At 40.5% G+C, this 115,343-nt stretch carries 98 protein-coding genes and 5 tRNA genes (2 of these 103 running past the window's edge); 26 read left to right on the forward strand and 77 right to left on the reverse strand.

The window, feature by feature from the left end:
• From MTO98_RS27500 to gyrB, 4 genes are all read right to left on the reverse strand, one after another.
• Nucleotides 1-764, reverse strand: partial view of an alpha/beta hydrolase gene (locus MTO98_RS27500; protein WP_243482189.1) — the 5' portion only. The gene continues 160 nt to the left of window position 1, outside the view; the window shows 764 of its 924 coding nt (coding positions 1-764); its start codon is at nucleotides 762-764; the stop codon falls past the left edge of the window.
• Nucleotides 765-811: 47 nt separating this feature from the next.
• Entirely contained in the window at nucleotides 812-1,474 is a 663-nt protein-coding gene (locus MTO98_RS27505; protein ID WP_243482190.1) for a hypothetical protein, read from the reverse strand.
• Complete coding sequence (locus tag MTO98_RS27510; protein ID WP_243482191.1) at nucleotides 1,471-1,809, reverse strand: PadR family transcriptional regulator; 339 nt, start codon at nucleotides 1,807-1,809, stop codon at nucleotides 1,471-1,473. The genes MTO98_RS27505 and MTO98_RS27510 overlap by 4 nt, the downstream gene beginning before the upstream one ends.
• Before the next feature lie 139 nt (nucleotides 1,810-1,948).
• Nucleotides 1,949-3,907, reverse strand: coding sequence for a DNA topoisomerase (ATP-hydrolyzing) subunit B (gene gyrB, locus MTO98_RS27515; RefSeq protein WP_243482192.1), 1,959 nt, complete (start codon nucleotides 3,905-3,907; stop codon nucleotides 1,949-1,951).
• A gap of 456 nt (nucleotides 3,908-4,363) precedes the next feature.
• On the opposite strand from gyrB, the gene MTO98_RS27520 reads away from it, so the two are divergent.
• Complete coding sequence (locus tag MTO98_RS27520) at nucleotides 4,364-4,960, forward strand: OmpH family outer membrane protein (protein ID WP_243482193.1); 597 nt, start codon at nucleotides 4,364-4,366, stop codon at nucleotides 4,958-4,960.
• A 124-nt stretch (nucleotides 4,961-5,084) separates the two neighbouring features.
• Entirely contained in the window at nucleotides 5,085-5,564 is a 480-nt protein-coding gene (locus MTO98_RS27525; RefSeq protein WP_243482194.1) for a nucleoside deaminase, read from the forward strand.
• A gap of 134 nt (nucleotides 5,565-5,698) precedes the next feature.
• Here the strand turns inward: MTO98_RS27525 and MTO98_RS27530 are convergent, their stop codons facing one another.
• Nucleotides 5,699-6,112, reverse strand: a complete 414-nt coding sequence (locus MTO98_RS27530) for an RNA-binding S4 domain-containing protein (protein ID WP_243482195.1) — start codon at nucleotides 6,110-6,112, stop codon at nucleotides 5,699-5,701.
• Nucleotides 6,113-6,348: 236 nt separating this feature from the next.
• Nucleotides 6,349-6,543, reverse strand: a complete 195-nt coding sequence (locus MTO98_RS27535) for a hypothetical protein (RefSeq protein ID WP_243482196.1) — start codon at nucleotides 6,541-6,543, stop codon at nucleotides 6,349-6,351.
• A gap of 557 nt (nucleotides 6,544-7,100) precedes the next feature.
• Here MTO98_RS27535 and MTO98_RS27540 point away from each other — a divergent pair.
• From MTO98_RS27540 to cysN, 10 genes are all read left to right on the forward strand, one after another.
• On the forward strand, nucleotides 7,101-7,916 hold the full coding sequence (locus MTO98_RS27540; RefSeq protein ID WP_243482197.1) for a 2,3,4,5-tetrahydropyridine-2,6-dicarboxylate N-succinyltransferase: 816 nt from the start codon (nucleotides 7,101-7,103) through the stop codon (nucleotides 7,914-7,916).
• Nucleotides 7,917-8,012: 96 nt separating this feature from the next.
• Nucleotides 8,013-9,137 (forward strand): glycosyltransferase family 1 protein, encoded by a 1,125-nt coding sequence (locus MTO98_RS27545; protein ID WP_243482198.1) that lies wholly within the window; start codon nucleotides 8,013-8,015, stop codon nucleotides 9,135-9,137.
• A complete protein-coding gene (locus MTO98_RS27550) occupies nucleotides 9,130-9,699 on the forward strand; it encodes an L-threonylcarbamoyladenylate synthase (RefSeq protein WP_243482199.1) in 570 nt (189 codons plus the stop codon). Before MTO98_RS27545 ends, MTO98_RS27550 begins: the two co-directional genes overlap by 8 nt.
• A gap of 209 nt (nucleotides 9,700-9,908) precedes the next feature.
• Nucleotides 9,909-10,337, forward strand: a complete 429-nt coding sequence (locus MTO98_RS27555) for a hypothetical protein (RefSeq protein ID WP_243482200.1) — start codon at nucleotides 9,909-9,911, stop codon at nucleotides 10,335-10,337.
• 152 nt (nucleotides 10,338-10,489) lie between these two features.
• Nucleotides 10,490-11,902, forward strand: a complete 1,413-nt coding sequence (locus MTO98_RS27560) for a CCA tRNA nucleotidyltransferase (RefSeq protein ID WP_243482201.1) — start codon at nucleotides 10,490-10,492, stop codon at nucleotides 11,900-11,902.
• A gap of 41 nt (nucleotides 11,903-11,943) precedes the next feature.
• Nucleotides 11,944-12,606, forward strand: coding sequence for a plasmid pRiA4b ORF-3 family protein (locus MTO98_RS27565; protein ID WP_243482202.1), 663 nt, complete (start codon nucleotides 11,944-11,946; stop codon nucleotides 12,604-12,606).
• A gap of 105 nt (nucleotides 12,607-12,711) precedes the next feature.
• On the forward strand, nucleotides 12,712-13,800 hold the full coding sequence (locus tag MTO98_RS27570) for a mannose-1-phosphate guanylyltransferase (RefSeq protein ID WP_243482203.1): 1,089 nt from the start codon (nucleotides 12,712-12,714) through the stop codon (nucleotides 13,798-13,800).
• A 39-nt stretch (nucleotides 13,801-13,839) separates the two neighbouring features.
• Nucleotides 13,840-14,763, forward strand: coding sequence for a tRNA (adenosine(37)-N6)-dimethylallyltransferase MiaA (gene miaA / locus MTO98_RS27575; RefSeq protein WP_243482204.1), 924 nt, complete (start codon nucleotides 13,840-13,842; stop codon nucleotides 14,761-14,763).
• A 166-nt stretch (nucleotides 14,764-14,929) separates the two neighbouring features.
• Nucleotides 14,930-15,835 (forward strand): sulfate adenylyltransferase subunit CysD, encoded by a 906-nt coding sequence (gene cysD, locus MTO98_RS27580; RefSeq protein ID WP_091213675.1) that lies wholly within the window; start codon nucleotides 14,930-14,932, stop codon nucleotides 15,833-15,835.
• Nucleotides 15,836-15,892: 57 nt separating this feature from the next.
• Nucleotides 15,893-17,134 (forward strand): sulfate adenylyltransferase subunit CysN, encoded by a 1,242-nt coding sequence (gene cysN / locus MTO98_RS27585; protein ID WP_243482205.1) that lies wholly within the window; start codon nucleotides 15,893-15,895, stop codon nucleotides 17,132-17,134.
• Nucleotides 17,135-17,499: 365 nt separating this feature from the next.
• Here the strand turns inward: cysN and MTO98_RS27590 are convergent, their stop codons facing one another.
• The 8 genes from MTO98_RS27590 to MTO98_RS27625 are packed head-to-tail and all read right to left on the reverse strand — an operon-like array spanning nucleotide 17,500 to nucleotide 25,630.
• The gene (locus tag MTO98_RS27590) at nucleotides 17,500-18,900 is read right to left on the reverse strand and encodes a UDP-glucose 6-dehydrogenase (RefSeq protein ID WP_243482206.1); all 1,401 of its coding nucleotides are present in this window, start codon (nucleotides 18,898-18,900) and stop codon (nucleotides 17,500-17,502) included.
• A gap of 50 nt (nucleotides 18,901-18,950) precedes the next feature.
• Nucleotides 18,951-19,811, reverse strand: a complete 861-nt coding sequence (gene rfbA / locus MTO98_RS27595) for a glucose-1-phosphate thymidylyltransferase RfbA (protein WP_243482207.1) — start codon at nucleotides 19,809-19,811, stop codon at nucleotides 18,951-18,953.
• Between the two features lie 21 nt (nucleotides 19,812-19,832).
• On the reverse strand, nucleotides 19,833-20,696 hold the full coding sequence (gene rfbD / locus MTO98_RS27600) for a dTDP-4-dehydrorhamnose reductase (RefSeq protein WP_243482208.1): 864 nt from the start codon (nucleotides 20,694-20,696) through the stop codon (nucleotides 19,833-19,835).
• Nucleotides 20,697-20,737: 41 nt separating this feature from the next.
• On the reverse strand, nucleotides 20,738-21,292 hold the full coding sequence (rfbC, locus tag MTO98_RS27605) for a dTDP-4-dehydrorhamnose 3,5-epimerase (RefSeq protein ID WP_243482209.1): 555 nt from the start codon (nucleotides 21,290-21,292) through the stop codon (nucleotides 20,738-20,740).
• Between the two features lie 21 nt (nucleotides 21,293-21,313).
• Nucleotides 21,314-22,369 carry a dTDP-glucose 4,6-dehydratase gene (gene rfbB, locus MTO98_RS27610; RefSeq protein ID WP_243482210.1) on the reverse strand — a complete coding sequence of 352 codons (1,056 nt, stop codon included), beginning with the start codon at nucleotides 22,367-22,369 and terminating at the stop codon, nucleotides 21,314-21,316.
• Nucleotides 22,370-22,402: 33 nt separating this feature from the next.
• Nucleotides 22,403-23,347, reverse strand: coding sequence for a GDP-L-fucose synthase (locus tag MTO98_RS27615; RefSeq protein WP_243482211.1), 945 nt, complete (start codon nucleotides 23,345-23,347; stop codon nucleotides 22,403-22,405).
• A gap of 2 nt (nucleotides 23,348-23,349) precedes the next feature.
• Nucleotides 23,350-24,468, reverse strand: a complete 1,119-nt coding sequence (gmd, locus tag MTO98_RS27620) for a GDP-mannose 4,6-dehydratase (protein WP_243482212.1) — start codon at nucleotides 24,466-24,468, stop codon at nucleotides 23,350-23,352.
• A gap of 58 nt (nucleotides 24,469-24,526) precedes the next feature.
• Nucleotides 24,527-25,630 carry a DUF1972 domain-containing protein gene (locus MTO98_RS27625; protein ID WP_243482213.1) on the reverse strand — a complete coding sequence of 368 codons (1,104 nt, stop codon included), beginning with the start codon at nucleotides 25,628-25,630 and terminating at the stop codon, nucleotides 24,527-24,529.
• Nucleotides 25,631-25,870: 240 nt separating this feature from the next.
• Here MTO98_RS27625 and MTO98_RS27630 point away from each other — a divergent pair, with 240 nt between their 5' ends.
• The gene (locus MTO98_RS27630; protein WP_243482214.1) at nucleotides 25,871-28,288 is read left to right on the forward strand and encodes a right-handed parallel beta-helix repeat-containing protein; all 2,418 of its coding nucleotides are present in this window, start codon (nucleotides 25,871-25,873) and stop codon (nucleotides 28,286-28,288) included.
• Between the two features lie 190 nt (nucleotides 28,289-28,478).
• Here the strand turns inward: MTO98_RS27630 and MTO98_RS27635 are convergent, their stop codons facing one another.
• The 37 genes from MTO98_RS27635 to MTO98_RS27815 all read right to left on the reverse strand — a co-directional run bounded on the left by MTO98_RS27635 (nucleotide 28,479) and on the right by MTO98_RS27815 (nucleotide 66,956).
• A complete protein-coding gene (locus MTO98_RS27635; protein ID WP_243482215.1) occupies nucleotides 28,479-29,306 on the reverse strand; it encodes a glycosyltransferase family 2 protein in 828 nt (275 codons plus the stop codon).
• A 6-nt stretch (nucleotides 29,307-29,312) separates the two neighbouring features.
• Nucleotides 29,313-30,062, reverse strand: coding sequence for a glycosyltransferase family 2 protein (locus MTO98_RS27640; protein WP_243482216.1), 750 nt, complete (start codon nucleotides 30,060-30,062; stop codon nucleotides 29,313-29,315).
• A gap of 177 nt (nucleotides 30,063-30,239) precedes the next feature.
• A complete protein-coding gene (locus MTO98_RS27645; protein ID WP_243482217.1) occupies nucleotides 30,240-31,415 on the reverse strand; it encodes an O-antigen ligase in 1,176 nt (391 codons plus the stop codon).
• 223 nt (nucleotides 31,416-31,638) lie between these two features.
• A complete protein-coding gene (locus tag MTO98_RS27650) occupies nucleotides 31,639-32,622 on the reverse strand; it encodes a glycosyltransferase (protein ID WP_243482218.1) in 984 nt (327 codons plus the stop codon).
• Entirely contained in the window at nucleotides 32,610-34,034 is a 1,425-nt protein-coding gene (locus tag MTO98_RS27655) for an oligosaccharide flippase family protein (RefSeq protein WP_243482219.1), read from the reverse strand. Before MTO98_RS27655 ends, MTO98_RS27650 begins: the two co-directional genes overlap by 13 nt.
• Before the next feature lie 56 nt (nucleotides 34,035-34,090).
• Nucleotides 34,091-35,014: a glycosyltransferase family 2 protein gene (locus MTO98_RS27660; RefSeq protein WP_243482220.1), complete on the reverse strand. Its 924-nt coding sequence runs from the start codon at nucleotides 35,012-35,014 to the stop codon at nucleotides 34,091-34,093.
• A 97-nt stretch (nucleotides 35,015-35,111) separates the two neighbouring features.
• Entirely contained in the window at nucleotides 35,112-36,377 is a 1,266-nt protein-coding gene (gene rfbH / locus MTO98_RS27665) for a lipopolysaccharide biosynthesis protein RfbH (RefSeq protein ID WP_243482221.1), read from the reverse strand.
• Nucleotides 36,367-37,266: an NAD(P)-dependent oxidoreductase gene (locus MTO98_RS27670; protein WP_243482222.1), complete on the reverse strand. Its 900-nt coding sequence runs from the start codon at nucleotides 37,264-37,266 to the stop codon at nucleotides 36,367-36,369. The genes rfbH and MTO98_RS27670 overlap by 11 nt, the downstream gene beginning before the upstream one ends.
• A complete protein-coding gene (gene rfbG, locus MTO98_RS27675; protein ID WP_243482223.1) occupies nucleotides 37,263-38,363 on the reverse strand; it encodes a CDP-glucose 4,6-dehydratase in 1,101 nt (366 codons plus the stop codon). Before rfbG ends, MTO98_RS27670 begins: the two co-directional genes overlap by 4 nt.
• A 40-nt stretch (nucleotides 38,364-38,403) precedes the next feature.
• Nucleotides 38,404-39,174 (reverse strand): glucose-1-phosphate cytidylyltransferase, encoded by a 771-nt coding sequence (gene rfbF, locus MTO98_RS27680; RefSeq protein ID WP_243482224.1) that lies wholly within the window; start codon nucleotides 39,172-39,174, stop codon nucleotides 38,404-38,406.
• A gap of 19 nt (nucleotides 39,175-39,193) precedes the next feature.
• Nucleotides 39,194-40,228 carry a ferredoxin--NADP reductase gene (locus MTO98_RS27685; RefSeq protein ID WP_243482225.1) on the reverse strand — a complete coding sequence of 345 codons (1,035 nt, stop codon included), beginning with the start codon at nucleotides 40,226-40,228 and terminating at the stop codon, nucleotides 39,194-39,196.
• 442 nt (nucleotides 40,229-40,670) lie between these two features.
• Nucleotides 40,671-43,058: a tyrosine-protein kinase gene (locus tag MTO98_RS27690; protein ID WP_243482226.1), complete on the reverse strand. Its 2,388-nt coding sequence runs from the start codon at nucleotides 43,056-43,058 to the stop codon at nucleotides 40,671-40,673.
• A gap of 19 nt (nucleotides 43,059-43,077) precedes the next feature.
• Complete coding sequence (locus MTO98_RS27695) at nucleotides 43,078-43,884, reverse strand: polysaccharide biosynthesis/export family protein (RefSeq protein WP_243482227.1); 807 nt, start codon at nucleotides 43,882-43,884, stop codon at nucleotides 43,078-43,080.
• Between the two features lie 181 nt (nucleotides 43,885-44,065).
• A complete protein-coding gene (locus tag MTO98_RS27700) occupies nucleotides 44,066-45,535 on the reverse strand; it encodes a hypothetical protein (RefSeq protein ID WP_243482228.1) in 1,470 nt (489 codons plus the stop codon).
• Nucleotides 45,536-45,931: 396 nt separating this feature from the next.
• Nucleotides 45,932-46,243, reverse strand: a complete 312-nt coding sequence (locus tag MTO98_RS27705) for a DUF3467 domain-containing protein (RefSeq protein WP_243482229.1) — start codon at nucleotides 46,241-46,243, stop codon at nucleotides 45,932-45,934.
• Between the two features lie 180 nt (nucleotides 46,244-46,423).
• Nucleotides 46,424-47,676, reverse strand: a protein-coding gene (locus tag MTO98_RS27710; protein WP_371825378.1) for an IS3 family transposase whose coding sequence is annotated in 2 segments (ribosomal slippage) — nucleotides 46,424-47,334 and nucleotides 47,334-47,676 — 1,254 coding nt in all. Because the reading frame shifts where the segments join, the coding sequence is not laid out codon by codon here.
• 112 nt (nucleotides 47,677-47,788) lie between these two features.
• On the reverse strand, nucleotides 47,789-52,078 hold the full coding sequence (rpoC, locus tag MTO98_RS27715) for a DNA-directed RNA polymerase subunit beta' (protein WP_243482230.1): 4,290 nt from the start codon (nucleotides 52,076-52,078) through the stop codon (nucleotides 47,789-47,791).
• A gap of 110 nt (nucleotides 52,079-52,188) precedes the next feature.
• Complete coding sequence (rpoB, locus tag MTO98_RS27720) at nucleotides 52,189-55,992, reverse strand: DNA-directed RNA polymerase subunit beta (protein WP_243482231.1); 3,804 nt, start codon at nucleotides 55,990-55,992, stop codon at nucleotides 52,189-52,191.
• Between the two features lie 230 nt (nucleotides 55,993-56,222).
• Nucleotides 56,223-56,606: a 50S ribosomal protein L7/L12 gene (rplL, locus tag MTO98_RS27725; protein ID WP_022833154.1), complete on the reverse strand. Its 384-nt coding sequence runs from the start codon at nucleotides 56,604-56,606 to the stop codon at nucleotides 56,223-56,225.
• Between the two features lie 64 nt (nucleotides 56,607-56,670).
• Nucleotides 56,671-57,189 carry a 50S ribosomal protein L10 gene (gene rplJ, locus MTO98_RS27730; RefSeq protein ID WP_090528670.1) on the reverse strand — a complete coding sequence of 173 codons (519 nt, stop codon included), beginning with the start codon at nucleotides 57,187-57,189 and terminating at the stop codon, nucleotides 56,671-56,673.
• 2 nt (nucleotides 57,190-57,191) lie between these two features.
• Nucleotides 57,192-57,890: a 50S ribosomal protein L1 gene (gene rplA, locus MTO98_RS27735; protein ID WP_091213558.1), complete on the reverse strand. Its 699-nt coding sequence runs from the start codon at nucleotides 57,888-57,890 to the stop codon at nucleotides 57,192-57,194.
• 28 nt (nucleotides 57,891-57,918) lie between these two features.
• Nucleotides 57,919-58,359 carry a 50S ribosomal protein L11 gene (gene rplK, locus MTO98_RS27740; protein WP_090528676.1) on the reverse strand — a complete coding sequence of 147 codons (441 nt, stop codon included), beginning with the start codon at nucleotides 58,357-58,359 and terminating at the stop codon, nucleotides 57,919-57,921.
• A gap of 178 nt (nucleotides 58,360-58,537) precedes the next feature.
• Nucleotides 58,538-59,080, reverse strand: coding sequence for a transcription termination/antitermination protein NusG (gene nusG / locus MTO98_RS27745; protein ID WP_091166597.1), 543 nt, complete (start codon nucleotides 59,078-59,080; stop codon nucleotides 58,538-58,540).
• Nucleotides 59,081-59,096: 16 nt separating this feature from the next.
• Nucleotides 59,097-59,291, reverse strand: a complete 195-nt coding sequence (gene secE / locus MTO98_RS27750) for a preprotein translocase subunit SecE (protein WP_243482232.1) — start codon at nucleotides 59,289-59,291, stop codon at nucleotides 59,097-59,099.
• Between the two features lie 18 nt (nucleotides 59,292-59,309).
• A tRNA-Trp gene (locus MTO98_RS27755) sits at nucleotides 59,310-59,380 on the reverse strand.
• An 82-nt stretch (nucleotides 59,381-59,462) separates the two neighbouring features.
• A complete protein-coding gene (gene tuf / locus MTO98_RS27760; protein WP_091166595.1) occupies nucleotides 59,463-60,650 on the reverse strand; it encodes an elongation factor Tu in 1,188 nt (395 codons plus the stop codon).
• 57 nt (nucleotides 60,651-60,707) lie between these two features.
• Nucleotides 60,708-60,779 (reverse strand) — tRNA-Thr (locus tag MTO98_RS27765).
• A 125-nt stretch (nucleotides 60,780-60,904) separates the two neighbouring features.
• A tRNA-Gly gene (locus tag MTO98_RS27770) sits at nucleotides 60,905-60,977 on the reverse strand.
• 129 nt (nucleotides 60,978-61,106) lie between these two features.
• A tRNA-Tyr gene (locus tag MTO98_RS27775) sits at nucleotides 61,107-61,187 on the reverse strand.
• A 65-nt stretch (nucleotides 61,188-61,252) separates the two neighbouring features.
• Nucleotides 61,253-61,325: transfer RNA gene (locus tag MTO98_RS27780), tRNA-Thr, on the reverse strand.
• Nucleotides 61,326-61,565: 240 nt separating this feature from the next.
• Nucleotides 61,566-61,913, reverse strand: coding sequence for a ribosome hibernation-promoting factor, HPF/YfiA family (gene hpf / locus MTO98_RS27785; RefSeq protein ID WP_243482233.1), 348 nt, complete (start codon nucleotides 61,911-61,913; stop codon nucleotides 61,566-61,568).
• A gap of 12 nt (nucleotides 61,914-61,925) precedes the next feature.
• On the reverse strand, nucleotides 61,926-62,837 hold the full coding sequence (locus MTO98_RS27790; RefSeq protein WP_243482234.1) for a tyrosine-type recombinase/integrase: 912 nt from the start codon (nucleotides 62,835-62,837) through the stop codon (nucleotides 61,926-61,928).
• A gap of 91 nt (nucleotides 62,838-62,928) precedes the next feature.
• Complete coding sequence (gene rpsU / locus MTO98_RS27795; RefSeq protein WP_022833144.1) at nucleotides 62,929-63,120, reverse strand: 30S ribosomal protein S21; 192 nt, start codon at nucleotides 63,118-63,120, stop codon at nucleotides 62,929-62,931.
• A 303-nt stretch (nucleotides 63,121-63,423) separates the two neighbouring features.
• Nucleotides 63,424-64,605: an acyl-CoA dehydrogenase family protein gene (locus MTO98_RS27800; protein ID WP_305852735.1), complete on the reverse strand. Its 1,182-nt coding sequence runs from the start codon at nucleotides 64,603-64,605 to the stop codon at nucleotides 63,424-63,426.
• A gap of 482 nt (nucleotides 64,606-65,087) precedes the next feature.
• The gene (locus MTO98_RS27805) at nucleotides 65,088-65,318 is read right to left on the reverse strand and encodes an addiction module protein (protein ID WP_243482235.1); all 231 of its coding nucleotides are present in this window, start codon (nucleotides 65,316-65,318) and stop codon (nucleotides 65,088-65,090) included.
• 244 nt (nucleotides 65,319-65,562) lie between these two features.
• Nucleotides 65,563-66,090 carry an adenine phosphoribosyltransferase gene (locus MTO98_RS27810; RefSeq protein WP_243482236.1) on the reverse strand — a complete coding sequence of 176 codons (528 nt, stop codon included), beginning with the start codon at nucleotides 66,088-66,090 and terminating at the stop codon, nucleotides 65,563-65,565.
• A complete protein-coding gene (locus MTO98_RS27815) occupies nucleotides 66,087-66,956 on the reverse strand; it encodes a helix-hairpin-helix domain-containing protein (protein WP_243482237.1) in 870 nt (289 codons plus the stop codon). Before MTO98_RS27815 ends, MTO98_RS27810 begins: the two co-directional genes overlap by 4 nt.
• A 76-nt stretch (nucleotides 66,957-67,032) precedes the next feature.
• Here MTO98_RS27815 and MTO98_RS27820 point away from each other — a divergent pair, with 76 nt between their 5' ends.
• The 3 genes from MTO98_RS27820 to MTO98_RS27830 all read left to right on the forward strand — a co-directional run bounded on the left by MTO98_RS27820 (nucleotide 67,033) and on the right by MTO98_RS27830 (nucleotide 71,359).
• Complete coding sequence (locus tag MTO98_RS27820; protein WP_243482238.1) at nucleotides 67,033-68,787, forward strand: lysophospholipid acyltransferase family protein; 1,755 nt, start codon at nucleotides 67,033-67,035, stop codon at nucleotides 68,785-68,787.
• 159 nt (nucleotides 68,788-68,946) lie between these two features.
• Nucleotides 68,947-70,671, forward strand: a complete 1,725-nt coding sequence (locus tag MTO98_RS27825) for a sensor histidine kinase KdpD (RefSeq protein WP_243482239.1) — start codon at nucleotides 68,947-68,949, stop codon at nucleotides 70,669-70,671.
• Nucleotides 70,664-71,359: a response regulator transcription factor gene (locus tag MTO98_RS27830; RefSeq protein WP_243482240.1), complete on the forward strand. Its 696-nt coding sequence runs from the start codon at nucleotides 70,664-70,666 to the stop codon at nucleotides 71,357-71,359. The genes MTO98_RS27825 and MTO98_RS27830 overlap by 8 nt, the downstream gene beginning before the upstream one ends.
• An 82-nt stretch (nucleotides 71,360-71,441) precedes the next feature.
• Here the strand turns inward: MTO98_RS27830 and MTO98_RS27835 are convergent, their stop codons facing one another.
• The 8 genes from MTO98_RS27835 to rpsT form a co-directional block, all read right to left on the reverse strand.
• Nucleotides 71,442-74,732 carry a TonB-dependent receptor gene (locus MTO98_RS27835; protein WP_243482241.1) on the reverse strand — a complete coding sequence of 1,097 codons (3,291 nt, stop codon included), beginning with the start codon at nucleotides 74,730-74,732 and terminating at the stop codon, nucleotides 71,442-71,444.
• A 310-nt stretch (nucleotides 74,733-75,042) separates the two neighbouring features.
• Entirely contained in the window at nucleotides 75,043-75,591 is a 549-nt protein-coding gene (locus MTO98_RS27840) for a DUF962 domain-containing protein (protein ID WP_243482242.1), read from the reverse strand.
• Between the two features lie 63 nt (nucleotides 75,592-75,654).
• A complete protein-coding gene (gene rny / locus MTO98_RS27845; protein WP_243482243.1) occupies nucleotides 75,655-77,220 on the reverse strand; it encodes a ribonuclease Y in 1,566 nt (521 codons plus the stop codon).
• A gap of 241 nt (nucleotides 77,221-77,461) precedes the next feature.
• The gene (locus MTO98_RS27850; RefSeq protein ID WP_090529762.1) at nucleotides 77,462-77,752 is read right to left on the reverse strand and encodes a cell division protein ZapA; all 291 of its coding nucleotides are present in this window, start codon (nucleotides 77,750-77,752) and stop codon (nucleotides 77,462-77,464) included.
• Nucleotides 77,753-77,773: 21 nt separating this feature from the next.
• A complete protein-coding gene (locus tag MTO98_RS27855; protein ID WP_091213498.1) occupies nucleotides 77,774-78,064 on the reverse strand; it encodes a hypothetical protein in 291 nt (96 codons plus the stop codon).
• Nucleotides 78,065-78,156: 92 nt separating this feature from the next.
• Complete coding sequence (gene pheT / locus MTO98_RS27860; protein ID WP_243482244.1) at nucleotides 78,157-80,556, reverse strand: phenylalanine--tRNA ligase subunit beta; 2,400 nt, start codon at nucleotides 80,554-80,556, stop codon at nucleotides 78,157-78,159.
• 233 nt (nucleotides 80,557-80,789) lie between these two features.
• Nucleotides 80,790-81,488 carry a DNA repair protein RadC gene (gene radC / locus MTO98_RS27865; RefSeq protein WP_110585717.1) on the reverse strand — a complete coding sequence of 233 codons (699 nt, stop codon included), beginning with the start codon at nucleotides 81,486-81,488 and terminating at the stop codon, nucleotides 80,790-80,792.
• A gap of 83 nt (nucleotides 81,489-81,571) precedes the next feature.
• Nucleotides 81,572-81,826, reverse strand: a complete 255-nt coding sequence (gene rpsT, locus MTO98_RS27870) for a 30S ribosomal protein S20 (RefSeq protein ID WP_076374856.1) — start codon at nucleotides 81,824-81,826, stop codon at nucleotides 81,572-81,574.
• Between the two features lie 235 nt (nucleotides 81,827-82,061).
• On the opposite strand from rpsT, the gene MTO98_RS27875 reads away from it, so the two are divergent.
• The 4 genes from MTO98_RS27875 (at nucleotide 82,062) to MTO98_RS27890 (ending at nucleotide 86,359) form a co-directional block, all read left to right on the forward strand.
• Nucleotides 82,062-82,820: a class I SAM-dependent methyltransferase gene (locus MTO98_RS27875; protein WP_243482245.1), complete on the forward strand. Its 759-nt coding sequence runs from the start codon at nucleotides 82,062-82,064 to the stop codon at nucleotides 82,818-82,820.
• 90 nt (nucleotides 82,821-82,910) lie between these two features.
• The gene (locus tag MTO98_RS27880; RefSeq protein WP_243482246.1) at nucleotides 82,911-84,584 is read left to right on the forward strand and encodes a hypothetical protein; all 1,674 of its coding nucleotides are present in this window, start codon (nucleotides 82,911-82,913) and stop codon (nucleotides 84,582-84,584) included.
• 35 nt (nucleotides 84,585-84,619) lie between these two features.
• The gene (locus MTO98_RS27885) at nucleotides 84,620-85,582 is read left to right on the forward strand and encodes a zinc dependent phospholipase C family protein (RefSeq protein ID WP_243482247.1); all 963 of its coding nucleotides are present in this window, start codon (nucleotides 84,620-84,622) and stop codon (nucleotides 85,580-85,582) included.
• A gap of 99 nt (nucleotides 85,583-85,681) precedes the next feature.
• Nucleotides 85,682-86,359, forward strand: coding sequence for a hypothetical protein (locus MTO98_RS27890; protein ID WP_243482248.1), 678 nt, complete (start codon nucleotides 85,682-85,684; stop codon nucleotides 86,357-86,359).
• A gap of 23 nt (nucleotides 86,360-86,382) precedes the next feature.
• Here the strand turns inward: MTO98_RS27890 and MTO98_RS27895 are convergent, their stop codons facing one another.
• From MTO98_RS27895 to gldG, 5 genes are all read right to left on the reverse strand, one after another.
• Nucleotides 86,383-87,033, reverse strand: coding sequence for a DedA family protein (locus tag MTO98_RS27895; RefSeq protein WP_243482249.1), 651 nt, complete (start codon nucleotides 87,031-87,033; stop codon nucleotides 86,383-86,385).
• 45 nt (nucleotides 87,034-87,078) lie between these two features.
• The gene (locus tag MTO98_RS27900) at nucleotides 87,079-87,819 is read right to left on the reverse strand and encodes a DUF4397 domain-containing protein (RefSeq protein ID WP_243482250.1); all 741 of its coding nucleotides are present in this window, start codon (nucleotides 87,817-87,819) and stop codon (nucleotides 87,079-87,081) included.
• Nucleotides 87,820-87,826: 7 nt separating this feature from the next.
• The gene (locus MTO98_RS27905; RefSeq protein WP_243482251.1) at nucleotides 87,827-88,522 is read right to left on the reverse strand and encodes a DUF4397 domain-containing protein; all 696 of its coding nucleotides are present in this window, start codon (nucleotides 88,520-88,522) and stop codon (nucleotides 87,827-87,829) included.
• 114 nt (nucleotides 88,523-88,636) lie between these two features.
• The gene (gene dnaN / locus MTO98_RS27910; RefSeq protein WP_090529793.1) at nucleotides 88,637-89,761 is read right to left on the reverse strand and encodes a DNA polymerase III subunit beta; all 1,125 of its coding nucleotides are present in this window, start codon (nucleotides 89,759-89,761) and stop codon (nucleotides 88,637-88,639) included.
• A gap of 33 nt (nucleotides 89,762-89,794) precedes the next feature.
• Nucleotides 89,795-92,188 carry a gliding motility-associated ABC transporter substrate-binding protein GldG gene (gene gldG, locus MTO98_RS27915; protein WP_243482252.1) on the reverse strand — a complete coding sequence of 798 codons (2,394 nt, stop codon included), beginning with the start codon at nucleotides 92,186-92,188 and terminating at the stop codon, nucleotides 89,795-89,797.
• 614 nt (nucleotides 92,189-92,802) lie between these two features.
• Between gldG and MTO98_RS27920 the strand changes: the two genes are divergently transcribed.
• A complete protein-coding gene (locus MTO98_RS27920; RefSeq protein ID WP_243482253.1) occupies nucleotides 92,803-93,717 on the forward strand; it encodes an RDD family protein in 915 nt (304 codons plus the stop codon).
• 106 nt (nucleotides 93,718-93,823) lie between these two features.
• Here MTO98_RS27920 and MTO98_RS27925 read toward each other — a convergent pair whose 3' ends face one another.
• The 5 genes from MTO98_RS27925 to MTO98_RS27945 all read right to left on the reverse strand — a co-directional run bounded on the left by MTO98_RS27925 (nucleotide 93,824) and on the right by MTO98_RS27945 (nucleotide 99,613).
• Complete coding sequence (locus MTO98_RS27925) at nucleotides 93,824-94,333, reverse strand: hypothetical protein (RefSeq protein WP_243482254.1); 510 nt, start codon at nucleotides 94,331-94,333, stop codon at nucleotides 93,824-93,826.
• Between the two features lie 58 nt (nucleotides 94,334-94,391).
• Nucleotides 94,392-94,964 carry a hypothetical protein gene (locus MTO98_RS27930; RefSeq protein ID WP_243482255.1) on the reverse strand — a complete coding sequence of 191 codons (573 nt, stop codon included), beginning with the start codon at nucleotides 94,962-94,964 and terminating at the stop codon, nucleotides 94,392-94,394.
• A gap of 21 nt (nucleotides 94,965-94,985) precedes the next feature.
• Nucleotides 94,986-95,693, reverse strand: coding sequence for an ATP-binding cassette domain-containing protein (locus MTO98_RS27935; protein WP_243482256.1), 708 nt, complete (start codon nucleotides 95,691-95,693; stop codon nucleotides 94,986-94,988).
• A gap of 148 nt (nucleotides 95,694-95,841) precedes the next feature.
• Nucleotides 95,842-98,433 (reverse strand): gliding motility-associated C-terminal domain-containing protein, encoded by a 2,592-nt coding sequence (locus tag MTO98_RS27940; RefSeq protein WP_243482257.1) that lies wholly within the window; start codon nucleotides 98,431-98,433, stop codon nucleotides 95,842-95,844.
• Between the two features lie 514 nt (nucleotides 98,434-98,947).
• Nucleotides 98,948-99,613: an FAD-binding oxidoreductase gene (locus MTO98_RS27945; protein ID WP_243482258.1), complete on the reverse strand. Its 666-nt coding sequence runs from the start codon at nucleotides 99,611-99,613 to the stop codon at nucleotides 98,948-98,950.
• 543 nt (nucleotides 99,614-100,156) lie between these two features.
• Here MTO98_RS27945 and MTO98_RS27950 point away from each other — a divergent pair.
• Together MTO98_RS27950 and MTO98_RS27955 are read left to right on the forward strand one after the other, a co-directional pair.
• Complete coding sequence (locus MTO98_RS27950; RefSeq protein ID WP_243482259.1) at nucleotides 100,157-101,638, forward strand: glycine--tRNA ligase; 1,482 nt, start codon at nucleotides 100,157-100,159, stop codon at nucleotides 101,636-101,638.
• A 355-nt stretch (nucleotides 101,639-101,993) separates the two neighbouring features.
• Nucleotides 101,994-103,097: an AI-2E family transporter gene (locus MTO98_RS27955; protein ID WP_243482260.1), complete on the forward strand. Its 1,104-nt coding sequence runs from the start codon at nucleotides 101,994-101,996 to the stop codon at nucleotides 103,095-103,097.
• A 181-nt stretch (nucleotides 103,098-103,278) separates the two neighbouring features.
• Here the strand turns inward: MTO98_RS27955 and MTO98_RS27960 are convergent, their stop codons facing one another.
• The 6 genes from MTO98_RS27960 to ligA all read right to left on the reverse strand — a co-directional run bounded on the left by MTO98_RS27960 (nucleotide 103,279) and on the right by ligA (nucleotide 112,094).
• Nucleotides 103,279-104,610, reverse strand: a complete 1,332-nt coding sequence (locus tag MTO98_RS27960; RefSeq protein ID WP_243482261.1) for a pitrilysin family protein — start codon at nucleotides 104,608-104,610, stop codon at nucleotides 103,279-103,281.
• Between the two features lie 17 nt (nucleotides 104,611-104,627).
• Nucleotides 104,628-106,007, reverse strand: a complete 1,380-nt coding sequence (locus tag MTO98_RS27965) for a pitrilysin family protein (RefSeq protein WP_243482262.1) — start codon at nucleotides 106,005-106,007, stop codon at nucleotides 104,628-104,630.
• 133 nt (nucleotides 106,008-106,140) lie between these two features.
• Nucleotides 106,141-106,806, reverse strand: a complete 666-nt coding sequence (locus tag MTO98_RS27970) for a hypothetical protein (protein WP_243482263.1) — start codon at nucleotides 106,804-106,806, stop codon at nucleotides 106,141-106,143.
• Between the two features lie 380 nt (nucleotides 106,807-107,186).
• Nucleotides 107,187-109,637 carry a DUF5686 and carboxypeptidase regulatory-like domain-containing protein gene (locus MTO98_RS27975; protein WP_243482264.1) on the reverse strand — a complete coding sequence of 817 codons (2,451 nt, stop codon included), beginning with the start codon at nucleotides 109,635-109,637 and terminating at the stop codon, nucleotides 107,187-107,189.
• Between the two features lie 84 nt (nucleotides 109,638-109,721).
• Nucleotides 109,722-109,952, reverse strand: coding sequence for a hypothetical protein (locus tag MTO98_RS27980; protein WP_243482265.1), 231 nt, complete (start codon nucleotides 109,950-109,952; stop codon nucleotides 109,722-109,724).
• Nucleotides 109,953-110,081: 129 nt separating this feature from the next.
• Nucleotides 110,082-112,094, reverse strand: a complete 2,013-nt coding sequence (gene ligA, locus MTO98_RS27985) for an NAD-dependent DNA ligase LigA (protein WP_243482266.1) — start codon at nucleotides 112,092-112,094, stop codon at nucleotides 110,082-110,084.
• 287 nt (nucleotides 112,095-112,381) lie between these two features.
• Here ligA and MTO98_RS27990 point away from each other — a divergent pair, with 287 nt between their 5' ends.
• A complete protein-coding gene (locus MTO98_RS27990) occupies nucleotides 112,382-112,978 on the forward strand; it encodes a TNT domain-containing protein (protein WP_243482267.1) in 597 nt (198 codons plus the stop codon).
• Between the two features lie 19 nt (nucleotides 112,979-112,997).
• The gene (locus MTO98_RS27995) at nucleotides 112,998-113,351 is read left to right on the forward strand and encodes a hypothetical protein (protein WP_243482268.1); all 354 of its coding nucleotides are present in this window, start codon (nucleotides 112,998-113,000) and stop codon (nucleotides 113,349-113,351) included.
• Between the two features lie 50 nt (nucleotides 113,352-113,401).
• Here MTO98_RS27995 and MTO98_RS28000 read toward each other — a convergent pair whose 3' ends face one another.
• Nucleotides 113,402-114,319 (reverse strand): DUF6263 family protein, encoded by a 918-nt coding sequence (locus MTO98_RS28000; protein WP_243482269.1) that lies wholly within the window; start codon nucleotides 114,317-114,319, stop codon nucleotides 113,402-113,404.
• A gap of 151 nt (nucleotides 114,320-114,470) precedes the next feature.
• On the opposite strand from MTO98_RS28000, the gene MTO98_RS28005 reads away from it, so the two are divergent.
• Nucleotides 114,471-114,713: a hypothetical protein gene (locus MTO98_RS28005; RefSeq protein ID WP_243482270.1), complete on the forward strand. Its 243-nt coding sequence runs from the start codon at nucleotides 114,471-114,473 to the stop codon at nucleotides 114,711-114,713.
• 84 nt (nucleotides 114,714-114,797) lie between these two features.
• On the opposite strand, the gene MTO98_RS28010 is transcribed toward MTO98_RS28005, so the two are convergent.
• On the reverse strand, nucleotides 114,798-115,343 hold the 3' portion of the coding sequence (locus tag MTO98_RS28010) for a DUF885 domain-containing protein (protein WP_243482271.1). The gene runs 1,236 nt beyond the window's last position; 546 of the gene's 1,782 nt are visible here — the last part of the coding sequence; the start codon falls outside the window, past its right edge; its stop codon occupies nucleotides 114,798-114,800.

Below are 115,343 nucleotides of genomic sequence, written 5' to 3' on the forward strand. Positions count from 1 at the left end.
AAGGCATAAATGCTCATACCTTTATTGTGAAGAGCTGTTAATATTGGGCTGATATCTATATTTTTTAAACGCTCATTTTTCCAAAACGTGTGTACCGATTCCTCGTTTTTAACATACTTGCTAATTGTGGTATCAGAATTATAGGTTGCGTAAATTGATTTCGCAAGATTATTCGGATGTCCTACCATGAAAAACCCGTTCCGGGAAGCATGCTTGAAGGTACTATCTCTGTACTCAACAGAATTTTTATCCATTTGCTCAATTTTTGATATTTCACTTAATCTTATTGTATCGCCTTTTTGCTGATATATCTGCCTGGTTGTTTTTAAGATTGTATTGTATGATTCTTGTTGAGATATTAGTGAACTTACTAACACAATGGCGCTTATTTTTTCAGGATATTTTTGAGCAAATAATGTCGTAACTAAACCGCCGAAGCTAAACCCTATGAGTGTGGCTTTTTTTAAACTGTATTTCTTATAAATCCTATTTAGATCCAGAAAAGCTTCTTCATAAGTCATTTTAGCAGCCGGATCAACAGATCTTCCTTCGCCGCGCCTATCATAAATCACTACGTAAAATCCTTGATCGGCCAATTTTTGCGCCGTTGTAGCTTCAAAGTAAACAGAACTACTGCTGGGCCCGCCATGCATAAATATAACGGCCTTATTGTTAGTGTTACCAAATGCTTTACTATAGAGTTGTTGGCTATTGGCTATACAAGTTATAAAAACTAAAGATAAAAGAATAGTGAGCTTTTTCATTGGTAGCGACCTGTGACATTAGGTTGTTTGCAAATGTAGGTTAGGTTTTAACGGCTTAAGGAGCTTGATGATTTAAACTGCCTGCAAAAATGTATGGAGGCAAGGTTCAACAAAGTAAACAACATCATTACTATAACCAATATTATTATTGGGGTGTTAGCGATAATTCCAGGTGATACTAAATAAATCACATTAAAGAAAATAGCAGCCGATATCGATGCCTTCTTAATTAAATGCATCCTGAAAAATGAAAGCTTACCATCAACCGTTGTCATTACCCGGTCCCGAAATAAAAAATAAGCATACACCGTGGGTGAACAAGCCATTAAAATATACATTACAAATACAAACGATTTTACCAATCCAACATCGGGAAGCTTGAGGCTCAGCAACAGCACCACAATTGCAAAACCAAGCATTGGCCAGGTGAGGTAATGGTTTAAACTTTGCACCCAGAGCTTTTTTAAACCTTCTTTGTATATGTTTTCATGTTCAACCACAAGCTTTTTTATGCCATCTGTTCCTCCAAGGTGCATATCAACCACCTGCTGAAACAGGCTTTCAATATCACGGCTGTCGCCGGCACGACGGCGCTCTTCAATGGCAGACATAACATGATCAAGAATTTCGTTGTACACATTCCGGTATTTGATTTCGTATACTTTCATACGCTCCTCAATCCATTTTGATTCATCTGCCCGGAGTTTCATTTTACCGTGGGTTTAAGGTTTAATAATGCCTGTAACTGCTCAATAAACAATTGCGCGTCGCTCACTTTACTGGTTACCTCTTTACCACCCTGCTCGGTTAGGCGGTAATATTTACGTACCCGGTTATCAACCACCCGGGTAAAAGTTTCCAGCAACCCATCGGCCTCCAGCTTATGCAGGGCCGGATACAGGGCCCCTTCCGTAAGCATGATCTCACCTGCGGTAACCTCTTTTACCTTTTGTGTAATCTCGTAACCATACATCTGGGCGTTGTCTTCCAGCAGTTTTAGTATAATGGTTTGCAGGGTACCTTTTAGTAGTGGGTTTGTGCTCATAGAGTAAATATATAAATAAATTATATACATAATAAAACTATGTATATAATTTAAAAAGTAACATGCAAAAAGCCCCGCTTTCTTTGCAAAAAGCGGGGCTTAATTATATCAACCTTTCTTTGCCCTTTAGGGGCTGGGGTTATGAATCTATCTTAGCATATTTAGCGTTGCGCTCAATGAATTCGCGGCGCGGGGCAACCTCATCACCCATTAGCATACTGAAGGTATGGTCGCACTCTGCGGCGTTTTCAATGGTAGCACGTTTAAGCGTACGGGTTGCAGGGTTCATGGTAGTATCCCAAAGCTGGATATCGTTCATCTCACCCAAACCTTTGTAACGTTGTACGTGTACGCTATCTTCCTTACCGGCACCTTTAAGGCGCTGTATAGCAGCATCACGCTGTACATCGTTCCAGCAGTATTCAAACTCCTTACCTTTTTTAACCTGGTAAAGCGGCGGCGATGCAATATATACGTAACCAGCCTCAACCAGCTCTTTCATATAACGGAAGAAGAAAGTAAGGATCAGCGTAGTAATGTGTGATCCGTCAACGTCCGCATCCGTCATGATGATGATCTTGTGGTAACGGAGCTTGGTTAAGTTAAGGGCTTTATCATCTTCAGGTGTACCGCGGCTTACGCCCAAGCCGGTAAACATGTTCTTGATCTCCTCGTTTTCGTAAATCTTGTGCTCCATGGCTTTCTCCACGTTCAGGATCTTACCGCGTAACGGTAAAATAGCCTGGTACTCGCGGTTACGGCCCTGTTTGGCGGTACCACCCGCCGAGTCACCTTCGACAAGGAATAACTCGCAAAGGGTTGGATCGCTATTGGCGCAGTCAGACAGTTTACCCGGTAATCCCGAACCTGTCATCACGCTCTTGCGCTGTACCATCTCGCGCGCTTTACGGGCGGCGGCGCGGGCAGTAGCGGCTAATATCACTTTATTAACGATCAGGCGGGCTTCTTTAGGGTTCTCCTCAAGGAAGTTACCCAAAATTTCGCCAACAGCCACGTCAACCGCACCCATCACCTCGTTGTTACCCAACTTGCTTTTGGTTTGGCCTTCAAACTGCGGCTCCTGTACTTTTACCGAAATAATAGCAGTTAATCCTTCACGGAAGTCATCACCGCTAATCTCCACCTTTACGTTTTTCAGCAAGCCTTCTTTATCAGCATATGCTTTCAGCGTACGGGTTAAACCACGACGGAAACCTGCTACGTGTGTACCACCTTCAATGGTGTTGATGTTATTTACGTACGAAAAAACGTTTTCGCTGTAGGTATCATTATACTGCAAAGCCAGCTCAACCGGGATGCCGCCTTTGTTCCCATCCACATAAATTGGCTCAGGAATGATAGAGGTACGTGTACCATCTAAAAACTTAACAAACTCGCGCAAGCCGCCTTCTGAGAAAAACACTTCAGAACGGAAAGTTCCGTCTTCTAAAGCTTCACGCTCGTCGGTCAGGCTAAGGCGGATGCCTTTATTCAAAAATGAAAGCTCACGCAAACGGGCGGCAAGCGTATCATATTTGTATTCGGTAGTTGTAGTAAAAATTTCCGGATCGGGCTGGAAGGTTTGGATGGTACCCGTTTTATCAGATACACCGATTTCCTTAACATCAAACATGGGTTTGCCACGCTCATACTCCTGGGTAAAGATCTTACCCTCACGATGTACAAGGGTCCTGACATGGGTTGACAGTGCGTTAACGCAACTTACACCCACACCGTGCAAACCGCCCGATACTTTGTAGGTATCCTTGTCAAATTTACCACCGGCGTGCAAAACGGTCATTACAATTTCAAGGGCCGATTTACCTTCTTTTGTATTGATACCCGTAGGGATACCACGACCGTTATCTGATACGGTTATGGAATTGCCAACATGTATAGTAACTTTAATATCATCACAGTAACCGGCAAGGGCTTCGTCGATAGAGTTATCAACTACTTCATATACAAGGTGGTGCAAACCTTTAACGCCTGTATCACCAATGTACATCGACGGACGCTTACGCACCGCCTCTAAACCTTCTAAAACCTGTATGTTATCTGCTGAATAATTGGATTTGTCCTGAATTTCTTCGCTCATATTTATTTAATGAAACAACCTTCAAAATTACAAAAAATAACCGGGATTATCGACCATTTGTGGATAAAAGTGCAGTTGTGGAGAGTTGTCTGAATCTGAATTTTAGAATCAACAAAATACTCTGAACCAGGATTTGGGTAGATTTTCATGATTTATCGGATTTGATTTGCCGGGCCTATTTTGCCTGAACCCGAATTGCACGAAACTATTAAAATTTATAGAATTTGCTTAGCACCCTCTTTATTTTGAAATCCTGTAATTCAGATTCAGGCAAAAAAGTAGCGGAATCAAAAACCATCAATAGTCAAAATCGGTGTAATCCCAGAAACAAAAATCAATCAACGTAATCTTCAAAAAACAAATCCGAAATCGAAAATCCGATATTCGAAATCATTAGGATACTTGCAATGAAAGATTATCTTTGTCAAAATTTTATAATATTTTCAGATTAGTATAATGAAAACCAGTGCTTCAATTTTAACCAAGCTTACTTTAGGATTAGCCATTGCAGGTAGCGTTGCCGCTTGTAACCAAAATAAAACTGCCGATAAACCGGCTGCTGCCGCAACCACAGCAACTCCTGATAAAGAAACCATTGTTTATGTAAACTCTGATTCTTTATTGAACAAGTACGAGTACTTTAAAGATCTTTCAAAACGTCTTGAAGACAAAGGCAAAGCTTCGCAAACAGACCTGCAAAACCGCGGTCAGGCTTTTCAGCGCCAGGTTGCCGAATACCAAAAAAATCAGGCTACCATGTCGGCCGATCAGCGCCAGGCTACCGAGCAACAATTGCAACGTAAACAACAGGAGTTACAAGGTTATTCGCAAAATGCAGGTGCCGAGTTCCAGAATGAGCAAGCCTCTGAAAATGCTAAACTGTATGATAAAATTGCTGATTTTGTAAAAGTTTATGCTAAAGAAAAAGGCTACAAACTGGTTTTAACTTATTCAAAAGCTAACCCAACCGTATTATATGGTGACCCTGCTTTAGACGTTACCGTTGATGTTGCCAAACGTCTTAACGAAGCTTACGCTAAAGACAAGAAATAATATACGATTTGAAAATTTGATGATGTAGTAATTTAAAAATTACAAGTCATTTTCAAATATTCAAATTGACACATTTTCAAATTAAAACCTCAACTTCGGTTGAGGTTTTTTAATTTAGGGCAATATGGAAAATACGGCACACGAAAAATTTATGCGCATAGCCATTGAACTGGCCGAAGACAATGTAAAACGGGGAATAGGCGGCCCTTTTGGAGCTGTAATAGTTAAAGACGGTATGATTGTAGCCCGAAGCGCCAACCGTGTTGTGCCCACTAATGACCCTACCGCACATGCCGAAGTTTCGGTGATCCGCCTGGCCTGCCAGGAACTGGAGACTTATAATTTAGCAGGATGCGAAATTTACACCAGCTGCGAGCCCTGCCCCATGTGCCTGGGCGCCATTTACTGGGCACGCATTGATAAAATTTATTACGCCAATACCAAAGCTGATGCTGCCGCAATAGGTTTCGACGATCATTTTATTTATGATGAACTGGAAAATCCGATGGACAAACGCAAGCTTCCATTTGTACAGATTCTTCGTGATGAGGCATTAACAGCCTTTAAACTTTGGGAAACCACCGAGCATAAGGATCATTATTGACCGGGATTTGGGTGGATTTGCCGGATTAATAGGATTTCACTTACACTTGCAGGCAAGCCCAATTAATATTGGCTCAGATTATCCTTGCAAAGCAAATCCTATAATCCTAAAAATCCGTTTAATCCAGGTTCAGACTAATCCTGGCTCTCTTCCTTCTCTTCAAAAAAATTATCTTTCAGATCATCAATCTCGCGCCTGTCGGCCTTGGTAGGGCGACCTGTACCGCGGTCGCGTTTAAGTATCGGGGCGTGAAACATTGATTTAAACGCCTGAGTTTGCTCAACCGGGGTTATATCTTCATAAAAATTTACAGCAGTTTTAGCATCCACCCGATTTTCGAGCAAGCCGGTTACCTTTACCTCCTTACGTTCAATGCCTTTTGCAACCTGGTAAACATCACCAATTTTCACCTCGTACGATGGTTTGATATTTTTGCCATCCAGCTTAATACGTCCTGCTTTGCAAGCATCAGAGGCCAATGTACGGGTTTTAAAAACGCGGATGGCCCACAGGTATTTATCTATTCTCAGTTTCTCTTTTTCGGCCATATTATTAAATTTCCTTTATACCTTGCAGCCAATCTATTGACTAATTATCTATCCTCTACGTATAAATATCAGAGCCAGTTTACGGCGTAGGCGCTACACTAAAAAGCAAGCGCCTCAATCCAGCTGTTATCGCGTAATAGCACAAGGTATCAAATTTCAAATCTACAGCTTTTAGTACAGCTTCGCCATAGCTTACTTTAACAATAAACATTCAGCTAACGATATAATCGTAAAACTTATTTGGACAGATCTCTTTTTTTAAACTTACGATAAAGGTATTCGGCATAACCAACGCTAACGTAATCAGGAAATTTCCAGTTGGGATAATAGCGTTTTTTGATGTATTTAAGCGTACCAAAAAACAAAACGCCTAAAATAAGCAGCAATGCCAGGCCAAGTAAAATAATGGCAGATAGTACAAATGGGGTCATACTTTTGGGGGAATGGGGGATTAAAGTGATAAATTAAAGGCAAAAATTCACTAAGTCAATATCTTATTACTTAAAGAAAACACTTATACGCTAAATAACACCGTGATGTTCGCCGCGTCGATAATTTATCTGCCTTAAAATGAGGTACCGTTAAAAAAGTAAAGCCTCCCCGACACTCGCTGTCCGGAAGGCTTTTGACACCTAATTAGTTTAAACGTTGGTTTTCGTTTATATAAAATTAAAGCTTCCTTAACGTCTTTTTATATACTGTTAACTGATTGTCCGCATATTGTATACATGTGTGAAAATCAAGGCGCTGAAAATCAAAACACTATACGCAACATATCAATTATACTCACATATTTTCCCGGTGTGTTGCTAATGCAGTGTTAAAATCAAAACCACCCCAAATCAAAATTGAATTTATAAACAGCAATTGCTTCGGGATCCGCGTTGAAAATCCCCGCGTTTATCGTCGGCCATCGTCAGATACATCTTTTAAAATCAACTATATTTCCTTAAAAATCCTTTAATTTGCCAAAAGTTTAATTTTACCAATGCAAGATCTTAAAAAACTGATTGAAGAGGCCTGGGAAGACAGGAACCTGCTTAACTACAATGAATATACCAACGCCATTGAAACCGTTATTGATAGGTTAGACAAAGGCGAGATCCGTGTAGCTGAACCTATTGGTACACGCTGGCATGTAAATGAGTGGATAAAAAAGGCGGTTGTTTTGTATTTCCCTACCAGGCATATGGAAGAAATTAAAACCGGTCCTTTTGTATTTCATGATAAAATGAAACTCAAAACCGATTACAAACAAACCGGCGTTCGTGTAGTACCTCATGGTATTGCCCGTTACGGTGCTCACCTTGCAAAAGGCGTTATCATGATGCCATCGTACGTAAACATTGGCGCTTATGTTGATGAAGGTACCATGGTTGATACCTGGGCTACTGTTGGTTCATGCGCGCAAATTGGCAAACACGTACACTTGAGTGGTGGTGTTGGTATTGGCGGTGTGTTAGAGCCTTTACAGGCTGCACCGGTTATTATTGAAGATAACTGCTTTATCGGTTCACGTGCTATTGTTGTTGAAGGCGTACATGTTGAGCATGAGGCGGTATTAGGTGCAAATGTTGTATTAACAGCATCAACCAAAATTATCGACGTAACCCACAGCACACCGATTGAATATAAAGGCCGTGTACCCGCCCGTTCGGTAGTGATCCCGGGCTCATATACCAAAAAATTTGCTGCCGGCGAATACCAGGTGCCTTGTGCCCTGATCATCGGCACCCGTAAGGAATCGACAGATAAAAAAACATCATTGAATGATGCCCTGCGTGAAAATAACGTAGCGGTATAATTTAGATGTGAGACTTGAGATATGAGATTTGAGATAATGCTTTATATGCATTTTTATAATCTCATATCTCATATCTAACATCTCATATCTAAAAACATGAAGATAGGATACGATGCTAAACGGGCTTTTTACAATAATACCGGCTTAGGTAATTACAGCCGCTGGTTAATTAAAGGCATAGCATCACTCAATCCGGTTAACGCTTTATATTTATATACGCCAAAGGCAAAAGCCAATCCCAGGCTTAATTTTATTGGCGATTATCCCAACATCCACACTGTTACCCCAAAAAGCAAATGGTTTACGTCATGGTGGCGCAGCCGGGGGATTGTTAACAATTTAAAACGCGATGGTATTGAACTGTATCATGGTTTAAGTCACGAGCTTCCTTCAGGTATAGAACAAACCGGGATCAAGTCGGTAGTTACCGTGCATGACCTTATCTTTATGCGCTCCCCCAAACAGTTTGGGCCGGTAAACTATCGCATCTATTTAGCCAAGATAAAGCACGCCTGCCGGGTTGCCGATAGCATCATCGCCATAAGCCAAAAAACAAAAGACGATCTGGTTGAGCTGCTTGGCATCGATCCTAATAAAATCGAAGTTATATACCAGGGATGTGATCCTTCGTTTGCAATTGAACAAACTGCTCCGCAAAAATCGGCAGTAAAAGAAAAATACAGCCTGCCCAATAGCTTTATACTGAGCGTTGGCACTATTGAAGAACGTAAAAACCTGCTGCTAACCGTTAAAGCTTTAAAAAAGGCTGATGATATAAAACTTGTTGTGGTTGGTAAAGAAACCAAATACACAGAACAGGTTAAAGCTTATTTAACGGCCAATAATTTAAACCACCGGGTAATGTTTTTAAAAGACGTTACCTTTGCAGAGTTACCTGCTGTTTACCAGCTGGCATCGGTATTTGTTTATCCATCCCGATACGAAGGCTTCGGCATCCCCGTATTGGAAGCCTTAAACTCCGGCACCCCGGTTATAGCGGCAACAGGCTCATGCCTTGAGGAAGCCGGCGGGCCCGGCAGTCTTTATGTTAACCCGGATGATGATGCCGGTCTTGCAGAAAAACTGAACAGGGTGCTTAGTGACGATGGCTTAAGGCAAACCATGATAACTAAAGGCCGCGCTTATGCAGCCAATTTTACTGATGATAAACTAAGCCGGCAGTTAATGCGGCATTACCAAAATATTTTGAACCATGCTTAGAGACGAAGTAGCCAAAGCTTTAAAAATTGTACAGGACGGCGGCATTATCCTTTACCCTACCGATACCATTTGGGGTATAGGCTGCGACGCCACCAATACCGAAGCCATTCAAAAGATCTATCGCCTTAAACAGCGCGATGAGGCTAAAAGTATGATCATTTTGCTGGATACCGAAAACAAGCTGGAAAGCTATATTACCGAAGTAAACCCGCTTGCCTTTGAACTAATTGAATATGCCGAAAACCCGTTAACGCTGGTAATGCCCGGCGCTAAAAACATCTCGCCGGCTTTAATTGCAGCCGATGGCAGCGTAGGGATCAGGGTTGTAAAAGACACCCCTTTTTGCCAACAATTAATCCAGCGTTTGCGCAAACCGCTGGTGTCAACTTCGGCCAATATCAGCGGCAAGCCATCGCCCCAGTATTTTTCGCAGATTGACCAGGAAATTATTGATGGCGTTGATTATGTGGTTGACTTGGAACAGCATAGCAAAGAGATCAAAACGCCCTCAACTATTATGAAGCTGGCACCTGATGGCAGGTTTGAGTTTTTGAGGCGGTAATTGGGGCGGTAGCATAAACTACAGTCATATTTATTCGAGACCACTGACCTCCAATAACGGGTATTTCAGAGCATGGGCACGTAATTGAACCATTAGGAAATACTGGACTGGACTTGGGCATTTACCTCAAAATCATATACTTTCGGGAATGTTCCGGTTCTGTATCAAAAATTTCAGGATGGAATTCTTCATTCAAGGCCCTTAGGACAATGATCAAAACTATATTAGAAGAAATAAAAAGTAATTATAAGAACTTTCATGACGGTTTGGTTCTTGAAGTTAATTACCATCCTTCTAATAATGGATTCAAGCAAGGCAGTATTGCTATAGCTACAGTATTGTTGCAGGCTAAAAACCATCAAACAGATAAGATTGAGAGGGTGAAAATCATCTTTGAAGAAGTCGTAAAGTTTAACTTCTTTGAAAGCCCCCAATTTTGCAGCTCGGTTATATTTGAGGCTTTTATTGGCACGATCGAGAACCTAATTGTCTTTGACTTTTTCGCACTACAGGTAGACGGACGTGATAAATTAGCTGAGGACCCAAAATCCAGCTTTGTTATTCACTGTAAAAAAATAAAGTTTGAAAAACAGCCTTCTGAAGGCCCCACGTTGTTCCTTCCGCCGTCCGAAGTTTAAACTATGTCTGTAGTCTGTGATTAAAGGATTACGTTAGCACCATTTCACCGTCCATTTTTACTGCACACAATCCCACGATTTTCAATTTACAAGGCATAGTTTCTAATTAATCTTACCTTTGTACCCTTATTAGCGTTTTCAGTACATAATTTATGCATCAATACCTGCAGCACCCCGTATTTTCTGTTATATCCCGCCTTGCGGGCGAACAAAATGTACAGGCTTATGCCATTGGTGGTTTTGTGCGTGATATTTTCCTGAACCGCCCGTCTAAGGATATCGACATTGTAATTATTGGCAATGGCATTGCCTTTGCCGAAACGGTAGCAGCTAATCTTAAAGTTAAACTGGCGGTTTATAAAAACTTCGGCACGGCATCACTTAAATACCGCGACCTGGAAGTTGAATTTGTTGGTGCCCGTAAAGAATCATACCGCCGCGATTCGCGCAAGCCTATTGTGGAGAACGGTACTTTAGAAGACGACCAGAAACGCCGCGATTTTACCATCAACGCACTGGCTATTTCGCTGCATCCGGATACTTTTGGTGAGTTGCTTGATCCTTTCAACGGCATCACAGATCTGGAAAATAAACTGATCCGCACGCCGCTTAATCCCAATGAAACATTTTCTGACGATCCGCTGCGCATGATGCGGGCCATCAGGTTTGCTACACAACTTAACTTCAGGATAGATGATATTGCCGTTGAGGCTATTAAAACCACTGCCGAAAGGATCAGTATTATATCGCAGGAGCGTATCACTGACGAGCTGAACAAGATCATCCTCTCGCCGGTCCCATCAATCGGGTTTAAATACTTGTTTGATACCGGGCTGCTGCATAAGATCTTCCCGCAGATGGTAGCGCTTTACGGAGTTGACTATGTAGATGGCAAAGGCCATAAAGATAACTTTTATCATACCTTGCAGGTGCTTGATAATATTTGTGAAACCACCGATGATCTTTGGCTGCGCTGGGCCGCTATATTACACGATATAGCCAAGCCGGCCACCAAGCGTTTCGAGCCAGGCCACGGCTGGACCTTTCACGGCCATGAAGACCGCGGGGCACGCATGGTGCCCAAGATCTTTGCACAGCTTAAACTGCCGCTTAATGAAAAAATGAAGCAGGTTCAAAAACTGGTGCAACTGCATTTAAGGCCTATAGTGCTTTCACAATCCATAGTTACCGACTCGGCAGTACGGCGTTTGCTTTTTGATGCAGGAGATGACATTGAGGCACTGATGCTGTTGTGTAAAGCAGACATCACCACCAAAAATGAATATAAGGTTAAAAAGTATCGTAACAATTTTGAACTCGTTCAACAAAAATTAAAAGATGTTGAAGAGCGCGATAGCATCCGCAACTGGCAACCGCCGGTTACAGGCAACGATATCATGACTATGTTTGGTATAAAAGAAGGCCGCGAAGTAGGAATAATCAAAAATCAGATCCGTGAGGCTATCCTGGAAGGCGAGATTCCCAACAATCGCGATGCCGCATTAAACTTCACAATTAGCAAAGGGCTGGAAATTGGCTTAAAAGTTGTGACTAATCCAAATTAAATTAAAACATTATTATTTTTGTCCAAAATCTACAATAAGCAATGGCAGTATACAGGTTCAGGGTTACTTTTGAAGACTACGATGACGTTACGAGAGAAATTGATGTAAAATCAAATCAAACTTTCGAAGATCTTCACCGCGCAATTCATCAGTCAACCGGTTATAATCCGGAATTTTCTTCATCATTTTATATCAGTAATGATCAGTGGACCAAAGGTGAAGAAATAACTTACCTGCCTAACCAAAGGCGTATTGACCGCGGCGTTTCATTGATGAATAAAGTTAAGTTGTTAAGTTTCATTGATGATCCGCATCAAAAATTTTACTACACATTCAATTTCGACCGTCCGTTTGATTTTCATGTTGAACTGATGAAGATCATTTTAGATGAAACACCAGGTACCACCTATCCTTCGGTTGTAAAATCAGTGGGTGAGGCCCCAAAACAATTTGGCAACTCGTTTAATCCTACCGTTTTACCGCCAACTACCGAAGACTTTGACTTCCTGAACGAAATGGCCTTTAATCCAGAGGATGCAGAAGATTTTTCGGAAGTCACTGACACTGATGAACTACCGGAAGAAAAACACGCAGGTGGAGGAGATGAAGAAGAAGAGGAAGATGAATTCGGCAACGAATTTAGCGACGATGAAGGCTTTGACGATGACGAAAGGCCAAGTCGTGGCAGTAGCGACGATTATTAAAAATAAAAAACGAGTATATAAATAATATACTCGTTTTTTATGTCAGATCATATCGCCCGCATTTTGCACTTTAAACAATTCACATAAAACTTACCCCCATTGTTAATGAAAAACAAAAATTACTATGCCATTATTATGGCCGGCGGAATTGGAAGCCGCTTTTGGCCGATAAGCCGTACATCGCATCCTAAACAGTTTATTGATATACTTGGTACCGGTAAAACCTTAATACAAAACACATACGAACGTTTTCTGAAAGTATGCCCCAAAGAAAATATATACATTGTTACCAATGAAAATTACACCAAACTTGTAAAACAGCAGCTGCCGGATATGGAGGATCAGCAGATCCTTACCGAACCGGTAATGCGTAACACGGCACCTTGTGTTGCTTACGGCTGTTTTAAAATTGAAAGCCTTAACCCTGATGCCGCCATTGTAGTAGCCCCTTCCGATCAGCAGATCCTGGACGAAGATGCTTTTGTTGCTGCCATTGAAAAATCATTGCAAACCGCTGCCGCTAACGATTACCTGATTACGCTGGGTATTAAACCATCAAGGCCTGATACCGGTTATGGATATATCCAGTATACCGATAACATTATCAACGACGAGTTTCATAAAGTAAAAACTTTCACCGAAAAGCCCACCCTTGAGATAGCAAAAACGTTTATTCAAAGCGGTGACTTTTTGTGGAACGCGGGCATTTTTGTTTGGTCGGCCAAAACTATTGTTAAGGCGTTTGGACAGTACCTGCCCGAGATGCACGAGATTTTTGCCGATGCAAAGTCGGTTTATAACTCAGACAATGAAAAGCCCCACGTCCATAATGTGTACCAGCAATGCGTTAACATCTCGATAGATTATGGCATTATGGAAAAAGCTGATAACGTGTATGTTTTACCATCAGATTTTGGATGGAGCGATTTGGGCACCTGGGCATCAATATATGACCTGGCCGAAAAAGATTATGTAGGTAATGCTGTGATCCCGGCCGAAAAGGTAATCATGTACGATTCATCAAACTGTATGGTAAACGTACCGGGCGAAAAACTGGTAATACTACAGGGCCTGCATGATTATATTGTAGTAGAATCAAATAACTCACTGCTTATTTGCCCACGAGATCAGGAGCAAAATATCAAACAGGTTGTGGCTGATGTGAAAAGTAAATTTGGAACGGTATATATATAAACTGATACCTTTTAATATTAATATAAATAAGCTGGGCCAATGAATATATCTCATAATGGTAAAACCCTTATCGTAGTTGTCGGTCCTACCGCAGTTGGTAAAACAGTCGCGGCTATTAAATTGGCCCAGCATTTCGATACAGTAGTGGTTTCGGCCGATTCAAGGCAGTTTTTCAGGGAAATGAGTATTGGTACTGCCAAACCAGATGAAAGTGAATTAGCTGCTGCCAAACACTATTTTATCAACTCGCATTCCATCTCCGAAAGCTTTTCTGTCGGTGATTTTGAAAAACAAGGGCTGGCACTTTTAGATGAGCTTTTTAAAACACATGATCATGTGATCCTGGCAGGCGGATCGGGCTTGTATATTAAAGCCATTTGTGAAGGCTTTGATGATTTGCCTGTCGCTGATATTTCTGTACGTGAACAACTAAACCTGCAACTGGAAAAAGAAGGGATTGCAACACTGCAGGAAAAACTACAACAGGTGGACCCGGATTATTATACCCAAGTCGATCTTAATAATCCACAGCGTATTATCAGGGCATTGGAAGTTTTTGAAACTTCAGGCAAACCGTTTTCCTCCTATCGTAAAGCCACTATCAATAAAAGGCCTTTCAATATTATCAAACTGGCACTTGATATGCCACGCGAAAAATTATATGAGCGCATAAACCTGCGTGTTGATACAATGGTTGAGCAAGGGCTGATTGAAGAAGTAAAAACGCTCCTGCCCCACCGCCAATTGAATGCATTAAATACAGTGGGCTATGCAGAACTGTTTGATCACTTTGATGGCAAGACCAATCTTGATGAAGCACTTTTGCTCATAAAACAAAATACCAGGCGCTTTGCCAAAAGGCAGCTCACCTGGTTCAGAAAAGATAAAGATTTTATTTGGTTTGATGCCGGTGCTGATGATGTTATCAACCAAATGATCAAAACAATTGAAGCGCATGCTTAAATCTGTTAAATAGACAGCAGGCTTCAAATAAACCAAAGAATAAGCATTGCCCATCTGTGTTAAATTCCAAATAGATAGCACTAAAATTGGCATAATTGCGTATAATTGCAGTTTAAATGCAAAACTCTACTACTTAGGTGGGGTTAGCAGGGTTTTTATTGTTAAAATGCATAAATATTATCTTACTCATCTGCAGGAATTAGAATCAGAGGCCATTTACGTTATCAGGGAAGTGGTTGCACAATTTGATCGTCCTGCCATCCTGTTTTCGGGCGGGAAAGACTCTATTGTTGTAACACACCTGGCAAAAAAGGCATTCTGGCCGGCAAAAATCCCTATGCCTCTTATTCACATTGATACGGGCCACAATTTTCCCGAAACAATGGAGTTCAGGGATAAATTGGTTGATAACCTTGGCGTACAACTTATTGTTGGCTCGGTTCAGGAATCAATTAATAAAGGCCGTGCAGTTGAAGAAAGTGGCATTAATGCCAGCCGTAATGAACTGCAGATAGTAACCCTGCTTGATACCATTGAAAGCCATAAAATAGATGCTGCTATTGGCGGTGCACGCCGTGACGAGGAAAAGGCACGCGCTAAAGAGCGCTTTTTTAGTCACCGTGACGAATTTGGACAGTGGGACCCTAAAAACCAGCGCCCTGAATTGTGGAATATATTTAATGGCCGCAAGCGCATGGGCGAACACTTCAGGGTATTCCCAATCAGCAACTGGACTGAAATGGACATCTGGAACTATATTTTGCAGGAAAACATAGCTATACCTTCACTATACTTTGCTCACCAGCGCGATGCCGTTTACCGTGATAATACCTGGCTGCCAGCTTCGGAGTTTTTACAGCTTCGGGACGGTGAAACTATCGAAAACAAGCTGATGCGTTTCCGTACCCTGGGCGATATTACCATTACTGGAGGTATCGAGTCGGACGCCGACACGCTGGAGAAAATAGTTGCCGAAGTATCTGCCACACGCAGCACCGAACGCGGCAACCGCAGTGATGATAAACGCTCGGATACTTCGATGGAAGACAGGAAAAAGCAGGGCTATTTTTAAAATTTGATTCAATGAGGCTTTAGGCAGTCAAGCCTGAAGCACAATATACCACCACAAATGGAATTATTACGTTTTACTACAGCAGGTAGTGTTGACGATGGAAAAAGCACACTCATAGGACGCTTACTGTACGATTCAAAATCCATCTTTGAAGATCAGATGGAAGCTGTAAAACAATCGAGCGAACGAAAAGGACTTCAGCATGTTGATCTTTCATTATTAACAGACGGCTTACGTTCAGAACGCGAACAGGGCATTACTATTGATGTAGCTTACCGCTATTTTGCCACGCCGAAACGCAAATTTATCATTGCCGATACACCGGGGCACATCCAGTATACCCGTAACATGGTTACCGGTGCCTCAACTGCAAACCTGGCGCTGGTACTCATTGATGCCCGCAAAGGTGTAGTTGAGCAAACCTGCCGCCACTCGTTCATCGCATCGCTGTTAAAAATCCCACACATTATTGTTTGTGTAAATAAAATGGACCTGGTTGATTACAGCGAGGAAGCTTTTAACAAGGTTGTTGAACAGTATGAAGCGTTTGCAGCCAAAATAGATGTTAAAGACATTCGTTTTGTACCTATCAGCGCTTTAGCCGGCGATAACGTGGTAAACGATTCGGAAAATATGCCATGGTATAAAGGCGAAAGCCTGTTACATACCCTGGAAACTATACATATTGCCAGTGATGAAAACCACTCCGACGCCCGTTTCCCGGTGCAAACGGTGATTCGCCCGCATGCTGATGAGTATCACGATTACCGTGGTTATGCAGGCCGGATAGCAGGCGGCATTTTCAGGCCAGGGGATAAGATAACTGTATTACCATCAGGATTAACATCGGCCATCAAAACTATCGATACTTATTCCGGCCCTGTTGAGGAAGCTTTCTCACCAATGTCGGTATCCATTACACTGGAAGACGATATCGACGTAAGCCGCGGCGATATGATTGTAAAAGACGACAGCGAACCGCAGGTAAGCCAGGACCTTGATGCTATGATTTGCTGGATGGCAACCCGTAGCCCGCGCCCCGGTGCAAAATACCATCTCAAAACTACTACCCGTGAGGTGATGTCGATCATTAAGGAAGTATATTATAAGCTGGATATCAACACGCTTGAAAAACAGGAAGAAAATACAGATATCAGGATGAATGAAATGGTAAAGATCCGTTTACGCACCACCCAACCTGTAGTGTTTGATGAATACCGCAAAAACCGCATCACCGGCTCATTGATCCTGGTTGATGAATCGACCAATGAAACCGTAGCAGCGGGTACATTTTTATAGAACACAATTAAAGTTTAAAATAAACGAAACCGCCGCATAATTCAATTTATGGGGCGGTTTTTATTTCAAGTGATTATCTGGTTGCTCGTCAACGAGGCCAAACCGTGTCAGTCCATTATCAGTAAATATTTGCCTTTTGGCGATATAATATCATCCTAATCTAACAGCTCAACAATCTGCAAAAAATTGCTTTTAAACTTTTCAATATGAAAACAATGAATGACGTTATGATTGGAATTGCCGTCCCTATCACCAGTGAATTAGATACCGCAAAAAAATAGACTGCCCCTTTGAGACAGTCCATTTTAATTAGCCCTATTGCTATCTTTTCTAAAGCCGATCTTTAGATTGTGCATTTGCAGGCACTATGCTTTAGTGCCGATAGTCTGTACTAAGAATCCAATAGATCTTAATTCGTCTGCATTAAGCAGGTTTCTGCCGTCAAATATTTTAGCTGGCTTCAACATACTATCATATATCTTTTTCCAATCGTAGGTTTTAAACTCATCCCATTCTGTCAGTACAGCTATAGCATGAGCGCCTTTACATGCCTCATAGGGATCACTAATAATTTTCACCCCTTTTTTATTTTCTTCAGAAGATCTTGTGGCAAGATAATCAAGATCAAAATAAATCTGATCAGCCGATACCTTAGGATCATAAACCGCTATATTTGCCTGTTCATGTAACAAATGATCGGCAACATAAATTGCAGCTGACTCACGTGTATCATTAGTATCTTTCTTAAATGCCCAGCCCAGGAAGCTGATTTTTTTACCGTTTACAGTATTATACAGCTCTTTAATCATCTGGTTAGCAAACCGCTTCTTTTGATGATCATTCATAATAATAACCTGTTCCCAATAATCAGCTACTTCTTGTAAACCGTAACTTCTTGCTATGTAAACAAGGTTTAAAATATCTTTCTGGAAACAAGAACCACCAAAGCCAACTGAAGCTTTTAAGAACTTAGGGCCAATACGGCTATCGGTACCTATAGCCTTGGCCACTTCGTTTATATCCGCCTCTGTTTTTTCACAAAGCTCTGTCAATGAATTAATTGAAGATACACGCTGTGCAAGAAATGCGTTTGCGGTAAGTTTTGATAATTCCGATGACCAAACATTTGTAGTTAAAATTCGCTCACGCGGAATCCAATTAGCATATACGTCAACCAAAGCCTGAATAGCAGCCTGTCCTTCCACTGTGCTATCTCCCCCTATAAGCACACGATCCGGAGCATCCAAATCTTCTACTGCTGTTCCTTCTGCAAGGAATTCAGGGTTTGAAAGTATTTGAAACTGTGATCCATTACCGGTATGAATTAAGATATCTTTTATAGCGCTGGCGGTGCGTACGGGTAATGTAGATTTTTCTACAATTATTTTGTTATCCTTTGCAACCCGAGCAATTTGTCTTGCACAAAGCTCAATCCATTTTAAATCAGCAGCCTGCCCTTTACCAGCACCATAAGTTTTGGTTGGGGTATTTACTGATATGAAAATCATCTGAGCATCATCAATTGCTGATTCCACATCAGTAGAAAAGAAAAGATTACGCCCTCGCGCTTCGGCAACAACGTCACTTAAGCCAGGTTCATAAACCGGAATATTTTCAACATCGGGATCATTCCACGCAGCTATACGCTGCTCGTTCAAATCAACAACTGTTACTTTGATATGAGGGCATTTCTTTGCTATCATAGCCATAGTTGGACCACCAACGTAACCAGCACCTATACAACAAATTTTTGTAATTTGAATCATATAATTAAAAAGTTTATATTATTTGCTTTAATAACTTCCTGGCAAATGAATTACGGTTGTATTCTCCTTATATACATTCCATAACCGCTTTTGATATATTTTTCGGCTAAAGTCTGGAGTGCTCCATGGTCAATAAATCCCATTCTGTAAGCTATTTCTTCAATACATCCAATTTTAGTATCCTGACGCTTTTCAATAACTCTCACAAACTCGGAGGCATCGCTTAATGAATCAAAGGTGCCTGTATCAAGCCATGCGGTCCCCCTATCCATTACTCCAACTTGTAATTGTCCTTTTTCAAGGTATACTTTATTTACATCAGTAATTTCAAATTCGCCCCGCGGAGAGGCAGGTATCTCGCGGGCTATCTTAACAACCTGATTATCATAAAAATAAAGACCAGGTACCGCGTAATTAGATTTGGGTGTTACAGGTTTTTCCTCAATAGAAAGCGCCTTGAAATTTTTATCAAATTCTACTACGCCATAGCGTTCAGGATCAGCAACCGGGTAAGCAAATATCGCAGCGCCATTTACATCATTAAAGCTTTGAATAAGCTTGCTGAAGCCCGAACCGTAAAAGATATTATCGCCCAATACCAAAGCCACTTTATCCTGCCCTATAAAATCAGCTCCTATTACAAAAGCTTGTGCAAGCCCATTAGGCACTTCCTGAGTAGCAAATTCAAATTTACAGCCCAGTTCACTACCATCACCTAGCAAACGTTTAAAACCTGCCTGATCATCCGGAGTAGTAATGATCAATATCTCGTTTATCCCGGCCAACATCAATACTGATAATGGATAATAGATCATGGGTTTATCGTAAATAGGCATTAACTGTTTACTTATAGCCTTTGTTATAGGATAAAGACGGGTTCCCGAACCGCCGGCAAGAATAATTCCTTTCATAAGAGATGTTTTTTATTTAGATTATTGTGCAGATTCAAGTGCTTTAAGACAAACCTCAAGGCTATCCCGCCAATACGGGATTTCCAGGCTAAAAGTTTTTTTAATTTTCGCCTTATCCATTACCGAAAAAGCCGGCCTTGTTGCCTTTGTTGGATATTCGCTTGTGCGGATAGGAAAAGTTTTTACCTGGGTACCTGACAGATCAAATATCCCTTTAGCAAAATCATACCATGAGGTTACTCCCTCATTGCTATAATGATAAATACCGTAGCTTCCACCTCCTGATATTATGATATCCAAAATGGCGGCAGCCAGATCAATTGCATAAGTTGGCGTACCAATTTGATCAGCAATGATCTTTAATTCATCCCGCTCGCTTCCTAACTTCAGCATGGTTTTCACAAAGTTATTGCCATATTCAGAATACAGCCAACTTGTGCGGATAATGTAGTGTTGCTCAAGCACATCTACAACATCCTGCTCACCCTCGAGCTTTGTTAGGCCATATATACTTATAGGCTCGGCTATATCATTTTCAACAAGCGGAATAGGGATATCACCTTTAAAAACAAAATCAGTTGAAATTTGCACCAACGAAGCATTGTGCGCTTTACATTGCACAGCCAGGTTACGGGCACCGGTTTTATTTATTTTGCGGGCAAGCTCAATATCGTCTTCGGCTTTATCAACAGCGGTATATGCAGCGCAATTGATTGCGAAAGACGGTTTATATTTTTCAAAAACTTCATTCAGCAAAGTTTCATCCAGGATATTTGCTTCGGCTTCAGGAGGAAAAACAATTGAAGTTATGCCTTTTATTTCGGCGACTTTTTTTAAACACTGACCAAGTTGGCCAGAAGCACCGAAAACTACGATGTTTTCCATATTGAATTTTATAATTTATTACGGGGGTTAAAATAAATATATCAAAAACCAAAATCGCCTACGTTCTTCAAAAACGGTAGCACCTTATCTTTATCGGATACCAGGATATCAGCATTGGGCATACCCCAATCAATATTTAATTCAGGATCTGCATAGTGCAGGCCCCCCTCCGATTCCTTATTGTAAAAATTATCGCATTTATATTGAAACATCGCTGTATCGCTTAAAACGATAAAACCGTGTGCAAAGCCGCGGGGAACAAAAAATTGTTTATTGTTTTCTTCCGTAAGTAAAACCGAATAATATTGCCCTTTAGTAGGCGATCCACTCCTTAAATCGACCGCGACATCTAAAACCTGGCCTTTAGTTACTCTTACAAGCTTTGCCTGCGCGTGCTCACCTTTTTGCAAATGCAATCCCCTGAACACCCCGCGAGATGAATAAGATTGATTGTCCTGAACAAAATTAACCTCATACCCAACAGCCTCATTGAAACGTTGCGCATTGTATGATTCAAAGAAATATCCCCTGTCGTCGTTAAAAACGCGGGGAGTTATTACTATACATCCTTCAAGCGGAGTAGTTGCAATTGTCATGCTATCTGTAGTATTATTAAGTTAACGATTTTCGTATTGATGATCGTAGTAGCTCGCGTAAGCCCCTGAAGTAACATTGTTTAACCAAGTCGTATTCTGTAAAAACCAATCGATGGTGTCCGAAAGGCCCTGTTCAAAAGTTACCGATGGTTTCCAACCAAGCTCTTTATTAATTTTGGTGGCATCAATGGCGTATCGCCTGTCATGTCCTGGACGATCTTTCACATAAGTGATCAATTGCTCACTTATTCCTGATTCACGTCCAAGTTTTTCGTCCATTTGTTTGCATAATAAATGTACCAAGTCGACATTTTTCCATTCATTAAAACCACCAATATTATAAGTATCGCCTATTTTACCTTCATGAAAAATTAAATCAATAGCTACAGCATGATCTTTTACAAAAAGCCAGTCTCTTGTATATTTTCCGTCGCCGTAAACAGGTAACGGTTTATTATTGATGATGTTGTTAATCATCAAAGGGATTAATTTTTCTGGAAAATGGTTAGGGCCATAATTGTTTGAACAATTTGAAACTACCACTTTTATCCCATAGGTATCATGATAAGCACGTACAAAATGATCTGAAGATGCCTTGCTTGCGCTGTATGGCGAATGCGGATCATACCTTGTTTCTTCGGTAAACAAACCTTCTTCACCTAAAGCGCCATATACTTCATCAGTTGATACATGATAAAAAAGGCTATTTTCATAATTACCTGCCCATTTCTGTTTAGCAACTTCCAACAAATTCACAGTGCCAATAACGTTGGTATAAACAAAATCTAAAGGACTCAGTATTGACCTGTCTACATGTGATTCTGCTGCAAGATGAACAACATCGGTTACCCCATATTTTTCAAAAACGGCAGCAACCTGATCCCTGTTTGTTATATCTGCCTTTTCAAATACATAATTGGCAGCATCTTCAATATCGGTTAGGTTTTCAAGATTGCCCGCATAAGTAAGTGCATCAAGATTTATAATGAGATAATCAGGATATTTGGTTACAAATCTACGCACAACGTGCGAACCAATGAAGCCTGCCCCGCCGGTGATAATAATTTTTTTTAACATATAATAAAACAGGTTAAAGCCTTAATATTTTATTTAAGCAACAGTATTGCTTTCAAGTTTATTCAAAAAATCGCTGTATGCTAACTTAATTCCCTCTTCCAATTCAATTGTATGTTTCCAGCCTTTGTTATGAAGCTTACTTACATCCATTAACTTACGGGGAGTACCATCGGGTTTAGTGGCATCAAAATTTATTCCGCCTTCATAGCCAATTATCTCTTTCACCAATAAAGCTAAATCCTTGATAGAAATGTCCTCACCAGTACCGATGTTAACCAAACCTTCTTCATCATAATTCTGCATCAGGTAATAGCAAGCATCGGCAAGATCATCGGCAAACAAAAACTCACGTTTTGGTGTTCCTGTTCCCCAAATGGTTACCTCTTTCAAGTCCTGGGCTTTTGCCTCATGAAAACGACGGATCAATGCTGGCAATACATGTGAGTTTTGAGGATGATAGTTATCGTTATAACCGTATAAGTTTGTGGGCATAACCGATATATAGTTACAACCATACTGCGAGCGGTAGGCGTCACACATTTTGATACCGGCTATTTTAGCAATGGCATAAGGTTCATTGGTTTGTTCCAATGGACCTGTTAACAAATAATCCTCATTTAATGGCTGAGGAGCCAATTTAGGATATATACAACTTGATCCAAGAAACATGAGTTTCTTTACATTGTTAAGATAACTGACATGGATTACGTTATTCTGGATCTGTAAATTTTCGTACAAAAAGTCGGCCCTGTAGGTATTATTGGCAACAATGCCACCAACCTTTGCAGCGGCTAAAAAAACATAGTCTGGTTTTTCTTCTTTAAAAAATTCCACCACCTGTTGTTGATCGCGTAAATCTAAATCCGATGAGGTCCGGGTTATGATATTATCAAACCCTTCCTTTAGAAGTTTACGCTGAATGGCCGATCCAACCATTCCGCGATGCCCTGCTATATATATTTTAGCTGATTTATCCATGGTTATTCAAACTGATTTTTGATGGTATAACCAGAATTCTTTAAAAGTTTTTCGCGTCTGAAGTTTTCAACGTCAGATGCAACCATTTCGCTGACCAATCCTTGTAAGTCATATTTTGGCTCCCATCCTAACTTCGTTTTTGATTTTGTTGGATCGCCGATCAGCAAATCAACTTCTGTTGGCCTGAAATAAGCTTTATCAACAGCTACAACTTCTTTGCCCGCCTCAATCTGGAAATCAGGATTGCTACAGCTAACAACATAGCCTACTTCTTCTACGCCCTCACCTCTAAATTCGATGGTGATGCCAACTTCGGCGAATGCCATTCTTACAAATTCTCTTACCCTCGTAGTAACACCGGTAGCAATTACAAAATCTTCAGCAACTTCCTGCTGCAATATTAAATACATTGCTTCTACATAATCTTTAGCATGTCCCCAATCGCGTTGCGCATCAAGATTACCCAAATATAATTTATCCTGGAGGCCCATGGCAATTTTGGCCGTTGCACGGGTAATTTTACGGGTTACGAAGGTTTCGCCACGTAAAGGGCTTTCATGGTTAAACAGGATACCGTTACAAGCATATATACCATAAGCTTCACGGTAATTAACTGTTATCCAGTAAGCATACATTTTTGCTACCGCGTACGGCGAACGCGGATAAAACGGAGTAGTTTCTGACTGAGGCACTGCTTGTACCAAGCCATACAATTCAGATGTAGACGCCTGGTAAATTTTAGTTTTTTTCTCTAATCCTAAAATCCTGATAGCTTCCAATAATCTTAGGGTTCCTATACCATCGGCATTAGCTGTATATTCAGGCGTGTCGAAGCTTACCTTTACATGCGACATAGCACCAAGGTTGTATATTTCGTCAGGTTGTACCTGCTGAATGATACGGATAAGATTGGTACTGTCACTTAAATCGCCATAGTGTAAGATAAGGCTTTTGTTTGTATCATGAGGATCCTGATACAAATGGTCGATCCTGTCTGTATTGAATAATGAGCTACGTCTTTTTATACCGTGAACCTCATAATCTTTAGACAACAATAATTCTGTCAGATATGCGCCGTCTTGACCTGTTATCCCGGTTATTAGAGCTACTTTTTTTTTCATAAATTAAGGATAGATTAAAATGTAAAATGGGGGCATTGTATGTATTAACAACTTTGTATTAGGACTTCATTATATCGTTAAAATGTTCGGCATACTGATCAACTATTCTATCCCAGTTATAAACATTCGAAATTTCCAGACGATTATTGTTAATAAACGCTTGGTAGTCTATTTTTTTTTTATCTCTGGCATTAGTTAAAACCCGGGCCACATCTTTATCGTCAGAAAAATAAAGTGCGTTTTCGCCAAGGATATACCTGTTGAAATCGTTGTCGTTTGCGCAAATCAAACTATTAGACGCCATTGCTTCAAGCAATGACGGATTAGTTCCGCCAACTGTATGACCATGAAAATAAATGTTCGAAAAATATCTGATGTTGTTTAAGGCATTCAAATCGTAAACGCCACCAACAAATCTGATATTAGGCCTAGCACTAAATTTCTGCTTCAAAAAATTGCCAAATGGTGTATCATGTTTACCAATAACTAAAAAGGGCTCTTCATTTCCTGATAATACAACGCCATCTAAAATAGTTTCGATACTATTCTCTGGTTCAAGCCTGGCAATCAATAGGTTATACTCATGTGGAAGGATATTGTAAGCCGTTAAAACTGATTCATCAGGATTGTTGAACACTTCCGCGCCGTAAGGAATAAATACGGAATCTTTTTGATACTTAGCCTTAAGGTATTTTTGGATGCCTATAGAATCAGATATCAGGTGATCGCTATATTTAACGCCAAGTTTTTCGGCATAAAGGAGGAAGCTCCGTACCCGTCCGGTGTATTTGGTTCTCTTCCATTCCAGGCCATCCATATTGGTGGTTACAATAGAATGCTTACGCGGAAACAACCAGCCCCAAATCGAGCTGCTTGTGTAACCTAATTGTAGAATGATATCACATTTTCTATGTCGTAAATCTCTAATGCAATTAAGATCGTATATAAACTGTCCGACAGTACCTAACTTGAATTCAGGATCGTAACAGTGAACTATTTGAACGTTAGACCAGTTGTTATCCTGATAGGGGTGATTATGCGAATTATAAACTAAAACTTCGTAGCCACGCTTAACTAACCCTAACGCTAAAAATTCCGCGCATTGTTCAAATCCACCATAATTATTGGGTATTCCTCGAGTTCCCAGAATTGCAATACGCATAATTAATGTTAACTATTTCAACAAAAGTATATATTTTTTACGAATTCAGAAGTTTTCATATTTTTTTTTTTAAAAAATCTCATTCTTAGGTGCATTAAAATTAAAACGTTACAATTTATCTCAAAACCGCTTAATTGACCCGGAATTAAAAACAAACAAACAATAATTTTGATTGTAAATAGTTTTTACAAGTAACACTTGACATAATTTTTAAGAAATCTCCAATCAAATTTTATAACTATGAAATCATCGCCGCTTCTGATCTATTATTTGGTTTTAATATTTTGCCTTCCGCAAGTGGCCTCGTCAAAAACAATCTACTACGTATCCAATGACGGTAGTGACTCAAACGTTGGAACATCGGCTGTAAAGCCCTTCAAAACGATAGACAAAGTAAATAGCTTAACGCTAAACCCTGGCGATGTTATTTACTTTAAAAAGGGAGATATTTTTGAAGGGCAGTTAGAGATAAGACAATCGGGCACTTCAACAATGCCTATTATCATCGACTCATACGGGACAGGTAAAAATGCCGTTTTGGAGGCTGCTATTGACGTAAAAAAATGGACTAATCTTAAAGGTAACATTTGGCAGGCAGATTTTAGCAGCAGTGCCGATTCTGTAACTACTCTGTTTATTAATTCAGGCAGTATGCCCCTGGGCAGATATCCTAACCTATCTGCAGTAAACCATGGCTATCTTACCATAAAATCACATAACGGGAAGGTATCAATAGAAAGTGGGTCGCCTATTAACAACAACTGGGAAGGTGCACAATTAGTTGACAGGGCAGCACAATGGTTATTTGACAAATCAACAATTGTATCTCAAACCGGCAACACCTTCACAGTTACAGGTAAAACAGCCGACATTAAAGACAACTGGGGGTTTTTTATTCAAAATCACCTATCAGCATTAGATCAGAATGGAGAATGGTGTTTTGATAGGGGGAGTCATAAAATTTCGGTTTTTTATACTAACGGCAATATTAATAACCAGAATATTAAGGCATCTTTTTATCAACATAATATTTTGTTAGGAAAAAGCAATTATATTACAATACAAAACCTAACATTCAGAGGATCATTAACATCTGCAGTCTACTTAAATTCCTGTACAAACATACAAATACAAAAATCCAATTTCCTTTATTCAGGCGTGGATGCTATTGACGCAATTGGAGGATCGCAGGTAACTATTGACAATAACAATATCAGTGATAGTTACGGCAACGCCATAAATGTTAATGGCACCGAAAACCTGGTATTAACCAATAATGTAATTAAAAATACAGGTTTGATACCAGGCCGGGGACGACGTGGAAACGGCCAGAATATTGCTATAACGTATTCATCTATAAATGGTCCCGCTTTAATTAAACAAAATATTATTGACAGCACAGGCTATAACGGGATAGATTTCAGATCGAGCAATGTAACCATTCAAAATAACGTAATATCAAATTTTAACCTCGTTAAGGGCGATGGCGGCGGCATATATACTTGGAACAGGTTAAAAAACTTCAACTACGTTAATCAAAAGATAATTTCAAATATAATTTTAAAAGCCAGTGGGTCAGACTACGGCACTTACAACATCCCAACAGGGGCATGTGGCATTTATTTAGATGACTGTTCTCAAAACATTGAGGTTACAGGTAATACTATAGCACACTGTAAAAGTGCCGGTATATATCTGCACGGCACTAATAATGTTGTCGTGCAGGGAAATACGTCATTTGACAATGGCGAGCAGGTTTTGATTTTTTATAGCAATTGTGACGATATGCACGATAACTCAATATCAAACAATATCTTTTTCAGTAACAATGTAACCCAGCCGGTTGCAAGATATGAGACAAGAAAAACCGACCTTGCAAATTATGGCACCTTCTCAAACAATTATTATTATCGTAAAAGGGATAGTTTATCGTCGATAATAATTGGTTACGATTTGAACAGAAGAAGCGGTAAACATTTTGTTTCATTAAATGAATGGAAACAGCTCTTTAATAAAGATGTCAATTCACATTCGGGCGATCGAAGAACCATCAAAGCTCAAGGTAGTAAAACACAACAGTTTGCTGCCAATTTATCATCCAGTTTAGTTAAAATCAACGCGATAAATCTCTCATCCTCAAATATAACCCCAGGCGATAAATTCTCGTATCAAAATCAATCTTATCCATTTAATCCCACTAAAAACAAAACCTATCTCTTATCCTTTGATGCAGTTAGTTCAGGCAACAACAAAGTTGTTTTTTGCTATTTTGCTGATAACGGAGACACTGATAACCCGGATATGCGTTTAGGAAAGAACAAAGTATCAGTGTCTTTATCAAAAGATATACAGCATTTTAGCTTGCCAATATCAAGTGGTAACAAAACGTATAATAAAGTAATATTTTCAACATTAAATGACGGAGAAAAAATCACAATAACAAACCTTGATATTAAAGAAGATAATGCCGCTCAGGATGATAGCAGTCAGCAGGATGATAGCAAGGCCCGATTTGAATATAATTCAACTGCTGCCAACAAGACCATTAATTTAGGAAATAGCCAATATAAAGATTTAAAGAATAATGTTTACCGAGGAAGCCTGATTTTAAAACCATTTGAATCGGTTGTGTTATTACCTGCAGACAATGGTAATTGAGTTTCTGCATATCTTATAAAAAAACCGGTTAAGTACTTAACCGGTTTTTTTATAAGATATAGCGACCCAACCTTATTTGGCTCGCTTACCTGATCATTAATTTAGGGCCTTCTATGCCCTATGTTTTATCTTAATAAAGTAGTTTACTTATAGCCTGTTATGGATATTTACGACATTTTTGGTGTAAATATTAAATGGTCAAACGTCTTATGGTGAAGTATATTTTATAGTACACAAACGACCAAATGTTTACTTTGAAGCTTAAATTATTTATAAGGTCATTATAAATTTTAAATTGCTTTGATGGTACCAACAACTTCTTATAAAAGTATTTAAACCCTACCCTATTGGCACCTACTGTATTAGAACCATGTTGCCTGTATAATATTGTTGGGATAGGAAGGTATTTTATCAGGCCGTAGTGAGCAATATTAATAGCGATCCATTGATCATGTACAACATTTGAAGAATGAAATGGCAGAATAACAGCCTTCGATTCTTGGTTTATCATCATTGTACAACCGGCAACAACGTTCAGCGACAGGATTTTTATTGGATTACTTGCTACCTCCGGAAAAAGCTTCTGGCTGTCAATAAACGATTGATTGATGATATTTAAATCAGTATCAACCTCCTTAAGATCTGTAAAAACCATTAACGGGATGTTTCCCGAAACGGCCTCAAGTTCTTTCATAGTTTCAATACAGATCTCAATTTTATTAGGCAACCACACATCGTCCTGATCACACAACATGAAATATTTAGCGGTTGCTTTCTGAATAAGGAACTCAAACGAGAAAGTTGCACCCCGGTGTGCTACCTCGTCTTCTACGATACTTATTTGCTGCGGATACTTTAAGATATACTCTTTCAAAATATCTAACGTATCGTCGGTTGACCCGTCGTCTCTGACAAGCAAGGCAAAATTCTTATAACTTTGCCTGAAAATAGAGTCCAGCTGTTCGCGAAGGAAACGGCCCCCATTATACGTTGCTAATAATATTTCAATTTTATCCATTTTATCTTATTTATAAATAATCCCTTTAAGGAAGATTATTACCTGGTAATAAACGTTAAAATATATTCTTTCGATTTTATGACTAAAGCTTATTCCCCAATATTTGTTTTTTATATCGTAGCTTTCTTTCATCGATTTTGATATTAACCGATTACTAACTCCTCCATATCGCATTGAAGCTATCGTATGATTGGTAAATTTAAATTTAACACCCCCCATAAAGCATCTTACAACAAAATCGTAATCCATTAAAACTTTATACTCCAAAGCATACACGCCAATTTTGTCATAAATGGCTTTTGGAACAAACGTACCCGGGTGCCAGATGGTCATCTGTTTTCTTAAACCATCCAGGCTGCTTGCTTTAATGTTATACTTTGTTTCGCTGTTATATAACTTGACATTACCACTAATGATGGTATTGTCATCAGTATACAAATTTACAATCTTTTCTATAGCATCAGGTTCATACCAATCATCTGCATTGATAATACCTACTAATTGGCCGGTAGCAAGAGCAATCCCTTTATTAAAGGCATCAGAAATCCCCTTATCTTTCTCGGATATGAACTTTGCTATTTTGTTACCAAATTTCTTAACTATACTACATGTATTATCTGTAGAGCCCCCATCTACAATTATATATTCAATAAACTCGTAAGATTGAGCTAAGACACTATTAATTGTGTCTTCTATATACTTTTCTCCATTATATACAATCGTTATAATAGAAACTAATGGTGTTTTAGTATGCATTTAATAAACCGATTTTTTGCGAACAAATAGATAGATATAGTTAATGACCGTTAAACCCCTGTTAAAATGTGCCTGAACAGATTTTAGCTCTTTTTTTGCGAAGTTATTTTAATCTTATACCTGTATCCGTTTAACTATTATATTTAATACCTATTAACCAAAATCTAAGCTATTATTTTAAACGTTCACTCCTTGTAAAGCAACTTTAGGAGCATTGTCGAAGGATAATTTGTATGACTCGTTTAGCCCCAAGCCAATTATCATCCACCAATAATATAAATAAGTTGTGCCAAAGATATTTATAGACACAAAGCCAGCGAAAATAGAGGCTATAGTTACGGCCACGGTGAAATGCGAAAATAAATTACTTTTCATTTTCACTTTATCGTGGCGAATTAGCTTGGAAGACGTTGAAGCCAATGCTATCAGTAAAGCGACACCAAATAGCCCTAACTCATACCCTGTGTTAAGCCAAGCGCTTTCCACAAAAAACTCAAACTTATAACGGTTATCTGTTGTGCCTACTCCATGACCAAATGGTTCGCTCAAATCTTTAGTTATACCTCGGCTAAAACTACCACTTCGGGCTGCAGCGCTGGCTTCCTTTCCACTAAATGAATTGGCAATAATTTCCGATGCTTTTGGAACCACCGCAATTACAACAAATACCGTTACGAAAAAGGCAAATACAGTTAAAAAAAGATATGATGGTTTTATTTTGGTTTTGTTAGATATCAAAAGAGAGATAACCCCAACCATAACAATAGCCCAGCCGGTTCTGGAAAAGGATAGCAAAATGCAAAATAGTGCTAAAATCAAATTGGTAACAGCAAAAACCCTCGACTTTTTTGTAAAGGTGATTAAATTATCTTTCGACAAAAATGCTGAAGCGATAAGCAAAATCACGTAGGCGCAGTACACCCCTAAATCGTTAGGGCCTGTAAATAAACCTGCCATCCTCTCGAAACCCATGATCCTGAAAGATTCTGTACTATATTGGATGTAACCGTTTTCGTCAATAAAATCAATACTTCCCTTTAACGTAGAGATAGCTACGTTAAAGAAGAATTGCTGCAGTATGCAGCCGAAAAACGACAAAAGTGCCCCGGCCAAAAAACAATAAAATAAGTTTTTATAAAACTTAGGTTCAAAAACTGAGATAGACGCCCCGATAAAAAGTAAAATAGGGAATATATAATTCCTTAAAGCAGGTAATGCTGAGGATAAGCTTGGGTTTATAAAAAAGTAAAATAATACTACAAAAAAAAACGGTATCAGCCACAAAATGAGCTTCTTTTTAAGATTTAAGCGCTTTCCGATTATAAGCTTGAAAATTAAGCTCAAAATAACCATCTCCTTCCAGGAAGAAAACAGATCGCCGCCACCGGCCAAATGATCCAACGCTCCTTTTATAAAACTATGAAAAGGTAAAAGAATGGCCAGCAGATAAAAAATATATTCCTTTCTGCTAATTAGCGCAATGCCTACTATTAATGCTAATAATACTACCTGACCCATTCGTTCAATAATCTGCTATCCATTTTATAAAATAATCATCATTTACCGATGTTTATTATCATTTAGATAACTTTCTGTAAATATCTCTTAATTTGTAAAAAATACCGGCTTTTTTCAAAAATACGATAATTTTAATTTTGAAATTAAACAAAGCTGTTTTTACCAAAGGATTATTCTCATGATAAAACGTGTCAATCGCTTTTCGTGCCACAAAATTCTCAACAATAGGCTGCTTTTTTACCTCAATATAATCTGCAATTTCATTCACATAAATATCCTTACCTGCACTATGAACCCCAGAATTATCATATCCGATATTTAAAACCAACGACTTTCTCGGGAATAATGAAAAGCCATTTTGAAACAACCATGACGCATACCACTTAACAGCCCATGTATATATGGTTTTCTTTTTATTTAAAACCAACTGGTTATAATAGTCGGCATGTCCTTCTATATTAAATTTTTTAATAGCCGCTCTATAGTTTAGTTTACTTAAATGATCATCAACATTAGGATTATAAAACTTCCAAGCCCTTGCCCAGGTAGCCCAACCCCAGCAAGAAAATGTATTTATAAAAAAAGTATCGCCCTTTTGTTCGTCATTTATTTTGGCTGGATATAGATAGCCGCTTATGTGCATCACCTTTTCCTCCTGTTCATATACAGTGAGCGCATCGTTCATGTATTTTAAAAACCCTTTGGTAGTTACTATATCATCTTCCAGAACGATAACTTTCCCATGCTCATTAACAACTCTCGAAACGCCTTCTACAATTGAATCAGCAAGCCCTTTATTAACTTCCGCTTCGATGATCACAACCTCCTTACACCATTGTTTTTGCTTAATAACCTTCCTGGTTTCTTCGATCGCTTTTACAGTTTCAGGGGTGCTTTGAGCCTTTGGCCCATCGGCGTAAATATAAAGCTTGCTATCGGCGGCATAATCGTTCAGATTTAGTGCTTCAAGAGTTTTTAAACTATGCGCCGGCCTGTTGTAAACAAACAATACTATAGGTGCAAATGACTTTATCTCTTCCATATCTTTTTTGAAGCTATTTGATATAATTTTGAAAGTTCTGCAGAGGCATCAAATCCAATATATATTGTCAATATGGCTAAAAACACAACTTTGAAGATTTGAAGTTCAAAGTAAATTGAAAACCATAGCGCCAAGGATATCAAAATTTTGGGGATCCAAAATTTATATACCCTAAGTTTATTAAAATTCAAAGCCTTGATGTAACTGTAGTACAACTGAAACGTTAAAACGAATAAGATAAAAGAAAATGAATAGTAAGCGGCAATTGCCTTTAACGATATCAATCCTCCCAAAATAATTGCGCCAACTAAAAAAACAGCCGAAACCCATCCCGATACCATAAACTCGCGTTCTTTTTCTTTAAGTACAAGTAACGACCCAACAGTAGAAAGCAAAGTTTGTGTGTAGATAAGCAAGCCGAAATATGGCAGAAGTGTTGCAACTTGCAACCAGGCCTTTCCCCATAAAACATTAACTAAATTTTCAGGGAATAAAATGAATGTTACAACCAATAAGTAACTTAAAAAAGTTATTACAGTTAATACAAAGTAATATTCTTTTTCAATATCCCCCCCCTCAGATTTAAGTTTCTTTAAGCTGGGAAACAGAATACTATTGAAAATTCCGCTAATAAGATTTAAAGGTAAAGTTAATAAAGAGTAAGCCCTGTTGTATATACCTAACTCCTGAGCACCATACCACTTTCCAACAACCATATTATCGGCGTTTCGCGACCAATAATTAACCGAATTAAATCCAATAACGCTGCCTATTAACTTTCTTGTATGCTTAAAAACAACAATGAAATAGCTATAAGGATAAATTTTGAAGCCGAGTTTTACTTCCCTTTCGTAAAGTACGGCTGTAATTAATGCGGTGGTAACTTGTGGGACAATCAGCGACCAATAACTAAATTTTAGCCAAGCCATGATAATTGTTATTATCACCGATTGAACCATACATATCAACGTTACTTTTCCGATAAAACCAAACTTCAGTTGCTTTGACAAAACAGCGCCTTGTGCTAGGCTTAAACTTCTTAGGATAAAAGTAAATCCAAGTACGATTGTTGGTTTAGTTAAAAGCGGATTATGATAGAATACAGCTATCGGATAGGCTAAAAGCAGGGTAATTATAAATAATATCCCGCCTAAAACCCAGGCTAAATTGGTAAGCACCCGTTGGTAAGTACGCCCAAAATCGCTCCGAATTAGAGCGTAAGACAATCCACCATCAGAAAAGACTAATATGAAGCCCGTAAACACAGTAATAAGCCCAACTAAACCATAACTTGATGGCGTCAACAGTCTCGACACGATTGTTGACGCAGCAAAATTTATGATTTGGGATGCATAAATGTAACCTCCTGAAATTAAAATATTCTTTAATAATCCTTTTTTAAAATTCGCCACTGCTATTTTGTTGTTGGGCAACCACCTTTTTACTTGTCATTAATATCACCCTGTTATTACTTAAAAACATTCCTTGCCCGGTTTAAGGCTACATACAAAGGGAAAAAAACGGAGAATAATACGGTTGCATTTTTCGCAAAAGTTATATTACGCAGCGCCTTCCACCAAACTTTAACCCCATGCGCTTTATACATTGATAACCTTGTTGGCGATCTGTGCATAAACTTTATTTCCATCGCAAATCTCTGGAAGTAGTTGAGGTGCAGTCGCTTATAGTTATCAAAAACCTCATTAATAAGCCCATCACCTCCATAACTCCAATCCTTCTTCTTAATAGGTTGAGTTACTCTTACAGGGAGGTGGCTAACATGATAAACATTTCCCTTTAAACACCACGCGCTCGCGAAATAAATGAATAAATAAATATTATGAACTTTATTACGTTGATAACTATCTAATAAGCCCTCGCGCCGCAAAACTAAACCGCTCAATTGATGTCCCCGATAAGAATTAATTAAAAGAGCCTTAAATCCAGGTGGATACTTCGTTGTACCACCAATTAGGTCCCTGGGCAAGCCCAACTCTTCGTCATTAACAGAAACCGGCACAAAATTAGGAATGATAACATATAGGTCAGGATCTGCTTTTATTATCCGTACACATTCTACTAAATAGTCATAACTTATATAATCGTCATCACCAAGAAACATTACATACTGCTCAGTGCCCTTCTCTAAAACAAATAAAGCGTTAGCTTCTAAGCCAATATTTCTTTCCTGTTTAAATAACTTAATTTTTAGTTGGTGATCCTTAGCAAAATTTGTTACTACCTCACTTGTGTCGTCGATTGAACAATTATCTGATACGATGATCTCAATATTGTCAACCAATCCAGCTTGTTTTATGATAACAGAAAGAGCAATTAGATTCTTTAATAAAAACTCGCTTCTGTTATATGTGGGTATTAGTATGCTAATCATTATAAAGTTTTCATATTTATTATATGCGACTCCCTCATCCTATTTTCTGCTGTAACAACACGAAAAAACGACAATAAATCTTAGTAACAGATATTACCTAACTGTTAATATACCCTCTTATAACATCCGCGATGTAATCATAATGACTTTCGTCAAGTCCTGGCCAAACTCCAAGCCAGAAAGAGCGGTTCATGATAATATCAGTATTGGTCAAATCACCTACTACACGATGCTGTACGCCTGCGTAGGCTGGTTGCCTTAATAAGTTACCTGCAAATAACAATCTGGTTCCAATTTTATTTTCTTCAAGGTGCTGTACCAGCATATGACGGTCGGCTGCATCTCCATCCCTGAGAGTCATTAAAAATCCAAACCATGATGGGTTGCTATTAGCGGTAGGCTCTGGAAGGATAAAAATATCTTCAAATTCTTTCATCCTTTCGTAAAGCGCTTTATAATTCTGGCGGCGCTTTTCAACAAACCTGTCTACTTTAGCAAGTTGAGACACGCCTATTGCAGCCTGCATATCGGTAACTTTTAAATTAAAACCGATATGAGAGTAGGTATATTTGTGATCATAACCATATGGTAATGAACCTAATTGCTGAGAAAACCTGCAACCACATGTATTATCTTTTCCAGGCTCACAATAGCAATCCCTACCCCAATCGCGGAAACTTTCGGCTAATTTGGCAAGTTCGGGGTTATTGATCAGCACAGCGCCACCTTCACCCATGGTAATGTGATGCGCCGGGTAAAAAGAAAACGTAGAAATATCACCGTAGGTACCGGTTTTTTTATCGCGGTAAGTTGCACCCAATGAATCACAATCATCTTCAACCACCCACAAGTTGTATTTTTTAGCTACACGCATCACTTCGTCCAAATCAAAAGGATTACCTAAAGAGTGAGCTATCATAATTGCCTTGGTTTTCGGAGATACCGCGGCCTCAATCATTGATGACATTACGTTATGTGTTGCTATATCAACGTCAATAAAAACAGGAATAGCACCAAATTGAACAATTGGATTTACAGTGGTTGGGAAACCAGCGGCAACTGTAATTACTTCATCACCTGGTTTAATAGCCCTATCACCAAGTTTTGGTGATGTTAATGCATAAAAAGCCACAAGGTTGGCTGATGAACCGGAATTTACAAGTAATGATTTTGTTGCACCAAAATACTTTGCGAAATCATGCTCAAACTGATTTGCAAACCGGCCAGCTGTAAGCCATCCATCGGCAACAGACTCCATGCAAAGTAACAAATCATCTTCTTCAATAATTTTTCCGGTTACTGGAATATAATTCACACCCGGAACTGCTGGCTTAAAAACCTTTAAATCAAATTTATTTTCCATCTATAAATCTTTTACGTTCTTTTTGAATCATGTTATATAGCGCTTCGTTAACGCTATATTTAGGCGTCCAGCCTAATTTTAACAAATCTTTATTATTAGCAAATGAATCCTCAATTTCTCCTTCATGCCTTTTTACAGCGCCAAACAGTAATTGTGATTTAGTACCCGATATATCACCCATAATGTTTATAAACTCCTTAACAGTTATAGATTCTCCTATGCCTGCTTCGAACTCATTATAGCCTGTTAGATTTTCCCGGGTACTGAGTAAAGTGATAAAAGCCGATGCCACATCCTTTACGTATATAAAATCCCGTTTTTGAGTTCCTTCACTCAAAAACACCTCTTGTTTGTTTTGCAGTACTTGCTTGAGAATTGCCGTTACAAATTTAGTTTCTGAATCGCTTTCTCCGAAAACATGTTCAAGTCTAACATTCGCAATGGGTAGCTGCCCTGCAACACCCTCCAATGTGACAGCCAAAATTTTTTTTGAAGTTGTATAGTTACTTAAGTACTTTTGATTAAACTGCTCTTTTGCAAAGAATGAATCGGTATTTATAAATAACTTCACCCCATTTTTTACTCCTTCTTCTATCAACCTCAATGGCAACAAAAGATTTGTGTTCAATATTGTTGAAAGAGATCTTTCTCTTCCATAATCAGTAGCAGTATTTACAATCGAATCAACATTATACTTCTCAAAAATTAACGGGACATCTGTTAATTCATCTAAGAAAAAAATCTCGCATTTACTTTTTAAATGCTCAATTCTCCAGGTATCCGAGCTCGATCTTAATAAAATTATCGGAGCATAACCATGTTCAATAAGAGATTCAAGAATATGGCTGCCTAAAAAGCCGGTAGCTCCGGTTAGCAATACATTTTTCATGCTAATGCCCATGAAATGTCTTTATCGGCAGCTTTAGCCGTATACTCATTAATTTGATCAATACGGCTTTGAAGAAGAACACTTGCATCGTTAATCGCCAGATCGTCTTGGTAACCTTTTACAGTAAATTCAACTGTTTGATCAAATGTTAAAGTTGGGCGCCAGCTAAGCTGATTAACTGCCTTTGAGATATCGAGCTTCAAAAATGTTGCCTCGTGAGGCTTTTGAAGGTTTTCTGGTGTAATGTATCCACCGGAGTTATCAAGGGTTAACATTTTATCAATAAGGTGCTGTACCGAATAGTTAGCCGTATCTTCAGGTCCAAAATTCCATCCCCCGCTGTATTTACCCCCTTCTGTATAAAGCAGCGCACCCAATTGCAGATACCCGCTTAATGGCTCAAGAACATGCTGCCATGGGCGTGTAGCAAACGGATTACGAACCATCAGTTTTTCATTCACCTTAACGGCCCTGAAATAATCCGGTACGATCCTGTCTTTAGCCCAATCGCCGCCACCTATAACATTACCTGCCCTTGCCGAAGCAACCGCACATGAATCAGCTTTATTAAAAAATGAGCTTAAATAAGATGAAGTTATCAGTTCGGCACAACCTTTACTTGCACTGTATGGGTCTTTACCACCCATTGGGTCATTTTCGCGGTAGCCCCAAACCCATTCATTATTATGGTAGCACTTATCGCTTGTTACATTAACGGCAACTTTAACAGATGCCGTTGCTCTTACAGCTTCAAAAAAGTTTACTACCCCCATCAGGTTTGTTTCAAATGTATTAACCGGATCCTCGTATGAAAGTAATACCAATGGTTGAGCCGCCAAGTGGAATGCTATGTCAGGTTGCACATCTGCAAAATATTTTTTCAGTTTAGCCCCATCGCGCACGTCACCTTCCAAATGATGAATTTCATTACCCAAATCACATGTTACAAAATTGTCCTGATCAGAAAGAGGTGCGAGAGCGTACCCATAAACATCAGCACCAAGTTGCTTTAGCCATATAGCCAGCCAGGACCCTTTGAAGCCTGTATGGCCGGTCAATAAAACTTTTTTTCCTTTATAAATATCCCAAAATTGCATAACAGCTCGCTTGATAAATTTTAGATTAAGTTGATGCCTGTTACCAGGTTTTCCATTGGGCTTTATTTTGCTGCCAATCCGCTTCAAGCTCCTGCTTATCTCTCAAAGTATCCATTGGTTTCCAGAAACCGTCATGTTTAAATGCAACCATTTCGCCATCAGCCGCAATTTTCTCCATTGGCTCACGTTCCCAAATAGTTGAATCTCCTTCAATATAATTAAATACAGAAGGTTCGCAAACAAAAAAGCCTCCGTTTATCCAGGCACCGTCACCTTTCGGTTTTTCCATAAATGAATGAACGGTATCTTCTTCGGTGATATTTAATGCACCGAACCTTCCAGACGGCTGAACTGAAGTAACAGTACAATGCTTACCTTTTTGCTTATGGAATTCAACAAGTTTTGTAATATTCACATCACTAACGCCATCGCCATAAGTTAACATAAAAGGTTCGTCACCAACATGTCGCTGAATACGTTTGATACGACCACCAGTCATTGACTCGTTGCCAGTATCAACAAGTGTGATAGTCCAGGGCTCAGCCTGAGAATCATGCACCTTTATAGAATTGTCTTTCATGTTGATAGTAACATCAGACTTGTGAAGAAAATAATTGGCAAAATACTCCTTTATCACATAGCCTTTATAGCCAAGGCAAACGATAAAATCGTTATACCCATGAGAAGAATAAATTTTCATGATATGCCATAAAATAGGCATTCCACCTATTTCAACCATAGGTTTTGGGCGCAATACGGTTTCTTCGGACAGTCTCGTGCCTAATCCGCCGGCTAATAGTACAACTTTCATGTTTTCTAAGGTGTCTTAATTAATTTTCTGTCAATACTTTTACATCATTAGTTAGCGGATAGCTGCAACAAAGCAAGCACTCGTTGTCAGCAAGCTCAACAACATGGCTATTGATCATTTTCACTTTTCCCGACAGCACTTTCGCTTTGCATATTAAGCAACTCCCCGTTTGGCAAGAATATGACAAGTCAAGATCAGCATCTAATCCCGCTTCCAATATGCTTTTACCTTTAACAACCTCAATTTTTGAGCTTTCGGTTGGGGACTGGACTTCAACAAACTGACTTATTATATTTTCAAACTCTTTTGGATCAATTATTTTTTCAAAATCCTCACTAAAAATTTTGTCGTATCCGATATTATTTTGAGCTAATGCATCCTTAACCGACTGTTTTAAACCAACAGGTCCACATATAAAATGCAGAGTCTCTGCACCGATATTACCATCGGCCATCATTACCTGTAAAACTTTATGGGGGTTTATCCGTCCTTCAATTACATTAGCATTGGTATGACTTATTGATTGACGGGTATGAAAATGCCATGTTGAAAAGTTACTAAACTCCTTTTTCAACTGGCCGATGGTATCGCCGAAAATAACATTTTCCGAGTTTCTATTACCGTAAACTAATGTCAGTTGAGAAACTTTGTTACCGTACAACAAATATTTGGCTATGGATATCAAAGGTGTTATTCCGCTGCCGGCACCCCAGAGTATAACATGGTCGGCATTTTTATCATCAGGTAGCGTGAAGTCGCCCATTGGCGCCATTACCTCAATGAGGTCGCCAACTGCTACCTGATCGTTAATATGATTTGAGACAACACCTCCTATTACACGTTTAATTGTAACTTCAAGATTTTGATCAATATTAGGCGCAGATGACAAAGAATATGGCCTTATGTAGCGCCGCCCGTTAATGCGGACAATTAAGGTAAGATATTGCCCGGCTAAATACTTTATCTTCTTTAAACCCGGCTGTTTAAAGCATATGGTTACTGTATCGGCGGTTTCCCTTTTTACCTCAATTATCTTAAGTGTATAAGTAACCATAGGAAGGCTATGAATTTAACTATTTGTAATTTATTTTACAATTATATGAAAAAATGCTAACATAACAACAAAAAAGCAGCAAAAAATTCAATAAATATTTAAATATAATAAAAGTTTCTATAAATATTTCAAATCAGGAAGCCTTAACTTAAGGCTTTAAACTGTTTGGTTGATGTAAAAATTATTTCGGCCAAATCCTCTTTCGATCTCTTCCGCCGCGCTTTAATTATTAGAACCGAAAGTACCTTTCCGAAAAGTATTTGGTTATCATCTACTTTGCTAATTGCATTCCAAACTCTCCGCACAAAAGCGTCAGCACATCCGCCGGGACATTTGTCGCAGTATTAGCAAAAGCTAATCATTTATAAATATTTAAAATACAAGAGTAACAACGGCGTTTCGCCCCCCTTTTTAAGGTTGCCCGAAGCCATCAGTCAGTTGCTTAACTTCTCTTAAAAAGCCTGGAGAAGAAACTGCCACGGCCTTTTTCTTCCGCATATCCGCCGTAGCCATATCCGTAGCCGTAGCCATAACCATATCCATATCCATGATAACCAGATTTACCGGTTTTGATATCGTTTACAACATAGTATAAACGGTCGATCTTATTTTCTGCCTTTAAATTATTGACAATGTTTAATTGAGCTTTGTACGTATAGTTTTGACGAAGTATATATAAGGTTAGATCGACATGCTTACTTATTATCATCGCATCTGACACTAAACCAACTGGTGCACAGTCAATAATAATATAGTCATAATTTTTCCTTAGATAAGCCAGCAAGGCTTCTAGTTTTTTGTTCAATAAAATTTCTGAGGGGTTAGGCGGTATTGAACCAGATGGAATTACAAATAGATTTTCATTAAAGAGCGAAGGTTTAATTATCGAATTCGGGTCCATGCTGCCTGAAATAACGTAGTTTGTAAAACCAAAATTATTATCAAGACCAAGGTTTTGTGATAATTTCGGTTTTCTCAAATCGAGCTCCATAAGCACAACTTTTCTGTCGCTTAACGCTAAAGCCATACCTATATTTGCAGAAATAAACGATTTCCCTTCACCGCTCATGCTGGAAGTGAGCATGATCACCTGCGAATTATTACTTTGTTGCAAATATTGAAGATTAGTTCGTAAACTTCTGAACTCTTCGGAAATGATAGACCTCGAACCCGGTATAACCACAATAGAGTCTTTTGCCTCATTATTACCTATCTCACCAACAACCGGAATATCCGAAAGTGATTCAACATCTTTTTTAGTAGATATCTTCAGGTTAAAAATATCTTTTAAGAAGATGTAGCTGGCTGGCAAAAGCAGTCCGGCTAAAAGTCCCAGTGTATAAATTAAAGGTTTTAAGGGTTTAAACGGTAAGTATTCGCTTTTTGCAGGGTCAATGATCCGAGCCGAAGATATATTTGATGTCTTCGAGATAGACGTCTCTTCTTTTTTCTGCAATAGATATAAATACAATTGTTCTTTCAGATTTTGTTGCCTGGTATAATCAAGATATACCCGCTCTTTTTCCGGCAAACCCTTTATTTTCTTTGTAAAATCACCATTTAGGTCATTCAATTTTTTTCCGGTAACCTGCAACCCGCTTTTATAAGCCGTAAAGCTTTTTAAAAGATTAGCTTTATTAATAGCTATTTGCTCATCATAATTTACCAATACAGGGTTGTCATCTTTATAGGAAAGGGCCGCTTTTCCGCGTTCAATAATTAACTCATTATATTTTTCAATAGCTCCTGTGAAAACAGGATCCTGTACCGTAAGACTGCTTGGAATAACGGTCTTGTTTTTCGGATCCTGCAGAAAGGTTTCTAAAGAATTAATAACAGACAGCTGTATTTCCTGCATGTTGAATTGGTTATAATAAGTACTGGCATCTTTCACCAGAGCCTCCGACTGAGCATCTACATTACCAATACTATTTTGACTTTTAAATTGCTGAAGGTTGCTTTCTATACCGGCCAACTCTTTTTCAACAATGGCAATTCGCTTATTTATAAAAACCAAAGTGCTATCAGATATCTGTACCTTGTTTTCAAGGTTTGATAACAAATAGAATTCCATCATATTCTGAAGGATAGCTTCACCTTTCTTTGAGTTTGGATAAATTAAATTTAAATCCAGAGTGGTACTCTGCTTATCGGAGAGCTGAACGTCAAAATTTTTAGATATCTCTTCTATTTTGCTATCCTTAGATTGTATTAACAGCGCATAATCGCCCGCAATGGAATCTGCTGATGCACCAACCTTTTTCCTGAATCGCATGTTATAGCTATCAAACCGGGCCCAGTTATCAAAAGAAATTGTTTGATCGATATTATCCTTGCCGTTTTGAATATGAATTTTATCACCCTTCAAAAAAGATAAATCATATGTTCTTGACTGGATAGAATCTACTTTATAAATAACGTCAACTACAAAAGTTGGCTCATCAAAAACCTCTACCTTATTAAACAGGCCTTTTCTGAAAAGAGTGACATTTAAATCGAGTTTATCAACAACCTTCTTTGCCAGCGTACGAGATTTCAGAATTTCAATCTCATTTTGAGCATTGCTTGGCAAATCAAATAAACTTGAAAAGCTCAAAGGCACGTTTGACCCACCAAATGATGAATTATCTTTAGAGTCTTCTACTACAATTTTGCTATCAACATTATAAGACGGAGTCGCGTATCTAACATAGGAGACTGCTAAAAACAAGCATATTGTAACAGAGATTACAAACAAATACCAATAGCTAATGAACTTTGAAAAAAATAGCTTGATATCAAAACCTTCGTCAATATTGATAAAATTACTTTTCTTGATGTTGTTTTCCATAAAAGAGGCTGATATCTTCCTAATTAATCCTGCTTGCTAATACAATCAATAGGGATAATACTGAACTGAGAATTGCAATTGTTCTGGTTTGAGCCAAATCGTTAGCAGCAATTTTTGATTTGGCAGGCTCCACATATATGATATCGTTTTGCCTTAAATAAAATACAGGAGAACTAAAAATATCACTTTTATTTAAATTAATCCTATAGGGCATTTTTGTACCATCATCGCTTTGCCTAATTAAAAGAATATTATCTCTTTTGGCATAGATAGTTAAATCTCCAGCCATTGATAATGCATCCATAACTGTTGATTTCTCATTAGGCATAATATAAACCGAGGGACGATTTACCTCGCCTGTAACGCTAATTTTAAAATTGGCATAGCGCACAATTATTGTAGGGTCTTTATAATATTTTAAAGCAATTTGCAGGATCGCATTTTTAGCTTCGGTCGTTGAAAGACCTTCTACTTTAATTTTTCCAAGAATGGGAATTTCAATTTCGCCCTGTTTATTAACAAGATAACCGGACACGGGCTGAGGAGAAAACCCCGTATTAGTAACACCTACTCCCGTTGCAGTACTCAAAACCTGTACATTTCCGACGTTAACATTCTGCGCTGCCAAGGGATCAACTGTTTGTAATATTACAGATAAAATATCGTCAACCTGAATTTTAGGTTCAAAATATACCGCGCTGGTTATTGGTTTTAATTGTCCAGAATCAGGAATATTCTGAAAATACTTGATTTTTTTTGTTGATGAACAAGACAAAAAGGTAAACATCCACAAAATAATTAATAGGCCGAAGATTGATTTGTACACGTTGGTTTTTTAATTAAAGCTTGGTTTCTGATGAGACAAATATAAAAACTCTTCAATGATATTTCATTAATTTTAAAAATAATTTAATTTTATTAAAATTAACATAAAAAAAAGGTCTTCATATAATGTCAAATGTAATTTTACGGCTTTTTTTTAAATTCCAAATTCTTTTAAAATACCATTAATTTAGCACAATTAACAACGCACTATGCGCTTTCACCAACACAGTAGTGGCTTCATTTTTAGAGTCATCGGCTATTAAATCTGTTACCAGTGGCTCTGTAACAAAATTCCCGTTTGCGGAAACAAACGAATTATTTATGTTGGTTGTTGTTTTACTGGCAAAAGTATCTCCGTTAAGGGTATAACTGCTTATACTCTTAATTAAATTATCTTGTTTTAATAAAAAAGAAACGTCCGCTTTATCATCCTTGTTTACGAAAACAAATCCTATTCTGCCATCTGTCCGTTCAAAAGAGAAAATGCTCAACTTGTCAGAGCCTTTTGTAACATCACATTTCAAAAATCTTTTTATGGAAGCCTCATGAAAAAAGAGCATAGCATAATATAAAGGTTCAGCAAAATAAGCATTATCCTTTTGGCTTATAGGAGTATAAACATACACTGCTCCGTTCCCGGTATGAAAATTCACACCTGCAACTCCCATTTTTGCCATTAGGCACAAGAAATCAACGCCCCATACAGCGGACGCATGAGCATCGCTAATCCCCCTTTGCCCGCCATTAAACACAGAATTGGTCTCTGTTAAACGATACGGCATATTAACAGTATTTGCAAGTGTCAATGAACCCTTAACCATTGAAATCAGATCCTTATCGGGAGTAAATAATTTTTTGATTGTAATTGAAGTATCGCCGGCCGGTCCCATTCGGTAGTAGTGACCTGATAATAAAGATATATTTGAAGAAAAATCATTGAAAAATTGGGTTTGATATACACTGCCAACGGTTTCCGGACCCGAAAATATAGCTTTTGGCAAAACTGATTTTATACTGTCAGAGTAAGTTTTAAAATCCTTACTATAACTAAATTGATCATAATTAGGAGTCCGATATTTATTTCTGTAATAAAAATCAGGCTCATTTCCCAAAGCAAAACTGCCAACCAGATCCTGCAGATTGTCTGATACAGCAGTAGTTTCATCTCCCATGGCTTGTACGTTTGCTTTGCCAAGGTTTATTCCCCAAATGGTTTTCCAGCTTACAAGTTTGTCGAAAGCTGCAAACCGTACAATGTCACTTTTGAACACAGAGTCTTTAATGTTATTTGACTTTCTTAAACTGTTGGACCAATAGGTATAATCAACGGTATTGCCTCCAATACGGATAGATCCCACACCTAAATTCTTGTAGAGATTTATCAGTGTAACATTATTTTTGTTAAAGAGACTGGTATCCGTTAATGACACTTTCTCGTAACTGAAACCCAAAAAATCGGACCCGACAAACTTATCGTTAGCAGGTTCGTTGTACAAATTGGCTTCAATCAAGTTATCTGAGGAAGTTAATGAGATAAGCAGGGTGCCGGTTGGCTTAGGATCTTGTGTTGCATAGGAGCCCTTCTTGCAAGAGAGCACAAAAAAGCACATAACTCCAACAAATGGAATCAGTGAGTAGTTAGTAGTTTTCATCAATAATTTAAATTGGCATGATATTACGCCAAATAATCAAGAAATCAGCTATAATATTTTATAAAACAGCATGATATTTAATCAATTATAGATAACTGAAGTTATTGTTACCTTCCGGTTAAATAATCAATAACTTTAAGGAAAGTTAAGGTAAAGTATCACCAATATTTGCTTTCACGTCGAAAAAGATAGGATAATAAAAACAGGTTGAGCTTAAGCTATCAACAAAACAATCGCCTGTCACTTGAGTTCTTAATGCTGCCAATAAATAATCCGTATAGCAAAAATTAAGTTACAATTTGCTTTTTACTTACGGATTGAGAAGACAATAAAAGAAAGGTTCTATACTTAAATTTTATAAAATTCCACGATCATCCCTTGAAATTAAGGCGCTATTTATGCCTGTCCCATTGTGCCACCAAAATTCATCGGAAAACCTGGATGATCGGGCTGTACTTTAATTCGCCCGTTATTAGTTTCATACTTTTCAATGTTATCTTCCAACGCCGAAAGGAGACGTTTTGCGTGTTCAGGAGTTAATATGATCCGTGATTTTACCCGGGCTTTTGGAACACCTGGCATAACCCGGATAAAGTCTAATACAAATTCAGAATTTGAGTGGGTAATGATAGCGAGATTTGAGTAAACACCTTCTGCAATTTCTTCTGATAGCTCTATATTGAGCTGATTTTCATTTTGTTCTTCCATAGTACTAAAGTAACAAAAAGACATTTTTTATAAACTGTCTTTTTGAGGGGTAAATGCCGGGCAAATATAGCGTTTAAGAATATAAATCCATCTTATATTCTATCCGCACAAGGCCGAACGTAGAACAGAGATGTTTCGGCTTTGTTTTAACTGAGTCGTCCTAAAATAGGTTGACAGAAATTAATGATTTAAAGATAGTCCTTGTTGGTCGATACCAGCAAGGATTTTTTGTTGATGTACAAATTGTGGTGTTTGATAATTTAAAGCCAAATGAGGCCTTCGACAGTTATAAAGTTTAATAGCTTCTGCAATCATTACCCTTGCCTGCTGTATATCTGCTGGTTTAACCACCAGGAACTCGTTTTTAATAATGCCGTTGATGCGTTCTGCCAAAGCATTCTGATAGCAATCATATCCATCCGTCATAGATGGGGTAATCTGATGTTTGGCCAACAACTGCTGATATTGTGCTGAGCAATATTGCAAACCTCTATCCGAATGATGTATCAATGGCGCTTTGATCTGCTCATGTCTGACAGCCATTTGCATGGCAGCAGCCACACCATCTGTGTGCAAGCTATGATGCAGATGATATCCTACGATCTTTCTTGAATAAGCATCAGTGATCAAGCTAAGATATGCGGTCTCTGCTTTAGTGTCGATATAAGTAATATCGCTTACCCATACTTCGTTAGGCCTCGTTGCCGCTTTCCTGTGTTTAAGTAAGTTAGGATACTTATGTAACCAGTGCTTGGAGTTCGTCGTTTTATGATAAGAGTGCTTTGGTTTGATCAGCATATGTTCCGAACGCAGAAAATCGAATAAAGCATCTCTGCCTATCTTTATTCCCTTGCTTCTGATCTGTTTACCTAAACGATGATAAAGCTTACGCGTACCCAACCTGGGCAAATGGATTCGTTCTTTAATCACATCCGCTTTTACCTGGCTAAGTTCTTTTAAACGCTTTTCTATGCGCTGCTGCTTTTGATAATAGCCCTGACGGCTGATCCCAAACAACCTGCAAGCCTTTGACAGGCTCACTATTCCTTTGGCTTTGAGCCTTTGGATTGCTTGGGCAAAGACTTTTTTGGCAATGCAACACCGTGCTCTTGCTGCAGGATATCGAACATGGTCTTGTAGATCAGGTTCTTGTCCTGTTCATCTTTTAATGCTGCTTCTAATTGTTTGATCCGCTGTTCCGGACTAAGTTCCCGATCGTTTTCCAAGGTGTACTGTTTGGGTAATGTCCAATCTAAGGTACCATGTTTCCTTAACCAAACCAATACCGTACTCCTTCCCTGGATCCCGTAATGTTTTTGAGCCTTTTTATAGGTCAGTTCGCCTTTTTCAACCTGCTGCACGACCTGCAACTTAAAGGCAAGGCTGTAATCGCGCTGACTGCGCCTACTTACATTCTTTGTTCGTTTTTCCATATAAGTCAACTTGAGTGTCAACTTATTTCAGGACGCGACAAACTATTTAAAAAAAGCATAAAAAAAGCCTCCCGGAAAACCGGGAGGCTAAATAATATTCAAACAGTTGATATTAAGCTTCTAACTCTTCTGCTTTTGAAGCCATCAGGCGGTCAAACTCTTCCTGTGAGCCTACACGGATATTTTCATACTCGCGTAAACCAGTACCTGAAGGTATTAAGTGACCTACGATAACGTTCTCTTTCAGACCAAGCATGTTGTCTTTTTTACCTGCGATAGCTGCTTCGTTCAGTACTTTAGTAGTTTCCTGGAACGACGCTGCCGAGATAAACGACTTAGTGCCTAATGATGCCCTGGTGATACCTTGCAGTATCGGGCTTGATGTTGCAGGGATAGCGTCACGCACTTCAACCAGTTTAAGGTCGCGGCGTTTCAATACCGAGTTTTCATCGCGTAAGCGACGTAATGAAACTATCTGACCAGATTTCAGTGTAGTTGAATCACCTGGATTGGTAACAACTTTCTTGTCATAAATTTCATCGTTCTCAGTCATAAAGTCCCATCCGTCTACAGCTTCGCGCTCTAAGAAACGGGTATCTCCCGCGTCCTCGATAGATACCTTCTGCATCATCTGGTGAACAATAACCTCAAAGTGTTTATCGTTGATCTTCACACCCTGTAAGCGGTAAACTTCCTGGATACCATTAACAAGGTATTCCTGTACTGCTGCAGGGCCTTTGATAGCAAGGATATCTGCCGGAGATATTGAACCGTCTGACAGTGGCATACCGGCTTTAACAAAGTCATTATCCTGTACAAGGATGTGTTTTGAAAGTGGTACAAGATATTTCTTAACCTGTCCGTCTTTTGATTCGATAGTGATTTCGCGGTTACCACGTTTTACACCACCTAAAGTTACCACACCATCAATTTCGGTTACTACAGCAGGGTTTGATGGGTTACGTGCTTCAAATAGCTCGGTTACACGTGGTAAACCACCTGTAATATCTCGCGTTTTACCGGTTGAACGAGGAATTTTAGCGATAACCTGACCTGTTTGTAGTTTGTCGCCTTCATCAACAGCGATGTGAGCGCCTACCGGAATGTTATAACCTTTAATAATGTTACCTTTTGTATCAACGATCTGGATGGCAGGGTTTTTAGTTTTATCCCTGGTATCGATGATCACTTTTTCGCGGTGACCGGTTTGCTCGTCAGACTCCTCACGGAAAGTAATACCTTCCAATACGGCATCAAACTGGGTAATACCCGCAAACTCAGATATAATTACCGCGTTATACGGATCCCATGAACAAATACGATCGCCTTTAGTGATCTTGCTGCCATCTTTCACATACAGGTATGAACCATATGGAATGTTGTTGGTAACAATTACTTTATTGCTTCCGGCCTCGATAATACGGAACTCGCCAGAACGACCCAACACCACGTCAACAGCACCATCTTCAGCAGTTTCGTAAGTAACGGTACGTACGTTCTCAAATTCAATGATACCATCAAACTTAGCGTTGATCTGTGATTCAGCCGCGATGTTTGATGCGGTACCACCCACGTGGAATGTACGAAGTGTTAACTGTGTACCCGGCTCACCGATTGACTGTGCAGCAATTACACCAACAGCCTCGCCTTTTTGCACGCGTTTACCGCTTGCAAGGTTACGGCCATAGCACAATGCACACACACCACGTTTGCTTTCGCAGGTTAATACCGAACGGATCTCGATACCTTCCAATGGTGAATTTTCGATCTTTTTAGCTACTTCTTCGGTAATGTCCTGACCTGCTACAGCTAACAATTCGTTAGTGATAGGGTCGTGAACATCATGAAGCGTAGTACGACCTAAAATACGATCATATAACGGCTCAACAATATCCTCGTTATCTTTCAGTGCAGTTGTATAAATACCTCTTAAGGTACCGCAATCAACCTCACCAACAATCATATCCTGGGCAACGTCATGCAGCCTACGTGTTAAGTAACCAGCATCCGCCGTTTTTAACGCCGTATCCGCCAAACCTTTACGGGCACCGTGGGTAGAGATGAAGTACTCCAATACCGACAAACCTTCTTTAAAGTTTGAAAGGATCGGGTTTTCGATGATCTCACCACCTGAACCTGATTTTTGAGGCTTAGCCATCAAACCACGCATACCTGCAAGCTGACGGATCTGCTCTTTTGAACCACGGGCACCTGAGTCAAGCATCATATAAACAGAGTTGAAACCCTGGTTATCGTTGCTCAGGATGTCCATCACGTTAGCAGTTAAGCGGTTGTTGATACGTGTCCAGATATCGATGATCTGGTTGTAACGCTCATTGTTAGTGATGAAACCCATGTTGTAGTTACCCATAACCTCATCAACCTGTTTAGAAGCTGTTTCGATCAAAGTAACTTTTTCAGCAGGGATATTGATATCCTTCAGGTTAAATGATAAACCACCCTGGAATGCCATTTTGAAACCTAATTCCTTAATATCGTCAAGGAACTGGGCAGCACGTGCCATACCGGTAATTTTCACTACCTCGCCAATGATATCACGAAGTGATTTCTTGGTTAATAACTCATTAATATAACCTACTTCAACCGGTACGTGTTGGTTAAACAATACACGGCCTACAGTGGTATCAATAATTTTGCTTACAATTTTACCATCGCGCTCTTTAACTAAAGCTTTAACCTTAATGAAAGCATGCAGGTCAAGTTTCTTTTCGTTATAAGCGATGATTACTTCTTCGGCAGAGTAAAAAGTTAAACCTTGTCCTTTAACCACGCGTGTTTCGTCAGTTTTACGGCCTTTGGTTATGTAGTACAAACCAAGCACCATGTCCTGAGATGGTACAGTGATTGGCGTACCGTTGGCAGGGTTAAGGATGTTGTGTGAAGCAAGCATCAGGATCTGGGCTTCCAAAATTGCCGCGTTACCAAGTGGTACGTGAACGGCCATCTGGTCACCGTCAAAATCCGCGTTGAATGCCGTACAGGTTAATGGGTGCAATTGGATCGCTTTACCTTCAACCAGTTTTGGCTGGAACGACTGGATACCTAACCTGTGCAGCGTAGGCGCACGGTTTAGTAATACAGGGTGTCCTTTCAATACGTTTTCCAAAATATCCCAAACCAATGGGTCTTTACGGTCAACTATCTTTTTGGCAGATTTTACTGTTTTAACCACACCACGCTCAATCATTTTGCGGATGATAAATGGTTTAAACAACTCGGCAGCCATATCTTTTGGTAAACCGCACTCGTGTAATTTAAGGTTAGGACCTACAACAATTACCGAACGGGCAGAATAATCCACACGTTTACCTAATAAGTTTTGACGGAAACGGCCTTGTTTACCTTTCAGGATATCCGAAAGTGATTTCAATGCACGGTTACCTTCAGTTTTTACCGCGTTAACTTTACGTGAGTTATCGAACAACGAATCCACAGCTTCCTGTAACATACGTTTTTCGTTACGTAAAATCACCTCTGGTGCTTTAATCTCGATCAAACGTTTTAAACGGTTGTTACGGATAATAACACGACGGTAAAGGTCATTCAAATCTGAAGTAGCGAAACGGCCACCTTCCAGTGGTACTAACGGACGCAGCTCAGGCGGGATAACCGGAACAATCTTAACAATCATCCACTCAGGGTTGTTCTCGATCCTGGTTTTTGCATCGCGGAAAGCCTCAACAACTTGTAAACGCTTTAAAGCTTCGTTTTTACGTTGTTGTGAAGTTTCGTTTGCTGCCTGGTGACGCAGGCTGAATGATAATTCATCAAGGTCAAGGCGTTTTAACAGTTCTTCCAAAGCCTCGGCACCCATTTTGGCAACAAATTTCTGTGGATCTTTGTCGTCAAGGTACTGGTTTTCTTTTGGAAGGGTATCCAATACGTCAAGGTATTCTTCTTCAGTAAGGAAATCCATTTTGTTGATTCCGTCACCTTCTTTAATACCCGGTTGGATAACCACGTAACGCTCGTAGTATATAATAAGGTCTAACCTTTTTGTAGGCAGGCCTAATAAATAACCAATTTTGTTTGGTAATGAACGGAAGTACCAGATATGCGCAACAGGCACCACCAGGTTGATGTGGCCCATACGCTCACGACGTACTTTCTTTTCGGTTACTTCAACACCGCAACGGTCGCACACGATACCTTTGTAACGGATACGTTTGTATTTACCGCAATGGCATTCATAATCCTTAACCGGACCAAAAATACGCTCGCAAAACAAACCATCACGCTCAGGTTTGTAGGTACGGTAGTTAATGGTTTCAGGCTTTAAAACTTCACCGCTTGAACGCTCAAGGATAGACTCAGGAGAGGCTAAACTGATAGTAATGGTGGTAAAGTTACTTTTGATTTTATTATCCTTTTTGTAAGACATAGTCTACTTTGATTTTTTAAAGGTAATTTTTAGGCGAAAGGTAAAAGGCGAAAGGTAAAAGGTTTCGGAACCTGTCCTAACCTTTCACCTTTAGCCTTTAAGCTTTAACCTTATTCTAATGTGATATCTAAACCTAAGCCGCGTAACTCGTGAACCAATACGTTGAATGATTCAGGAACTGATGGCGTTGGCAAGTTTTCACCTTTAACAATAGCCTCATATGTTTTGGCACGGCCGATAACATCATCCGATTTAACGGTCAATATCTCCTGCAGTATGTTTGATGCACCAAATGCTTCCAGTGCCCAAACCTCCATCTCACCAAAACGCTGACCACCAAATTGTGCTTTACCACCCAATGGCTGTTGTGTGATCAATGAGTACGGTCCTATTGAACGGGCGTGCATCTTATCATCAACCATGTGACCTAATTTCAGCATGTAGATAATACCTACAGTAGTTTGCTGATCAAAACGATCACCTGTTAAACCATTGTATAAATAGGTACGGCCCGATTCAGGTAAGTTGGCTTTCTTAACCCACTCTTCCACTTCTTCGTGGCTTGCACCGTCAAAAATAGGAGTAGCGAATTTTATACCAAGCTCTTTACCGGCCCAGCCCAATACGGTTTCGTAGATCTGGCCCAGGTTCATACGTGAAGGTACACCCAGCGGGTTCAACACAATATCAACCGGTGTTCCGTCTTCAAGGAAAGGCATGTCCTCATCACGTACAATACGTGCAACAATACCTTTGTTACCGTGACGGCCTGCCATTTTATCACCTACTTTAAGCTTACGCTTTTTAGCGATATAAACTTTAGCCATTTGTACGATACCTGATGGAAGCTCATCACCCACACTGATAGCGAATTTATCGCGACGGTAAGCACCCAACTCTTCATTGTACTTAATGTTGAAGTTATGAAGAAGGATCTTGATCTGATCGTTTTTATCGTCATCAGTAGTCCATTTAGTTGGGTTAATGTTATCGTAATTAAGCTCAACTAATATTTTCTGGGTGAATTTAACACCTTTAGGAACCTGCAACTCTTTGTAAACGTTGTAAACGCCTTGCGAAGTTTTACCGTTAACGATCTCAAATAACTTTTCGATCAAAGTATTTTTAAGATCTTTTACAGCTTTATCATGCTTGTTATCCAATTTTTCCAACTGTGCTTTTTCTTCAGCTTTTGAAGTTTTCTTAGCACGCGAGAATAATTTGGTATCGATAACAACACCGGCAATTGACGGCGGAGTTTTCAATGAAGCATCTTTAACGTCGCCTGCTTTATCACCGAAGATAGCGCGTAACAGTTTTTCTTCCGGTGATGGGTCTGATTCGCCTTTAGGGGTGATCTTACCAATCAGGATGTCGCCTTCTTTAACCTCAGCACCTACCCGGATGATACCGTCTTCGTCAAGGTCTTTAGTAGCTTCTTCTGATACGTTAGGGATATCTGGTGTTAACTCTTCCTCACCACGTTTAGTGTCACGAACTTCAAGCTCAAACTCTTCAACGTGGATTGAAGTAAAGATATCTTGTGAAACAACACGCTCAGAAATTACAATCGCATCCTCAAAGTTATATCCCTGCCAAGGCATGAACGCCACTTTAAGGTTACGGCCTAATGCAAGCTCGCCATTTTGGGTAGCGTAACCTTCGCAAAGTACTTCACCTTTTTCAACCCTCTGGCCTTTTTTAACAATAGGCTTAAGGTTCATGGTGGTGCTTTGGTTGGTTTTCTTAAACTTGGTTAAGCGGTAGCTTTTGCTATCTCCTTCAAACGAGATCAAACGATCAAGTTCGTTACGGTCATATTTAATACGGATCTCGTTAGCATCAACATACTCAACCACACCATCGCCTTCGGCGTTGATCAGGGTACGAGAGTCTTTTGCAACACGACCTTCCAAACCGGTACCAACAATTGGCGCTTCAGGGCGTAACAATGGTACGGCCTGGCGTTGCATGTTTGAACCCATCAATGCACGGTTAGCATCATCATGTTCCAGGAACGGAATAAGCGAAGCCGCAATTGAAGTAATCTGGTTTGGAGCAATGTCCATTAAATCCAAACGCTCTGGCTCAATAACCGGGAAGTCACCTTCGAAACGTGCTTTTACACGTGGCAATGCAAACTCACCTTTGTCATCATAAACCGCATTTGCCTGACCAATGGTTTTACCGTCTTCATCTTCAGCAGATAAATAGATAACCGGCTCATCAACCATTACTTTACCTTCAACCACACGCTTGTACGGTGTTTCGATAAAGCCTAAGTTGTTGATCTTGGCATGTACGCAAAGTGACGAGATCAAACCAATGTTCGGACCTTCGGGAGTTTCGATAGTACACAACCTACCGTAGTGGGTGTAGTGAACGTCACGAACCTCGAAACCTGCACGCTCACGCGACAGACCGCCGGGGCCTAAGGCTGACAGACGACGCTTGTGCGTGATCTCTGCCAGTGGATTGGTTTGGTCCATGAACTGTGACAACTGGTTTGTTCCGAAGAACGAGTTGATCACAGATGATAATGTACGCGCGTTGATCAGGTCGGTTGGTGTGAACACCTCGTTGTCACGAATGTTCATACGCTCACGGATGGTACGGGCCATACGTGCTAAACCTACGCCAAACTGAGCGTAAAGCTGCTCACCAACGGTACGCACACGACGGTTTGACAAGTGATCAATATCATCCACCTCGGCTTTTGAGTTGATTAATTTGATCAGGTATTTAACAATCGCGATGATATCCTGCTTGGTTAAAACTTTAGTTTCTTCCGAAGTGCTCAGTTTTAATTTACGGTTGATGCGGTAGCGGCCCACATCGCCCAGGTCATATCTTTTATCTGAAAAGAATAAACGATCGATGATACCACGAGCTGTTTCTTCATCAGGTGGTTCAGCGTTACGCAACTGGCGATAGATGTGTTCAACCGCTTCTTTCTCAGAGTTGGAAGTATCTTTTTGTAAGGTATTGTATATAATAGTGTAATCACCGCTGGTTGAAGCGTCTTCCTTGTTCAGGATGATGGTTTTAACACCAGAGTCGATGATCATATCAATATGGTCGTCTTCCAGTAAGGTTTCACGCTCAAGGATGATCTCATTACGAGGGATAGAAACTACCTCACCGGTATCTTCATCCACAAAGTCTTCGATCCATGTTTTAAGTACCCTTGCAGCAAGCTTACGGCCAATATATTTTTTAAGGCCTGATTTGCTTACTTTAACCTCGTCGGCCAGTTCAAACAACTCTAATATATCTTTATCAGAGTCATAACCGATGGCGCGAAGCAGCGTAGTAACCGGGAATTTCTTTTTACGGTCAATGTAAGCATACATCACGTTGTTAACGTCTGTAGCAAACTCAATCCATGAACCTTTGAAAGGAATAACACGGGCCGAGTATAATTTTGTACCGTTGGTATGGCGGCTCTGACCAAAGAACACACCTGGCGAACGGTGTAACTGTGATACAATTACGCGCTCGGCACCATTAATAACAAATGTACCTTTAGGGGTCATGTATGGGATAGTACCCAAATACACGTCCTGAACAATTGTTTCAAAATCTTCGTGCTCCTCATCATTACATGACAGGCGAAGCTTGGCTTTTAATGGTACGCTGTAAGTTAATCCGCGTTCAATACACTCTTGTATATCATAACGTGGCGGATCAATAAAGTAGTCAAGAAACTCCAGGACAAAGATGTTTCTTGAATCTGAAATAGGAAAGTTTTCGGCAAACACTTTGAACAGCCCTTCTTTGTAACGGTTGTCGGAAGTGGTTTCCAATTGAAAAAATTCCTGGAAAGATTGCAACTGAACATCCAGAAAATCAGGGTACTCAAGCACCTTTCTGCTGGTTGCAAAGTTTACTCTTTGATTATTATTGTTTGCCAAGGTATTTAAATTTTAGTTTATTAATAAACTTGATAGATGTGAGATCTGAGATGTGAGATTTGAGACTAAAAAATATGTTTTGAAGATCTGTGTTCCTGTTAAACCTGCAGGAAGAAGATCTCATATCTCATATCTCATATCTATTATCTTCTTCATCCAAACCTTTATAAACAGCAATAGACCCCGACCGTTATGGTCGGAGTCTTGATGCTATATTTCAGTAGGTTAAATTACTTAACCTCAACTACTGCTCCGGCTTCTTCTAATTGTTTTTTCAAAGATTCAGCTTCTTCTTTAGTTACACCAGTTTTAAGTTCTTTTGGTGCACCGTCAACAAGATCTTTAGCTTCTTTCAAACCAAGGCCAGTTAAGTCTTTTACTAATTTAACAACTGCTAATTTAGCGCCACCTGCTTCTTTCAGGATAACGTCAAATGCAGTTTGCTCAGCAGCAGCTGGAGCAGCATCGCCACCGTCAGCAGCAGGAGCAGCAACTGCTACAGCAGCAGCAGCAGGCTCAATACCATACTCGTCTTTTAATATTTGAGCTAATTCGTTTACTTCTTTTACTGTTAAGTTTACCAACTGTTCAGCAAACGCTTTTAAATCCGCCATTTTATTTAAATTTTTACTTTTAATGCTTTTTGTTTGTTATTATCGAACTTTAAGGAGGCGTTCGTTAACCTCTTTCCTGTAATGTTTTTACAAGGCCTGCAATTGTAGTTCCGCCTGACTGAAGAGCCGAAAGAACGTTTTTGGCAGGTGATTGTAGTAAGCCAACTATCTCGCCGATCAGTTGTTCTTTTGATTTCAGTTTCGTTAAAGTATCTAACTGGTTATCACCGATAAATACTGCCGAATCAATATATGCTGCTTTTAAAATTGGTTTTTCACCTGTTTTCCTTAATTGTTTGATCAACTTTGCTGGTGCAGTTGCTGATTTTGAGAAAAGGATTGATGATGAACCTTTTAATACATCATATATAGGGCTGAAATCGCCGCCTGCAGCTTCCATAGCTTTTTTGATCAAGCTATTTTTGGTTACCTGCATCGTAATGTCGTTTTCGAAACATTTACGGCGGATGTTGTTGATCTTGGCTACAGTTAAATCAGAGGTATCAGTGATATAAAAATTACCATACTCTTTGATTTGCTCAGTTAGGGCTACAACAAGGTCGTATTTTTCTTCTTTATTCATGATTAGATCCCCGCTACTGATTTAGTTTCAACTGTAATTCCAGGCGACATAGTTGAAGAGATATGAATACTCTTGAAATATGTTCCTTTTGCTGCAGAAGGTTTTAATTTTGAGATTGTTTGCAATACTTCTAATGCATTCTCATAAATTTTATCTGCAGAGAAAGATGCTTTTCCTATTGAAGTGTGGATGATACCGGTTTTGTCAACCTTGAAATCGATTTTACCACCTTTTACCTCAGTTACAGCTTTACCAACTTCTGGGGTAACTGTACCTGATTTAGGGTTTGGCATAAGGTTACGCGGGCCCAAAATACGACCTAAGCGACCTACCTTTGCCATAACACTTGGCATAGTGATGATAATATCAACATCAGTCCATCCGCCTTCAATCTTGGCAATATAATCATCCAAACCTACGTAATCTGCACCTGCATCTTTTGCTTCTTGTTCCTTATCTGGAGTACAAAGCACTAATACACGCACAGTTTTACCGGTTCCATGAGGTAATGTTGCAATACCACGCACCATTTGATTGGCTTTACGCGGGTCAACACCTAAACGAACGTCTATATCAACTGATGAATCAAATTTAGTAAGGGTTAATTCCTTTACCAAAGCTGATGCAGCTTCTAATGTGTACGATTTGTTTGCCTCAATTTTGGAGAGTGCCACTTTTTGATTTTTTGTTAATCTTGCCACTGTCTTTAAACTGATTTGTATAAATTAATTAATTCCAGGGAGCTGTACCTGATACGGTAATTCCCATGCTGCGGGCAGTACCTGCCACCATTTTCATGGCCGATTCAACTGTGAATGCATTCAAGTCAACCATTTTATCTTTTGCTATAGTCTCAACCTGCTCCCAGTTAACACTGGCAACTTTTTTACGGTTAGGCTCAGCAGAACCACTCTTTAAACCGGTAGCTTCCAATAACTGGATAGCAACGGGAGGGGTTTTGATGATAAATTCAAATGATTTGTCAACATAAACAGTAATCAAAACAGGCAATACTTTTCCAGCTTTGTCCTGGGTACGTGCATTAAATTGTTTGCAAAACTCCATGATATTCACACCTTTTGCACCCAATGCAGGGCCAATTGGTGGTGATGGGTTTGCAGCGCCGCCTTTAACTTGCAGCTTAACCATTGCACCGATCTCTTTTGCCATTTTAATTTACTTTAATTATAAACTCAATGTTAGTAAGTGGAAGCTAAGTAACATTTAAGGTTGTTTTGATTTCGGATTTGGGATTTTCCATTTCGGATTTACTTCCCTCCTCTTTCATCTTATATTTTAAAATCAATAATTTCGAAATCGAAAGTCCGATATCCGAAATCATTGAAAACTATTCTTTCTCTACCTGCATGTAATTCAATTCAAGCGGCGTACGGCGCCCGAATATCTTTACCATTACTTTCAGTTTCTTTTTCTCTTCGTTAACTTCTTCGATAACGCCGCTGAAACCGTTAAAAGGTCCATCCATAACTTTAACGGCCTCGCCAACATAGTAAGGCACGTTCATGGTTTCGCCTTGTGCACTCATTTCATCAACCTTACCTAAAATACGGTTAACTTCTGATTGGCGAAGCGGAATAGCATTTCCGGCTTTATCACCCAAGAAACCTATAACGCTGTTTATGTTTTTTATGATGTGCTCAGTTTCACCGTCTAAAACAGCTTCCATAAGCACATAACCAGGAAAGTAATTACGCTCTTTAGCTATTTTCTTTCCATCACGCATCTGGTAATACTTTTCGGTAGGTATTAATACCTGTGGTACCAAATGACTAATGCCCAAACGGCTAATTTCGGCATCTATGTATTGTTTAACTTTCTTTTCCTTACCACTAATAGCCCTAACTACATACCATTTCAATTGATCACTCATCTCCTTCTCCCTGATATTATGTTAGTGATGTGTAAAACAACTTAAGCAAATAAGCAATGATTTGGTCCATACCTAAAATCACCAATGCAATTATTGTAGCGGCTACCAATACCAAAACAGCGCTGCTTTGCAGCTCGCGCCATGTAGGCCAGGTAACCTTCTCGGTTAACTCGATGTATGACTCTTTAATATATTCAGCTACGCCTGCCATTTTTATATTGTGCTTAAGCACGGGAACAAGGATTCGAACCCTGATCAAAGGTTTTGGAGACCTCTATTCTACCGTTGAACTATTCCCGTGTATATTTTATAATAAGAAAACATAAGTTTGCTGTTGAAGGCTAAACTTATGTTTTCAAATTAACCTTTTATTGAAATATTATTATTTCAAGATTTCAGTTACCTGACCAGCACCTACGGTACGACCACCTTCACGGATAGCGAAACGTAAGCCTTTTTCCATTGCGATAGCGTTGATCAGCTTTACAGTGATTGTAACGTTATCACCTGGCATAACCATTTCTACACCTGGTTCTAATGAAATCTCACCAGTAACGTCAGTGGTACGGAAATAGAATTGTGGACGGTATTTGTTGAAGAATGGAGTGTGACGACCACCTTCTGCTTTTGATAATACGTAAACTTCTGCTTTGAAATCGGTGTGAGGAGTTACTGAACCTGGTTTGCAGATAACCATACCACGACGGATATCAGTTTTCTCAATACCACGTAACAATAAACCTACGTTGTCACCAGCTTCACCGCGATCAAGGATCTTACGGAACATCTCAACACCAGTTACAGTTGATTTCAAGTTTTCAGCACCCATACCCAGGATGTCAACTTGCTCACCTGAGTTGATTACACCACGCTCAATACGACCAGTAGCAACAGTACCACGACCAGTAATTGAGAATACGTCTTCAACAGGCATTAAGAAAGGAAGATCTGTCAAACGTGGAGGGATTGGAATGTAGCTATCTACAGCATCCATCAACTCCATGATTTTACCAACCCAGGTAGGATCGCCGTTAAGGCCACCTAATGCAGAACCCTGGATAACTGGAATATCATCACCTGGGAATTCGTAGAATGATAATAATTCACGAACTTCCATTTCTACTAACTCTAATAATTCCGGATCATCAACCATGTCAACTTTGTTCATGAAAACAACAAGTGCAGGTACACCTACCTGACGAGCTAACAGGATGTGCTCACGTGTTTGTGGCATCGGACCATCAGTTGCAGCAACTACAATGATTGCACCGTCCATTTGAGCAGCACCAGTAACCATGTTTTTCACATAATCCGCGTGACCTGGACAGTCAACGTGTGCATAGTGACGGTTAGCTGTTGAATATTCAACGTGGGCAGTGTTGATGGTAATACCACGTTCTTTTTCTTCAGGAGCTGAGTCAATTGAATCAAATGAACGAGCTTCTGATAAACCTGCATCAGCCAAAACTTTAGTGATAGCTGCGGTAAGGGTTGTTTTACCGTGGTCAACGTGACCGATTGTACCGATGTTTAAGTGCGGCTTACTGCGGTCAAACTTTTCTTTTGCCATGATCTATAAATTATTTTTGTAGGTTAATTTTAACTTTAAGTATGTTTTATAACACTGAGCCAACAATGGGATTTGAACCCATGACCTCTTCCTTACCAAGGAAGTGCTCTACCCCTGAGCTACGTCGGCTTATTTTTGATTTCGGATTTCGGAAATTCGATTTCGGATTTTTTTCCTCCCTCTACTTACCTGCCCGGCATCTTATTTTGCTTAGTTCAAATCCGAAATCGAAAATTCGAAATCCGATATTACCGAGCGGAAGACGAGGTTCGAACTCGCGACCTATAGCTTGGAAGGCTATCGCTCTACCAACTGAGCTACTTCCGCTTGTTTAGCTTTTGGTTTGTTGTTTTCAATTAAGAAACCTCATTCCTCAAACCTCTTTAATCAAGTCAGCAGTTTACAATCCCGTTAACTTATTGCTAACTGCGAACTATAAACTGCCTACTCAATATGTGGGGGGAGAAGGATTCGAACCTTCGTAGCCGAAGCAACGGATTTACAGTCCGTCCCATTTGACCGCTCTGGTATCCCCCCAGTAGTTGTTTCCGGATTTGCGATGTCCAAAATTGAAGCTAAACACCTCAATCCGAAAAAAACTGAGCCTCCTATCGGGATCGAACCAATGACCTACTGATTACAAGTCAGTTGCTCTACCAGCTGAGCTAAGGAGGCTTATATTTGTTTTGCCTTTACATTATCTAAACCTTAAGTGGCTTTCGATAACGGAGCGCAAAAGTAATAAGCTTTTTGATATTTTAAAGAACTATTTTAACTTTTTTTTGAGGCGTTAAATACCTCCCCGAAAGGGACTGCAAATCTACAAAAAATAACACCACGTCAAAATTTTTTATCAAAAAAAATCGGCAGGCTAAAAACCTGCCGATTTGAGCTCAAAATAAGCCTTTTTTATTTTTAAAAACCTTCCTCTGCTGCCGTTAAAACAGCTTTTTTGGCTGTAGCATCAGCAATGGCTTTCTTTTGTTTATGCTTTTCAATCTGCTTCCTAAGGCTTTCAACTGCCAAATCGGTTGCTTCCTCAAAACTCTTACACTTCTCTTTTGCGAATATCTGATTTCCGGGCAATAATAATTTGATCTCCGCTATCTTATTACATTCATCTTCCACATTCTCAAGCTTTAAGTAAACTTCACCGCTAATAATATGGTCATAAAACGTATCAAGCTTGTCCGTTTTCTTCTGAATAAAATCTAAAAGTTTCTTGTCTGCGGTGAAATGAATTGACTGCACTGTAATTTTCATGTTTCCTCCTTTTTAAGCCTTTGGATGGGCGAGTTTATAAATAGATTTTAATCGTTCAACTGAATTATGCGTGTAAATTTGGGTTGCGCTCAGGTTAGCGTGCCCCAAAAGTTCTTTAATTGAATTTAAGTCGGCCCCGTTATTTAGCATGGTGGTTGCAAACGTGTGCCTGAGCACATGGGGGCTACGTTTATTTTGAGTTGATATGTTGGAAAGGTATTTCTGCACTGTTAGGTAAATCAATTTCGGATAAGCATCGGCTCCTTTATTTGTAACGATTAATGTAAAGGAATTGTTATCAAAATTTTGATTTTTCTTTAACTCCAAATATTCGGGCAGCAGGATTTTTAGCTCATTATTAACAGGAATGATGCGTTCTTTGTTGCGCTTGCCTAATACCTTCACCACTCCTCCATCAAGGTTAAGATCCTGTTCCTTAATACCTAACAGTTCGGCAAGGCGTATGCCGGTACCAAACAACAGTTCAATAACAAGCTTATCGCGCAGGCCCGGAAAATCGTTTGTAAAAATGTCATCACTATCTAACATTTTTGTTAGGCGGGCATCTTCAACTACAACAGGCAACGTTTTAGCAACCTTTTGCGACCGCACCCTGGATACAGGGTTAGTTTCAACAACACCCTCCTGCAATAAAAATTTAAAGTATTTGCGCAGCGTGGCCATTTTACGGTTAACCGAACGGCCCGTAAGTTTTTGATCAATAAGCTCAACCATCCAGTTACGGATATCATGATAACTTACCTGCGACGGATGGGTAATAACCGGCTCGGGTGCGGGATCGGCACCGCCGGGATTGTTTAAAAAGCGCATGAACTGATCCAGATCAGACTGATATGCGGAAACAGTATGCACTGAATACCGCTTTTCATACTTGATGTATTGGATAAAACGCGCTAAAAACATAAAAAACTATTTATACATCCGGGATGATGAATGTACAAATAGTTTTAATATAGTGTCAAGAAATTAATTAATTCTTTTCAACAAAAAAGAATTAAACAGTTTCCTGGTTTAAACCTTGTTTATATATAGCATGTTTAACAACATGACGACGGGTTACAGATTTCTTTTCGAAAGCCTGACGACTGCGTAGTTCTCTTAAAACACCTGTTTTTTCGAATTTCTTCTTGAAGCGTTTCAATGCTTTGTCTAATGATTCGCCGTCTTTTACGTTAATAATGATCATAATTCCTAAAATACCTCCTTTCAAGGGAGGGCAAAGATAATCACAAAGTTTTGAATATCAAATAGAGAGCAGGAATTATTTTTGATTACTAAATATATAACACACTCAACAAAACTAAAAGACAAGAAAAGTTAAATTTTGTTAAGCCGATTTCGCAAGGCTATTTAGTAAACAAACTGTCGAGTTAAATTGCGGCTTAACTTGGTTTAGGTCGAAGTTACTATAGTTAACTTCGACCTAAACCTGACAAGTAACTGCAGGCAATTTAGTCCTTTACCCGATAAGTCCAATCATATCACTCACCTACCCTCTCAACACTTCCCTGCTGATCACTATTTTCTGAATCTCGCTTGTGCCCTCACCTATAGTGCAAAGTTTGGCATCACGATAAAATTTCTCTACCGGGAAATCCTTGGTATAGCCATATCCGCCAAAGATCTGTACTGCTTCCGTTGCAGTACGTACTGCTGTTTCGGAGGCAAAATATTTAGCCATGGCCGATTGTTTCGTCACCGGCAGATGGCGGTTCTTCAAATCGGCAGCCTGCATCACCAGCAGTTCAGCCGCTTCTATTTCAGTAGCCATATTGGCCAGTTTAAACGCTATCCCCTGGAAATTACCGATAGGCTGTCCAAACTGATGCCGCTCCTTAGCATATGCAACAGCTGCTTCAAAGGCGCCTTTGGCAATCCCTAATGAAAGGGCCGCTATCGAGATCCTGCCGCCATCCAGCACCTTCATGGCCTGTTTAAAACCCTCGCCTTCAATGCCCAGTAAGTTTTCTTTAGGTACACGACAGTTATCAAAAATAAGCTCAGTGGTTTCGGAGGCGCGCATGCCCAGCTTATTTTCCTTTTTGCCGTGGGTAAAACCGGGCGTACCTTTTTCAATTACAAGGGCAGAAATTCCGTGCGAATCGCCTTTGTTGCCTGTACGCACCATTACCACTGCCACATTGCCCGATTTACCATGAGTTATCCAGTTTTTGGAACCGTTAACAATATAATGGTCGCCATCCAGTATTGCAGTTGTGTTCATGCCCAGCGCGTCCGATCCGGTATTGGCTTCGGTCAATCCCCAGGCACCAAGCCATTCGGCAGTAGCGAGTTTGGGTAGCCATTTCAATTTTTGTTCTTCATTGCCAAAAGCCAGGATATGCCCCGTACAAAGCGAATTATGGGCAGCAACCGATAAACCTATAGCGCCGCAAACTTTGGCTATTTCACTGATCACCGTTACATATTCAAAATAGCCGAAACCTGAGCCGCCATACTGCTCGGGTACAAACACGCCCATCATGCCAAGCTCGCCCAGTTGCTTAAATAAGTCGATAGGGAAATGCTGGGCCTCGTCCCATTCCATTACGTGAGGTTTAATATAGCGTTCGGCAAAGTCTTTGGCCATCTGACCAACCATTTGCTGATTTTCGTTTATAGCAAAATCATACCCACCGGTTGATTGGGTATCGGTTAACAAAGCATCCATACATTTTATAATTGGTTACTAACAAAATAACGTATAAAAAATGAGATTGGTTTGCCTGTAAAAGCCTGCAAATCAAGAACGATTTAGTATCTGGTATGAATTATAGGTTTAGTTGAAATAGGGTGGTTTTGGGGAGGAAATATTTGCAGAAAATATTTTTCAGGATTTATCATTACCGGGAGTCCTGACAGCACTTTTCCAAAGACCGGGGTTACGGCTGGTGTGCAATACAGCGTAAATAATAATCAGACGTTGAGATTCAACTACACCAAAGTGGATCATAAAAGGAAAAACATCCTAAACAGAAACCCTTATATCATCGTACCTTATGGCGTAAATAAATGGATCTCTTTTAATTAAACTAACCTTTAAGCGTACCTCTTTGATGAATTTTTTTCCAAGATCCGATTGTTTTGAATTATACCAATCAGCGGCTTCCTTAATATCTCATTTTGCTATCGGTAGTATAACGATGTTAAACATTACAAGTTGTCTTCAATGTCGTCTATCGCTTCATTAAAATCAAGAGCTTGATTTGGATTACTTTTATAACTCCTAACACGTTCTCTTACTATCTCTGCCTGCCATTCAGGTACACCAATCTCTTCCTGTTCAATTCCCTTAAATTTATTTTTAAGATCGTTCCATTCATTAATTGGTATAAACACACCTGTTGTTTGCCCTGTACTGTCCGAAATATATTGTAAGCTCATAATCCTCATTTTATAACATCATACTTACCTGCACCTATCAAAAATAAACATAAAATTTAAAATTGATTGTATCTAACCTTTATGACTACGTATTAGGGAAAATTCAAAACTGAATTATGGCGTTAACTCCGGTCCGGGCTGTATGTTGCAATTCCTCGCTTTGCCACAGCACAGCCCCTTACACGCTGCGGGCTTTACACTTCCATCCCTAACATGGACATTTTCAATAATAACAATACAATGATTAATAATCGGCCAGTACCACCAGCTTATCACAAATAGGCGTAATACGCTCCCTGCCATTCAAAAAGCCAAGCCCAACCACAAACGAAAAACCGGCAACTATGCCGCCCATTTCTTTAATTAGCTCGCTGGCTGCGGTTACTGTACCGCCGGTAGCCAGCAAGTCGTCATGCAGTAATATATGCTGACCGGGTTCAAAGGCATCGGTATGCAGTTCGATGGTTGCGGTGCCGTACTCCAGTTTATAAGCTTTTTGTTTTATAGTGAAAGGCAATTTTCCGGCTTTACGTACGGGTACAAACGGAACCCCCAATTTAGTAGCCAGTGTAAGCCCGAACAGGAAGCCCCGGCTTTCGATACCGGCCACTGCATCAATCCGTGTGCCTTGCAATTGCTCAACAAAAGCATCAATGATGTTTTCGCACAATGCGGGATCTTTAAGTATCGGCGTAATATCTTTAAAAACAATCCCTGGTTTTGGAAAATCAGGAATATCCCTTATGGCTGCTTTTATTTGCTGGGCTATCATTTGAAAATTAAATAAGGCCCAATTTTACGCAAAATTCCATCATTAAGTATGGCAATATTTTTCAGGTCGGTCAAAGTATTGTAATTACCGTGCTCGTCGCGATAGGCTACAATTGCATCCATTTGCTTATAGCTCAGATACGGAAAGCGCTTAAGTTCATTAAATGTAGCCTTATTGATATTCACTTTAACAATTTGTTTGCCATCAACTGCAACGCCTTCTTTTATCTGATTATATTTTTCTTCGTCAATACCATAAACCTCCTTCAATTGTTCCTTGCTATAAAAACCGCCTACACGCTGGCGGTAATGAACAATGCGGCGGGCGAATGCGGGGCCTATCCCCCTGATCATAGTAAGCCTTGCCGAATCGGCTGTGTTAATTTCTACCACTTCGCCTGGTTTAACTTTATTGGTGTGATAAGCGGGCCCATCGGGCAGGTTAATGTAAGGTTCAAGAACTTTGTATTGTGCCGGGCTGATACTGTACATTTTTTGCACATCAGCTTTGGTGAAAAATCGCCCACCTTTTTCTTCGTAATGCTTAACTACCTGTGCCTGATGTTCAGTGAGACCAAGTTTTATCCAGCTGTTAAGCGATAAATTATTGGGGTTAAATTTAAATAGTGCGGGTGGTGTGGTTTTACGGTTTCCGGCAAAAATATTCTCATCGGCTATAAGATCATCTGTTTTATCAGCATCCGCTATCGGTTTATCAAAAGCCTTAAAATTTATTGTATTATCTTTGCGGTTTGCCCGGAACACATACGGGGCCAGCAAAACCATTGCAATTAAAATAATCAACACTACCATTCCGTTCCACTCTTTTTTAGTGACAGACAGGTAGTTTCTAATTTGCGGCCTCATTTATATATGTTCCTGGCGTTAAATTAAATAAAAATTTAGGATATTTATTTGTTAAAACATACTGCTATTTAAAACAATGAAAGTTATAACCACCGAAGAGTTTGCCAAAGCCACCAAACTGGATAAGTTGAAAATGCCGGGCCTGGCCGCTTTATTGATGGAGTTAATGAAAATAAACCAGGTTAACGATCTGTTTGCCCAGGCACAGCCCAAGCAAGGCCCCGAGTTTGTTGATGCCATATTAGAGGGTTGCGGCATTGATATTGAATTTGATGAAAGGGAACTGCGCAACATACCTAAAGAAGGTAGTTTTGTAGCCATAGCCAATCATCCTTACGGAGGTATTGAGGGCATGGTACTGTTAAAAATCCTGTGTATGGCGCGTCCCGACTCAAAATTGATGGCCAATTTTCTGCTCAAAAAAATCCCCAACCTCGCCGATTATTTCATTGCTGTAAACCCATTTGAAAATGTTGAACATTCATCAAGCATAAGCGGTTTAAAAAACACACTTGAATTATTAAACCAGGGTACACCGATAGGAATTTTCCCGGCCGGTGAGGTTTCAACCTTTAAAGTTGAACAAAAACAGGTAACCGATCGTATGTGGCACCCGGTTGTAGGCAAGATCATTGCCAAAGCAAAAGTACCCGTAGTTCCCATTTATTTTCATGGCAATAATGGCCTGCTGTTTAATTTTCTTAGTTTACTGCATCCAACACTGCGTACAGCAAAACTACCATCAGAATTATTTAATAAACACGGGCACACTATAAAACTGCGCATAGGCAAGCCAATTAATGTTACCGAAATTCCGGATTATACAAACAGTACAAAGCTCCTTAACTTTTTGCGCGCGCGTACCTATGCATTAGGTACCGGGCTTGAAGAAGAAAAAAAGATCTTTAGCCCGCGCAACTTGTTTAAAATAAAACGCGATGCCGAAGAAATTGCCCCGGAAATTGACAGTTCAATTCTTGATAAAGAAATAGAGCCGCTAAGAGAAAACTATAAAGTTTGGACGGAAAAAAATTACGAGGTATTTATTGTACCAACTTCAAGCATCCCCAATGTTATCCGTGAAATTGGACGTTTAAGGGAGATCACCTTCAGGCAGGTGGGCGAGGGAACCAATAAAAGCATTGACCTGGACGAATATGATATTTATTATCACCACCTGTTCATCTGGGATTTTGAAGCCAAGATGATTGTTGGTGCCTATCGCATTGGCCTGGGCGATGAGATATTTTACAGCGTAGGTAAAAAAGGTTTTTACGTAAACGAACTGTTTAAGCTTAAAACCCAGTTTATACCGGTATTAAGACGCAGCCTTGAATTAGGCCGCTCATGGATCCGTAAGGAATATCAAACCAAACCTTTACCACTATTCCTGTTATGGAAAGGAATCCTGAAATTTCTGATAGATAATCCCCGGTACCGTTACCTGATAGGGCCGGTGAGTATCAGTAACTCGTTCTCTAAATTTTCTAAATCGCTTATTGTCGATTATATCAACCGCAACCACTTTGATCATGAAATGGCGCAGTATGTTAAACCGCGTAAAAAATTCAAGGTTGATTTTGCCAAGATCGATACCGACCTGCTTATGGCGGGCGAAGACAGCTTTAAGGGCCTTGACAACCTGATATCAGAAGTGGAAACCCGCAACATGAAAGTTCCGGTGTTACTTCGCCAGTATATCGCCCTGAATGCCAAGATCATCAGTTTCAACATCGACCCTAAATTTGCCGACTGCCTTGATGGCTTCCTGGTGCTTGACCTTGAAAAGGTACCGCAGGATATATTGGATAAGCTGGGAAAAAACTTATAGTAAATTATTTTATAATCAAACTTATCAATGCCATTTCATACTTTGAGGCGGCATTTTTTGTATCTCAATATTAACACCTGTTATTTAATGTTAAGCAATGTTAACAAAACACTATGCCTGCTCATGATGAACCTACATTTATCATAAGCAAATAACTATATGAAAAAGAAACTTAAAATTGTATTAATACTAATAGCCTTATCGTTAAGCGGTATTATTGTTTTCCAAACCTACTGGAGCATAAATGCTTACCAGGTAAATAAAAAAAACTTTGACGCAAACATCGATATCGCCATGCAGCATGCACTTGACAGTTGCAAGAAAAATTACTTTGATTCGATAAGGGTGGTTTTAGTGAGGAGACTTTCTGATCCTAATGTTGTTATAAAAATGGATACCGTTCCTCTTCAAGATGCTCAGAGAAACTTTTTCCAAACTAAAATTACAGATACTGTTTATGCTCAAAACAAGAAACGGTCTAAGAAAAAATCTTCAGATACGATAATTACAAAAAAGACATCACCAAGTAAAGAAACAGTCGACTATTCTTTGCTCAATGTCTGGATCTCTAATCGTCATTCGGAATCAAGTAATCCGCTTCCGTTAAGCATATCGATATACAACTATTATAAACATAAAGTTGGGAATACAGCTACTGTTCCGCAAGTATTAACTGAAATGGCTTTTTATTCTCCCGAAATGGCATCTTACATCATCAGCATACTAAGTATTGGTGATATTCCGGTATTTCCCTCCCATCTACCATCATCATCAAAAAATCAGGGCACCAAACCATTGCCTTATGATTCTATTTTCAAGAACGCCACCTTTTCAATGCCACCTAATTATCGGCAGGCTACCGTTTTGAAGATCAAAAAATATTATACAGCCGAACTTAAGAAAATGCACATTTATAGTCCATTCAATATATCGGTAACAAAAGCTCCTACTGAGCCACAAAGCCCTACGTTAAGCTATAGCGAAACCACCGAACATAATTATAAGTACAACGCATTTCTTCTTTTTAATCAGCATAATTTCGAGCCATTATTTTTCAGAGCTATTTTTCATCAGGCGCAATCTATTGTTATTAAAGGGATGATGCTCACGCTTATTTGTTCGGTGTTGCTCATTTTACTTACTATTTATTGCTTTTATTATATTATAATCATGCTAAAACAGCAAAAAAGGATTGCAGAGTTAAAGGATGATTTTATTAACAACATGACTCATGAGTTTAAAACCCCAATTGCCACTATAACAGTAGCTATTGAAGGGCTGCAAAAATTCAATGGTTTAAATGATCCTGATAAAACACAGCGGTACCTGCAAACATCACGTAACGAGTTAAACCGTTTAAACGAGCTGGTTACCCGGGCGCTGAATGTAGCCGCGTCTGAGAATAATGAGATCTCGCTGGTAAAAGAACAAATAGATATTGACACGCTCATCAACGAAGCAATAACTTCCGAAAAATTGAAAGCCGGTAAAGATGTGTCCATAACCTATACCAACAAAAATGCAATTAAATATATTGAGGCTGATAAATTGCATTTCGGCAGTGTGATCACCAATTTAATTGATAATGCCATTAAGTATTCAAATGAGCCGGTGATCATTCAGATAAACTTGTTACAAAACGGAAACAAAATTCAACTATCTGTTAAGGATAACGGCATTGGTATACCGGCATCGCACATTAATCACATATTTGATAAATTTCACCGTGTACCTACCGGTAACTTGCACAATGTAAAAGGCACCGGCCTTGGACTGAGTTATGTTAAGTATATTGTTGAAGCACACAATGGCACTGTTACAGTGAAAAGCGAAACTAACAATGGTACCGAGTTTATAATTAACATACCGATAAACAATGAATAAGATTCGGGTATTATTGGCTGAAGACGAGCTGGCACTTGCACATATAGTGCGCGAAAGCCTGGAGGAAAGTAATTTTGAAGTTATACTATGTGGCAATGGCGAACAGGCCCTGCAAAAGTATCAAAACACAAAACCCGATATCCTTGCGCTTGACGTGATGATGCCCAAAATGGATGGTTTCCAGGTGGCAAAAAAAATCCGGGAAACTGATAAATTAACACCCATTATATTTTTAACTGCCCGCTCACAGCCAAAAGATGTTGTGGCCGGTTTTGAATCGGGAGCTAATGATTATTTGAAAAAGCCGTTCAGCGTAGAAGAGTTGATAGTTCGGATTAAAGTGCTGTTAAGCAATAACCGCTTATTAGATATACCTAAGCCCAAAACCGAAAATGAAAACTATCAGATAGGCAGCATCCATTTTACCCCGCTTAAAAATACCGTACAACAAGGCATCAATTCATGGCAGTTAACTAATCGCGAAAGTGATATACTCAAATTACTGTGCAAAAATCAGCATGAAATAATATCAAGAAAGATGCTGCTTGACGAGCTATGGGGCGACGACAGTTTTTTTAATGCCCGCAGTCTTGATGTATTTATTAATAAACTACGCGGCCATTTAAAAGCCGACCCGAATGTGCAGATCATCACCGTACGCACGGTTGGCTATAAGTTGGTTTGGTAAATTGAATAAGCAGGTGATAAAACAAAAGCGCCCCCGATAATCATCAGGGGCGCTTTTGTTTTAACTATATTTTGTTTTACAATTACCAGCTGTAACGTAAACCAAATTGCATTTGCCAACGTGATGCAAACAGGTCAACAGAATACGGTACTCCAGGATTCTGGAAAGTATAAGTTGGGTATGTGTTTGCTGCATTTCCAAATGCGGGAGTTGTTTTTGGTGTTAAACCAACACTTGAGGTTGAGTTAAATGTGTTGGCTGAGAAGTAATAACGACCCCAGTTTTTATTTAACAGGTTGGTAAGGTTAATGATGTCATAAGTAAATGTGATCATCTGTTTGTGCTTACCGCTGCCAAATTTAAAATCTTGAGTAAAGCGGAAGTCAAGGTCATTGTTCCATGGAGTGAACGCTGCGTTACGCTCAGTGAATTTACCACGACGGCTGCTCAGGTAGCTGCTTGCATCAATAAATGAGTCAAATGCTGCTGCCTGTTGTGCTGCAGTTTGAGCAGGAGCAGATCCTGAAGCAGGCAGGTCCTGGAAAAATTTCACAGTTTCGCCCCTGTTAGGAATATAAGCTAAGCTAACTTGCTGACCGGTTCCGTCGATAGCACTTGGGTAGAAACCATAAGTATACGGGTTACCTGATTGTGCGCTAAAGAAAAAGCTAAAGTTGGCAGTGTAGTTATGACCAGCGTCCCAATCATGTTTAAAGTTAACGTTTGATACGATACGGTGACGGATATCAAAGTTTGAGTTAGCTAAGCCAGGATTGTTTGGATTTAAGGCCTGGTTTAACTGCCAGTTTGACTCCATTGAGTTACGGATACCATTAGTAACATCTTTTGAGTGACCATAGGTGTAGGCAACTGAGAAGTTCAAGGCATCCTGTGGATCAAATTGCGTGAATTTACCAATTTGCGCTGTAGTGCTGTAACGGTAACCCTGGCTTGTGTTTGATAACAAGTAAGCGTTTGTATATGAAGCATTAACACCTTTATTTACAAAAATTGGCTGTAAATGCTGAGTATCATATGGATAATAAGTTACCTGGTCGGTAGTATTTACCTGCTGGAATTTCAAGTCGTGGATAACTTTAGTATAGATCCCTTCAACCGTGAATTTCCATTGGTTGTCGGTTGAATAATCAACTGCTAAGCTGCTTCTCCATACCTGTGGCATTTTGAAGTTATTGTCAATCAGATCGACCTGAGTAGAGCCATTAGTACCGGTATTGAAACCTTGTTGATTAACAAAGTTCAAACCGCCATTAGCAGGTGCTTGTACCGGGTTAGTACCAGGAGCGATTGGTGATGTAGCTGACGGCTTTTTATCATAAGCGCCGTAAGTAACACCGTTATTATAAAACGCGTAACCAAACCATGCAAAAGGAACACGGCCAGTAAAGAAACCACTACCACCACGCAGGATAACACTTTGATCACCTAACACGTCATAGTTAAATGAAACGCGTGGGTTGATCTCAGCATTGCCAAGATAATTTTGCTTGATGTTTTTTGGCTGGGTATAAGTAAACGTATTACCGTAGTTAGGGTCAACTGTAGCGTTAGTAGTTTTATCGCTTAGGGGTTGTTTGTTAGGCACATCGGCATAATCCAAACGCACAGCGGCTGTCAATTTGAAAGCATCTGTTAACTGGATGTCATCCTGTGCGTAAAAGCTAAACAAGTTAACTTTAAACTTGGCCGATGGATTATTCAAGATATAATCGCGGGTATTATCAGTATAGTTAAAGTTAGCACGAACACGTGAAGGGCTATTAGCAATGAAATTTTCAATGCTGCTGTAAGCTATACGACCGTTCCACGCGTTTACGAAGTTATAAGTGATATCATAAAACTCGTTGTGAGTACCAAATGTAAACGTATGCTTTCCTTTTGTCAAGGTTAAGTTATCGGTAAATTCAGCAGTTTTTTGGTGCATGTCAAAAATAGCGGCCTCACGGTCGGTACCCATAAATATGGTTGTACCTGGAGTACGGCCGGTGATTTCGATTTGTGGCAACGCCGGGTTTGAATTAGGATCACGATAATCATGAACGGCAGAATAACCTAATACCAGGCTATTGCTTAAGTCGCCCGAAAACCTTGATTTTAACTCGGCAACTGTTGAAGTTGAATTGTTATGTGATGTATAATCAATACCGCTGAAACGGAAGTTTTGCTGATCGCGCTCCAGGTTGGTAGCTTTTGAGCTGATGGTATTGTTACGGATAGTTAACTGGTTATGATCATCGATATTCCAATCCAAACGGTTAAAAAATTTGTTTGAGTTTGAAAATATAGTAGTGTTGTTATAAGTACCAGGATCAATACCGCCTGTAAATGTTTTAAACGCGGTAACCAATTTATCACCATCTTCTTTACTTAGGATATTAGGAGATCCGTTTTGATCAAGGCCTCTGATAACTGGGTCCTGCCTGCGGGCAATCTCTTCGTTGGTAAAGAAAAATAATTTGTTTTTGATAATAGGGAAACCTAAACGGATACCAGTTTGGTAATCGTGAAAATCTGTAAGTTTTGAACCATCGCCGCCTACGTTAGCAGGTACATTATTTTTACCTACCATAAACGAACCGCGACCGTAACCGTAAACAGCACCGCTAAAATCGTTTGTACCGCTACGGGTTACAGCGTTGATACTACCACCTAATACGTTACCGATTTTGATATCGTAAGGAGCAACATAAACCTGGATATCCTGGATAGCATCAAGAGAGATAGGGCTTGTACGTGTGCTGCTACCAACTTGTCCTGAAGCATTGTTCTGACCACCTAATGATGGGCTGAAGCCGATAGCGTCATTGTTGATAGCACCGTCAAGCGTTACGTTATTGTAACGGTAGTTGGTACCTTGAAACGAGTTGTTATTGCTTTGAGGGGTATTTCTTGTTAAATCCTGCAAGCTGCGGTTAATTGATGGAGCTGTACGGATCTGGTTTTGGCCAATACGGGTACTTGCACCTGTTTTTGCGGGGCCGGCAGATGCCTTTACTTTAACTTCCTGCAGGGTGGTAGTTTCGTCCTGCAATACAAAGTTTAAAGTGGCGTTACCTAATTGAAGGGTAAGCTCACTCTTTTCATCTTTTTTGTAGCCGATAAAAGTAGCGGTTACGGTGTAAGGGCCGCCCGGGTTAATGTTGTTAACCGAGTAACGACCTTCGGCATTGGTTTGAGCACCATAGCGGGTACCTGTACTGGTATTTAATACAGAAATGGTTACACCCGGAAGGGTAGCACCTTTTTGATCTGTAACTTTACCATTAAGTACCGAGGTAGTGATCTGAGCGTTTGCAACGCCCCCAACCCCAATAATTATTAATGTTAAAATAATAAAGTAGAGCTTTTTCATTTGTGATTTTTTATTGCACAAAATTGCCCACACTATGTTAAGTTTATATTAACATCAGATTACTATATTAACAACTACTTAATGATTCCTTTTTTGCTTAACAAAAGCTTCTTAAAATATCGATTCAATTAATTGGATATCAATACCATACAAGAAAATAAAATACCATAGCGTTGTGTTTTTATGGATCACATTTAAGAGATAAATTACACAACTATGTTCTTTAATCCTAAAAAACACTGCTATCACATGGCATTTAAATACCATGGCAATGAGTACTTTAACAAATACTTAATACATAATAGCTAAATCAACTTTTGATTCTCAGTTTGTTTAGCAACTGGTTTAACAGGTATGCAGGAGCAATAGCCAATGATTTGATATTGAGCCCATTTTTTGCATACAGCGGTTCGCGGCAGTTGCCTATCAACAAGGCGGATAACGAGGGAATAAATACAGAAACGCACAATGACCACATGGCAGGCCCCCCGGCTTGTTGCCAGGCCACGAGCTCCATTATACCATAGCTAAAGCCTAATAAAATAAATAAGATAAAGTAAGATATAATTGGCGAGAGCTTTAAATAAAAATAGATAGCAATGGCTATTACAAATGAAGCCCAGTTAAAATATCCATTATAAACACCTAAAAAGGCTAAATGCGGAAACGGGATCGACCAGATCAGCCCAAACACACTAAACGCTAAAGCTGGGATACAGATATAATGTATAATTTGATTAACCTTATCCCGGTGAGCTTCTTCGTATTCACTGAAATATCGATCAGCCGGGCGTTCGTCTTTACTTACAGCGGTTTTAACTGATGCCTTCTGTTTATTATTTGATGTTTTTGAGGTCACGATGTAAAAATAAAAAACCCTTTCAGTTTTGAGCCGAAAGGGTTTCGTTTAATTTTATAATGATTACTTGGCAAACGCTACCGAACGGGTTTCCCTGATAACGGTAACTTTGATTTGGCCAGGATAGGTCATTTCTGTCTGGATCCTGTTGGAGATATCGGCAGCTAATACTTCTGACTGTGCATCGCTGATCTTTTCGCTTTCAACAACCACACGTAACTCGCGGCCAGCCTGAATAGCAAATGTTTTCTCAACACCAGGGTATGACAATGCAAGCTCTTCCAGCTCTTTCAAACGTTTGATGTAGCTTTCAACAACCTCGCGGCGGGCACCCGGACGTGCGCCTGATATCGCATCACAAGCCTGGATTATTGGCGATAACATTGAAGTCATCTCAATTTCATCGTGGTGGGCACCAATGGCATTGCAAACTTCAGGGTGTTCCTTATATTTTTCGGCCAGTTGCATACCCAAAATAGCGTGAGGCAATTCCGGGTTGTCATCAGGTACTTTACCAATATCATGCAGTAAGCCGGCACGTTTAGCCATTTTAACATTTAAGCCCAGCTCGGCAGCCATAGTAGCGCAGAAATTTGCAACCTCGCGCGAGTGCTGCAACAGGTTTTGCCCGTATGATGAACGGTAACGCATACGGCCAACCATACGGATCAGCTCAGGGTGCAAACCATGAATGCCGAGGTCAATTACTGTACGCTCGCCAATCTCAACAATTTCTTCTTCTATCTGCTTTTTGGTTTTGGCAACAACTTCTTCAATACGTGCCGGGTGGATACGTCCATCGGTAACCAAACGGTGCATAGCCAAACGGGCTATTTCACGCCTTACCGGGTCAAAGCCTGATAAAATAATAGCTTCCGGAGTATCGTCAACAATGATCTCGATACCGGTAGCAGCTTCTAAAGCACGAATGTTACGTCCTTCACGACCGATGATACGGCCTTTGATCTCGTCATTTTCGATATTGAAGATAGATACCGTATTTTCAATAGCGCTCTCCGTAGCCGTACGCTGAATAGTTTGGATAACTATTTTCTTTGCCTCTTTTGTAGCGGTAAGCTTGGCTTCGTCAACAATATCCTTGATCTGGATCATTGCCTTTGTACGGGCTTCCTCACGCAGGGTATCAACCAGTTGGTTTTTAGCATCATCTGCAGATAAACCTGCTATGGTTTCCAGCTGTTGTACATGCTGATTTTTAAGAATTTCAACCTCTTCCTGCTTTTTAACCACTACATCCGTTTGTTTTTCGAGGTTTTTGCGGGTATTATCAAGTTCGCTCTCCTTGCGGTTAACGTTTTCCAGGCGCTGGTTTAATGATTGCTCCTTTTGCTTAACGCTGTTTTCACGCTGATTTACCGCGTTATTTTTATTATTAACTTCCTGCTCATGCTCAGCTTTCATTTGTAAAAACTTCTCTTTGGCTTCAAGCAGTTTATTTTTCTTCAGGATTTCGGCATTATTTTCAGCATCTTTTAAAATCTTTTTAACTTTATTTTGAGCCGAGGCCTCCTGGTCTTTAAACAATTTTCGGAGCAGGAAGCGGCCAATCAAAACGCCAATGATGGCGCCTACAAGCAGGCCGATGATAACGTATAGTAATATGTCCATTTTAGGTTTGGTGGTGTTGTAATATGTATGTAAATAAAAAAACCGCAACTAATTTTTAAGTATCATGTATTTAAAACTTCATTTCGGATATTGGGACCATGGGTTGGTTAACGTTAATCGTAACTAACGCATGCCTCTTGATCCGCTTAATATTGAAGCGTTAAGTTTTTAATAGTGAAACCTAAAATTTAACTGCGGTTAAATCTTAATGTGCTCTTGTATATTATGTAAAGAACGTTTATTACTTCGAAAAAAATTCGGTCAACAAATGATCTAAATGATAAACTTTTTCTGTTACCTCTGTATCCTCAACGGTAACTTTCTTTTCAGCCTTTAATGATGAGGTTGCATAATGCAACACACACATTGAAAGTAAATCCTGCTTATCCCTAACCGCATAATTTTCTTGATATTCTTTTATCCGGTCGTTGATCAGCTTAGCCGCCCTGCGTATTATTTCTTCTTCCTCCATGTTAACCTTTAAGGGGTAAACACGGTCAGCAATATTTATTTTTATTGAGATTTCTCCCATTTGAGCTTTTCACTTTTTGTACTATTTTTTCAATAATACAATACACTTATCTATTTCCTGCACAAAGTCGTTAATTTTTTGCTTAATGTCAACACTTTTTTCATTTGTTTCAGAAAAAGACTTAGCAACCTTAACAACTTTTAATTTTTCTTCCAGTTCTTTTGTCTTACCCTTACTGGCATTAAGGGCTACTGTTAGCGCTTCGCTCTCCAGTTTTAAAAGGTCATTTTCCTCCTGCAAAGCAGCGCACAGTTCAATCAGGCGCTCGGTTTTATCTACAATTTTATTTAACTGCTCTGCTAATGAGGCCATGTTTTTGGTTAATGGTTGATTAAGTTGATTGAGTGAGTGGTTTATCAGAAAACAACCTGATTAACCACTCACCCAATCAACCATTCACATAATTATTTTCTGATCTCTGCTCCGGCTTCTTTTCCTAAATTATAAATTAATTTCTGCATAATAGAATCAATCGCCTTATCCGTCAACGTTTTTTCGATATCCTGAATAATGAAGCTTAACGCATACGACTTTTTACCCGCAGGCAGTTTATCGCCCTGGTAAACGTCAAACACATCAACTTCCTTCAGCAATTTACGCTCGGTACGCAAGGCAATTTGTTTCAACTGACCAAATGATACGTTTTGGTCTATCAGCATAGAAAGGTCGCGCCTTACAGCCGGAAATTTGGAAACATCCTGGAAAACGATCTTATTTTTACGGATGGCAGCCAACACAAGGTCGAAATTGAAATCGGCATAAAATACCTCTTTATCAACGTCGGCTTTTTTTAGTGAAACACCTGCAACCGAACCAAATTTTACCAATTGCTTGCCATTAAGCATGTATTGAATGCCAAACGACATTTTTTTGCAGGTTGCATCCTCAACCGTATAGTTACTGATGTTCAAACGCTGTAAAATACCATCAACCACCGCCTTGATATTATAGAACGAAACCGGTTTTGATTTTTGGTTCCACTGCTCACCTGCGTTTGCTCCTGTAATAAAAATACTGAAACGCTGGGTTTCGATATATTTATCGTTCTCCAGTTTATAAACCTTACCAAACTCGTAAAACTTCAAATCAGCGCTACGGCGGTTTTGATTGTAAGCTATGGCTTCCAGGCCCGAGTACAGCAACGTTTGGCGCATTACATCCAAATCACTGCTTAAAGGGTTCAGGATCTTAACCGCAGTATCCAGGTTGTCTGAATACGCAGATTTTGTAAGTGAGTTGGCCAGGATCTCGTTAAAACCATTAGCACTCAGCAAATCCGACAATTGATTTTGAACGGTATCCTTTTCCGGCCGGGTAGAATTATTCAGCGACGCCCTGATCTGGGTAGGGATCTCAATATTGTTATAACCATAAATCCTCAGGATCTCTTCAACAACATCCACATCGCGGGTAACATCCACACGGTATGGCGGCACTTGTAATGATAGCGAATCCGCAGTTTCATTCACTATCTTAATATCAAGCGCCGTGATGATACCTTTGATCTCGTCATGGCCAATAGCTTTACCAATTAGCCTGTCAATGGTATTATACGTGATCTCTACAGCAAACGGAGCAACCGGGGCCGGGTAATGATCAGAAATCTCTGACGATACCGCTCCGCCAGCCACCTGCTGAATCAACAATGCAGCACGCTTCAATGCAAAAACGGTCATGTCTGGATCTGTACCACGCTCAAACCTGAAAGAAGCATCGGTTTTTAAGCCATGTCTTTTTGAAGTTTTACGTACCGATACCGGGTTAAAGTAAGCACTCTCCAGGAAAATATTTTTGGTTGATTCCTTAACACCTGATTTTGCACCGCCAAAAACACCTGCTATACACATAGGCTCTTCGGCATTACCAATTATAAGGTCATCGGCAGAAAGTTTCCTGTCAACCTCATCAAGCGTTTTAAACACTGTGCCTTCAGCATAATTTTTCACTAATACTTCGTTGCCGGTTATTTCATCAGCATCAAAAGCGTGTAGCGGCTGGCCAAGCTCATGCAGCACATAGTTGGTAACATCCACAATGTTATTGATAGAACGGATGCCAATAACAGCCAAACGCTCTTTTAACCATTGCGGCGACTCTTTAACTTCAACACCGCTGATGGTTACACCCGAATAACGTGGTGAAGCCTGCTCGTTTTCCACAACAACCCTGATAGTGCAGTTGGTATTATCAACTTTAAATGCACTTACATCTGGCTTGTGGATACCTATTTTCAGAAAAGCGGCAATATCCCTTGCAGTACCTAAATGTGAAGCCGCATCGGCACGGTTGGGGGTTAACCCAATCTCGTACATGTAATCGTCGTTCAGCTTAAAGTATTCTTTGGCCGGAGTACCTACAGGCGCATCCTCAGGCAATACCATAATACCGGCATGGCTGGTTCCTAAACCTATCTCATCTTCAGCACAGATCATCCCGTGAGATTCCTCGCCCCTGATCTTTGATTTTTTGATAGCAAAAGGCTCGCCGCTGGTTGGATAAACGGTTGAGCCAACAACAGCTACCACTACTTTTTGCCCGGCAGCTACGTTAGCAGCACCGCAAACAATCTGCAGATCTTCCCCGCTGCCTACATCAACTTTGGTAACATGCAGGTGATCTGAATTAGCGTGGTCAACACATTCCTTTACATAGCCAATCACCAGGCCTTCCAGTCCGCCGGGAACAGCCTGTACCTTTTCCAGGCTTTCAACCTCCAAACCGGTACCGGTAAGGATGATGGAAATTTCCTGGGGCGTTTTATCAGTATCAATAAATTCTTTAAGCCAGTTATAAGATATTTTCATTATTCCGAAATGATAATCGGCAAAGATATAAAGATTTCGGATGTGAGACTTGATAGATTTCGGATTTCGGATGTTCGATTTCGGAATTATTTGAATTTCAAAATAGAGAATTGTAACCTTTGATTTATTTTAATTAATCTAATCGAGAGCACTGTTCAGTTTTAACAAATCTAAAATTGAAAATTCATGATTCCTAAAATCCGAAATCGAACATCCGAAATCCCAAATCAAAATCACATCATCCCCTCATCGGCCAAACTAAAATACCCATTATCTGTGATGATCAAATGATCAAACACGCCCATGTCCAGCATCCTCCCGGCAGCGCTTATCTTTTTAGTAAGTTGAATATCTTCATTACTGGGCTTGAGATTGCCCGATGGGTGGTTATGCACCAGGATAAGTCCGCTGGCCTGGTATTGCAGGGCCGAATAAAAGATGATCTTAGGATCGCACACCGTGGCCGATAAACCGCCCTTGCTGATCAGCTCTTTTCCCAAAACTTTGTTTGAGCGCCCGAGTAATATGATCCAAAACTCTTCGTGGTTCAAATCCATCAAGTGCCGGCGCATAATATTGTAACCGTCACGGCTTGAAGTGATCACTTCAATAGCGCCCGATTCAGATTCGTTGCGGCGACGGCCGATCTCCAAGGCGGCAATAATGGATATCGCCTTAGCCTCCCCTATCCCTTTAAATTTGGATAGTTCAGTTATAGAAGCTTTACCAAGCTTGTTGAGATCGTTATCGTAATGGTGCAGGATGCGTTTACTCAGTTCAACCGCAGTTTCGGTGCGGCTCCCCGAGCCTATCAATATCGCTATCAGTTCGGCATCGGTAAGGGCCCGGCGACCTTGCCCGCTTAGCTTTTCGCGCGGGCGGTCTTCTTCGGCCCATGATTTGATACTGATCTTGCTTTCGTAATTTTCCACGCCCTGAAAGTATGAAAAAGCGCCTAACAAAAAAAGGGATAGCGTTAGTACACCATCCCTTTAGTATATTTTTAAAGCTAAGATTAGCTTAAGCCGTTAACAAATTTAGTAAGCTTTGATTTATTGTTCGAAGCTTTGTTTTTGTGAATAACGTTCTTTTTAGCCAAACGATCAAGCATAGAAATCACTTTGCCCAGCAATGCAGAAGCATCAGCCTTGGTAGTGGTATTTCTTAATTTCTTAATAGCGTTCCTGGTTGTTTTAGCCTGGTACCTGTTGCGCAGACGCTTCGCAGCGTTTGACCTGATTCTTTTTAATGATGATTTATGATTTGCCATCTCGTATAGCTTGTTATTCTTTTCTACTTATTTTAAGGACTGCAAATATAGGGGGATTAAATTTAATATGCAAGTGGTTTTTTGATTTAATATTTTAGTCCGATTGAATTGATAACCTGCGGTATTACCCTCTTTACATCTGACAATTAATAACCTGTTAACCTAACATTCACAAAGTGTTCATACAACACAATGATTTTTGCGGCGTTATTATAATTATTAAAACCGCAGTATCATGACAATCAACAGCACCACCAGGTTCAGCAACCGGGTTGAAGATTATGTAAAATACCGTCCCGGCTACCCAACTGAAATTGTTAAGTTTTTACATGATACTTATAGCTTAACCCAGGATAAGCTTATTGCGGATATTGGCGCAGGCACAGGAATCTCTACCGCCCTGTTTCTTAAAAAAGGTTACCGGGTAATTGCCGTTGAGCCTAACCTGGAGATGCGCGAAAAGGCTATTGAGTTACTCGGCTCATATCATGGCTTTATCCCTCATGACGGCACTGCCGAAAATACTGGCATTGAAAACAATAGCGTTAGCGCGATTATTGCTGGGCAGGCCTTCCATTGGTTTGATACCGTAAAAACCCGTATCGAATTTAAAAGGATCCTGAAACCGGATGGCATTGTTGCCCTGATCTGGAATGAAAGAAAAACAACATCGGCCTTTGAACAGGAGTATGATGAACTTATCATAAAACATGGCAATGATTATGTTAAAGTTGATCACCGCAATATCGATACCGAACACATTGCCGCATTCTTTAACCCCGCGGCTGTGCACCTGGAAGTATTTGCCAATAAACAGGTATTTGATTTTGAAGGATTGAAAGGCCGCCTGCTGTCATCATCATACATGCCTGCGCGCGATGATAAAGGGTACCAGCCGATGATCAATGATTTGCAAATGCTGTTTAATAAATATCAGCATAACGGGGTTATCGTTATTAATTACGATACCAAGGTTTATTCGGGTAAGCTATGAGGGAAACATTATTGGGTACCGGTGAAACAATTACATGGAGGTGCTATCTAAATAAGCAAAAGCGATAGCTTATTAATACTACTTTTAACCATGCTATACTGGATCATTATTGTAATACTGCTACCTTTTATATTTATTTTAGTAAGCCATTTAAAAAGCAAGACCCGGCAAAAAAAGAAGCTTGCAGAAATAAAAGAACGCTGGGGCAAGCCCATAATTGCTGCCAGAAATTTCAAACGCATCAGTAATTATTTAACAGCCTATGGCGCTGCGAGCGAGATTTCAGCAGAAACCGCTACCGATCTGGATATCGACAGTGTGTTTGAATATATCGACCGCACCAACTCCAAACCCGGCCAGCAATATTTATATAAACAACTGCATTCCCCTCAAATTTCAGAAGGCTATTTTGAAACGATTGAGCAAAGGATAGGTCTTGCTACAGCCAGTACAGAGTTAAGAGAGCAAGCTGAGCTTAAATTATCAGAGTTAGGCAGTAACGATGCCTATTACTTACCCGAGCTTTTCAAAAAACCTCACCAGTCTATTTTTCCTGCTATCGGCAACTTTTATATCAGCATAGCGCCGTTTCTGATCGTAGGAGTAGCTATCAGCCTTTTTATAGTGCCTAATCAGTTTATGCTGATGTTATTACTGGTATTAATGATAGCCAATGTGGCTATTCATTACAGCAATAAAACTCAAATGCTGAATTATACACATTCGCTGCCTCAGCTAATGGTTTTATTCAGGGTTTCAAACTGGCTTAAAAACCATAACCTGCTCAGAGATGATGAACCTACACGCAACAGCATGGTTAATATGGGCAAACTTAAAAAGTCGTTAAATTACATTACCCTGCAAAACAAAGCAGCCATTGACCCCACCGATATTTACTACCTGGTTACCGAATGGCTAAAAATGTTCCTGCTTATTGAGCCGCTGGTATTTATTAAATCAATCAGCAAGGTAAATAAATATCTTAACGACATAAAGGTTGTTTATGAAGCAGTTGCCGAGGTTGATGTTGCCATTTCCATCCAGTCGGTACGTGAGGGCTCAGCTCATTATTGCAGGCCACAGCTAATATCTGGCAATACCAATATCATTATTAAAGATCTTTACCACCCCCTTATCGAAAACTGCGTATCAAATTCCATCTCTATCGATAACACACAAGGCGTTTTGGTAACAGGTTCCAACATGTCGGGCAAAACTACTTTCATCCGTGCTATTGCCGTTAATGCCTTGTTGTCGCAAACCATCAACACCAGTTTCGCTACCGTATACCAGGCACCTCCACTTAAAATATTTACCAGTATTGATATGACAGACGATCCGGGCAGTAATAAAAGTTATTTCCAGGCCGAGGCAATGGCTGTTAAAAATATAGTTTCGCAAACTATGGCCAGCAAACCGGTAAACAGCCTTGTGATCATTGATGAAATTTTCAGGGGCACAAACACCATCGAACGCATTGCAGCAGCAAAAGCAGTTTTAAGTTATTTTATTCAAAATCAAAGCTTCGTATTTGTATCAACGCATGATCTGGAGCTGGCCGAACTGCTGGGCAGTAATTATAAAGTTTTCTCGTTTGAGGAAGTGATTGGTGATGACCGGCTGGTATTTGATTATAAAATTAAAGAAGGGCTGCTCAAAAACAGGAATGGCATAGCAGTTTTAAAAGGCGTGGGTTTTCCGGAAAGTATTATTAATGATGCCAATAAAGTAAGCAGCCAGCTTAGAGAGAAGTATAATTTGTAATTTAAAACTCCCCTTTAAATTGCATCTTTACCTTCATGAACCGCCGTATAATTTTAAGCATAACAGGTATCTGTTTAATCATGTTATGCTCATCATGGGGGTTCTTTGCGCACTACCGCATTAACCGGCTGGCTATTTTTACGCTTCCTAAGGCCATGTCGGGTTTCTACAAGGCCAATATCGATTACATAACCGAACATGCCGTGAGTGCGGATAAACGCCGCTATGTCGACTCGTCAGAAGCGCCCCGGCATTTCTTTGATGCCGACCATTATGGCAAACGGCCTTTTGAGGCCATGCCTAAAAAATGGAAGGATGCGATTGCCAAATATTCAAAAGACACCATTACTAAATATGGAACCGTTCCCTGGGCTATTCAGTACCAGTATTACCGGTTGGTGCGCGCTTTTAAAGCACATGATACTACTGGTATACTTAACGCCTCGTCATATTTAGGACATTACGTTGCCGATGCACATGTCCCCTTGCACCTCACCCAAAACTACAATGGCCAGCTTACCGGGCAAACCGGCATCCATGCCCTTTGGGAAAGCCGCCTTCCGGAGTTATTTGCCAACCATTATAACTGCTATGCAGGCAAAGCCCGCTATATCGAAAACCCGCTTAATGAAGCTTTCCGGATATGCAGGGCTACGTTTAAACGCGTGGATACTGTTTTGCGGTTTGAACGTATCCTGAACAAAACCTATCCGCAGGATAAAAAATATGAGTTGGTGCTGCATGGCAAAAAGCAAATAAATGATTATTCGGCCGCTTACAGTTTTGCTTATCACAAAATGCTGAAAGGCATGGTAGCAAGACAAATGCGGGCGTCCATACTTTCTGTTGGCAGCTTCTGGTATTCGGCCTGGGTTGATGCGGGGCAACCTGACCTTAATAAACTTATTGCGCAGCCTTTAAGTGATGATCAAAAAACCAAACTGCAGCAGGAAGAAACACTATACCGAACAGGCAAAGCACTGGTAATTAACCATTAATAACGTAAAACCCGAACACCAAACGGGTAGTAGCAACATTGTTTCCGCACTGCATTTCCTGCATCTTAGCGTAAACCATTCACATTAAATTATTACGCTATGAAGAAATTATTTTTCTTATTAATGATATTTTGCTGTAAGGCGGCAATAGCCCAAAACTGCAGCCAGTTTGTAAACAACGTTAATGGCAAAAAACTCACTTATGTGAGCCAGGATGCCAAAGGCAAACAGCAAATGACAGCTGTTTACACCACCACTAAAAAAGATGCAGCAACGGTTTCAGTACATGCCGAAATAAACGACAAGAATGGTAAAGCCATAGGTAATGGCGATTCTGAAATGATATGTACAGGCAATACCATTAAAGTAGATATGAAATCATTTGTACCGGCCGCAAATATGAAAGGCAACATGCAGGTAAGCGGTGAAGCCAAATATCTAACCTATCCTACCGATATGAAAGCGGGGCAAGCTTTAGATGATGGCTCCGTAAACATTGATATGGGCAGCGGCGGCGCACAATTGGCCAACCTGCAAATGGATATCAAGAACCGTAAAGTTGAGCAAGCCGAAACCATAACCACCAATGCAGGCAGTTTCGATTGTTTTAAATTAAGCTACGATGCCACTACCAAAATGAAAATGATGGGCATCGGTATCCCTTTTAACTTTCATGTAACCGAGTGGTACGCTCCTAAACTTGGCAGGTTTGTTAAATCTGAAACCTATAAAGGCGAAAAATTGATGGGCACCATGACACTTGATTCCATCAACTGACAGCACCGACGGACTGGTTATACTTAAGCCGGATTCTTGGCAGTGCGGCTTTTTATAGCAGCAAGAATAGGTGGCAGTATTGATATCAGGATAATGATCACCCCTACCAACGAGAAGTTTTTAGCTATGATATCTACCTGTCCTAATTTGTAGCCTGCAAACAGGAATACAATGATCCATGATGCACCGCCGATAATGTTGTAAAGGCTGTAACGTAAAAAGGGCATCCTGCCTACACCGGCTACAAAGGGTGCAATGGTACGGATAATAGGCATAAAGCGACTAAATATCACCGCCTTGCCGCCGTGTTTATCAAAAAAAGCTTTGGTTTTAAGATAATATTCAAGCTTAAGGATCTTATTTTCTTCTTTAAAAACTTTTGGGCCCAAATAGCTGCCTAAAAGGTAATTTACGGTATTGCCGATAAATGCAGCGGCAATTAATATAATACCCAGCAGCCAGATATCCAGCCCCGAGCTGCCACCTGCTATTAAAGCACCGGCTGCAAATAATAACGAATCGCCGGGTAAAAATGGGGTTACTACAAAACCTGTTTCGGCAAATATGATCAGGAAAAGGATGAGGTAGGTCCATCCCTGGTAAGCGCTGGTTATTTGTACCAGGTGCTTGTCAATATGCAGTATAAAGTCGATTATGCTTTTTATTACTTCCACAGGCTTAATTTTTGCCCAAAAATATAAATATTAAACAGAAAGCAGCTATTGAAGTGTCTTACTAAGCAGATTATTAGTTAACACCCCCGCACCAAAAGCCAGTGAATCGGCGCTGCCAACAATACCTTTGGTATAAATTGTATATGCGCGTCCGTCTTGTATGGTTATATTTTGCAGGGTTGTTTCAATTGTTGTAGGCGTTCGGGTAGTTGTAATGGTAAAGTTATAATTACCGGCAGTAAGTTCAACGTATTTAGATACCTTATTAAAGGTTGTACCACTTACAACAAGGCTGTCGTTAGCCCTCAGATCCAGTGCAGCTGTATTGGGCGAGGTATGCACAAACCTCAATTTTCCCTTTCCTATTGACGGTAAACCGGTGCTATCAGATAATATGAATGAACTTACAAATGAGCTATCTTTCCTGAAGCCGGTTATGAATAAGGTATATTTTCTGTTGGCCTTAAGCGTTGTATCAAACTGAAGCAAAATTGCAGGTGCCGTAGTAACTGTACGCAATTGCAGGGGTGGTTCAAGCGTTGAAAGATAAAAATATCCCGAACTGTTAGGATAAGTATATGTAGTTGTACTATACCTTATAAAATGCTGGTAAAGATATACCGGCAAAATATCGGGGCTCAAATTAACTATCTGAAACTGGGTATTGAGCCCAACTGAAGATGCGTTGCCACCCTTGCCGCATGATGTAACTCCGCATAAGAAAAGGCCGCACAGTACAGCCACAAAAAACGAAACCAGTACCTTGCTTTTATTTTTATTAGCCATTAATATATTATTGATTAGTGAACACACCGGTTGCCAAACCGGTACTTTTATTACCATAACCAAAGTAGGTATATACCTTGCCGCCAATTAGCTGCACTGTATCCCTTACAATGGTAGCAGGAAATGCTGCAGAATGCAGCGCCATATTATGTTCTCCAGGCGCTACCAAATAAAAAGCCGAGGTTGTCTTAAACCCGAGATCTTTTACTTGTTCGGTATCTGCGGCAGCCGTTATACCTTCAAAGTGCACACTTATATTACCCGCATCAGCCGATGCATTAACAAACCTGATTTTTGCCTTTGGGGCGCTACCTGTGTCGGCTGCTAATACGTCGGTAGTTTTGAAAACCTGATCTGCCGTATTGCCGGCCACGTAAAATGAATATACCGAATCCTTACTTAATGTTAGCGGCAGGCTAAACAAAGGATTGGCGTTGTTAGGACCATCTAACTTAACCGAATAGTTTTGAGTGCCCGATTTCACCAAAATATACCCCAGCGAACCTCCGGGATAAAACGTTGTTGTATTATTTATCCTGGTACCATTAACGTAAATGTTAACATTGTTGAAGGTAGTATTAATAACGTTTAATGATGTTGTTGAAGAATCAACCGCATCGGGTTTATCATTATTTTTTTTACACGATGCAAGGTAACCTGTCGTCGCGGCTATCATCAATAAAACTTTAACCTTTATATTCATATACAATTATAAGCTATAACTGCTTACTGTAATTTTTGGTATCGGGTGCCTAATAAAAAAAGTCCGGTTTTATGTTACCGGACTTAGTTTTGGATTTATAATTTAAGTTTACACTTAAGCATAGCTATTGAGCATCACCGGCATAACCAGCATCAGCACATCTTCATTCTCGTCACCTCCCTGCGGCAGTAATAGGCCCGCGCGGTTTGGAGTTGACATTTCCAAAGATACTTCTTCGCAACTTAAATTCTTCAACATTTCTATTAAAAATCTTGCATTAAAGCCAATTTCCATGTCCTCGCCCTCATATTGACAGCTTAAACGTTCGTGGGCCTCGTTAGCAAAATCAATATCTTCTGATGAAATATTTAACTCGCTGCCATTTATTTTGAGCCTAACCTGGTGGGTGGTTTTGTTAGCATAGATAGCTACACGGTTTAACGAACCCAGGAAGGTAAGCCTGTCGATATTTAGTTTATTTGGATTATTTTGAGGAATAACAGCCTCGTAATCAGGGTAACGCTCATCAATTAAGCGGCACACCAGGTTAATGTTGCCAAACTTGAAAAAAGCACTGGTGCTGTTATATTCAACCGATACGTTCACATCATCGCTTGGCAATGATGATTTAAGCAGGGTTAAAGCTTTTTTAGGTAAAATGAACGATGTAGTGCTTGCGGCCTTTGCATCTTTACGACGGTACCGAACCAGTTTGTGCGCATCGGTTGCAACAAAAGTAAGGGCCGATGTTGTAAGCTGGCAGTAAACACCCGTCATAGCCGGGCGCAACTCGTCATTACTTACTGCAAAAATGGTTTTGTTGATAGCTTCGGCTAAAACTGAAGCAGGCAGGTTTACCGATGAGGCATTTTCAACAACCGGAATTTTCGGAAAATCCTCGCCGTTTTCGCCGCTTAGTTTGTATTTACCGTCGCCGGCGTTGATTTCAATAGCGAAAGTTTTATCATCAACCGAAAAAGCAACAGGCTGCTCAGGTAATGATTTCAGGGTCTCTAACAATATACGCGACGGTATAGCAATCCTTCCATTCTCTTTAGCCTCAACAGGCAGCGAGGTGGTCATGCTGGTTTGCAGGTCGGTAGCAGAAATGGTCAAGTTCCCATCCTTTATCTCGAACAAAAAGTTTTCCAGTATCGGCAGCACAGTACTGCTGCTTAACGCACCACTTACCGACTGCAGTTGTTTGAGTAATGTTGATGTAGAAACAATAAATCTCATATGGTTGTAATTAATCTATCAAAAATAGAAAATTTAACGGGCATACTTTTGCCTGCGTAAATAATGTTGAAAAATAGCACATATTAACACTAAAACCAGCGGCGCAATGGTATTTACCAACTGCCAGTACATTTTTTCGCTGCGGATGCGCGCCCGGTTCAGCAGGCGGATCTTGATCTCCTTGGTACGCAGGGCAATCAGTCCCGAGTCGTCGGTCATGTAATCGGCTATGTTAAGCAGCAGGTTTTTATTCCCGTAGGTTTGATGTGTATAATGATCATATCCTAACGGATATGGTGAACCGTCGCTGCCTATTTGGTTCTTTAAAATATCGCCGTCACTGATCACTATCATTTTAGTAGGTTCACTTTGCGATAGTACCGGAACCTGCTCTTTTAGTCCTTCGGGCAGAGGGCGGTTTTGCCAATCACTTATAAAACGACCTTCCAGCAACACGCCGGTTATTTTAGGTACGCTTTGAAACTCTTTAGGATTGGGTTCCTGCTCCAACGCCTGCAATGATAAAATATGCGGGGCAGTTAATTTTTTATTATAGGGCGATGATGTTAGCAGCACCGTTTTATTTACATTTTTGGTATCCAGGATATCAATTGAACTTGCAAACTCGCTGCTGATGCCGTCAAGGTTTTTTACCACAGGGTGTTTGCTTAACGGAATAAATACCGGGTAATACAGCCATGGCAGCATCTGGATCTGCGCCTGCCCGCCAACGTTGCCTGTGCTGATGGGGATCTGCGAGCAGTTCATATCGGCTATCAGGTCATAATTAATGCGGATGCCATAACGAAAAAGCTGATCATCAAGGTTAAGCTGTTTTGGAAAGGCAAGCTGCTCCCCGCCATGCCCCCGAAGACTGTCCAGTTCGGCGCTCACCTGGTCTATCGTCCATAGTACCCGGCCTCCGTGCATAATGTACTGGTCGAGCTTAAATTTCTCTATTTCCGAAAACTTCTGATCGGGCTTGGCAATTACCAGTAATTTGATCTTTTGCAGATCGGCAAAAGAGATAGCACTTAAATCAACCCGGCCTACCTGGAAACCTTCGGCAAGGGTTTTCATGGCATCGTTCAGCTGCAGATCTGTTAATTCATGGTGGCCTTCGGTAAAACCTATTTGAGGCCTGCCCCCATCATCCGCTTTTTTTATAGCCGATGTAAAAGCATATTCCAGGTTTTGGATAGAGTTGTTCAGCACTTCATCAGGCGAAAGCCCTATCCTGCTGAGTAATAGTTTTACAGGAATATCCTTCCCATTGGCAGAAACCAGCGCCGAGGGGAAAATAAGCTTTTGCGTTACGCCATTATCGGTTTTAACGCTCAGGTTGGTTGGCTCTACTCCTTCGGCAGCCATGTTTTGGATCACCTCGTTTTGCTGGTCATTGTTTAAACCTTTCAACGGGTCACGAAACTCGAACTGGATTTTACCTTTACTATAAGCTTGCAAGTCGCTCAGCATATCACGCGTAGCACTCTGCAGGCGTTTAAAGCCGCCCGGCAGGTTATCGCCCTGCAAATAAACCACCACCTTAATACGCTCCGATAGCCTGCGCATGATTTTACTACTTACAGGTGATATGGTAAAGCGTTTTTCGGCGGTAAAATCAAAGCGGGTAAAGGAAAAATAAGACGAACTGACAAGCGAAAAAAATACGCACAATAATCCAACCATACCATTGGATAAGCGCTTTTGCCTTTGCCTGCCTAAAACAAATAATGTAAGCCAGATAAAAACGCCTCCAGCTACTAAAAAGTAAGTCAGATCGCGGGTATCCAGTACACCACGGCTTACTGAATCATAATGTTGGGTGATACCTAAATTCTGCAAACCAAGATCCTGCAGGGATAACAACTGACTGATGGAATCAAAGCCGCTGTAAAAAAAGAAACACAGGAAAACGGATATGGTGAATGCGATGATCTGATTTTTGGTGATAGATGAGGCAAACATGCCTATCCCAACAAAAACACCGCCTAATAAAAACAACCCAATATATGAACCTATAACTGCGCCGGCATCGATGTTTCCCGGTGGAATACCCAGCGAACTTACCGAATAGTAATAAACCAATGTAGGCAGTAACGCAAACAGTACTATTGATAAACAGGCAAAGTATTTGCCCAAAACTATCTCCCAATCTTTTAAAGGGCGGGTGAACAGCAACTCAAAGGTGCCTTCCTTACGTTCTTCGGCAAGTGAACGCATGGTGATGGCAGGGATCAGGAACATAAACAGATATGGCGCAGTACTGAACAGGCTTTCGAGCCCGGCGTAGCCATATTCTAATATGCTTGAATCAGGAAATACCCATAAAAATAAACCAAGCACCAATAAAAATACGCCGATGGTAACATAGGCTACCAGCGAACTGAGGTAGGATATTATTTCTTTTTTAAGGATGCTCAGCACGTTATAATATATTGTATTAAGCGCCGAAATTACAACAATATTGTCCCAAAGCAAAGTACAACGTTTGGATATCGAATTTCGGAATTTCGATTTCGGATTTATTTCTATGGCAGGTTTAAGCGCCCTTTGCCATAGTCGTTAACCTAAGGGAGTAATTTGGTGCAAGCCTTTTAAAATCCCCTCTCGAGAGCAGAGCTGTTGCATTCTAATTCAATGTGCTTTAAAAAGCCAACACTCGAGCGTCCACGCTCGAGTGTTGGTTTTTTTTGAGCGTCCACGCTCGCGTAACAACATCAAAAAGGTAAGCGTGGACGCTTACCTGAGCAATAATTCAAGCGAAAGACGCTTGAACTTGCAACTATACATTAGAATGCAACAGCCCTGCTCTCGAGAGGGGAATCGCACATTCCCCTGCATTTGAGGGGGCGCCTTAAGTTAACGGCTATGACGAAAGACGCCTGAACTTGCAGAGCACATATACCGCCCTCAAAAAGGTAACATCTACCTAAAAACTCAAAGTTTAATAATAAGGAAACAATAAAAAGCATTACTTTGCTGCTTTGTTAACAGCTAACTAAAGCTTAAATAATTATCCTAAAACCTTATTCCTCATCATGCTCAAAAAACACCTTAACCCTATTATAGCCGTAGCAAGTTTTATTATTGCCATAACCGGCATTATTAATAACGCCTTTTTCCCAACACACGATTTTGCTGTAATGCGTTACAAAGACCTGGCAAACCCGTTTTATCTCGATTGGATATTTAGCGGCAGTTCATTAAGATACAATGGCTTAAACTATGTTAACGCGATTGTTGATGGGATACTTTTATTGGGGGCCATTGCATTTGTTGCATCAGGGTATAAAAGGACACGGTTGATCAGGTTTGTGTTCTCAATCATATTCCTTTCGAATGCGTTGATATTTGTAAATTTAATTTTATTGTTCATATTCAAATCGTATTTCACCATATGGCTGCAAGACATCTTTACGCATTTGCTTTATTACCTGCTTGATGTTTTTTGGATAGTTGTGGCGTTAAAAGTATTGAACCACCTAAAAAGCCAAAAAGCCTTGCAGCAGGAAGTTGTTAATGACGGGGAGCATCCACAATCATATTACGTTAAGGCCGCCATTGGCTATAGGATATTGCACCCATTGGTTGATATGTTGGTTACCATAGCCGTTTTTTCAGAAATATTAGGCCGCTTTGTTGATTATGGTTCGGGGGCATTGTTCCGTTTCATGACCCAAACGCCCGAAAGCTGGGCCCAGAAAAATATTACTTTGGTAATAATTGCCTTACGCATTCTTTATTACATCATTTGCGAATCTGTTTTGGGCAGCTCTCCTGCAAAGTTCCTTACCAAAACGCGTGTTATTGATTATGATGGAAATAAGCCTTCGGTGAAAAAGGTCATCATCCGCACATTATGCAGGCTTATCCCGTTTGAGGGCTTTTCGTTTTTTGCAAACGATGGATGGCATGATAAAATATCAGAAACAACGGTAGTTAAGGAAGAATAGTTATAACCCCGGAGAACAGAAACAGATCGGCATGTTCTATCCGCCCGTTTTAGGGACAGGGCAACGGTTGACAGCTGCGGACGGTATTATAAAGCTTATCGGTTTACTACCTGCCAAACCGATAAGCAAACCTGATAGCGGTTTGCTGCAAAGTATGGGCCGACCAGCTTTCGTACCGTAAACCCAGCTCAAAGTTGCGGTTATCAGCGCCCGTGGGGATCATGATTGCCGGACCGACTGAAAAGGCAAACAGTTTACGCTCATCATAATTAAGTTCGATGGCGCTGCCTGCTTCAGCTTCCAAAAATACGCCCGAACCAACGTTATATCTCAACCCGGCCTTTAGCGGCACAAAAATATCGCCTCCCGAATGCCCATTATTTAAAGGCGAGTTTTTACGAAAAAAGCTACTGAACCCCGCTGTAAGTGTAAGGCTTACCGGGCTTACAATTGGTTGCTCCAGCTTAAGCGAAGCGCCAACTCCTACGTTGTATAAACTGCGCGAAGGAATACCAAATTCTACACCGGCACTAAAAGCCGTTGAAGGTTTCAGGCCCTCCTGGGCATAAATTTTAAAAGCAGGGAGGATAAGGAGCAGCAATAACAGTTTTTTCATACCGGGCCTAAAATACAATATTGGGAGGTATGCTGGGCTTTGTAACAATGGTTTTGTTTTACGGTTGATTTCCATCAACTTCTTTGCCATTCCAATCGGTTATTAGTGGTTTATGAAGCTCATGCCATCTGCTTACAAAATGATCTATATTATTTAAATCAGCGGCAATAAGCTTGTTAAGCTGAGCTTTCCTTTTGTTAAATCCCCATTTGGTACAATACCGTTTCAATTTATGCGCTTTGGTACGAAAAAGCGGCATGCCTTTAAAATCATCTATTCGCAAACGCATCCGTGTAATACTATTTGGCGGCAGGTGAAACTGAAAGCCATCCATACCCTGCAATTGCTGCACCGAGGCAACCGACGGCTGCAATTCAAAAACATTCAGGAATATCTGTATCCATTTGTCGCCCCTTGAAATGTGGGTTTCAATAAACTCCATACGCGAATGGTTGCTCACCCGGCATAACGCGTACGAAAAACCATTTAAGTTATTGCGCCCAAACCACGATGAGGTAAAGGGTGTTTTTTCAAACCCGTTTCTTTGCAGCGCGGGAATAGCTGTTTCAATAAAAATTTTATTTCTTGCTTCAAGCAATGTTTTAGGCGATACTTTATAAAACAAACCCATATCGCGTCTCCTTATAAATTCTCAATTATTGGTAAGACTGATAAACACCTCTTCGAGCGATTTGCCGCCGTTATTTTTCCTTAGCTGCTGCAAGGTATCATTGGCTACTATTTTTCCCTTATTAATGATTATCACCTGGCCGCATACAGCTTCAACTTCCTGCATAATATGCGTTGACAGCACAATGGTTTTGGTTTTACCAAGGTCGAGAATTAACTGGCGAATCCCGATCAACTGGTTGGGGTCGAGGCCGGAGGTTGGCTCATCTAATATCAGCACTTCAGGATCATGCAGCATGGCCTGTGCCAGGCCTACCCTTTGGCGATAACCTTTTGACAGCTGCCCGATCTTTTTATGCTGCTCGGGCCCGAGGCCCGTTTGCTCAATAATATCGGCGATACGTTTGGCAGGCTCATGAACTTTATGGATGCCTGCAACAAAGCCAAGCGACTCCTTCACATACATATCAATGTACAGCGGGTTACTTTCGGGCAAGTAACCTATGCGGCGTTTAACATCAAGAGGCTGCTTAACTACATCAAAACCACATACCGATGCTATACCCGACGTTTGAGGAATAAAGCCCGTAAGGATTTTCATGGTGGTTGACTTACCGGCACCATTAGGGCCCAAAAAGCCCAACACACCCGGTTGGGCAGTAAAACTTATCCCATCAACAGCCTTCTGCACGCCGTAAACCTTGGTTAATGCCTCAACACTGATACTCATGGCTGTAAAAATAGATTTTAGATTTGAGATTTGAGACGTGAGATTTGAGATTCCTGCAAAACGGGGAATTGGTTTTGTGGTGTCCGTCCGCCCAGTTTACCTCATTGCCGGAGGCGTCCGGACATCATTTCCTAATCATAGTTGCTGATCATCGCAATACTGTCACTTCTCCGCTGATTTTTCCGCTACTGCTTTTAGTATCTATCACATAATAATACGCTCCTGCAGGTACCGTTTTTCCGCTACTGGTTCCATCCCAGGGGTGCTGGTAACCCACCGAGCGGTACATCATAGCGCCGTACCGATTGTAAACATTTACGGTACAGTTAGTGTATGATAATAGTCCCGGGATAAACCAAGTATCGTTATATCCATCACCATTGGGTGTAAACGTATTGGGTACTATAATTTTTTCGGGAACTATTACAGAAACAACTATAGCATTTGAAGTTACAACAGGGTTAGCAATGCATTTACCTCCCGATAACATGATGCAGGTAATTCCATCACCATCAGCTAAGGTGTTACTGGTGAATGTAGCGCTGTTTGTACCCACGGTTTGCCCGTTAACGTACCATTGATAAACAGGATTATCCTGTACATTAGATGGTTGCGCCTTAAAAGTAACCGGCGTACCCGAAATAATTGTTCCGCTAACCGATGAGCTGATGCTTAGCGAAAGTGTAACATACGGGGTATTTTCAAGGGTAGCCTGATTTGATACCGGGGAGGTTATAGGTGCGCATCCGTCATTATTTGTAACCACGCAAGTAATGATATCGCCTGTGTGTAATGTGCTGCTGGTGTAAGTATTTGAATGACCACCACTGTTTTGACCGTTTACCATCCATTGATAGGTTGCGTTACTACCTGCATTTTGAGCGTCGGCAGTGAATTCAAACTCCATGCCATCGCACCCTGCTATCACGCCTGCCGGATCTATCGTTACTGATGGCGTAGCAGCTGCAGCAACCGTTAATGTTTGCGGTTTTGGTATGGCCGGATTATATAAACTGTTACCGATTTGCGACGCAGTGATGGTTGTAGTACCGGCTGCTATGATATGAACAAGGCCTGCCGCCGAAACAGTAGCAACTGCCGGATTACTGCTTACATAAGTAACCGGAATAGTTGAGTTAGAACTTGTTGCCCCTGCCGCAAAATCAAGGCTACAGACAGATTTATCAGGTATTGCAGGAAAAGTGATCACCTGATTTTTCATAATAGTAAATGTCTGTTGCACCGGCACAGCCGGTAAATATACATCATTCCCGCTTTGATGAGCGGTTATAACAGTTACCCCAGGGGCTATTGCCTGAATTTGCCCATCGGCATTTACAATGGCAACATCAGTGTTGCTGCTGGTGTAAGTAATTGGTGTTTCGGTATTGGTGTTGGTACTGGTAGCGTTGGGATGCAGGATATTATCAATATCCATATTGACAATTGCAGGGGGTGGAAAAGTAATGATAGATGGCTGCAGCACAATTTCGTCAACAATTTCTATAGTTACCGTGGTACTGTTGCTGCCGGTTGCATTATAAGCCGTTATAGTGTAAGCAGTAGCCGGAGACAGAACGGTTGGCGTCCCCGAAATAATACCGGTTTTAGGATCAAATACCAAACCCGCCGGTAAAGGCTTGTTAATGGTATAGCCTGTTATTACAATCTTTCTAACATCATTGTTAATGTTTTCGCCAACAAATAAATTACCTTTTCCATCCATTGCCATTCCGAGCGGTCCGTTAAATGAAGCGACAACTCCACTGGCATCTTTTGCACCGCCCCCTGCAATAATAGTTACTGTCCCATTAGGGTTTATTCTTTTTATGGTATTACCGTCCTGCTCGGCAACATAAATATTACCGGTACCATCCACCCTGAGCTCACGCGGAAAATTGAAACCAGTTGCAAATGTAGAAACTATACCTGCGGGGGTTATTTTTCTTACGGCATTATTCCCAACATCCGACACATATAAATTACCGGCAGCATCGAACGCAACACCGGTAGGCGTGTTAAACGATGCAGATCCTGCGGGGCCGTTATCAGCGCCCATAGCGCCACTGCCAGCGTAAGTGGATACCTCGCCAGCTGGTGTTATTTTCCTGATCAGGTTATTACCCTGGTCGGCAACGTAAATATTTCCTGTGTTATCCATTGCTAAACCTCTCGGGCTATCGAACTTAGCAGCCGAACCTGTACCATTGGCAAAACCCGGCGAATGCGGAGTTCCCGCAATTGTTGTTACGTAGCCTTCCGGTGTTATTTTCCGTATCAGATGGCTTGCCTGATCGCTGCAGTAAATATTACCGGCAGCGTCTGAAAACAGTGCATCGGGTTCAGAAACGGTTGCGATGGTACCAGGACCATCGTCCCAACCAGATTCTGAATGCCCTACAAACGTTGAAAGATCACCCCCGGGAGTCAATTTGTAGATTCTATTATCGGCCCAATCTGCTATAAATATATTTCCCGAAGCGTCAACTGTAACCCCGGTTACTGTATAAAAATATCCAAGCGTGCCGAAACCCGCAATAGTACTTACCTGCCCATAAATAGTTGCAGGTACTGCGCCCCCCGTATTAGCCGGGGCTAACGATGTAATAGGAGTATTGATTTTATACTTATGCGGAGTTGTATATTTAATGGCCGGAGCCTGAGCAAACAAAGAGGCATAAAAACTTAGCGAAACAAGCAAAACTGCTGCAACGCGCAAAACATAAAACAACCGGTACATTATTGTTTTGATCAGATAAAGTGATAAAGTAAAAGCTGCCGAAAATTAAGCTTTTTTACTGATACTGACGACCTCTTATAATCAAATATAACATTAGGTTATTTCTTTAACACCTGCTGGTTAAATAACTGCACCAGATGCAGCCTTTTGGGATTTCCGCCCGGGAAATCGCTTAGCGACGGGCCGTTACAAACAGCTGTCCCAGCAAAAACTTACGGGATTATCATATATCTCATCTTCATCAAAATTCATATGAATGTCATTCTGTAAACCTTTTATAGAATCAGGTAACCTGCGGCAGGCTTAAAACGTATCAGGCCACTATAGTTGATAAAACCTGTCGGCTTTGGGTTAAACATGAGCGTTCCCATGAACGCGCAGACACCCGGGCAGTGTTGCAGGCTGATCAATAAAAAAGGTATTTTGCAGAGGCGCACCACATGTGTCTGTGATATGCAGGGATAACATGCAAGACAAAGCATAGAAGACCGCACGTGATGCGTCTCCGCATAAACTACCTTTCAAACACCACCGAATCACTATCGGCTCCAAGTTGCCCTAATATCCCGCTAAGTTCAGTAACCATAGCATCAGGGCCACATATATAAAAATGCTTTGAGAAATCTTTTATTTCAGCTTTCAGAAATTCAGCATTGATGTGCCGCTGGTCATACATACTGTCTTTTTGATCAGTAATAATGAAATGCGCGTTTGCACCAAGCATGCTTTTCAATTCATCGCTCAAAATAATATCCTTATCAGTTTTATTGGAAAATATAAGCCTGTTATCGCCTATTGCACCGTCTTTATTCAATTGCCTTAGTATAGCTAAAAACGGTGTGATACCTGCGCCGCCTGCAATAAAGTAACCGGCACCTTTATATTCAATAGCCCCCCAAACGTCGCGAATGATAAGTTCATCGCCTTCTTTTACCTTGCTTAGCTGGTTGGTAACGCCGTCATGATCGGTATAGGTTTTTATAGTAAACTCAAGGTAATCATCATCGTTGAGGCTGGTAAAGGTAAAAGGACGCGTTTCATCACGCCAACCGTCAATATTGATAGATAATTCTGTTGCCTGGCCTGGTATAAAACTATAACCGGCAGGTTTTTCAAGCCTGAATCGCCTTACATTATGCGTAACATAATTTGCAGCAAGTATTTTAACGATTTGTTCCATTTGTGATCGGTATAATAGGCTTAGTACAATTATAGTGCAAAACAGTTAATTGTTTAAATTATAATTAATAATTGTGAAATGTTTACACATTGTGAGAAATGCATGGTAAAATGAATGTGGAATGATTTAGGACTTCACAAGTACATTTTAAGCGTACAAACTCATCATGATAAACAACTCAATCGCAGTTTAAACGATGGATGCAACGATTATATAGTAGATATGGAAGATACTTTGAAAGCATTTGAATGCCGGTTCGTCTGGCGAACCATACACCGGCGAGCAAAAAGCGGACACCTGTTTTGGAGTTCAGATTCCGATTTCGGAGCTATGTATCATTCAATATAAACACCAGGAAATCTCTTTACATTAAAGAATGTGCTCATAAGTTAAAGAAATAGCCATAGGCACGAACGTGCCGCATCCGGGCGGACACCTTGCTGCGCACAGGCCAGAGGCGACCTGATTCGCTATTTCAAAATCAAAGTAAATCCGAAATCGAAAATCCGAAATCCGAAATCAAAAACTATCTTTGCAGCTATTATGAGCAAATCAACCGACGAACTTTTTAAAAATGTTATTTCACACGCCAAGGAATATGGTTTTGTTTTCCCTTCCAGCGAGATCTATGATGGCTTAAGTGCAGTTTATGATTACGGCCAAAACGGTGCCGAACTTAAAAACAACATCAAAGCCTACTGGTGGAAAGCCATGGTGCAGATGAATGATAACATTGTGGGCATTGATTCGGCCATATTTATGCACCCTAAGATCTGGAAAGCAAGTGGTCACGTTGATGGCTTCAGCGACCCGATGATCGACAATAAGGACTCAAAGAAACGCTACCGTGCTGATCAGCTGTTAGAAGATAAAATAGAACGCTACAGCAAAGACGGCAAAACCGATAAGGCAGAAAAGCTACAGCACGATATGGACGAGGCCCTGAAAGCCGAAGACCTGCCGCGCCTGAAAGAGCTGATCCTGGAACACGAAATTGCCGACCCTATAAGCGGTACCCGCAACTGGACAGATGTACGCCAGTTTAACCTGATGTTCAGCACCCAGATGGGCGCTGTTGCTGATGATGCCGATACTATCTATCTGCGTCCGGAAACTGCTCAGGGAATCTTTGTAAACTACCTTAACGTGCAAAAATCGGGCAGGATGAAAATCCCTTTCGGTATTGCGCAAATTGGTAAGGCTTTCCGTAACGAGGTTATTGCCCGTCAGTTCATTATCCGCATGCGCGAGTTTGAACAAATGGAGATGCAGTTCTTCGTTCGCCCAGGCACTCAAAAAGAATGGTTTGACCAGTGGAAAGCTGCCCGTTTAAAATGGCACCTTGCTCTGGGTACCGATGAAGCCAAATACCGCTATCACGAGCATACCAAACTGGCCCATTACGCCGATGCTGCTTATGATATTGAGTTTGAATTTCCATTTGGCTTTAAAGAGGTTGAAGGTATCCACAGCCGTACCAATTTCGATTTGAGCCAGCATCAGGAGTTCTCGGGCAAAAAAATGCAATACTTTGACCCCGAGGTTGATCCTGAAACAGGCAAACCATACGGTAACTATATCCCTTACGTAATTGAAACGTCGATAGGTTTAGACAGGATGTTCCTGCTTACCATGATCAACGCTTACGAAGAGGAAGACCTGAGCACTGAAGAGAAACAGGATAGCCGCACCGTATTACGCCTGCACCCTTGCCTGGCACCGGTTAAAGCCGCTATTTTCCCACTTACCAAAAAAGATGGTCTGCCCGAAAAAGCCCGCGAGATCATGGATAAACTGAAGCTTGACTTCAACATCCAGTACGAGGAAAAAGATGCTATCGGTAAACGCTACCGCCGCCAGGATGCTATTGGTACGCCTTTCTGCATCACTGTAGATCACCAGACGTTAGAAGACAACACCGTAACCATCCGCCACCGCGACAGCATGGCTCAGGAACGCGTGGCCGCCGACCAGCTGGATAAGATCATTGGTGATCTGGTTAGCTGGAGGAATGTGTTAGCATAAGCAAACCTGCTATAATATTTTAGAAGCCTGCATTAATCGTGCAGGCTTTTTTGTTTTTAAAAAGAGCGGGGGATAGCGCGATTCCCTCCCCTGGGAGGGTGTAGGGAGGGGTTTCGCTGCCGTGCATGTCCGTTAACATAGCGTATAAACCCCTCCCTGCCATAACACTTCCACTCGCACCCCTCCCAAGGGAGGGAATTGAAAACAGAAATCTCACCCTGTTCGCTCCCGTCCACAACTACCCATTCCCCCCAGCGGACGGACACCCCTACCCAATCAGCATAAAACCGGCCTAATTATCAGCAAAGCAAACAATTGCTTATCTTGTTCCTTTCTGTGTAAAAACCCTGCACCCATGCCTGCTGTTAAAGAATACCCCTTTTTTCTTAAAAGTACTGTTATACTTTTCGGATTGATTTTATTGGTTTATGTATTTGCCCAACTGGCAGATGTCATGATCCCACTTGCTTTCGCCGCTTTTATTGCCATTTTACTTAACCCCGTAAGTAACTGGCTGGAAGAACGAAAGGTTCCTAAAATATTAGCTATAGGCCTGACCATGCTGCTTGGTGCCATTTTACTGGCAGGATTGTTCTACTTCCTCTCTACCCAGATCATCCAGTTTGGCGACTCGCTGCCCATGCTAAAAAAGAAGTTTGCCGAACTGTTCATCACCTTTAAAGACTGGGTAGCAACCACTTTTAACTACTCCATCCAAAAGCAGGACAAGCTTATTAAAGATGCCATGGATAATAGCCAGGCTTTGGTAGGCCGCACGCTGGGTAATGTGCTGAGCACATTCGGGCTGGTATTTGTTGTGCCGGTGTATGTATTTCTGATCTTGTTTTATAAAGTACTGATTCTTAATTTCCTTTTTGAGGTATTTTCCGAAGAAAACTCCAAACAGGTAGCCGAGGTTTTAAAAGAAACCAAATCGGCTATTCAAAGCTATATTCAGGGCTTATTGATTGAGATGTTGATAGTAGCTGCCATGAACTCGCTGGCATTGGTGCTACTGGGGGTTAAATACGGCATCCTGATAGGCGTTATAGGCGCTATCCTTAACCTGCTGCCTTATATTGGCGGCATTATAGCTATAGCTCTACCTGTGCTGATGGCAACAGTTACTAAAGATGGCTATAGCACACAATTAGGAGTGATCATTGCCTATATGGTTATCCAGTTTATTGATAATAACATACTGGTGCCGCGCATCGTATCATCAAAAGTGCAGATCAACGCCCTTATCTCCATTGTAGTGGTATTGTTAGGCAATATGCTTTGGGGATTATCGGGCATGTTCCTTTCTATTCCCTTCGTAGCCGTGCTTAAAATCATTTTCGACAGGATTGACGGCCTAAAACCCTGGGGCAAGCTCCTCGGCGATACCGTACCCACCAAACCCAAAGGAGCCGGCTGGAGCCGAACGAGGAAAAAGGCGGTGCTGCCGGAGGAATAGTTCATTGGTTCATTGGTTCATTGATTCAACAGGGCACAGACCTGTCTTAGTATAACGCAAAAGGCCCGGAGTTTTATTCCAGGCCTTTTATCTTCATAAGATCTTCGCTGTAACAAACTAATGAACCTTGCTCATCGCCATAAAAGACCAATGAACTAATGAACAAGTGAACTAATGATCCTTAATGCGTAACCGGGTTTTCGCCGTTGTGCAGCGTACCGTTAATGTACAACAATTGGTTTACCTTTTTAGGATCGCCCTGGTATACCCATACTATGTTGTTGATGTATTTACGGAAGGCGTTGCTTACATCATCAGTGGTTAATTTCTTTACATCATCAACCATGGTCAACGAACGTTTCCAGTTTTCATGCAGTACTTCGTTAGCTGCTATAGATGATGCCTGTGCGCTGTTGGTTTCGTTTTTATAGTAAAAGCCTGTGAGGTAGGTAACCTTCATGTCGGCTACATCTTCAGGCTTAAAGCCTTCGCGTTTAATTTTGTCAACCAGTTTATCAAATACGGCAATGTACTTATCAGGCTCGGTTGTTGAAACCGAGAAGCGTGCAGTAGATGTTTGACCGGCGCTAAACCAGGCTTGCGGAGCATATGATAAGCCATTGTTGGTACGCACCTCTAAAAAATGCATGTTCGAGAAAATGCGCATAGCCACATTAAAAGCGTTAAAATCGGGTGTGCCGGTAGCTGGGCCGCTGGCAATGCCTTCTACATAATTGGTAGCCAGGTCACGCTTTTCAACGTTGATACTGTTTTTTTCGGTCCTGAAGGTTGATTTCTTAAATGCAAACGCCGAACCTTGCTTAACGCCGCTCAACATCGCTTTCACCTTAGCTTCAATAGTAGCCTGATCAAGATCAGCAACCACAACAATCACCAGGCGCGATTTGGTTAGTATGGACATATAGTAAGCCTTAGTTTCGGCCGGGGTTAAAGCAGTAACAATGGGCACTGTACCACTTGGGTCTTTGGCATAATTGGTTCCGGCAAAAGCTACCTTATCGGCATATTTATCAATGGCGTTATCCGGCTGCGAGTCCTCTTGTTTAATATTATTGATGGCATCCTGTTTAATGCGGGCAAATTCCTTTTCATCAAACTTAGGTTGAGTTATAGCCTCAACATACAAAGGCCAAACAATATCAAAGTCGCCTTTAATACAGTTCATGCGCACTACCGAGTAGTTTTTGTTGCTGCTGCCGTAAACAGATGCGCTTACTTTATCAAGCTCATCTTTAAAGCTGTTTTTATCATGCTTTAAAGTACCGCACTCGGTAAGGGCGCTCATAGCCAGCGATTCGATACCTGCTTTGGTAGCGGGATAGTTTTGTACACCGCCTTTTATAATGGTTTGTATCTCAACAATATCATTACCGCTTGGTTGTACAATAACCTTAACGCCATCTACCGTAGTTTCATACGCTTGTTTTTGCGCCTTAGCTGTATTTCCTATAGCCGCTGCCACCAGCAGGGCAATTATATATTTTTTCATCATGATGAGGTAGTTTTAAATTACTTGGCTGCAAAAAATGAAGCCGCGTTTACTGTTTTATTTAACTCAGGCGCTATGATCAAACCGGCAGCATATGGCTTGCCAATTACGTAAGTCTCCAGGTATTTTTTAATATCGGCACGGGTAACTTTTTGATAGTTGGCATCCAGGTCGGTATAAAAATTAAATGAAGTACTGCACCATTGGTAGCTGATCTGGCTTGGTAATGATGACGGTTTTTCTTTGGCATGGATGTCATTACGGTGCAAAATGGCTTTAGCGGTAGCCATTTGCTCGTCGGTAAAGTAATCATCCTTATTCCACATGCTTACCTGGTTCATGAGTTCGGTATAGCATTCTTTCAGCTTGTTAGGGTTAGGCACCACGAAAATATCGATAGGGCCAACATAACGGCTGGTAGTATAATTTACATAAACACCGCTGGCCAAACCTTTATCAACCAATGCCTGCTGCAATTTTGACGAATTTAAGCCCACAATGGTCGAAAACACATCGGCAGTCACCGTTCCCGCCGAATCGGTTGGATATGAAGGGCCCTGCCAGGTAAACTCCATATAAGGGGTTTGGGCAATGGTTGCTTCCTTAACAAAATACTCGGGCTTGGTTAAAGGCTTAAATGCCGGGATAGGGAACTTGGTTTGCGGATCGAAACCACTGTTGGCCCAATCACCAAAAATGCTTTCGGCAAGGGCAAAGGCATTGTCGTGCTTTACATCGCCGCAAATGGTAAGCAAGCTGTTATTAGGGAAATAATATTTATCCTTAATGATCATCATTTTTTCGGGCGTAGCCGTGTTGATCACTTCGTGGATACCGATAGGGTTTTTACGGGTAATGAGATCGCCCCAAAGCTTTTGCTGCATACCATACCAAAGCTGGAAACCCGGATCACTCTCGGCACGCTGAAACTCGCCGTCAACCACAGGGCGTTCCTTCTTCATATCTTCCTCGCGGTAAATAGGGAAACGGATGGCCGCATTCATGAACTTTAAGCCGGCTTTAAGGCTATCCCTGTCAAAAGTAAAAAAGTAGTTTACACGCTCGGTATTGGTGGTACCATTCCAAATAGCGCCAAGCTCCTGGGTACGTTTTAAAAATTTTTCCTGGGTTGGGTAATCCTTATTGGCCTTAAAAAACATGTGCTCAAAAAGGTGCGAGAGACCGCTGTATTCCGGGCCTTCCGTGTAAGCACCGTTTTTAACAGCTATTTCAATGGTGGTTAATGGTACTTTGCTGTTTTCAATAACCAGCACATCCAGGCCATTTGGCAATTTTTTAAGGAAGTAGCCTTCAGGCAGCCTCACCTGGGCAGTAGCCATACAGGCGCTAAAAACCGCGGCTACACTTAATGCAAAAATTTTGATAAAATTTCGGTTCATATATTTACAATATTTTTAACACTATAAATATATCGGTATAATCTCGAATAAATAAACGATTTAACCGCTTAGCCACAATTTTTTAACACAAAATTAAGCCGTTGGTGATTTCGGCATATTTGCAAACCGGCAATTAGATGCCGGCTTTTATACTATTATATGGCAAACCCAAATCACTGGCAGCATACTGGGTAAGCACGCTATCTTTTATGGTGATGTAGTCGCCGCCCTGGCTTACATGCAGTTTTTCAATACCATCGCGGTTATCAATAAGCGGTATAGTACGCGATACCACGGTACCGGTAGTATCCAGTTCAATAATATAAGTTTCTTTTTTACCGCCTGCCATATCGGTAAATGGCACAATAACCGTATGGTTATTATCGTCAATAAATTTGCCTATGATATTTTTCCCATCCAGATCGGCAGGGTTTAAGCCAAGCAGGTATTTTGCTTTATCGGGCGAGATACCCATAATGTTTAGCCTAACTGTATTGCCATCAGCATCTTTGGTGGTATCCTGCATAGTAACTTTATCGCCCTGCGGATAGCGGGCAACAGCATAAAAGGTATTGGCGCCGGTGCTTTTATCATTATGGCCAGGCAGCAAAAAGTAAAGCTGAAGGTTGCTCAGTTTAGCGCTGTCCGCTTTAATTTGCGAGGTGATACTCAGCAGTTCGGCCCATTTAAGCCTGCCATCTATCTTAACGGTAACACTGGTTGCGGTATCCGACTTGGTAACCCTTGATATGGTATAATGAGGTACATTCTTTTTAGTGCAGCCAAAAGCTACAAGCATGATTATTAAACAGGGAAAAATATTCTTGATCATGTGGCAAAGTTAAACCGTTGATTTGAATTTGAGGGTGTTGATTTTTGATTACGTTGATTTCGCTGATTATGAACCTTGATTTTTAGGATTGAAGGATTACCCTGATAGATTGTTCTGATAGATTGTCCACTCGTAATCCAAACTACCCTACTCCCCTAAGCGGACGGACGCACATATTAAAACCACGTCATTGCGAGGAGGAACGACGAAGCAATCGCGAACTATACAGGGCGAATTTGCAAAGCCCCTCTGCCTATTGGGGATTGCTTCGTTCCTCGCAATGACGGATCGGATATGATGGCAAACACTTACTTACCTAATCCAACCCAATCAACCACTCACCTACACTAAAGACTTATCCCCAGCCTCAATGCCGATTTTGCCTCAGTGCCCCCGTTATAGGATACACCATACATAACCCTGATATTGAGGTATTGCAAACCGAAACCCAGTTCTGTGTAGTTTTTAAGCGTAGGCGTATACAGGTAATTTACATCAATGATCTCCTGTAATTTAAACTTGCGGATAAGCGGGATTTTGTTGGTAATAAACCCGGAAAAATTGTGCTCAAAATGCCCTTCTATGTATTTATCAGGGGTGCTGAAATCGTAGTAATCCAACAGCAGGAAGCGGTTTAGCCTTGGTTTGTATGAAAGCACCTCGTTACCTGCAAAGTGGAAATAATCGGGAAAGAATACACTTTTGGCATTCAGGAACTTACCTGCCCCTATAAAGAATGAACTGCTGCCATAAAAGCCCATACTGATATCGGCCTTAGAAATATCAGCACTGATTTTATCATAATTAACATCTGATCCCAATACATTGTTGATCCCTTTGGTATAATTTACGCTGATGGTTGGGTATTTAGATGGCAAATAACGCCTGCCCGATGGATAGGTTTCATACTTATTGCTGAAATCATAACTGGCCTGCAGGTTTACCGTGAGCGACTGGTTTTCGGGAAATAACAGGGTATTATGATCTGGATCCAGCGGATTATTTGAGGTAAATTGATGGGCATGCGGATCAAAAACACTGAATGAGGCAGTGTTTAGCAGGGCTTTACGGTTAGCCCATTCAACCGAAGCGCTGCCGCGTAAGCCACCGGTTATCCTGCCCGAAAGCGATGCTGATGCAAATTGCTTTTGGTATAATTTCTTAAAGTTTTGCTGCGAAAGCAGGCTGTGAACCGTATTTACAAAGGCCGACATTGGTGCCTGATCATTCAAATCAACTATATCCGATCCTCCGCTCAGCCCCAGCGTAAACCGTTCCAATAATGGGATGGCAGCACCTGCCGAAGCATTGAACAATTGGTTGGAAAAACCATACCGAACCTTTCCGTTCAACCTAAGGTAACGGTTATTGACAGTATCCACCAGTTTACTATATGATGCGCCATAATCAATAGCCAAACCTTCAACCGTGTTGTAAAGCAGGGAGCCAATAATAGGGTCGTAATGAAAATATTCTTTTTTATAGCGGTTGCGTGTATTAATGCCCGTGAAGAGCAGGTTTACCGGTTTAAATTTATTATTGGCTTTGTCAAGCGAATCGAGGTACTCTTTCGATTCCCGTTTTTTTGCCAATTTATCTTTATTGGTATAGTCGGTAACCTCTTCGGCAGTAAGCGGGATTGGCCTTGCCTGGTTCCAGTAGGCGGTATCCTTGCTGATACCTTTGGTGATCCGGAGTACTTCGTTAAAATCAGCTTTGTTTACAGCAGGATCAAGGTTGTAGTTTTTATAGATCGAGATAAAATATCCGCCCAGTTTAAAGCCGAACAAACCACCGGTAAATTCAAATTTAACAGATGATGTCATCCATACCTTTTCGCTAACCGGGAAAAACTGCTGATTAATTTTAAGGGTATCAACAAAATTAATATTGGCCTTTTTGGTGATAAAAAGCTGTAAGCCATAAATACGCCAGCTATCATCCAGGATATAGATATAACCCTCAAAACACGGATCATGCGCCCGTTTAGGAATCACCTCGATTTTGTTGATGGTTTCACCGTTTTCAACCGAGGTACCTACGTACCTGTAGTTATAATAAAACAGTGCATTATCAGCTACCGGTGATACCAGCGGGCGGTTGCTCATGCCCTGCCAGGTTTCATAGTTTTGGTAAAAGTTAACCGCCATATCCGAAGCCCGGTTGAAACTAAAAGCCCTGTTACGGCCGGATACTTTTGACGATACCTGCTCTTCATGCACCTGATCGGGCCTGATAAAACTATATTTCGACTCCGACTCAGAAAGGTAAACTATCCCACGGCGGTTTGAATCAAGCCCGGCTTCGTTAGTAGCTTTTTGCACATCGAACCCCATAAAAGTTTTAGGGGCAGCCAGCAGTTTTTGCAAGCCTTTAATGTAGATATCGCAGGTATAAGCCTTTACCTCGTTGAGATAGGTTTTGCGCTTTTTGATAGCCTTGCGCATGATGGCATAAGCCGGGTCTTCACCTCCGGCATGAACAGTTACATCCTTAAGCTGGTAAGTTTCGGTTTGCAGACTGATGTTTATTACCTGGTTGGCAGCAAGGTTAACAATTTTGCTTTGTTGTGCGTAACCAACCGCCTTATATTGAATTTCCTGCCGGCCTCCATTTAAACGCAGCAGGTACGTCCCTTCACTGTTGGCAGATACTCCTGTAGTGGTATTTTTTATGAATACTGATGCGAAAGGAACCGGCTTACCTTCTTCATTGGTTATTTTACCGCTGATGCTGAATTGCTGGGCATATGAGGATAGACCAAGTAGTAAAAATAACGCAATTAAGACTGGCTTCATTTAGCAGATGTTTACTGCTAAGATGAAACTTATTAATTGATTGTTACACCGCTAAATTGTTAAATAATGTAAAAAGGCACCCTATTAGGATGCCTTTTTCTTTGAAGTATCTTTATTACCAAGAGGCGGATGCGTCTTGTTTTTAATGTTCCAGTCGTTGATGTCAACTAACCCCGGTTTTGTTTGATAATGTGATTTGCTTTTAGGGCACCTCACAACAAACTTCCCTTTAACCTGCTCAATAACAGGCCGTTCCCCACATTCCTTACACGGCTCACAAAAAATATTTGCTTGTATCGGTATAAATTTTTCCATAGTAAATTATTCGAACATAGTACGTTTAATTAATTATGGGGGCCCTTTGGGTGATACAAAGTAACTAATTTTTGAGCTGAAAAAATAAAAACTTTGTCCCAATGGATGAAATAAACAAACCGGGAATGTTTATTTTAAAAGTTCCATTAATTCCTCATCGCTAATGATCGGGATGCTCAGTTTATTGGCTTTTTCCAGTTTTGCAGGGCCCATATTATCGCCGGCCACCAGGTAATTAAGCTTAGCCGAGATGCTGCTCAATATCTTCCCGCCGTTTTGTTCAATGATATCCTTAAGCTCATCGCGCGAGAATTTCTCGAACGTGCCCGAGATGATAAAATTCATTCCGGTAAGCTTTTCACTGGCCAGTACAACTTCTTTTTCTTCGGCAATAAATTGCAGGCCCTGTTCCCTTAGTTTTTGTATTTCCAGGCGGTGGATATCGCCTGCAAAATACTCGGTTATGCTTTGGGCTATTCTTTCGCCTATTTCCTCGGCAGCAGTCAATTCTTCAACTGAGGCCGCCATCAGTTTATCTATCGATTTAAAATAGAAAGCCAGCTTACGGGCAACAGTTTCACCCACATAGCGGATCCCTAAACCAAACAGCACTTTTTCAAAAGGCATCTTTTTAGAGGCCTCAATACCATCCAGCATATTATTAATAGATTTTTCGCCAAAACGCCCCATCTGTTTCAACTCCGCAGCATGGGTGTGCAGCTCATAGATATCGCTGATATGACTGATGAAACTTTTACTGTACAGGGTCTCGATAGTTTCATCTCCCAAGCCATCAATATTCATAGCCTTGCGACCAATGAAGTGTTGCATTTTGCCAACAATCTGCGGCGGACAGCCTTCATCATTAGGGCAATAAAACGCGGCTTCGCCTTCCTTGCGTTCAAGCGGTGTATCGCAGGCAGGGCAGGTAGTACGGTAAATAACTGGCACGGCATCAGCCTTGCGTTTTTCGGGGTTTACACTAATGATCTTGGGAATGATTTCGCCGCCCTTTTCAACAAAAACAGTATCGCCCTCATGCAAATCCAGGCGAATGATCTCATTGGCATTATGCAGCGTTGCACGTTTAACCGTGGTACCGGCAAGCAATACAGGTTTTAAATTGGCAACCGGGGTAACCGCACCAGTACGGCCAACCTGGTAACTTACCTCAAGCAGCTCCGTCTCCACCCTTTCGGCCTTAAATTTATAGGAGATAGCCCAGCGCGGCGATTTGGCGGTAAAGCCAAGTTCCTGCTGTTGTGAATAATTGTTTACTTTAATAACAATGCCATCAATATCGTAGCTCAGGTTAAAACGCTCCTTATCCCATTTATTAATAAACTCCAGCACACAATTAATATCCGGGCAAAGCTCGCTGTGTTCATTAGTATGAAATCCCCAGGTTTTTACAGTCTGCAGGCTCTCCCAATGGGTTTTAAATAATGGTTTTTCGGTGTACAGGAAGTAAAGGAAACAATCAAGCGGGCGCTTGGCTACCTCGGCCGAATCCTGCATTTTCACTGTGCCCGAAGCAAAGTTACGCGGATTGGCATAAGGCACTTCGCCATTTTCAATACGTTCATTATTCAGCCTGTCAAAAGCTTTGCGGTGCATAAATACTTCGCCGCGAATATCAAAATATCCGGGATACCCTTCACCATGTAAGCGTTTAGGTATAGTGTGGATAGTTTTAATATTGGTGGTTACCTCATCGCCCTGTACCCCATCGCCACGGGTAACACCGCGTACAAGTTTGCCATCCTCATAGGTAAGGCTCATGCTCAAACCATCAAATTTCAGCTCGCATACATATTCAAAGTTATCGCCGATAGCCTTGCGGATGCGCTGGTCAAAATCAAGCAGTTCCTGTTCATTATAGGTATTACCTAATGATAGCATCGGCCAGCGGTGCCTAACCGTTACAAACTCCTTGGTAATATCTCCGCCCACCTTTTGCGTTGGCGAATCGGGATCGGCAAATTCCGGGTATTCCTTTTCAAGCTTATTAAGCTGTTCCAGTTTTTTATCAAAATCAAAATCAGAAATGGTTGGCATAGCCAGCACATAGTAGTTGTAATTGTGCTGTTTAAGTTCGGCCGTTAATGCCTCTATTTGTTTTTTTGCTTCAGCTGATGACATAGCTACGAAGGTAATAATTTCCTTTATTCCATTTTTTTACTGAGGTAAATACCAGGAAAATCGTTTCCAAAATAATTCAACGTGTTTGAAAAAACCGCAGTAAGAAACTGTGACACGAATTATTTTTCACACTTATCATAATTAATGTTAAAGTTTTTCATCATAAGCAATAACATTGGCTTAAGGTTATATGATATTGTATATAATATGAATAAAATAAATATGATAAATCTCTTTATTAACAGCATTACACATAGTAGATTTATCAGACCAAAAACTACATCAAAATGAAAACCTTAAAATTGCTGATCCTTTCCGTATGCCTGATGCCTTTCCTGGCAACAGCGCAAACTAAACCACACCATGCTGCAAAAGCGCACCACCTGCCGGTACGTGGAGTTACTTATGAAGATTTTAAAAGCTCCGTAGCCGATTTTGCCGACAGCACCAAAAAGCCGCTTGCTGATTCGGCCTGGCTGTTCTTTAAAACAGAGAAATGGGACGCCCTCGAAAAGTTCTTTACCAGAAACAACCTTAACGGAGGCTGGCCGCCAAACCGCGGCGCTGTAAACCTGATCATTGTTACCCTTAAAAAAGGAGTGCTTATTGACCGTTATGGCGGTTATACAGATGATGCAGGTGCTTTTCAGGATAAGGGTACATTTGTATCTCCTAAAGGCGTACTTTTCCCGAAGAGAGCGTTGCCGGATAATACACTTACCAAGCCGTACAAAATTTATAAGATCCTGAAACCGATAGCTAAAGTTAGGGAAGGAAAGATAATCCCATGGTTTGGTAAACCGGGCTTAGGTATCCAGTATGAAGTACCAGCCACTGTTAATGACCTTAAAACTGGCGGTTATATTGAAGAAGTAAAACAATAAAAAACGATACTATTAAAATATGATCACAAAATATGAAGTAACAAAATCATTATTATTTGATGGCGACGAAGAAGAGGCTGTACACAAATCTTTTAGCCTGCCTGCCGGGAATATAAAGTTCAGTGATTTTGCCAATAACAATTTTGAAGATCTGCGAAAGATACTCACACCCGATGATTTTAGTGTTATTGTGAAAACAGCCGGGTTTGACACCGACGGAGGTTTCCTTAACGTATACCGGAGCAGCGAGAGACTCAGACTTTATTATGCAAAAAAAGACGATGCGATAATAGTTTTTGCTTATGGCGAATTTCAGCCAACGAGATATAAGCTCTACCTTGAAGGCGTTTGGATCTACAATCCCGGGAAATAAAAAATCCCTGCCGGCCGGCAGGGATTTTTTGTTATATCTTACTTTTTAAATTAATGATCTGTGGTGGAGGTTTCGCTGATAACACTCATAGGGAAAGTTACACCTCCGGGAACCTGCGGGCTATCCTTTATGTCTACCGTGCCATCAATATTTTGCTTAACCGCCGAAGTTGAGATCCAGCCGGTAGTTTTGTCGACGACAACATCAGATACCATAGTACCTTTCAAATTGTATTTCATTGGCAGGCTTCCAACTGTTTTGTAACCGGCAGTGTTATCGGTTTCGATAGTTGCGGTTCCATGAATTACAAAGCTTTTAGGCGTTACATCTATCAGCTGGTATACCGAAACCATTTTTGCGTTCATAGCCCCCAGAAGGTCATTCTTTATTGTCCATTTATCGTTTTTTGCCACAACGGTTTCCGGCAAAACGGACATACCCATTTCAAGATTGCTTTTAAGGGCCCCGGAGCCAAATGATTGGCTTAACTGGGCTTTTAATTGCTCCTTTTTTTCGGGCGGAACCTCCTTAAAGCCATCTATCATGGATGTGATCATATTTTCGGCGTTTTCAATTGATCTGATCCGGCCGCTTTTGGTTAGTGTTGCAGTAAATGGCTTATTGGTTATACCAGCCATGATCTTCGCCATAACATTTGTTGAATCTTTACTATCAGAATTAAAGGCAACATTACCGTTAGGCAATTGCATTTTCATACCAACTTTGGTATAATTAACCTCCATATAATACAAAGAATCAATATTGAGCACCTTAAATGACATTTTACCTTCAATTGTCATATCAATACTATTAAGCTGCCCGTTTATGGTTTGCTTCACTACTGAATGGGCTACTGTTGATAAGTAATACGTATTTCCTTTAATCAAATTCAACGCGGGTTTTACCTTTTGAGCGTAACCTGCAAATGATACCATAACCAGCCAGCCGGCAAACAAAATCTTATTCATAGTATACAGTATGTGAGCGCTAAATATATTATAATATCGTTCGCAAAAAACTGAAAATTCCTAACAATTAATTAAAAACAATTTCGTTAACTTTATACTGCGCTCGACTCTTTATTTTTTAAACACCTATTTAGCGGAAAGAGAGGTTTTCATGTTACAGCAAATAGCATTTATGCCACAGCACCAGTTTCATGTGCTGATCAATTTTTCGGGAGAAGATGAACGTATTTTGGCCATTTTACCTAACGAAGCAGGAAACTTCCGCGTAGTTTACCAGGGTAAAACCATTGCCGAACTTAACTTAAGCAAGGGCTGTTGCACTTGTTATAAGGGTAAGCTAAAGAAAAACGTCATGGCTCAACTTGAGCATCAGATAAAAAACCACTACTCATAAGTTGTTAATAAAAAGATTTTGATAGTTTGTGGGAAATAAACTCATGGTTCATAGTCCATGAATTTATTTCCCATAAACCATCAATTAATTTCCGCTGCTTTTGGCCAGCATGGCTTCTCGTATAAACTTAACCGGGGCACTGCCGTAGCTTAAAAACTTCTCGTTAAATTCTTTCAGTTTATACTTATCGCCCATTTTTAATTTATAGGCATCCCTTAAATCAATTATTTCTTTATAGCCGGTATAGTAACTGGTTAGCTGAACGCTGGTTACACTAACACGTTTCCATTTGCCATCGGCTTCGGCCTGCTGCTGGAAAGCCTCGCGGGTTAACAACTTAATCGCTTCATCTTTAGTCATGTTACTATTGTGCACACTGTAATCCAAAATAGTATTACATACCGAGCGCAGGTTCCATTTATACCACATCAGCATCATTTCGGGCTCGTTATTGCCAAAGCCGTTTTCCAGCATCATTTGTTCGGTGTATACCGCCCAGCCTTCGGCCATGGCACCGTTACCAAAAACTGCTTTAATGATACTTGGTGCCTTATTTGAATATACGCCCTGCACGTAGTGCCCCGGCACAGCCTCATGAATACTCAGTATCTGTAAAATATAGTTATTGTA

This window comes from Mucilaginibacter sp. SMC90, from assembly GCF_022811725.1.
Taxonomy (GTDB): domain Bacteria; phylum Bacteroidota; class Bacteroidia; order Sphingobacteriales; family Sphingobacteriaceae; genus Mucilaginibacter.

What these genes read in the sequence shown, in the direction of transcription:
- MTO98_RS27505 (WP_243482190.1), bottom strand. Translation starts at nt 1,474, where the DNA reads ATGAAACTCCGGGCAGATGAATCAAAATGGATTGAGGAGCGTATGAAA.
- MTO98_RS27510 (WP_243482191.1), bottom strand. Translation starts at nt 1,809, where the DNA reads ATGAGCACAAACCCACTACTAAAAGGTACCCTGCAAACCATTATACTA.
- gyrB (WP_243482192.1), bottom strand. Translation starts at nt 3,907, where the DNA reads ATGAGCGAAGAAATTCAGGACAAATCCAATTATTCAGCAGATAACATA.
- MTO98_RS27520 (WP_243482193.1), top strand. Translation starts at nt 4,364, where the DNA reads ATGAAAACCAGTGCTTCAATTTTAACCAAGCTTACTTTAGGATTAGCC.
- MTO98_RS27525 (WP_243482194.1), top strand. Translation starts at nt 5,085, where the DNA reads ATGGAAAATACGGCACACGAAAAATTTATGCGCATAGCCATTGAACTG.
- MTO98_RS27530 (WP_243482195.1), bottom strand. Translation starts at nt 6,112, where the DNA reads ATGGCCGAAAAAGAGAAACTGAGAATAGATAAATACCTGTGGGCCATC.
- MTO98_RS27535 (WP_243482196.1), bottom strand. Translation starts at nt 6,543, where the DNA reads ATGACCCCATTTGTACTATCTGCCATTATTTTACTTGGCCTGGCATTG.
- MTO98_RS27540 (WP_243482197.1), top strand. Translation starts at nt 7,101, where the DNA reads ATGCAAGATCTTAAAAAACTGATTGAAGAGGCCTGGGAAGACAGGAAC.
- MTO98_RS27545 (WP_243482198.1), top strand. Translation starts at nt 8,013, where the DNA reads ATGAAGATAGGATACGATGCTAAACGGGCTTTTTACAATAATACCGGC.
- MTO98_RS27550 (WP_243482199.1), top strand. Translation starts at nt 9,130, where the DNA reads ATGCTTAGAGACGAAGTAGCCAAAGCTTTAAAAATTGTACAGGACGGC.
- MTO98_RS27555 (WP_243482200.1), top strand. Translation starts at nt 9,909, where the DNA reads ATGATCAAAACTATATTAGAAGAAATAAAAAGTAATTATAAGAACTTT.
- MTO98_RS27560 (WP_243482201.1), top strand. Translation starts at nt 10,490, where the DNA reads ATGCATCAATACCTGCAGCACCCCGTATTTTCTGTTATATCCCGCCTT.
- MTO98_RS27565 (WP_243482202.1), top strand. Translation starts at nt 11,944, where the DNA reads ATGGCAGTATACAGGTTCAGGGTTACTTTTGAAGACTACGATGACGTT.
- MTO98_RS27570 (WP_243482203.1), top strand. Translation starts at nt 12,712, where the DNA reads ATGAAAAACAAAAATTACTATGCCATTATTATGGCCGGCGGAATTGGA.
- miaA (WP_243482204.1), top strand. Translation starts at nt 13,840, where the DNA reads ATGAATATATCTCATAATGGTAAAACCCTTATCGTAGTTGTCGGTCCT.
- cysD (WP_091213675.1), top strand. Translation starts at nt 14,930, where the DNA reads ATGCATAAATATTATCTTACTCATCTGCAGGAATTAGAATCAGAGGCC.
- cysN (WP_243482205.1), top strand. Translation starts at nt 15,893, where the DNA reads ATGGAATTATTACGTTTTACTACAGCAGGTAGTGTTGACGATGGAAAA.
- MTO98_RS27590 (WP_243482206.1), bottom strand. Translation starts at nt 18,900, where the DNA reads ATGATTCAAATTACAAAAATTTGTTGTATAGGTGCTGGTTACGTTGGT.
- rfbA (WP_243482207.1), bottom strand. Translation starts at nt 19,811, where the DNA reads ATGAAAGGAATTATTCTTGCCGGCGGTTCGGGAACCCGTCTTTATCCT.
- rfbD (WP_243482208.1), bottom strand. Translation starts at nt 20,696, where the DNA reads ATGGAAAACATCGTAGTTTTCGGTGCTTCTGGCCAACTTGGTCAGTGT.
- rfbC (WP_243482209.1), bottom strand. Translation starts at nt 21,292, where the DNA reads ATGACAATTGCAACTACTCCGCTTGAAGGATGTATAGTAATAACTCCC.
- rfbB (WP_243482210.1), bottom strand. Translation starts at nt 22,369, where the DNA reads ATGTTAAAAAAAATTATTATCACCGGCGGGGCAGGCTTCATTGGTTCG.
- MTO98_RS27615 (WP_243482211.1), bottom strand. Translation starts at nt 23,347, where the DNA reads ATGGATAAATCAGCTAAAATATATATAGCAGGGCATCGCGGAATGGTT.
- gmd (WP_243482212.1), bottom strand. Translation starts at nt 24,468, where the DNA reads ATGAAAAAAAAAGTAGCTCTAATAACCGGGATAACAGGTCAAGACGGC.
- MTO98_RS27625 (WP_243482213.1), bottom strand. Translation starts at nt 25,630, where the DNA reads ATGCGTATTGCAATTCTGGGAACTCGAGGAATACCCAATAATTATGGT.
- MTO98_RS27630 (WP_243482214.1), top strand. Translation starts at nt 25,871, where the DNA reads ATGAAATCATCGCCGCTTCTGATCTATTATTTGGTTTTAATATTTTGC.
- MTO98_RS27635 (WP_243482215.1), bottom strand. Translation starts at nt 29,306, where the DNA reads ATGGATAAAATTGAAATATTATTAGCAACGTATAATGGGGGCCGTTTC.
- MTO98_RS27640 (WP_243482216.1), bottom strand. Translation starts at nt 30,062, where the DNA reads ATGCATACTAAAACACCATTAGTTTCTATTATAACGATTGTATATAAT.
- MTO98_RS27645 (WP_243482217.1), bottom strand. Translation starts at nt 31,415, where the DNA reads ATGGTTATTTTGAGCTTAATTTTCAAGCTTATAATCGGAAAGCGCTTA.
- MTO98_RS27650 (WP_243482218.1), bottom strand. Translation starts at nt 32,622, where the DNA reads ATGGAAGAGATAAAGTCATTTGCACCTATAGTATTGTTTGTTTACAAC.
- MTO98_RS27660 (WP_243482220.1), bottom strand. Translation starts at nt 35,014, where the DNA reads ATGATTAGCATACTAATACCCACATATAACAGAAGCGAGTTTTTATTA.
- rfbH (WP_243482221.1), bottom strand. Translation starts at nt 36,377, where the DNA reads ATGGAAAATAAATTTGATTTAAAGGTTTTTAAGCCAGCAGTTCCGGGT.
- MTO98_RS27670 (WP_243482222.1), bottom strand. Translation starts at nt 37,266, where the DNA reads ATGAAAAATGTATTGCTAACCGGAGCTACCGGCTTTTTAGGCAGCCAT.
- rfbG (WP_243482223.1), bottom strand. Translation starts at nt 38,363, where the DNA reads ATGCAATTTTGGGATATTTATAAAGGAAAAAAAGTTTTATTGACCGGC.
- rfbF (WP_243482224.1), bottom strand. Translation starts at nt 39,174, where the DNA reads ATGAAAGTTGTACTATTAGCCGGCGGATTAGGCACGAGACTGTCCGAA.
- MTO98_RS27685 (WP_243482225.1), bottom strand. Translation starts at nt 40,228, where the DNA reads ATGGTTACTTATACACTTAAGATAATTGAGGTAAAAAGGGAAACCGCC.
- MTO98_RS27690 (WP_243482226.1), bottom strand. Translation starts at nt 43,058, where the DNA reads ATGGAAAACAACATCAAGAAAAGTAATTTTATCAATATTGACGAAGGT.
- MTO98_RS27700 (WP_243482228.1), bottom strand. Translation starts at nt 45,535, where the DNA reads ATGAAAACTACTAACTACTCACTGATTCCATTTGTTGGAGTTATGTGC.
- MTO98_RS27705 (WP_243482229.1), bottom strand. Translation starts at nt 46,243, where the DNA reads ATGGAAGAACAAAATGAAAATCAGCTCAATATAGAGCTATCAGAAGAA.
- rpoC (WP_243482230.1), bottom strand. Translation starts at nt 52,078, where the DNA reads ATGTCTTACAAAAAGGATAATAAAATCAAAAGTAACTTTACCACCATT.
- rplL (WP_022833154.1), bottom strand. Translation starts at nt 56,606, where the DNA reads ATGGCGGATTTAAAAGCGTTTGCTGAACAGTTGGTAAACTTAACAGTA.
- rplJ (WP_090528670.1), bottom strand. Translation starts at nt 57,189, where the DNA reads ATGAATAAAGAAGAAAAATACGACCTTGTTGTAGCCCTAACTGAGCAA.
- rplK (WP_090528676.1), bottom strand. Translation starts at nt 58,359, where the DNA reads ATGGCAAAAGAGATCGGTGCAATGGTTAAGCTGCAAGTTAAAGGCGGC.
- nusG (WP_091166597.1), bottom strand. Translation starts at nt 59,080, where the DNA reads ATGAGTGATCAATTGAAATGGTATGTAGTTAGGGCTATTAGTGGTAAG.
- secE (WP_243482232.1), bottom strand. Translation starts at nt 59,291, where the DNA reads ATGGCAGGCGTAGCTGAATATATTAAAGAGTCATACATCGAGTTAACC.
- tuf (WP_091166595.1), bottom strand. Translation starts at nt 60,650, where the DNA reads ATGGCAAAAGAAAAGTTTGACCGCAGTAAGCCGCACTTAAACATCGGT.
- hpf (WP_243482233.1), bottom strand. Translation starts at nt 61,913, where the DNA reads ATGAAAATTACAGTGCAGTCAATTCATTTCACCGCAGACAAGAAACTT.
- MTO98_RS27790 (WP_243482234.1), bottom strand. Translation starts at nt 62,837, where the DNA reads ATGTTTTTAGCGCGTTTTATCCAATACATCAAGTATGAAAAGCGGTAT.
- rpsU (WP_022833144.1), bottom strand. Translation starts at nt 63,120, where the DNA reads ATGATCATTATTAACGTAAAAGACGGCGAATCATTAGACAAAGCATTG.
- MTO98_RS27800 (WP_305852735.1), bottom strand. Translation starts at nt 64,605, where the DNA reads ATGGATGCTTTGTTAACCGATACCCAATCAACCGGTGGGTATGATTTT.
- MTO98_RS27805 (WP_243482235.1), bottom strand. Translation starts at nt 65,318, where the DNA reads ATGAGCTTACAATATATTTCGGACAGTACAGGGCAAACAACAGGTGTG.
- MTO98_RS27810 (WP_243482236.1), bottom strand. Translation starts at nt 66,090, where the DNA reads ATGATAGCCCAGCAAATAAAAGCAGCCATAAGGGATATTCCTGATTTT.
- MTO98_RS27815 (WP_243482237.1), bottom strand. Translation starts at nt 66,956, where the DNA reads ATGAGGCCGCAAATTAGAAACTACCTGTCTGTCACTAAAAAAGAGTGG.
- MTO98_RS27820 (WP_243482238.1), top strand. Translation starts at nt 67,033, where the DNA reads ATGAAAGTTATAACCACCGAAGAGTTTGCCAAAGCCACCAAACTGGAT.
- MTO98_RS27825 (WP_243482239.1), top strand. Translation starts at nt 68,947, where the DNA reads ATGAAAAAGAAACTTAAAATTGTATTAATACTAATAGCCTTATCGTTA.
- MTO98_RS27830 (WP_243482240.1), top strand. Translation starts at nt 70,664, where the DNA reads ATGAATAAGATTCGGGTATTATTGGCTGAAGACGAGCTGGCACTTGCA.
- MTO98_RS27835 (WP_243482241.1), bottom strand. Translation starts at nt 74,732, where the DNA reads ATGAAAAAGCTCTACTTTATTATTTTAACATTAATAATTATTGGGGTT.
- rny (WP_243482243.1), bottom strand. Translation starts at nt 77,220, where the DNA reads ATGGACATATTACTATACGTTATCATCGGCCTGCTTGTAGGCGCCATC.
- MTO98_RS27850 (WP_090529762.1), bottom strand. Translation starts at nt 77,752, where the DNA reads ATGGGAGAAATCTCAATAAAAATAAATATTGCTGACCGTGTTTACCCC.
- MTO98_RS27855 (WP_091213498.1), bottom strand. Translation starts at nt 78,064, where the DNA reads ATGGCCTCATTAGCAGAGCAGTTAAATAAAATTGTAGATAAAACCGAG.
- pheT (WP_243482244.1), bottom strand. Translation starts at nt 80,556, where the DNA reads ATGAAAATATCTTATAACTGGCTTAAAGAATTTATTGATACTGATAAA.
- rpsT (WP_076374856.1), bottom strand. Translation starts at nt 81,826, where the DNA reads ATGGCAAATCATAAATCATCATTAAAAAGAATCAGGTCAAACGCTGCG.
- MTO98_RS27875 (WP_243482245.1), top strand. Translation starts at nt 82,062, where the DNA reads ATGACAATCAACAGCACCACCAGGTTCAGCAACCGGGTTGAAGATTAT.
- MTO98_RS27880 (WP_243482246.1), top strand. Translation starts at nt 82,911, where the DNA reads ATGCTATACTGGATCATTATTGTAATACTGCTACCTTTTATATTTATT.
- MTO98_RS27885 (WP_243482247.1), top strand. Translation starts at nt 84,620, where the DNA reads ATGAACCGCCGTATAATTTTAAGCATAACAGGTATCTGTTTAATCATG.
- MTO98_RS27890 (WP_243482248.1), top strand. Translation starts at nt 85,682, where the DNA reads ATGAAGAAATTATTTTTCTTATTAATGATATTTTGCTGTAAGGCGGCA.
- MTO98_RS27900 (WP_243482250.1), bottom strand. Translation starts at nt 87,819, where the DNA reads ATGGCTAATAAAAATAAAAGCAAGGTACTGGTTTCGTTTTTTGTGGCT.
- MTO98_RS27905 (WP_243482251.1), bottom strand. Translation starts at nt 88,522, where the DNA reads ATGAATATAAAGGTTAAAGTTTTATTGATGATAGCCGCGACGACAGGT.
- dnaN (WP_090529793.1), bottom strand. Translation starts at nt 89,761, where the DNA reads ATGAGATTTATTGTTTCTACATCAACATTACTCAAACAACTGCAGTCG.
- MTO98_RS27920 (WP_243482253.1), top strand. Translation starts at nt 92,803, where the DNA reads ATGCTCAAAAAACACCTTAACCCTATTATAGCCGTAGCAAGTTTTATT.
- MTO98_RS27925 (WP_243482254.1), bottom strand. Translation starts at nt 94,333, where the DNA reads ATGAAAAAACTGTTATTGCTGCTCCTTATCCTCCCTGCTTTTAAAATT.
- MTO98_RS27930 (WP_243482255.1), bottom strand. Translation starts at nt 94,964, where the DNA reads ATGGGTTTGTTTTATAAAGTATCGCCTAAAACATTGCTTGAAGCAAGA.
- MTO98_RS27935 (WP_243482256.1), bottom strand. Translation starts at nt 95,693, where the DNA reads ATGAGTATCAGTGTTGAGGCATTAACCAAGGTTTACGGCGTGCAGAAG.
- MTO98_RS27940 (WP_243482257.1), bottom strand. Translation starts at nt 98,433, where the DNA reads ATGTACCGGTTGTTTTATGTTTTGCGCGTTGCAGCAGTTTTGCTTGTT.
- MTO98_RS27945 (WP_243482258.1), bottom strand. Translation starts at nt 99,613, where the DNA reads ATGGAACAAATCGTTAAAATACTTGCTGCAAATTATGTTACGCATAAT.
- MTO98_RS27950 (WP_243482259.1), top strand. Translation starts at nt 100,157, where the DNA reads ATGAGCAAATCAACCGACGAACTTTTTAAAAATGTTATTTCACACGCC.
- MTO98_RS27955 (WP_243482260.1), top strand. Translation starts at nt 101,994, where the DNA reads ATGCCTGCTGTTAAAGAATACCCCTTTTTTCTTAAAAGTACTGTTATA.
- MTO98_RS27960 (WP_243482261.1), bottom strand. Translation starts at nt 104,610, where the DNA reads ATGATGAAAAAATATATAATTGCCCTGCTGGTGGCAGCGGCTATAGGA.
- MTO98_RS27965 (WP_243482262.1), bottom strand. Translation starts at nt 106,007, where the DNA reads ATGAACCGAAATTTTATCAAAATTTTTGCATTAAGTGTAGCCGCGGTT.
- MTO98_RS27970 (WP_243482263.1), bottom strand. Translation starts at nt 106,806, where the DNA reads ATGCTTGTAGCTTTTGGCTGCACTAAAAAGAATGTACCTCATTATACC.
- MTO98_RS27975 (WP_243482264.1), bottom strand. Translation starts at nt 109,637, where the DNA reads ATGAAGCCAGTCTTAATTGCGTTATTTTTACTACTTGGTCTATCCTCA.
- MTO98_RS27980 (WP_243482265.1), bottom strand. Translation starts at nt 109,952, where the DNA reads ATGGAAAAATTTATACCGATACAAGCAAATATTTTTTGTGAGCCGTGT.
- ligA (WP_243482266.1), bottom strand. Translation starts at nt 112,094, where the DNA reads ATGTCATCAGCTGAAGCAAAAAAACAAATAGAGGCATTAACGGCCGAA.
- MTO98_RS27990 (WP_243482267.1), top strand. Translation starts at nt 112,382, where the DNA reads ATGAAAACCTTAAAATTGCTGATCCTTTCCGTATGCCTGATGCCTTTC.
- MTO98_RS27995 (WP_243482268.1), top strand. Translation starts at nt 112,998, where the DNA reads ATGATCACAAAATATGAAGTAACAAAATCATTATTATTTGATGGCGAC.
- MTO98_RS28000 (WP_243482269.1), bottom strand. Translation starts at nt 114,319, where the DNA reads ATGAATAAGATTTTGTTTGCCGGCTGGCTGGTTATGGTATCATTTGCA.
- MTO98_RS28005 (WP_243482270.1), top strand. Translation starts at nt 114,471, where the DNA reads ATGTTACAGCAAATAGCATTTATGCCACAGCACCAGTTTCATGTGCTG.